This window comes from Terribacillus aidingensis (assembly GCF_900215625.1).
Classification (GTDB): Bacteria; Bacillota; Bacilli; order Bacillales; family Amphibacillaceae; genus Terribacillus; species Terribacillus aidingensis.
The window spans coordinates 872668-988010 of record NZ_OBEK01000002.1 but is presented as its reverse complement, the minus strand read 5'-3'; the positions used below and the strand labels follow the sequence as shown (position 1 = coordinate 988010).

Genomic DNA, 115343 nt, shown 5'->3' with positions numbered 1-115343 from the left:
TGTATATGCCAAAAGATATTCTAGAAGCATCAACAGAAACACTCGATCATGGAGATGCCGAACGCCAGCAGGCTATCCTGAAGACATTGCAGTTCCTGCAGCAGACAGGGGATACAATTCCGGAAAAAGGTCTTTATTTCTATGGGCCGTTTGGTGTCGGTAAAACGTATTTCCTAGGCGCTATCGCCAACTATTTGGCAGAACGGAATATCTCCAGCATGCTCATTTATATGCCGGAATTTGTACGAGAAATAAAAGCATCCTTAAAAGATGATTCGGTCAATGAGAAAGTGGAGATGTTTAAAAAAGCACCAGTTCTCATGCTGGATGATATCGGAGCTGAGTCACAGTCTGCTTGGTTCCGTGATGAGATACTAGGTTCAATACTTCATTATCGGATGATGGAACGATTGCCAGTCTTTTTCACCTCTAACTATTCTATTGATCAATTGGAGCAGCAGATCGCGACAACGAATCGCGGAGATGTGGAAAGAGTGAAAGCAGGACGAATCATGGAGCGCATCAAGCGTGTCGCAACCGAGGTTCCTTTGTTCGGAAAAAACAGAAGAAACGTTTGAATAGAAAGGGCAAGCCAAGCGGCTTGTCTTTTTTTAAACTCATAATTCCATTTTCTGCCCATATAATGTAACAGTTGATAGTGGCGAGGGTGGTTGATATTGCGTAAAGTGTTTATCAAATCAAAAATAGAGATGGATACCTTTTGTTCTTGTTTAGCGATGGATGGAACGAAACAAGTATACGTGGCTGAAGATGAGCGATGGGGGTATGAGGCGACAATTCAGGACGGCTACCATCGCCGTATAGCAATAGCGCTCGTAGAAACATTTCTCCATCATCGTGAAACGGCTTGGATCAAGCAAATTGCCAGCGAAGTGTATTACTACAAGGACGAGGAAGCGATCAAGCGCATAGCAGAGCTGACGCACACGATTCTCGTCGGGGATATGTATGAAGAAAAAAGAGAGCCAAGCGTACCGCGTCAGCAGATTACGCAAATCTTTCAAGAGATAGCCGCAAAGCATATACGTGTTTTCTTTGATGCTGTAATCCAGTTTCGCAGCAGTGCGTATAAAGAAGCGCTTACTGTAGTTGTCGGTGATGCTATTGACGAATACAAACTGGAAGAAGAATATCAGCTGTACGTGGAGTCACTGCGTCAGTACATTAGCAAGAAGCCAATTCGTGATGAAGCTGTTCATATTATTCAAGGAACTGATTTTTCTTTCTACAAAGAAGATGGAAGCTTATTTTCCGGTAAAGAAATCAAAGCACTGGCAAGCCAAGAACCGCTTGCGCTTGCAGGAATTGGGAAGCAAGAGATGAACCTGACACCTTTGATTGCCATGTCACCCCGTAAAATTTATTTATATGGTGAGCACCCAACGGATCCAAAAACACAGACTGTTATTAACATTTTCCAGGAAAGAGCCACATACCTTCCTTTACATCAATTCCCTTTCGTATCTTTTTGACTGCTCTTGCATTTTCCGGCTGATGCGCTTATACTGTACATTATATGAAGAAGCGACAATAAAGGACAAGATAGTAAAATACGTTTGCTTATAAGAGAGGGAAGCCAAGGCTGGAAGCTTCCTGCATACGCTTTGCTGTTACCACCTTTTACAGCTCCGCCGGAGGACGAAAGAAAACCGGCGGCGTTCGATCGACGTTACCGATTCTTGAGCCGGAATTATATTTCGGGAATTAGGGTGGAACCACGAGACAAACGCTCGTCCCTTTGCACATCATTGATTGTGCAAAGGGACGGGCTTTTTATATTTAGGAGGAAAACACAAATGGCAGATGTACTAGAATTCATTTTTCCAGATGGAGCAAAAAAAGAATTTCCTGCTGGAACAACTGGTGAGGATATTGCCGGTTCTATTTCTTCAGGACTAAAAAAACAAGCGATTGCAGTTAACGTTGACGGCATTGCCTATGATTTGCGCACAGAGCTTCCAAATGGCGGCACAATCGAAATTGTTACACTTAAACAAGAGCAAGGCGTAGAAATTATGCGTCATTCTGCAGCACACTTGCTAGCGCAAGCAGTAAAACGTCTGTATGGTAACGTACAGTTTGGTGTTGGTCCAGTCATTGAGAATGGCTTCTATTATGATATGGACTTAGAAGCTTCTATCACACCAGAAGATTTGCCGAAAATTGAGAAGGAAATGCAGCGAATTGTTGATGCAAACCTTCCAATTGTGCGCAAAGTCGTTTCTCGTGAGGAAGCAAAAGCCATGTTCCGGGAAATCGGTGATGAGCTGAAAATGGAACTAATTGATGCGATTCCAGAAGACCAGGATGTAACGATTTACGAGCAAGGCGAATTTTTCGACCTTTGCCGCGGCATTCACGTACCATCTACAGGTAAGATTAAAGTATTCAAGCTGCTTAGCATTTCCGGTGCTTATTGGAGAGGCGACAGCAATAATCAGATGCTGCAGCGTATTTACGGTACAGCTTTTGAGAAGAAAGGCCAGCTTGACGACTATTTGAAAATGCTTGAAGAAGCAAAAGAGCGTGACCATCGCAAATTGGGGAAAGAGCTTGAATTGTTCACTGTTTCCCAAAAAGTCGGTCAAGGTCTCCCGCTATGGCTGCCAAAAGGTGCGACAATTCGCCGCACAATTGAGCGCTATATCGTAGACTTAGAAGAAAAGCTTGGCTATGATCACGTTTATACGCCAGTACTTGGCAGTGTAGATCTTTATAAAACTAGCGGACATTGGGATCATTATAAAGATGACATGTTCCCGACAATGGAAATGGACAATGAAGACCTTGTTCTTCGTCCAATGAACTGCCCGCACCATATGATGGTTTATAAAAATGAACTGCATAGCTACCGCAGTTTGCCAATCCGTATTGCCGAGCTCGGTACGATGCACCGTCACGAAATGTCTGGCGCGCTTGCCGGCTTGCAGCGTGTTCGTGCTATGACATTGAATGATGCGCACATCTTTGCTCGTCCAGATCAGTTGAAAGATGAGTTCATTCGAGTAGTGAAGCTTGTAGAAGCGGTATACAAAGACTTTGGTATCGATGATTACAAATTCCGCTTATCTTACCGCGATCCAGAAGACAAAGAGAAGTATGTGGACAATGACGCGATGTGGGAAAAAGCACAAGCAATGCTGAAAGAAACAATGGAAGACCTTGAATTGGATTACGTAGAAGCAGAAGGCGAAGCAGCGTTCTACGGTCCGAAGCTGGACGTACAAGTAAAAACAGCACTTGGCAAAGAGGAAACATTGTCTACTGTACAGCTTGATTTCCACTTGCCAGAGCGCTTTGACTTAACTTATATCGGCGAAGACGGAAAAGAACATCGTCCAGTTGTTATTCACCGCGGTGTTGTATCTACAATGGAACGTTTTGTTGCCTTCTTGATTGAAGAATACAAAGGTGCCTTCCCAACATGGCTTGCACCAGTACAAGCGAAAATCATCCCAGTATCTCCTGACGCGCATCTCGCGTATGCGCGCCAAGTAGAGGATGCACTTCGCATGGAAGGTATCCGCGTTCAAGTAGACGAGCGGGAAGAAAAACTCGGCTATAAGATTCGTGAAGCACAAGTACAAAAAGTGCCGTTCGCCATCGTCTTAGGTGACCAGGAAGTAAATGACAATGCAGTGAACATTCGCCGCTATGGTGAAAAAGACTCTGAAACGAAGGATCTGAAAGCTTTCGTAGCAGAGATTAAAGAAGAAGTAGACAAGCGCATATTGCGTAAGTAATAGAAATTCCTTTCACTGCCATTACGGCGGTGGAAGGATTTTTTTGTTTGGTAAGGTATGAGAAGCCCGGAGGGGAACTTTTTTCGGGCAATGTAATAAGCAAGTAGTTACTTTATTTTACGCTGCTTCCATATCACTTCAATTATCGGATAAAGATAAATTAGCAATGCAATTATCATCAGCCACGTACTGCCGTGATTTATCCACCCAAGTGCTACCATACTGAATTCCGCTGCTATGGAAGATAAAAGAAGTACACCTAGATTCTTTAGCTTATTCAGTGTTTTACGGCTAAGCAGATAGAATGCGGCAGCATTTTGCTCGTTTAGGCGTTCGGGTTGATTGTGCAGGTGCGGATTCTTCTCTAATAAATGGAGAAGAAAGAAGTTGATCACACTAAGCGCTGGCAATAGCAGCAGGCTTTCTTTTGCGGCCCAATCATCGGCTTTACCGGTTATGCCCATATGAAGCGGAGTTTGCTCAGGCAGATGCTGCCAGATAATAATTAGGAAGAGGACAGTAGTTAACCAGCTGCTGATTCCGATAGTATCCCAGACTTTTTCACTGCGAGTCTTCGGCAGGTGTAGCTGTTTTTGCATTATTTTATCACCTCTTTGTTTAACTGCGGAACAGTTGGGGAATATGTTTCGTCTAGATAATTTTAAATCGGCGGTTGTCAGTATCGCAAGAATATGTTACATTAATTGAGCAGGATTAACGGGCTTCAATATGATTGACAGTTAACATCAGCTATGATAAGATTGTAAAAGTGAAATAAATAATGATCTGAGACAAGCAGAAGTACCCACTTCTCACCTGATTGACGCCGCTTGGCAGTTGGCAGGTTTGATAAACAGTGTTTTAGGACAAGTGTGGGTGCCGTATGCGTACCGGCATTTTTTTTATGCTTTTTTTACAACCATGTGTAACTGATTAGCGGCGGATATCTTGTCCCCGATCATAAGTTTCCCAAAATATCCTGGAGGTGGATGATTATTAGCAAAGAAATGAACGTCAATGAGAAAATTCGTGCACGTGAGGTGCGACTCATTGATTCCAACGGTGACCAGCTTGGCGTTAAATCCCGTCAGGAAGCATTAGAAATCGCTCAGACGAGAAATCTTGATTTGGTGCTTGTGGCTGCAAATGCAAAACCACCAGTTTGCCGGATTATGGACTATGGTAAATACCGCTTCGAAATGCAGAAGAAAGAAAAAGAAGCGCGTAAGAACCAGAAAGTAATCAACGTAAAAGAAGTACGCTTGAGCCCCGGTATCGAGGATCACGACTTCAATACGAAGCTTCGCAATGCGCGTAAGTTTCTTGAAAAAGGCGATAAAGTAAAGGCTTCTGTTCGTTTCCGCGGACGTGCCATTACGCATAAAGAATTAGGCCAAGAAGTTCTCGAAAAGCTTGCTGGAGAGTGCAAAGATGTTGCAACGGTTGAAATGAGACCGAAAATGGAAGGCCGCAGCATGTTCCTAATGCTTGCTCCTATAGCTGAGAAACAGTAAGCCGAAGGATATAAGGAGGAAATACGATGCCAAAAATGAAAACCCACAAAGGGTCTGCTAAACGTTTCAAAAAAACAGGTTCTGGAAAAGTAAGCCGTCATCACGGTTGTACTAGCCACTTGGCTGCTAACAAGTCTACGAAACAGAAACGCAAGCTTCGTAAAGATGCACTAGTTTCTGCTGGCGACCTTAAACGAATCAAACAAATGCTACCAAAATAATAAAAACTGAAAGTTAAGCTTTCGTCCTATAGGAGGGAATACAATGCCACGTGTAAAAGGTGGAACAGTAACGCGTCAGCGTCGTAAACGCGTTCTTAAGTTAGCAAAAGGTTACTACGGTGCGAAACATGCACTATTCAAAACAGCAAAACAACAGGTTATCAAATCAGGTCAGTACGCTTATCGCGACCGCAGACAGAAAAAACGTGATTTCCGTAAACTTTGGATCGCGCGTATCAACGCTGCTGCACGTATGAACGAACTTACTTACAGCCGTTTGATGCACGGTCTTAAGCTTGCTGGTATCGAAGTTAACCGCAAAATGCTTTCTGAGCTTGCAATCTCTGATGAGAAAGCATTCGCTCAGCTTGCTGCAAAAGCTAAAGACGCTTTGAAATAAGAGCTAGAAAAGCCGCTATCACTTGATAGCGGCTTTTTGTATAAAAAGGGGAGAGAATTATGTGGCTGTTTCTAAGTTTGTATCTGATTGTCGTTAACCTGCTGCTGTTTAGCTGGATGGCGATTGATAAGCGGAGAGCCCGAGCGCATGCTTGGCGTATCAGTGAGAAGCGGCTGTGGATAACTGCTGTTATTGGCGGAGCTATCGGCGGCTGGATCGCGATGCAGGTTTTTCGACATAAAACGAAGCATGCAGCCTTTGTTTTTGGCTTTCCTTGTCTTATCGTCATGCATGTCCTACTTGTGCTGTATGTTCTCTTAGAAAAATAATGTGTGCTTGTCATAAAGGCTCGTCTCCTGTCATATATATTAGGGACATCTGAGAGGAGTGAGTAGCAATGAACCAGGTCGGCATGGAGTTGATGACAGTCGTCGCAACAGGTGGGTTGTTTGCACCGCTTTTGTTCATCCTCCTGCATCTGCTTCGGCCCGCCTTATTTCTGCCTGTTGTGTTTCTTTGTATTTCAGGCGGGATTTTATTTGGTGCGGTAGCTGGAACGGTTCTTTCCATCATCGGTATCACCGCTTCAAGTTTGTTATTTTATATTATTTCTCAGCGTTTTCCGAAATCAGCCAAACGAATCCTTTTTTTGAAACAAAAGCTGATCGGCAAACACTCGAGCTTTACAACGATGCAAATTGCGCTCATGCGTATGATTCCATTCATTCATTTTCATATGCTGAGTGTGTGTTTGATGGAGACGAACCGGGATTGGAAATCGTACGGAAAAGCATCCTTCATTTCCAGTATACCGCTGGCAGCGCTGTATTCCTTTGCGGGAACTTGGCTGCGCTACTTGCCGCCAGCAGCAATAGGAGGTGTCATGCTTGTTTTGCTTGTGTTTATTTACTTAATGCGGAAAAAAGAATTCACCTACAAATGGGAAGAATTCTTTAAAGAAAGTGCATAGAGCACGAAGCCTCAAGCTTCTGTGCTCTTTTTAGATTTCTGTTAGGACAAGCTCATTGATCGGATGGCGCCACTCAATGGAGGTGTAGGGGAAGTGCTGGAGGATGCATTCTTCCATCATGTATAAATCATTCCGGCAAAAACCGGTTAACCGGGTCGGCTGCGCGGCAGTCATGACCACTTTTGTTACTTCAATACTGTCTTCCTTTGGCTGGATATGTTTTTCGCCAATCATACGGTATCCTCGGTAACTTAATGTAAAATACTGATCAAGCTGTTGGTCATGAAATTCGACATCATCTGTTTCCGCGGTAGAACGGTCTTTGCCAGCGTAATTCTTTGCTTTCATCACCGTATAGAACAAAAGAAGCGCCGCACCAGCCAGAAGCAGGAGAAAAAAGATTTTCATAAGCGAGCAGGCCTCCTTTACTTTTTGTATAGATACGATTACGCTTAAGAAGAAGTTTCATCTGTATTACTATACCCTCGTTACATAGCAATAACGCAAGAAGGAGTCTTATACATGGATTACGAATATCTATTCAGGAAGCAGCAGGAGCTGGATTCCTATATTGAAGAGAACCTAGAGTCAGCAAATCGGAAAGATCTTTTCCGGAAAAAAATACTTGCACTGCAAGTGGAGATTGGCGAACTGGCCAATGAAACACGCTGCTTCAAATTTTGGAGCCGTAAAGGGCCAAGTGAGCAAGCTGTTATTTTGGAGGAATATGTAGACGGCCTGCATTTCATTTTGTCTGTAGGATTGGATAAAGGCTTGACGTATGCATCAGCACCGCTTCCTAACCAGGAGTGGGATCAGACAGATGCATTTCTGGAGCTTTACCGTACAATACATGTTTTTTATGCCGTACCAGATCAAGAAAATTACAACACACTGTTCCGCAGCTTCTTGCTGTTAGGTCAGCTGCTAGGTTTTGATGAACAAGCGATATTGAAAGCATATCAGCAAAAAAATGAAGTGAATCATACGAGACAGGACGAAGGCTATTAAACAGGGAGGCACACATATGAATGACAAACTGAAGATGCTAAAAGACTTAACCGATGCACCTGGTGTATCTGGAGACGAAGCTGCAATTCGCAATGTGATGCGGAATTATATCTCACCTTATGCACAAGAGGTGTCTACCGATAACTTGGGCAGCTTAATTGCGAAGCAAAAAGGCTCCAAACCAGACGGTCCGAAAGTAATGATTGCTGGGCATCTGGATGAGATTGGATTTATGGTGACGCGCATCGATGCGAACGGCTATCTATTTTTCCAAACACTTGGCGGCTGGTGGAGCCAAGTAATGCTGGCGCAGCGTGTCACTGTTCATACGCGTAAAGGAGAGCTTGTCGGGATTATCGGCTCTAAGCCGCCGCATCTGTTGTCCCTCGAAAAGCGGAAGAAACCAGCAGTCATAGAAGAAATGTTCATTGATATTGGTGCCAGCAGCAGGGAAGAAGCAGAGGAATTTGGTGTTCGTCCGGGAGATTCGGTCGTGCCGTATTTTGAATTCACAAAGATGAAGAATGAAAAGCTGCTGTTAGCGAAAGCTTGGGACAATCGGATTGGCTGTGCTGTTGCCATTGATGTACTGAAAAACTTACATCATACAGACAAAGAAGCAACTGTCTATGGTGTTGGAACCGTGCAAGAGGAAGTCAGAAGACGCGGTGCTATAACTTCTGCTAATAAGATTGGGCCGGATATCGCTTTTGCAGTTGATACAGGAATTGCTGGCGATACACCAGGTATAAGCGACAGAGAAGCGAATGGCAAGCTTGGCGGCGGTCCGCAAATCGTCTTATACGACGCTGCACATATTTCTCATAAAGGCTTGCGTGATTTGGTTATCCAGACCGCAGAAGAGCTGAAGATTCCTTATCAATACGATACGATAAAGGGCGGCGCAACCGATGCCGGCAGCATTCATTTGACCGGTGAAGGTGTTCCGGCTCTAACAATCGGCATCCCAACACGTTATATTCATACACATGCTGCGATGCTGCATGAAGATGATTATGATAACACTGTAAAATTGCTAACCGCAGTGATCGAGAAGCTTGACAAAGAAACAGTTGAAAAAATTACGTACAGCTAATAAAAAACCAGCTTCCTGGAGGAAGCTGGTTTTTTTACGCGAGATAACTGCCCATTACTTTACGGACGTAATTTGTTGTTTCGCTGAACGGCGGTATGCCATTGTATTTATCCACATTACCTGGTCCGGCATTATAAGCTGCCAGTGCTAAGCTTGTATTGCCGTCATAACGGTCAAGCATTTGGCTGAGGTATTTTGTACCTGCCATGACGTTTTGTTCGGGATCAAAGCTGTTCGTAACTCCAAGTCCTGCTGCTGTAGCCGGCATAAGCTGCATCAATCCTTGCGCTCCCACACCGCTCTGAGCTCTCGGATTGAAGTTTGACTCCATTTTTATAACAGAACGGATAAGCTTTTCATCTACGCCGTATCGGGAAGCTGCGCTGGAGATAATACTATCAATCGTACTATTCCCCGAACTGGCTGGAGCGCTCTCCATAATGGACTGCACAGCCGTGACGTTCTGCACTGGTGACGGGGTGCTAGTTGTTACATAGGGATTCAGATGAACTGGCATGTTTGCTTGCATTGATTGCATCAGCACATCGCTGAATGACTGGCTCGGGCTGGATAATTGGGAAAGTCCTGTCTGCTGCTGGTAAGATGCGCGGATAAGAGGACTAAGTGTCGAAAGCAGATAAGATGTATCCAAAAAACATATCTCCTGTCACATATTGTTAGTCCAATTGTAGCTCAAAAGAACCAGACGGACAAGACTTTATTTCGCCCCAGCATCAGCTTTGCGTCGCTTGTACTCCTTTTGCTAGTACATCAACCATTTCTGCTTTTTCGTTTTCATCAGCATGCTGCCAAATTAATTCAAACAGTACGCCAAGACCAGGAAGCAATACTTCTCTGCCGCCAATGGAATCTGTGATAGTTGCTTCCAGCTGTTCTTCATTATTGCCTTTAATATTCGCCAAAATAGCGCGTCGGATGTCCAAATCCATACATGAACACCTCCTTAACTTTTTTATAGTTTGACCGGGCTTTGTAAAACTATGTATGATAGAGGATATGTCGAGAAAGGGAAGTGAACGTGCGTTGATTACATCAACACAAAATGCCCAAGTAAAACAGTGGCAAAAATTAAAACGAAAAAAAGAACGGACAAAGACGAACACCTTTCTTGTGGAAGGTTTCCATTTAGTCGAAGAAGCAATTACAGCAGGCTGGACGATTGAACAGCTTATCCTTCGGGAAGAGACGGAACTGCCAGAATGGGCTTCTCATTTAGATGCAGAAACAGTCAGTGAGCATGTATTCAAGTCAATTACAGATACAGAGACGCCTCAAGGCATCGCGGCTGTCGTGCAGATGCAGGATAAAAAGCTGAAACGCCACAATCGAATTCTCTTATTAGATGCAGTACAAGATCCAGGCAATCTGGGGACAATTATTCGAACAGCTGATGCTGCTGGCTATGATGCGATATATGTTGGCGAAGGATCAGTTGATCGCTATAATGACAAAGTGGTTCGTGCGACTCAAGGCTCTATTTTCCACTTGCCGGTACTAACTGCTGACTTAGAATTATTGCTTCCAGAGCTGCAGGACAATGGATATACCGTCTGGGCAGCGGCGCTAGAGGGAGCGGTAGACTACCGAGCAGTAACTGCTCCGGAGAAGACAGCATTGCTAGTCGGTAATGAAGGAGCAGGAATTGATAAGCGGCTAATCGCCCAAAGCGACATGGCTGTCAAAATCCCGATATTTGGCAAAGCGGAATCGCTCAATGTTAGTATTGCAACTGGAATCCTGCTTTATCACACGGTAAACAAATAAAAGCGGGTTGCAAGTTGCGCCGGGATTTTCTATAATAAAACAAGATTCATATTGAGATGCGTGGAAAGAGTCAGTAATCCCTTGCGAATCGCAGCACCAGGAAGGCATGCCTTAGACTGAGAGCATGCTGGCTGCGGCAGCGGATGAACCTTCACTCTGGAGCAGGCGCCGGGACCTTGTCTGTTTTTGACAAGTAAAGGTGTATCCGGATTGCAAGATCCGTTATCAAGCTTCAAGTTGGGTGTACAAGTGTATACCAACAAGGGTGGTACCGCGAATGAAAGCTCGTCCCTTCTCGGAGGGAGGGGCTTTTTTTATGCTCAAAATCATAGGAGGCAAAAGCATGAGAGAAAAACTCGAAGCACTACAAGCAGAAGCCATCGAGAAAGTACAGCAAGCTGATAACCTGCAAGCTTTGCAGGACGTGCGCGTTGCTTACTTAGGTAAAAAAGGACCAATCACAGAAGTACTGCGCGGAATGGGGAAACTGTCTCCGGAAGAACGCCCGGTAATCGGCGAATTGGCAAATAAAGTTCGCGAAGCCATTGCAACAGCATTGGATAATAAAAAGAACTTGCTCGAAGAAGCAGCACTAAATGAACAGCTGCAAAAAGAAGCAATTGACGTGACGCTGCCAGGACGTCCAGTTAAAACAGGCGGCCCTCACTTGCTTACGAGCATCATTGAAGAAGTAGAAGACTTGTTCCTTGGAATGGGCTTTGAAATTAAAGAGGGACCAGAAGTAGAGACAGACTATTTCAACTTTGAAGCATTGAACTTGCCGCAAGATCACCCTGCGCGTGATATGCAAGATACATTTTATATTACAGATCATCTGCTTTTACGTACGCAAACATCGCCAGTGCAGGCTCGTACAATGCGGGAATACAACGGTGACAAAGCAATCAAGATGATCTGCCCAGGTATTGTATACCGCCGTGACAGTGATGATGCGACGCATTCCCATCAATTCACACAAATTGAAGGACTGCTGATTGATAAGAACGTTCGCATGAGCGATTTGAAGGGTGTTCTGCTCGAGTTCTCTCGTAAATTGTTTGGTGCTGACCGGGAAATCCGCTTGCGTCCAAGTTTCTTCCCATTTACAGAGCCGTCTGTAGAGGTTGATGTGACGTGTAAAGTTTGTGATGGGAAAGGCTGTAACGTCTGCAAGCACACTGGCTGGATTGAAATCCTTGGTGCCGGCATGGTACATTCCAATGTTCTTCGGATGAGCGGTTATGATCCGGAAGAATATTCCGGTTTCGCATTCGGTATGGGTGTAGAGCGTATCGCAATGCTTAAATACGGCGTTGACGATATCCGTCACTTCTATACGAATGATGTACGATTCCTATCGCAATACCATAAGGCATAACGGGAGGTTAGATAACGATGTTTGTATCTTTAAATTGGCTGAAACAATATGTAAACATAGATAATAGTACACCGGAGGAGCTAGCAGAAAGAATTACGCGCTCCGGTATCGAAGTAGAAGGAATTGAGCGCATTGCTCCAGAGAGCACGAACGTAGTAGTCGGCTATGTGGAAAGCTGTGAACAGCATCCAAATGCAGACAAATTAAATCTTTGTCAAATCAATGTTGGTACAGAAACATACCAAATCATTTGCGGTGCACCGAATATTGCACAAGGGCAGAAAATCGCAGCCGCACTACCGGGTGCGCGTCTTCCTGGCGGCATGAAGATCAAAAAAGCAAAACTGCGCGGCGTCGAATCGCACGGGATGGTTTGCTCACTTCAAGAATTAGGTATTGACGAGAAATTCGTACCAAAAGAATTCGCAGAAGGAATTTTTGTTTTTCCCGAAGATGCGGAGGTTGGAACTCCTGTTGCCGAACTGCTTAACTTAGATGATGTGATACTGGAGCTTGGTCTGACACCTAACCGTGCTGATGCGATGAGCATGCTTGGTGTTGCTTACGAAGTGGCAGCAATCTTGAATAAAGAAGTCAACTTGCCGGAGGAAGCGTATCCGACAAGCAACAGCAAAGCAGCTGACTTTGTACAAGTGAAAGTAGAAGATAATGAGCTTAACCCATATTACGGCGCTTATGTAATCGAAAACGTAAAGATTGCACCATCCCCGCTTTGGATGCGTAATTACTTAATGGCAGCAGGCATTCGCCCGATCAATAATGTTGTTGATATTACAAACTATGTGCTGCTTGTTTACGGACAGCCGCTGCACGCTTTTGATTATGACAAAGTGGCAACAAAAGAAATTGTTGTTCGAACTGCGAACGAAGGCGAAACAATGCAGACCTTGGATGATCAAGAACGCACGCTAACAGGCGATGAGCTCGTTATCACAAACGGTAAGGAGCCGATTGCACTTGCAGGTGTCATGGGCGGCGCTAACTCTGAAGTAACTAATCAGACGACAACTGTATTGCTGGAAGCAGCTTACTTTGATTCCCGTGCAATCCGACGTTCCAGCAAGCATCATAACTTGCGCAGTGAAGCGAGCTCTCGTTACGAAAAAGGTATTGATCCAAATCGCGTCAAAAAAGCAGGAGCTTATGCTGCCCGTTTGCTGGCGGAATACGCTGGGGGAGCGGTTGCCGAAGGTGTTGTTGAATTCGACGAATTAGATCGCCAAGAGAAAAAAGTCGAGCTAGATACGGCAAGTGTAAACGCACGTTTAGGTACCACAATCTCTGATGATGAAATCGCGTCTATTTTGACAAGATTGCAGTTCGGTTTTGAACAAGATAACAGCCAATTCGCGGTTTCTATCCCAACAAGACGCGGCGACATCAGCTTGTTTGAAGACATGCTCGAGGAAATTGCTCGTATTTACGGGTATGATAATATTCCTTACACGCTGCCAGAAGGTGAAGCGTTTGCTGGTAAACTGACAACAAAGCAATATCTGAAACGCCAGCTGAAACAGTATTTGCAAGGTGCTGGCTTGATGGAAACGATCACGTACTCGCTGACTAGCAAAGCACGCACAGAAATGCTTGTCAGCCCAGAAGTGAAAGAGCAAAGCGTACACGCTGTAGCATTAAAAATGCCGATGAGTGAAGAGCACAGCCACCTGCGCATTAGCTTGCTTCCAGAACTTGTGGACACGCTATCTTATAATGTGGCGCGTAAACAAGATAACTTAGGCTACTTTGAATTCGGTCGTATTTTCCTTTCAGAAGAAGAACAAACGACAGAGCAGCCAACCGAAACAGCTCGTCTTGCTGGTGCGATTACCGGCACATGGACGGAGCAGCCATGGCAGCAGGAGAAGAAGCCGGTCGATTTCTATGTCGTAAAAGGAATCGTTGAAGGCATCTTCGCTCAGCTTGACCTAGAACCTGTTTTCCAGCAGGCGCAAGTAGACGGTTATCATCCTGGCCGTACAGCAACTGTTTCCCATAACGGCCGCGCAGTTGGTGTTGTAGGACAATTGCACCCAACCGTACAAAAAGCGTACGATCTAAAAGAAACATATGTATTTGATTTAGATGTGGCTTATTTGATAGATCAGTATAAAGAAGAACCAAGCTTCCGCACTGTACCGCGTCATCCGTCTGTAACACGCGATATCGCCCTTGTGGTAGATGAAGCAGCGCATGCCGGCGACATTCAGCGGACGATCAAAGAAGCAGGCGGTGAGCTTGTGCAGCAAGTACAGATCTTCGATGTGTACCAAGGCGAGCACATGGAAGCTGGCAAGAAGTCCATTGCCTATACCGTGCTGTACCAAGATCCAACACGCACACTGACAGATGAAGAAGTAGAAGCTTCTTATAACAGCATTATGGAAGCTGTGAAAGCAGCGCATGGTGCGGAATTGAGAAGTTAATATAAAAAGATAAAGATAAGGCTGAAACGTAACTGTTAAAGCTATATAAAAATCCAAACAGTACTGCAATTAACAGCAGAATTGTTTGGATTTTTTGCATTGGAAATTAAGAGCACCGATTCGGAAATAAGAAGCGATTTTTTAATTAGTAATCATGTTACATAATCAAGGATGAGTAAGAGCATCTGTTAAATTATAATCAATATGTAAATTATTTCAATTATGATATAATCACCATATTAGTCGTACTAGGGGTGATCGTTTTCAAGTATCAGCGCGAACTATTTTATTTTTATCTGTTTACTATCTTTCCTCGGTGTAACTATTTATGCAATTATTGTAAGCAGGGCAATTGGTTATGGATTTCTAATTTTAATAGGTATAAACCTTGCTGCCTTCTTAGTTAGTAAATTAAAAAAGAAAAGAGAAACAGAGCAATAAATAGAGTTGTGTAATACTTCTGGGATCAACACCTAAGCAGGCTGGTATTGGTTCTTTTTATATCTCACTGCAAGTAAGCGTAAGAAATCTCATAACTTGTTTTCGCAATTCTTCATACTGAAGCAAATTTGTATCAGAAAAGGCTTCTTTGCGCCCTGCAGGAATGTCTTCATACGTGAGCTCTTCTTCAAATTGCGATGCAGTAAAATCCAGCCTTCTTTGATTAATAACATTGTAAAAATGCCAGCCCTCTGGGGCAGCAGTCCTCATAATCTCGCCGCCATAGATGTCTTGGATAACAAGGGCGGTAACACTGCACTGTCCTTTTGCTGGGTTAACAGGCGTCCATTTGGAACTGGTGTTTAATGACCAAGCATGCAGTAGAGCACGCTTGATATGTGTGTAGTTCATATTGTACTAATCCTCCCGTGTATTCATTTTGTTAAACATGGGATTATTTTCTATAATTCTACCAAAGATTCATGGAAAAAGGGGGAGCAGAATTGAATTTAAGAAAACCAGAACTATCACACGCAGAAACAATAGCAGCTATATGTTCCAAAGGGTGGCGGCAAACGGTTGCTGGGAAGCTTAGTGAGGATTTTCAGCGGCAGAATGTCGATTATTGGTACAATCTTGAACGTGTAAAAGAAGAAATCCAATCTGGCAGCTATCGTTATGTGGCAATGCAAGCTGGGCGAGTGGTTGGTGTCATTGGAGGAGTGGTAACAGCACAAACGACTGGGGAAGTGTTTGTGCTGTATGTAGATGAATCGGCGCGTTATAAGGGTGCTGGAAAGCTGCTGCTGGAGGCATTGACAAAGGATCAAAAGCAGCAAGGTGCTTCGGAACAATGGGTATCCGTACAAGAAGGCAATCTGTTAGGCATTCCTTTTTATGAAGCAAGAGGTTTCCGTCTGCGGGGCAAGAAAATCAATCTGACTGAAACAGGAGAAACGCAGGTGTCACTTCGGTATTATCGGGAAATAGATTAACAATACGTTAAAAGCGGAATTTACTGTCTATACTGGTACTAAGTGAGGGGATGTATGTGGCAAGACAGCATACTGGCAGATGTGAGCTTTGCGGCCGTGATGAGGTTACGTTAACAGAGCATCATCTTATACCAAAGGAAATGGGTGGCACATTTCTAGATACAGCGATGATTTGCATTCCGTGTCACAAACAAATCCATGCATTATATACAAACGAGGAGCTGGCAGCCCGGCTTGGTGCGATCGAAGCGCTGCGGTCAGATGTAAAACTGTCCAAGTATATAAAATGGATCCGCAAGCAGCCTGCTGGCAGGCTCGTGCGGACCAGGAAATCTAATAGTCGGCGAAAATATGGACGTTAGACGTACTTTTCGGCTTTGGTGCTATTTGCAAAATGCATTTTCGTGAATACAGGAAGCGCTTGGCGCCCCTTGCTCCGGATGAGGCGGCCGGCTGCTTGATCTACCGCTGCACTGGCACCTTTTGGAATGGTAAAGCCTGCTTGCTTGGAAAGCTTGTCCATCTCTTTTAAGAAGCTCGCTCGGGAGATGATCGAAGCTGCGGCTACAGCGAGAGAATAGCTTTCCGCCTTCGTCATAAAGCTCACGTCAGGCTGCAGCTTTTCTCCTTCAGAAGCAAGATGTTTTATATAAGTTGACGGCAGCTGAAACTGGTCAATCAGGATGCCATCCGGCATGGTCGGGGCAATCTTGGCAAGCAGCTTCTGGATAGCGTGGTGATGCATCATCGTTTTCATCTTGCCTTGCGACCAGCCGCGCTGCTGCAGCTGATTGTATTTTTCATTGCGCATCACTAAGAGGGAGTAGGGCATCTCTGCGAGCATAAGATCCTTTGCGATGCGCTGGATCACATCGTCCTTCAGAAGCTTTGAGTCTTTCACACCAAGCTCTTTCAGCAGTGCAACCTGGCTCTTATCTACATATGCACTCGCCACCGTAATGGGACCGAAGAAATCACCAGTACCTGCTTCGTCCGAGCCGATGTGAGAGGCGGTAAATAAAGAAGGGTCTGGCGCATACTTATGATCATTTACGCTTGGCTTTGAGGTGCTGGAGCTTTTAGAAGCTGCTGGAGATGTTCCCCATTTGTCTGCCTCTGTTTCCGGAGCTTTGCCTTGGAACAGCACTTTACCGGATTTATAGGCAGTGATGCTGCAGCTAGGTGTTTTGGCGGCAAAGACAGCTCCGGGTGGTGCCGCTTTCGCTGTTTGGCTGTATGCCGTTTTCATTTCCTGGATTTTGTCCAATGTTACTTGCAATACGATTTGTCCCACGTTCATCTCTCCAATCTGACATCCAGTATAGCATGCCGATAAAGCTATATTGAATTGTTTCCTAAATTGACACCTTCATGTTACTATAAGGTTTAGTATTATAAGAGAAGTGAGGGGGGATAACGTGTCCCAGTCAGATAAAACACGTGTTACGGTAGAAATACATAACCGATCCTATACAATTGTAGGCCAAGAGCCAGCTCATCGCATGCGCATGGTGGCGAGCCTAGTCGACCAGAAGATGTCGGAGATCTCTGCGGCGAATCCGAATCTTGATACAGCAAAATTAGCCGTACTAACGGCTGTAAATACGACAAATGATTATTTAAAACTAAAAGAAGACTATGCACAGTTGCTAGGTTCTATTACAAGGAAAGAGGCAAGCAAGGACAATGATTGATTTACTCATTATCGCGTTGCTCCTGTTCGGCGTTCTCGTCGGCTTGAAGCGAGGCTTCATTATGCAGCTGTTCCATTTGGCAAGCTTTATTGTGTCATTTATTGTTGCTGCTATTTATTATGATCAGCTGGCTCCGAAATTGGAATTATGGATTCCGTATCCGGATATGTCATCTGACAGTACGTGGTCCAATATATTTGGAGCTGTACCCTTAGATCAAGTGTTTTATAACGCCATTGCGTTTGCGATTCTCTTTTTCGCAACAAAAATTGTTTTACACATTATTGGATCGATGCTTGATTTTATCGCCGATTTGCCGATTTTACGTTCTGTCAACAAACTTCTTGGCGGTGCGCTCGGCTTCATCGAGATATATTTAATCGTATTCATCATTCTATATCTTTCCGTACTGCTGCCGATCACACCAATTCAGGAAGCACTGGATAAGTCAATACTCGCAGCTTGGATGGTGGAGCATACACCTTATATATCTGGTGAAATTAAAGATTTATGGCTGAATCATGTTGCAAATAAATTACCCAGCGAAATGATGGGATGGAATAACTAACCCTTGCGGCATCGTGCGCAAGGGTTTTCTACCTTGGTCGAGAGGATGAGACACATGGCTGTTAACAAAAAAGACGTTGTTAAACTATTAGAGACGATTGCAACTTATCTTGAACTAAAAGGGGAAAATACGTTCAAGGTATCTGCATACCGAAAAGCTGCGAATGCATTGGAAACAAATGATCAGTCACTAGATGAGATTACTGACTTTACAGCATTAAATGGCATCGGCAAAGGTACGGCCGCTGTGATAGAAGAATATATTCAAAACGAAGAGTCTGATACGCTGCGTCAGCTGCAGGAGGAAGTGCCTGAAGGCCTTGTGCCGCTTCTTGATTTGCCAGGATTAGGCGGGAAGAAACTGGCCAAGCTGTACCAGGAGCTTGGCGTCGTTGACGGAGCATCGTTGAAAACAGCAGTAGAATCAGGAAAAGTTGCAGCGCTAAGCGGCTTTGGCAAAAAGTCTGCTGAAAAAATTCTCGATGGCTTAGCAAATGTCGGATCCAGACCAGAGCGTATTCCAATTGCTATGATGCTGCCATTAGCAGAACGAATTGAAGCATTTTTGGAAAGTCTGGTTGGTATTGAGCGCTATGCCCGGGCCGGGAGCTTGCGCCGAATGCAGGAAACGGTGAAAGATTTGGACTTTATTATCGCAACGAATGAGCCAAAGGAAGTCCAAGAGCAGCTGCTGACAATTGAGAATCTAAAAGAAGTTATCGCCAATGGAGAAACAAAAGTATCCGTTACATTAGAAGAAGGTTATCACATTAACGTCGATTTCCGATTAATCGAACCAGAAGCTTTTGCGACGACTTTACATCACTTTACTGGTTCGGCTGACCACAATGTCGCTCTTCGTCAGCTGGCCAAAAAACGCGGCGAGCGGATTAGTGAATATGGTGTGGAGAATGTGGAAACAGGAGAACTGACTACATTCCAAACAGAGAAGGATTTTTTCCAGCACTTTGATTTAACCTTTATACCTCCTGAAATACGGGAAGCGCACGGCGAGTTAGACAGCTTCAAACAAGAAATGCCGCTCATTCAGCTTTCCGATATTCAAGGAGATTTGCACATGCACTCAACCTGGAGTGATGGTGCGCAGTCAATTGAACAAATGGCAAAGCAAGCAATCGAACTTGGCTATTCTTATATTGCAATTACAGATCACTCGAAATATTTGAAAGTAGCAAACGGGTTGGATGAGAAGCGTCTCCGAAAACAGCGGGAAGAAATTGAGCGTGTCAACGCTTTGTTCCCCGACTTTCATATTTTTGCTGGTGTGGAAATGGATATTCTGCCGGATGCCCGCTTAGACTTTAATGATGCATTTTTGCAAGAGATGGATTACGTAATCGGTGCAATTCATTCCAGCTTTTCGCAATCAGCTGAGCAAATAAAGGATCGTCTGACGGCAGCGCTGGAACATCCGAATGTAAATGTGATTGCCCATCCAACAGGCCGTCTTATTGGCAGAAGGGCCGGTTACGCGGCTGATCCGGATTGGCTGTTAGAGAAAGCGGCAGAAACAGGAACAGTCATTGAATTGAATGCCAATCCAAACCGACTGGACCTGTCGTGGACGTACTTAAAAAAAGCGCAGGAGCTCGGTGTCAAGATTGCTGTCAATACCGATGCCCACAGCTATGCGACACTATCCTTTATGGAAGTAGGGGTAGCTATGGCACGGAAAGGCTGGCTTAAACCGGAGACAGTCATCAACACATGGTCGAAGCAACAGTTGATGGAGCTTTTTCAGCGCAACTAACTGCTAAAAGTGAGGGGAAAAAATGAACAAACGAATATTCCGTGTGTTGGAATTTGATAAAATCATCCAAATGCTGAGTGAACAAGCTGCATCTTCACTTGGCAAAAAAAGAACGATGCAAATCCAGCCAGCAACCGAATTAGAAGCAGTCGAGCGGCTGCAAGCGGAAACGGATGAAGCGGCTTCCATTATCCGTCTTCGCGGAGGAATACCGCTCGGCGGGATTCATGATATCGGTGCAAGTGTGAAGCGAGCGGTAATTGGCGGCATTTTGAATGCCAATGAGTGCCTGGATATTGCCAGCACCATTTATGGCGGAAAGAATTTGAAACATTTCGTAGAAGAATTGGAAGACCTTGAACTGCCGATTATTCGGGCACTTGTTGAACAGCTTGTTTCGTTAAGCGACTTGGAGCGCCATATAAAAAACGCCATTGATGATCATGGACGTGTGATGGACGGCGCATCAGACCGTTTGCGCGGAATCCGTACTAAAATCCGTACGAATGAAAGCAGAGTAAGAGAGAAATTAGAATCTTATACCCGATCGAAAAGCAAGATGTTATCCGATTCTATTATTACAATTCGAAATGATCGCTATGTGCTGCCGGTCAAACAAGAATATCGCGGAGCAATCGGCGGTATTGTGCATGACCAGTCTTCCTCTGGACAGACATTGTTCATGGAGCCGCAAGCTGTTGTAGATATGAATAACCAGCTGCAGGAAGCACGAGCGCAGGAAAAAGCAGAGGTTGAACGAATTTTAAAAGAAATCAGTATGCGAGTTGCTGAAGATGAAGCGATCTTGCTCGCTAATATTGAGATTCTTGGTCAGATTGACTTTATAGCAGCTAGAGCAAAGCTGGGCGCGGTGATGCGCTGTTCCATGCCGAAAATGAACGATCAAGGTATTATTCATTTGAAGCAGGCAAGACATCCGCTCATCGATCCAGACGAAGTGGTAGCGAATGATATTGACCTTGGAGAAGATTATTCCACCATCGTGATTACCGGACCGAATACCGGCGGTAAAACGGTCACAATCAAGACAATCGGCCTTTGTACACTTATGGCTCAGTCCGGTTTGCAAGTGCCGGCACTTGATGGCGGAGAGATGGCTGTCTTTACCGATGTGTTTGCAGACATTGGCGATGAACAGTCTATTGAACAAAGCTTGAGTACATTTAGTTCACATATGGTGAACATCGTGGATATTTTGCAGCAAGTCGATCATCAATCACTTGTTTTGTTCGATGAACTTGGTGCCGGTACAGATCCTCAGGAAGGTGCCGCATTAGCAATGAGTATTTTGGATGAGACAATCAAGCGCGGTGCGTCCGTTGTAGCTACAACACACTATCCGGAGCTGAAGGCATATGGATTTAACCGAGAGCGTGTTGTAAACGCCAGCGTGGAATTTGATGTCGAAACACTGAAGCCAACGTATCGTCTCTTAATTGGTGTACCGGGACGCAGTAATGCCTTTGAGATATCACGCCGTCTCGGCTTAAAAGAATCTGTAATCGAAAGTGCAAAAGAACTGATTGGTACTGATTCGAAGAGTGTGGAAAACATGATAGCTTCCTTAGAGACTTCTCGCCGTCAAGCAGAACAGGATTATGAAACTGCCAGAACACAGCTGGAACAAGCAGAGGCGCTGAAGCAGGATTTGGAGAAGCAATGGCAGGAGTTTGACGCCAAGCGGGAACGTCTTTACCAAAAAGCAGAAGAAAAAGCTGCTAAAGCGGTAGAAAGAGCGCGGGAAGAAGCAGAAGAAATTGTCAGCTCGCTTCGTACGATGAAAAATCAAGCTAGTGTAAAAGAGCATGAAATTATTGAAGCGCGAAAACGGCTGGAGGATGCTTCACCAGAGCTTGCTAAAAAAGGTGCCAAATCAGCACCAAAATCGAAGGAATCCCAGCAGCTCATGCCTGGTGACGAAGTACTTCTGCTCACACTCGGCCAAAAAGGAACAGTTGTCGAGAAGGTCAGCGACAAAGAATATTTACTCCAAATTGGAATTATGAAAATAAAAGCGAAACGAAAAGACGTTGAATTCGTAAAGAGACAAGATACATTAAAAGAAAAGCCGGTAGCCACTGTAAAGGGCTCCGCCTATCATGTAAGCACAGAGCTGGATTTGCGCGGAGAACGATACGAAGATGCACTGCGCCGCGTAGAGAAATATGTGGATGATGCACTATTAGCGGGATATCCGCAAGTATCAATTATTCATGGTAAAGGAACAGGCGCATTGCGGACAGGTGTGCAGGAATTTGCCAAGCGTCATCGTGCCGTGAAAAATCATCGCTCCGGCGGTATGAGTGAAGGCGGAACTGGTGTTACCGTGCTGGAATTTCAGTAACGACCGGGGGAATTCGAAGTTATGGAGTCATTTTGGGAAAATACGTTTGTCCTGACAGCTGCTCGCTATAGTGTGGCAGTATTGAGCATTATTGTATTCATGGCTATTTTCGAGCTGGTTACTTCTTATAAGAACTGGGAAGAAATCAGACGAGGAAACTTATCAGTAGCGATGGCGACAGGGGGAAAGATGTTCGGAATTGCGAATGTGCTTCGTTTTTCTTATGAACATAATGATGGTATCTTAGAGAGTATTGTGTGGAGTTCTGTCGGCTTCGTCATGCTGCTGATCGGTTATTTTATCTTTGAGTTCCTGACGCCGACTTACAAGATTGACAAGGAGATTGCGAATGATAATCGCGCAGTAGGGTTTATTTCGCTTGTTATTTCCGTAGGATTGTCTTATGTTATAGGAGCAAGTATTTAGTACGATGTTTAGGAATGGAGCCTTCTAAGCAAACTAGTAGCGTTCCGGACTTCAGCAGTGCTATACTCTGGTGAAAGCTTTATTTAGGAGGAATAGACAATGGCAATTGTAAATGCAACGGATTCAAACTTTAGTACAGAAACTGGTCAAGGACTTGTCCTTGCTGACTTTTGGGCAACTTGGTGCGGCCCTTGTAAAATGATCGCTCCAGTATTGGAAGAAATCGATGGCGAAATGAGCGATAAAGTCAAAATCGTAAAACTCGACGTTGATGAAAACCAAGCAACTGCTGGTAAATTCGGCGTAATGAGCATTCCGACTTTGCTTCTTTTCAAAGATGGCGAAGTTGTAGACCAAGTTATTGGTTACCAGCCAAAAGAAGCTCTTGTTGAGCTAGTAAACAAACACGCGTAAGCAATCATGAATTGGATCCCTTGTTACTTTCTGTAGCAAGGGTTCCTTTATGTAAAGAATAGTATAGAGGGGAAAGCGAATGAACAAGACGATTACAGATAAACTCGCTGTTCTGCCGCCGCAGCCTGGCTGTTATTTGATGAAAGATAAAAATGGGACAGTCATCTATGTTGGAAAGTCTAAGACACTCCGCAATCGCGTGCGCTCCTATTTTACTGGTGCACACGACCGCAAAACACAGCGGCTTGTCGCAGAGATTGTCGATTTCGAATATATTGTCACCTCCTCCGAAATCGAAGCACTCATTCTAGAAATGAATTTAATCAAAAAATACGATCCCAAATATAACATCCTGCTAAAGGATGATAAGACATATCCCTATTTGAAAATTACAGCAGAAGAACAGCCGCGCTTGCTGGTGACACGAAAAGTGAAAAAAGATAAAGGCAAATACTTTGGACCGTATCCGAACGTCATCGCAGCCAGGGAAACGAAGAAACTGCTGGACAGGCTTTACCCGCTGCGTAAATGCAATACGATGCCGGACCGTGTTTGCTTGTATTACCATATGCACCAATGCCTTGGTCCTTGCGTATATCCTGTTTCCCAAGAAACAAACCGTAATATCGTACAAAATATTACGACCTTCTTAAATGGCGGACACCATCAGATTAAGAAGGATTTGCAGCAAAGGATGCAGGAAGCATCGGAAGAACTTGATTTTGAACGGGCAAAAGAATTGCGTGATCAAATCCAGCATATTGAATCCGTCATGGAGCAGCAGAAGATGACATTGACGGATCAGACAGACAGAGACGTTTTCGGTTTTGCTTATGACAAAGGCTGGATGTGCGTGCAAGTATTCTTTATCCGCCAAGGCAAGCTGATTGAGCGTGATGTCAGCATGTTCCCGTTCTTTGATGAACCAGAAGAAACATTCCTTACCTTTGTCGGGCGTTTCTATTTACATCAAAACCACTTGATGCCAAAACAGGTGCTCGTACCTATTGGCACGAACGTGGAAGGGTTGCAGCAGTTACTGGATACCGATGTTGCCATCCCATTCCGAGGCCGAAAAAAAGAACTAGTGGAGCTTGCCAGAAAGAATGCAAAAATCGCTATTAAAGAAAAATTCTCGCTTATTGAGCGTGATGAAGACCGAACGATCAAAGCAGTAGAGTCACTTGGAGAAAAGCTGAATATTGAAACGCCGCATCGCATTGAAGCTTTTGATAACTCGAATATTCAAGGAACCGATCCAGTGTCAGCGATGATTGTTTTCACCGATGGGCGTCCTGACAAAAAAGAATATCGAAAGTACAAAGTACGTGATGTAAAAGGTCCGGATGATTACGATACGATGCGGGAAGTCATCAGACGCCGCTACAAGCGTGTATTGCAGGATAACCTGCCGCTGCCTGACTTAATTGTCATTGACGGCGGAAAAGGCCAAATGAGCGCTGCCTTGGAAGTTCTGGAGGACGAACTTGGATTAGATATCCCGGTTTGCGGACTTGCAAAGGATGACAAGCACCGAACGAGTGAATTGCTTTACGGCACACCCCCAGAAGTCGTTAATTTTGACCGAAATACACAGGATTTTTATTTGGTTCAGCGGATACAGGATGAAGTCCATCGCTTTGCCATCAGCTTCCACCGTCAGCTTCGCGGCAAAAGTGCGATCAAATCCAAGCTGGATGATATTCCTGGCGTAGGGGAGAAGCGCAGAAGACTGCTTATGCGCCATTTCAAATCAGTACCAGCTATCCAGGAAGCTTCCGTCGAAGAAATTAGCAAGCTTGGTATACCAGCACCAACTGCGCAAGTTATATTGAATCATTTGAATAACCCGCAAGATGAACAAGAGGATGAACAAGAATAGACCAGGCTTATGATGGCCTGGCCTATTTTTTATGAGAAAGAGGAGAATGATGCAAGAAGGTAATTATTATGCAAAAACAACTGTATATCAGCTTATACAGACAGTTGTACTAGAGGAATGGACTAGAACCTCGGGAGAAATATTGTCTCTCCGTCTCCAGGAACCTTTCCCTTATGATGATGTGAAGCAGTTTATAGCAGATCATCCGAAGGCAGATATGTTGAACGGAGCAGATTGGAATACATATTGGATGGACATTGCTGCTGCCGTAAATTATATAGCAAAGGCAAGCTGCCAAGCAGATCTTTCGATGCGTGGTGCAGCGAAAGCTTCTTTTTAATTCATCCAGAATGGACTTTTCAAGGAAACAGGTTTATTAAAAAGTACGCTGGGTTTTATTTCGCATATAAAACAATTGAGCTCGCCCGCTTTATTATTCCTTTATTATCGCAAGACCCGAGGTTGTATCAGCCTTGAAAGAGAAATACAAATAATGAAAGCATACAAAAAAGACGTGTGAGAGTCTCCACACGTCTTTATCGATTAATCTTCTTTAGCAAAATATACATGAAACTGGACATGTTCCCGTTTCGGTACGTTTTCGTCTACAACTTCACATACAAGCTCTTGAATTTGTTCTATACTGGCAGCTAGGAAGCCTGCTTCCATGCGATATTCCTTCCCGAGACCAACGTTCCATCTATGTACGACGGGAGCCCCGGAGAGCTGGAATGTCATTTCATGCCGTTTCTGTTTGACGAGACTCAGGTTTCCCCAGCCCATCTGGATAAAGAAATCCTCGATTTGTTCCATGGACGCTGGATTAACTTTCCGCGCCAGTTTCTTTCCAAGAACATAAAGGATAGAGGAGGAGTCCTCGCCTAATAAGTCTGGTAAACTGACAAAACGCAATATATCATGACCAGCTCCGTGGGTAATGAGCTGCTCCATATAATCTCTGTCGAATTCTTGCATTCTTTTTTGCATGCGTGTCTTCCTTTCCCGCCTTGTTGCAATTACAAGTTATCTGTATTCACTTTAACACGAAAACAGTACTTCCCGCTATTGTCTTTTGGCGGAATTAAGAATGTTTACACAGCTGACAAAAAACGACCTGTTTCGTCTGTATTTAACAAAATAAAAAAACTGTTTATTAATTTTTTCGAAGCGTTTTCTTGACGCCTAAATTTGATAGTTATACAATAATATTGTTAATAACGGATATTAGTTTTCAATCGGTCTTATTTACGACTGGTTATGAAAACGCAATCATTCTGTTAATTCAGAGAGCTACAGAGGGGGTACGTATGAACGAGAATCGAGAGTTTTTCTACCGCAGGCTTCATTCGTTGTTGGGAGTGCTTCCAATAGGAATCTTCCTTATCCAGCATTTGGTAATCAACCATTTTGCTGCATACGGAAGCGACAGCTTTAATAAAGCTGCCGGTTTCATGCACGATCTTCCATTCCGCTTTGTCCTTGAATGGGTGGTTATTTACATACCGATCCTTTACCATGCTATTCTCGGTGTGTACATTGTATTGACAGGTAAGAACAATACGAGAAGATATGGCTACTTCCGTAACTTAATGTTCTTGCTGCAGCGGGTCACTGGTATCGTGACATTGATCTTCATTGCGTGGCATGTCTATCAAACTCGTATTATTACAATCTTTACGCAGGAAACGATTGACTTTGATTTCATGGAAGCGATTCTTACGCAGCCATTCTTCTTCTGGTTCTACTTGATTGGCGTCATTTCCACAACGTTCCACTTCGCGAACGGGTTATGGAGTTTCCTGGTTACTTGGGGCATTACCGTGTCACCGCGTTCTCAGCGAATCGCCACATATGCGACGCTGTTTGTATTCCTGGGCGTTACGTATTTGGGAATACGTTCCTTGCTTGCAATCGGAATGGGCGTATAAGATAGCAGCTTTAAGAAAGGGGACTTAAAGATATGAGTAAACGTAACATAGTGGTCGTCGGCGGGGGACTTGCAGGCTTGATGGCTACCATTAAAGCTGCAGAAGCTGGCGTACATGTAGATTTATTATCGATTGTTCCAGTGAAACGCTCCCACTCTGTTTGTGCCCAAGGTGGCATTAACGGCGCAGTTAATACGAAAGGGGAAGGCGATTCCACTTGGGAACATTTTGACGATACAGTATACGGCGGAGACTTCCTTGCCAACCAAGGTCCGGTTAAAGGAATGTGTGATGCTGCACCAAGCATCATCCATATGCTTGACCGGATGGGTGTTATGTTTAACAGAACGCCTGAAGGACTGCTTGATTTCCGCCGTTTCGGGGGTACACAATACCACCGGACAGCTTACGCTGGTGCGACGACTGGCCAGCAGCTGCTTTACGCGCTGGATGAACAAGTCCGCCGCTTCGAAACAGCCGGTCTCGTAACGAAATATGAGGGCTGGGAATTTGTTCATGCAATCATTGATGAAGAAGGTATCGGTCGCGGTATCCTGACACAGAACATCCAATCCCATGAATTGCGCGCATTGCGTGCAGATGCTGTCATTATGGCAACAGGCGGACCAGGGATCATCTTCGGTAAATCCACAAACTCCATTATCAATACAGGTTCGGCTGCTGGTGCGTTGTACGAACAAGGCGCAATTTATGCGAATGGAGAGTTCATTCAGATTCACCCGACCGCGATACCAGGTGATGATAAACTTCGCCTGATGAGTGAATCTGCCCGCGGAGAAGGCGGCCGTGTATGGACGTATAAAGATGGTGAGCCTTGGTACTTCTTAGAAGAGAAGTATCCGGCTTACGGAAACTTGGTGCCGCGTGATATCGCCACTCGAGAAATTTTCGATGTGTGTGTAAACCAAAAGCTCGGTATCAATGGAGAGAACATGGTGTACCTGGATCTATCTCATAAGGATCCGAAAGAATTGGATGTCAAACTGGGTGGAATTATTGAAATCTACGAGAAATTCGCTGGAGATGATCCGCGCAAAGTACCGATGAAAATCTTCCCGGCCGTGCACTATTCGATGGGCGGTCTATGGATCAGCGATGATCAGATGACAAACATCCCAGGAATATTTGCAGCTGGAGAATGTGACTACTCACAGCATGGTGCGAATCGTCTTGGCGCCAACTCCCTGCTGTCTGCTATCTACGGCGGAATGGTTGCAGGACCGAATGCAATTAAATATATTGACGGATTAGATAAACACGCAGATGACCTTTCCAGCAAGCTGTTCGACGATGCCCTTGCAAAAGAGCAGGCGTCCTTCGATAAGCTGATCAAGATGGACGGAAAGGAAAATGCGTACAAGCTGCATCGTGAGCTTGGCGAGTGGATGACAGATAATGTGACAGTTGTTCGCGAAAACAGCAAGCTGCTGAAAACAGACGATAAACTGCAGGAGCTTCAGGAACGCTGGAACAATATCAACATCCATGATACGTCGCTTTGGAGCAACCAAGGTGTTATGTTCACACGCCAGCTGAAGAATATGCTTCACTTAGCACGTGTGATGACAATTGGTGCATACCAGCGGAACGAGAGCCGCGGAGCCCATTACAAGCCGGAATTCCCGGAACGTAACGATGAAGATTTCTTGAAAACAACAATGGCTAGATATGATGAATCTACCAACTCACCACATATCTATTATGAAGCAGTCGACACTTCCTATATCGAGCCAAGAAAACGTGACTACAGCCAAGCGAAAGCGAAGGAGGCAAAAGCATAATGGAAGCGACCAAACAAGAGACGGTTACCCTGATTGTTACGCGTCAGAACGATCCGAGCAGCGCTCCTTATGAAGAAACGTTTGAGGTACCATACCGGGAGAATATGAATGTTATTTCTGCATTAATGGAGATTCGCAGAAATCCGGTGAATGCGGAAGGAAAAGATACTACGCCAATTTACTGGGATATGAACTGTCTGGAGGAAGTGTGCGGAGCTTGCTCTATGGTGATCAATGGTGAGCCTAGACAATCTTGTGCTGCATTAATTGATAAACTGGAGCAGCCAATCCGTCTTGAGCCAATGTCGACTTTCCCAATCGTTCGTGACTTGGCCGTTGACCGGTCTCAAATGTTCGACAGTTTGAAAAAAGTCAAAGCGTGGGTGCCAATTGATGGCACGTACGATCTTGGACCAGGACCGCGTATGCCGGAGAAAAAACGCCAGTGGGCCTACGAACTATCCAAGTGCATGACTTGCGGAGTATGTTTGGAAGCATGCCCGAACGTAAACGACAAATCGGACTTTATTGGTCCTGCACCGATTTCCCAAGTACGTTTATTCAACTCTCACCCAACAGGAGCAATGAACAAGGGAGAACGTCTGGAAGCTTTAATGGGCGAAGGCGGCATCGGCAGCTGCGGTAACTCCCAAAACTGCGTCCAAGTTTGTCCAAAAGGTATTCCGTTAACAACGTCCATCGCCGAGATGAACCGCGCAACGAATATCCAATCGTTTAAGAACTTCTTTGGCAGTGATACGAATTATTAAAATAGAGAAACGGAACTCTTATTAGGGTTCCGTTTTTTGTAGGTTGAGGAAAGAGGGGGAACGAGTATTAACGCCTTAATCCTCGCTCAAATATACCAACAATCCTCACAAGCGATTCCTCCAGATTAACATTCATTTTAAACCCCTCGTGATATTGTAAATCTATAAATCCATGCAGCATACTGCGAAATCCGCGAATAGCATGGATTTTTTCTTTTTCCTCTAATCCAGCTAAAACGGGTGTGTTGGCAAAAAGTTGTACGATTGCGTGACCTGTCTTACCTGTACCGCCACGCAGGGAAGCGGTGTATAAACCAGGATGTGATATAGAGAAATCTACGTACTTCTTGGCTAATGACAAAAGCGTATTTTTGTCTTTCAAGGCTTCATACAATTTTTGTTGCGCAATCAAGGCCATTTCTTGTTTAATCTCATCCAAGTTCTTGAAATGATTGTACAAAGATGGCGGCTTAATGGATAAGGCGCGTGCGATATTCGCCATTGTTACAGCTTCATAGCTTTGCTGTTCTGCAATGGAAAGTGCAGCGTCTGTTATTTTGGATTGTGTAAGCTGCATTTTAGGCATGAGAATTTAATCCTTTTTTAGCACGCTGGATAGCTTGCTGCATTTTTGGTACTGGATTATGCAGGAGATTACCATGCCCGACAGCAAGAAGCTTAGGTTTTAGATCAATTAATTTTTGGGCAGAAGCGACAGAAAGTTCTTTCTTCCACGTACCCCAAGCTGGAAATGGAAAGCGCCAACGAACATCGCCAGCAACTGCCATTCCGCCGCGCAGCTGGAAGCTGTCTCCGGCAATAAGTGCACCATTTCGATGATCAAAGAAAGCAAGCATACCTGGGGAATGTCCCGGTGCAGCGATCACTTCCAGTGAATCAATTCGATCGCCTTCTAATAAAAATCTATCCGGCTTTGTCTTGATGTTTTTTGGAAATCCTCCTTTTAGAGGCGGATCATTGGCTTTTAATGTGAACTCACCCGAAAGTAATTTCCACTCTGTTTCCGCCATGAACACTTCTGCATAGTGTAAGGATTCTTTTAACTTGTCTAATGCTCCGATATGATCAGAATGTGCATGTGTTAATACAATCTTGCGGATCGGTTTGCCGATTGTTTCAGCGGCAGATAAGATGGCTGCTGCAGAAGAAGCCATAGCTGCATCCACCAGCGTAAGGCCATCTTTTTCTTCAATCAGGTAACAATTAACGGGAAACAAACGCGGCATAAAAGTAAGCTGATAAAGATGTTGATGCTTCAGTAAACGCACATGAATTACTCCTAACTAATAGTATTAGTTAAATAGTAAACTAATACCATTAGTTTCACAAGGGTTTATTTTCCATATTCGAGTGATTTATGATACGGTGAGTATAAGCTGAATAAAAGGAGGCGAGAGAATGAATAGATCTACGTTTCAGATTTGGGAGTTGGTTTACTTCTTTTAGCCTCCTCATTGATGCTAATAGGAGCAGCAACAGAGGGTGCAGCGTCCCTAATAACGGGACTTATTTTGCAAGTGGTTTCGATGATACTTTTAATAAAGCATTTGGGTAATAGGAGTATAAATAAAGATGACCTTTACTAATCTTTCGTATACGTAAAACATGAGGGGGAGATTGATGTTTCAATCTAATTGGCATCTGTGGGGAGTTGTATCGCTGCTCTTAGCTTCAGTTTTTTTTGGATTTTTCGCATGGATGAAACAGCCTATCCTGTTTTTCGTTGGAGCGGTACTCCAAGTAATCTCGCTGGTACTTATAGTGAAAAATATGAATGATAAAGAGCCGGCAGAGCGTGAAGACCATTAAATATCTTTCCGCTTTATAAAGAAAGTTCTCTATCTATGTATCTTATAGCTGTCACATTAGCTCTGCTCTACCAATCTGTAAGTTCTAGAGAAACCGAAGCTCCTTATCACATAAAAAGACAAGAAGCCGGGGCTTCCTCGAAAGCGATTCCGACAACTTGTCTGTTCTAATACAGGAATTACATTTCTACAATAAACCAGCGGATATGCAATGCAGTCTCAGCAGCGAGCTGCGTTTTCATCAATTCGGCTTCTTCTAATGTAGTAAACAACTTACACATTGCACTTCCAGCCTCTGTCAAGCAGCGCACGTTCTCTTTCTCTTCACGCATGATTACGAATGCTATGTTTCATCCCCCTTTTTCAATTTTCTAAGGTGTTTAGAAGTTTATATATCGAGAAGCAGTTGTTGTATAGCAGTTTTTGAAAATTTTTGAAAATAGAAGGAGCATCTTACTAGACAAAAGATCCTGCAGCAGCGAAACCGCAGGATCTTTTTATATTTAACGGAAGAAAGGAAGATCCGTTGCCCCAATGAGCCGTGCATAAACAAATAATTGTCCTTTATGATGCAGTTCATGGTCATACATCGCTTGCACGTAGACTTCTCTCTTTCCTTGCATAGTTGGTATTTTTGCTTGGTTGTCTTGAGCTAATTCTTCATCCGTAATAGTGTCGAAAATAGCTGCTGTTTTATCAGTGAATTCGCGAACTGCTTGACGCAATTCGTCCATTGATTGTACCTCTGGAATTTCTGGATGATACATATCGTCTGTTTTCACCATTTCCAGAATCACAGCATTAGATGATGCCACGTGAAGCACTAAGTCTTTCAGTGTCATTGCATCTTCCCACGGCTGATAATCTAAATGCCCATCCTCGATTTGGTCAAGCAGACTAATTAATATGTTGCGATGCTGATACCAGCTTTCTTTCCAGTGAGCTGTATTACTCATTTGGCATTCTCCTTTGTTATGTAGATACCTTCACTATAAACAAAAACTACAGCTGTTGTCATTCAAGAAGGATTGTACGAACTGAAAGGGGAGTATTAGATTTTCCGATCATTCACAAGCATAATTATCTTTATCGCGGTCAAATTTCTGCTGATAAGCCGGATGTGTGCTTGGTACGCCTTCAGGATATGTTTCTCGCAGGGCAGTACAGTTAGCGAAATTTGTCGCCGATTCATCGGATTGTTCTGTCTCAACATCACTCGATACATCATCATTTTTTTCGAGAGAGCAGCCAGTAAATCCTTTGTCCGTTGCGTAACCATCTTGCTGCCACACTGCTTTATGAGCATCTATTGCGGATGCTTCTGCGTCTTCATATGAATCAAGGTATCTTGTATTGGGTGGATACACATACGCTACGCGCGCCAATCCTTCTTTTAGCAGCGTTTCCTGAACACTTTGTCCGTCTGCGTACACGTAGGCAAGCAGCCGTCCGTATTTATCTTTTCGTTGTCCGACATCGAATTCCAGTTCCAGCTTCCCGTTTTCAACAAGCTCTTCATTGCGCTTTGATGCATTCTTTCCGTATGGCTGTACGCATTTATTTGGTGCTTTCGTTTCCGGAGTATCAATAAGCAAATAACGGACTGTTTCTTCCTGGCCGTTATAGTTTACTTTAATCGTATCGCCATCAACAATTCGGATCAACGATACTTCCACTTTATCTGTTGTGCCGGAAGTTGTCGTTGCGTGGCTGCTGTCTGCTGATTGATTCGAACTGACTGTCCCGCAAGCACTCAGTAAGAATAGTGTAACAATCAGCCAAACTGTCAATTGTAATGTTTGTTTCATGCTGTCAAAAGCTCCTTCATGCGGTTTCTATATACATCATACGGACGATAGCGACAGCTTACAAGAGCAGAAAGCAGTGCATCATGGTAGATGCACTGCTTTTGTCATTCCGGTATATAAGGTAAATCTAAAGTTTTCGGCATATTGATGACATGTGTTTCCGCGTAAGCGAGAATACCTTCTTTGCCGTACTCACGCCCGATTCCGGACTGCTTGACGCCGCCGAATGGGAAGCGAACATCTAAGCCCTGTACTGCGGCTGTATTAATCATCGTTGTGCCGGCTTGGATGCGTTTCGCAACCTTTACAGCGTGCTCCTGTTTCCCCCAGACAGAACTCGTTAACCCAAAGATGCTCTTGTTAGCGAGGTGAATGGCATGCTCATCGTCTTTAAACGGCAGAATTGGTACAGCAGGTCCAAACTGCTCTTGTTCCACAATTGGATCGTCATAGTCTGCACCTAAGACGAGTGTCGGCTGCATGAAATAGCCCTGCTTGAAGAGGTTTTCATCCACTATTTTACCGAGTTTAATCACTTCTGCGCCTTTTTGTTTACTGTCATCGATGAGGCTTTGAACAAATTCAATTTGTTTCTTATTATTGACCGCACCAACTGTGACGTTCTTGTCAAATGGATCACCAACTCGAATCCATTTGTCAGCAGCTTCGCGGTATTTTTCTATAAAGGTATCATAAATAGATTCGTGTACATAGACGCGTTTGGCAATCATACAAATTTGACCCGCTGTTAAGAAATTGGAAACAACCAGCCGGCGCATGGCTTTTTCATCGTTCACATCAAAATCATCCAGTACGATGGCTGCGTCGTTTCCGCCAAGCTCTAGTGTCATATGCTTAATGGTATCAGCTGCTGCTTTCATAATATGCTTAGCAGTTTCTGTACCGCCGGTGAAAGCAATTTTTGCTACTTTCGGATTCGAAGTAAGTTCGACACCTACTTCTGCTTCTCCGTGTACTAAATTCAGTACGCCAGGCGGAAACTCATTAGCGATTAGTTCGGTCACTTTGCTGACAGCAAGCGGTGCCAGCGGACTTGGCTTCAGCACCATCGTGTTCCCTGCGAGCAAGGCAGGAGCAATCTTAATGGTGGATAGAGAAATAGGATAGTTCCAAGGCGAAATGGCGCTGATAACACCAATTGCATCTCGGGCAATAATAGTTTTACCGCCATCATGCTCATGTAATTCGTCTTTAAGCACTTCGGCAATATTATCACAAGCGAACTCCATCCACATAAGCGAAACGGCAATTTCGCCCTTGGCATCATATAATGCTTTTCCATGCTCGCGAGCAAGCAGCTCTGCAATTTCTGGTGTTTTATCTTTGATTTTCTGAATGGCACGGCGCATCCGATTGATTCGGTCATCAAATGATGTGTCTCGCCATTCGGTAAAGGCTTGATCTGCTGCATCAATTGCTTGAATGGTTTCTTCTTTCGTGTTGAGAGGAGCATAACCGACAATTTCATCTGGATGCGCCGGGTTTTCACGAGGGGCTTGCTTTTCTGCTTTGTGTTTTTCTCCGTTGATAATCGCCTCAATTACGATTGGCTCGGTTGCCACAGATAATCACTCCGTTTCTAGTATGGTCGGTTATACTTTACCCTAAATGCGAAGCGATAATCGTCCCAGAAAGTTATGGGAAGCAAGAGGGAGCGGAAGATAACAACAGGACAAAGATGGAGGTAGCCGATGAATCTTACTGGAATAACAGGCGTGCATCCGGAATCGGTTATGCCCATACAGAGCGAATCCTGAAGGCGGGAGATGAAATCGTCTGCGGCAGACGAGAAAGTAAGCTGCAAGAATCGAAGTAGAAGCCCCAATGCTTATTACTCGTGTATGGGCGGAACGGACATTCACTCTCTCAGAGCACCGGTAGATGAATTTGCAGACGCCATATTTGAGGGACTTAAAGAGGAGAAATAAGAAATTTGGCTATGGTACATCTGCTAAGGCATTGCGTATGTCTCGAGATGTGATTGAAGAAGCAGTAAAAAATATATACAGCAGAATAAAGGAGCTGATCACAGTGATCAGCTCCTTTGATCTTATTGCTCGTCCAGCTTCCCGTAGCCGAGAAGATGCAGCGCATTCTTAAGCGTCGACTGTGTTGTAATAGAACGGAATTCCAATCCAAGTGATACCATAGTTTGTGCAATCTCCGGTCGAATTCCAGTAATGATTGTTTTAATACCGCTTAACCGAAGCGACTGTACGATATGGAAAATCTGATCGGCCACCATCGTATCAATCATCAGAACACCGGAAACATCTAAGATGATATAATCTAAATCCAATGTGCTTCCTTGCGATAACGCCGTTTCCATAATTAATTTAGCGCGGTGTGTATCAATTTCTCCAACAATCGGTATAACAGCCAATCCCTCATATATTGGAACGACGGGCACAGACAGTTCTTCCAGTGCACTATAGGCGATGCTCACCATTTCCTTGTTATGGCTCTCGAATTGTCGGCCGATTTCGAAACTGACGGTTTCCAGCATCGGATCAATAATCTTCGATACATCGAGCATCGTAATCGCCGCAAAATGCCGCTCCTCCAGCTCCTCGGTGAAAATGTCCCAAATAACGCTGCGGAAATTGGAAACATACTGCAATGTAGCTGTTAATGATACGTTCATATCGGTTGCAGCTTGGCCTGCTCTCGATCCCCAGCTAAGAAAATGCTGCTTTACTTCCTCTTTATTCTCCTCCGGCAATAGAACTGAACCAATTATATAGACGAGTTCTGCATTAAAATCAAAAAGCTCCTCATTAGGAAGAGATAAGAGACGGAGTTCACGATTTAAATTTTCATCAAGGTTTTGAAGCACAGACTTAGCTATTATATCTTTATTCTCCTGTATCTTCTCCCCTATGTATCTCAATTCATCCTTCATAACTAATGTCCCCTTTTATTGACGTACTTCCTTAAGGATAAGCTAAGTGACAACTTAAGGGAAGTGAAAAGTAGTATTTAATATACTTCAATTCCCATCATAAAAATTCAGTCTGACAACATGGCTATATTCGTCATAATTAACAATAATGACTTTATAAATACCCGAAAGAGAAAAAAGAGTGAGGATTAGGTAGTTAGGAAATTATTACTGTAGGTATATCCTTGCTAAGGAGCCGTTCATTATGACAAAAACAGAAAGTCCTTATTGTACCGCAAAGGGGAAAACGTCTAAATAAAATACTTACTTAACGGTTTCCCCGGATAATGAGGGGAACCACCATGAAGAAAATTAAATGTTAAACTTGAGAAAATTAATTCGGAAAACTGGTATTTGACACTGGTACCAGAACAAGAACAGTATATGGAAAGTAACGCAATATCCATTGCCCAGATGCATTTTTGAGTCAGTTCTGCATGCATATGCTATTTATAGAAATGAAACGGTTGTCGGATTCTGTATGAACAAAAAAACACATAAAGAAGAACTTGATGGATACTGAATCTCTCGGATAATGATCAACTGTTCCTATCAAAGAAAGGGAATTGACAGATTAGCAATGGAGTTCCTGCGTAAAAAGATGAAAGACACTCTTCAAACAGATAAGGTCATTGTGGACTATCATCAAGAAAATCATGGGGCGCATAGAGATAGTGTTTGGAAAAGAGAAGTGTGTGGTTTAGTATTTGAATTGAATGGCATATACCATATTATTCTGTGTTCAAATCAAAGGATATCGCAGCATGAGCACTTCTTTGTAAGTAGCAAAAAGCCAGATCTGCAGGCGCAGACCTGGCTTTTTATAACCACTATACACTGTTATTCTCTTCATCTACTTTGATAGCCTGGTCAAGTTTATCGGTAAATAATGACCAGATAATTCCCAATAAAATTGAGTAAATGGCGATGATACATAAGCTATCTACAGCAGCTTCCATTAAATTGTTCCCTCTGAAATACTGTATGGTGAGATGTCCAAAAAAGTAAACACAGGGAGTTAAAACATGAAAGGCTAAATAAATCAATTTCTTAGGTTTCATTACAATCGCCCCTAGAACAAGCTGGAAGTAAAGATATAATAGTGAAACAGATATAATGAGGAATGTATTTGCATTATATCATCTCTCTATAAAGCTTTGTACTTGTAAACAAAAGTGGTAAACCCCCATGAAGCACCGTAGACTGTTAAGGCAGCAAGTGCTGATCCCGTATACAAAATAGGGTTGGATAAGTTAATAAGGAAATTAGTTACTACTGTTAAATGGTCAGCTGCAAACGATACAATTCTAGGGCCTATTATTGCTAAAAAGATGAAGCTAAACATTAGAATTGGGGAAATGTAACCTGGTTTGAATATATAAAATAACGGTAAGGCAATTGCGACAAATAACAAGAATAAGCCGATGCTAAGTGCGATATCTATTATTGTAAAAGATCTATTAAAGAGGAGTAATATTAGACTTGTTATTGCAACCGCTAATACCATGTAAACAAGAGCTCCTAGGTAGCGTGATGCAATAATTTCGTTACGCGTATAAGGTAAGGAATTTAATAATATATTTGTTTCTGTTTTTTCATCGTAAGCATACGTATTAAAGGGGATATAAATACTGGCAAATAGAAAAATAAAAGCAGGGTTCGCGTCCATTATAATTAGGAACAAGAGACATGGTATGAAGAGCATTAGCAATCTCTTCTGCAGAATGACATCTCTTCTGATTAAATTAAACATGCTGCATACCGCCTTTCATATAGTACATGATGTCTTCCAAAGTAGCGCGTTCAATAACAGCGCTATCTCCAAATGTATTTTCCGCTCCGGCAAGGTCATCAGTCAATGCTTCGAATCCTACTGAAGACTGATGAATATTGACAAATGCCTTTTCCGTGTCACGATCAAGCAGTTCTTTTCTTCCCTTAACAATTGCATAACTTTCACTCACTTCATGAATTGTTTTATTGAAGATCAATTGTCCTTTATTTATGAAAGCAATATAATCAGCGATGCGGTCTAAGTCTGTGGTGATATGAGTGGAAAAGAAAATGGTGCGGTTTCCATCTATCATTATTTCTTGTAATAACTCAAGCAATTCTCGTCTGAAAATTGGATCCAATCCAGCTGTCGGTTCATCCATAATAATCAGCTCAGCATGATGAGAAAGTGCGATTGCCAAGGAAGCCTTCATCTGCATCCCTTTTGAAAAACGTTTAATTGATTTATTCAGTGGTAATTCAAATTGATCAATATACTTTTTAAAAACGTCATCATCCCAGTGTTTGTAGGCAGGTGCAACGATTCTTTTGATATCTTTTAAGTTCATGCCTTCAAAAAATACATTGCCATCATATACAAACCCAATACGTTCCTTGATTTCTTTTTCATGTGATTTGTAATCCAAGCCGAATACTTTTACATCGCCAGCATCTGGTTTCAACAAGTTCATCATCATCTTAATTGTCGTCGACTTACCAGCACCATTAGCGCCGATAAAACCATGTACAAAACCGCGTTTTACTTGTAAGTTCAGATCCGTTACAGAGAAATCCTTGAATTGCTTTGTCACATTGTTTAATTCAACTACATTATCCATTCACATCACTCCTCATATAAAATCCTCATTATCTGCTGCAGCTCATCAAGGGACAAGCCGATTTCTCTGCTGTTTGTTATAACTGCGCTAAGCTGCTCCTCAATGACCTTCAGTTTTTTCTCTTTTATAAGATCGAGATTTTGCTCCGCAACAAAAGATCCTTTTCCAACAATGGAATAAATAAATCCTGCTTTTTCTAATTCTTCATAAGCCCGTTTTGTCGTGATGACGCTAATCTGTAAGTCCTTAGCGAGCTTACGCATGGAAGGGATAGGAGATCCTTCTTGCAGCTCACCTGTTAAAATAGACGATTTAATTTGATTTGTAATTTGTTCATAAATCGGCTCCTTCGAACTGTTTGAAATTATAATTTGCATGCCGATCCCTCATCTGTTTTATAGTAAAACGCAATCTTAAGTGTATGTATTCAGAGACACTGCCCTTCGCTTGCCCAAAGGTTACTCAAGAGGGAGTGTATACATCTCTGTTATAATGTATATACACTATATGTACAATATATACAACATCGAATTGTTTTGCAACCATTTATGTTAAATTATTGAAAATATATTACTGATTGCTGGAATCTGAGTATAGATATATGGTTATGTTTTGTTAAATATCTTTGAGTCAATTAATACTAGTAACAGAGAATTGAATCCCTGGACATAGAGGAGAGGAAGTTTATATGGAAGTAATCTATTGGCTGAATTAGGGATAAATAGAAATACGAAAAAGACAATAAAAATGATTGCCCAAAGGATAAACTATCTTATTGCATAAAAAAAAGCCCCTAGAGGGGGCCTTATTTACTCTACTGTAACTGTAAATTCTACAGGTTCAGTAGTCATAAAGTCTGCAGAAGTAGCATCACCAAGTACTAGTTTAATTTCTTTAACTGTAGCAGGATCAATTTTCTTTCCTTCTGGAGCAAGGAATTCAAGAACTCCTTCTTTTTTAACACTAGCTTGAATGTCTCCACTAACAGATCCATCGGTTAGGAACATATTAGCATCAAGCTGCATGTCTCCAATGACAGCAGAACCTTGATCTGGATAAAAACTTACAGCATCTGATGCTGTATTTTCTACATTTATACCAACTTGAATTTTATCTTCCAGGACTTTCACGTCACCAAGACCTACTTTTAAATTAGCAGCAGTAACGGATTGATCAGATGCATCAACTTTTTTGGCGTTATCATCAGTTTCATTAGATTTCTCAGAGGATTCGGCGCTTTCTGAATCGGATCCAGTTGATACATCCTCAGTTGAACTACAAGCTGCGAGGGCAATCATTAATACCAATAGTAGACTAATACCTAATAACTTCTTCAATTGTAAAAACTCCTTTAATATGTATTTATTTAAGCGGCTTGCTTTACACTCTTATTCTTTCTGAATACACCCATGAAACCGGCAATAGCAATTAATACTGCAGAAATTAGATAAAAGAAAGATATGCTAATCAGTCCACCAACTGCTGAAATAATAAGAAGAATACCACCAAGTTTTGCTTTGGTTTTAACAACGATTGAGCCGATGATCGCTAGAGTAGAAAATAAGAATGCAAACCACCCTAATCCTGTAAGAGAACTGGTGCCGGTTTCGCTCAATGCTGCATCGACACTACCCATAATTAAGGCAAAAATGGCTCCAAAGAAACCTAATATTCCTCCAATAAGACCTAAAACGAATTCTGTAGTTCTGCTCATGAATTTACTCCTTTCTTTTGGGATTAATAAGCTAATATAACTAATTGAATTGGAGTTATCCTAGTTCTATGTAAGTGAAAAGTGAAGTATTTAAATATAACAATAGTTATAATTGCTTAACAAATTGAATTATATAACATTATTGGATTATTTGCACCACATTGGAGGTGATTTTGTAAAAATATCTTTAATGTGGAATCTTAAAAAAAACAGATTTATTATGCTAGTATAGTAGGAGCCTAAAAATAAGAGTACTCGAATTGCTTGTTAAGTGCATAAAAAATTTTAAAATTGTGCCGGAATAACGGACACTGTTGCAAACAGTTAAAGTTACATTGTTGGAATTTATTGACATATGACTTTTCTTATCAAAAATCTGACTTAATACTTTTTCAGAACAAATCGTTAACATTCCGCTAATTCTCGTTCACCCTCTGGCATTCCTTTACATAAGCTACATGGACTAAATAAATACCTGACGCAGCAACCCTGAAGAGAGCAAGGAGGGGTTAAATTTTGAAGGATAGTGACTACAGGCCAAAACAATTACTCACCAAACGAGAAAAAGAAGTCTTTGAACTACTGGTACAGGATAAGACGACCAAGGATATCGCACAAGAGCTTTTTATCTCAGAGAAGACAGTGCGAAACCACATCTCGAATACGATGCAGAAACTGGGAGTAAAGGGACGGTCTCAGGCTGTAGTGGAGCTCCTTCGTATGGGGGAACTGAAGCTCTGACGGGCGATTGATCTGCCTGTTGCTTGACATAGCTGACTGTAAGCAGAAAGAAATAATCGCTTGCTTTAACGGCTGCTGAAAACCGACTGTGATGGTCGGTTTTTTTGTTTTGTGGTAACGCAGTTGTGATGATGGTCTGCCGAGTACAGTCAATGGGGGCTGAAGATGTAAGCATCATTCTGAATTTAACCTGGACTTAATTTCAGATATTGTTTAAGAGTTCGAGAGAGTTGCCGGAATAGCATCTTCTTACTTTATAGTTTTAGACATACACATTTCTATTCATCATTCAGCAGATTTTCCCTTGCAGCAAGTTGTGGTGGTTTTGCCTTTGTTTAAACACGATTGAGATAAGGGAACAGCGAAACAAACGGAGCGATTTTTATAAGATGATGTCTCATGTGGTGCGCCATGGTAAAGAGACTTGACTGCTTATAAAAAAGTACGTAAAAACTATTAAAATGAGTGGGAAAACTGTTACAGTTACTCTTACAAGATAAAGAATGGAAAAAATATATAGAAGTAATGGGTGGGTAAGTTAAATATGTCTAATAATCTTAAAGATTTAATACTGGAAGGAAAATTTGAAGAGGCGAAAATTGTCTCGAAGCACTTATCTTTTGAGGAACTTGATGGGGAATTAACAGATATTGCTTTTACTCGTCCAAGTATGTCTATATACACATTCATAGTAAGTTTACTTATAGAAAATGAAAAAATAGAATTCCATGAAATTGCTTTCGAAATGCTTGTTAATCCGCTTTGTCATATAGAGGGAGCCCACCATGCGGCTCTTTATCACGCAAGACGCTGTATTGAGTTAGCTGATCAGCAGGAATTAGCTGAGTATCTATCATATTTATTGTTCTTGCATGAAGTACCGGACAAAGTAATAAATGATGATGAAGCGCTTGCTACTGCAAAGAAAATATTAGAGTTAGATTCCGATAACGATGTTGCTAAGGAATTTCTGGCAGAAAAATAGCTTTTATATCCTTTTGTAACTATTCTAATGATTAATTCATCCTGCGTGAGTCAGCAGCAGAATCAGCCGTTAACTTCAGCAACTGCACATCACCCCATCATCACTATACAAAATACAGTATAGTTCTTTGACAGGTGATTGATTTGCTGGTTATTTGACATAGCTGACTTTAAGCAGAAAATAATCGCTTGCTTTAACGAGTGCTTAAATTCGAACCGACTGTGATGGTCGGTTTTTTTGATTTTAGTAAACTTGTACATGGTGCAGATTAGAAAAAACAGTCTAGTTTAAAGTAGTGGACTGGAAATTGAGAGGTGAGTCACAGTTATTTCTTTAAGTCTGTAGGAGTAACGGCTGAGCGTTTTTTCTACTTTTACCGTAAATTTTAAATTAAATTGTATAATGATAAAGATACTAACTGTTAGACTAATATCACGTGAAAATAAGAAGAACAGGTGATTAAATTAATGATTGTAAATAGATTAAATATTGATGTTTATAATACTGAAATAACTCCCTATTTCCAGACAACTGAAAAGAATAGAATAAGATTTTTGAGTCAATTATTTTATAAGTATCGTAATAGATGGTTATTAAGAGAAATCTTAGGGAAAGTTTTAGGTGACAGTACTCTGATAAGAGGCACCTTTATTGTTGCTTGTTTTAATGAAAGAGGCCGGCACACTAATTCGATAGGTCTTAATAAAGTTTTAAAAATTACCAATTGGAAAGAAACAATTATAGATTATGGTGAGAATTTTAAACTAATATATACTGAGGTCACTTTTAGAAGTGAGGATGTTTTTAAACTTATTTCTAATATTATTGAAGATCGTATATACGGTCCTATTGTTTTTATTATCTATACCAGCACGGACGTGTTAGATATAATGGCTGAAGAAGTACAAATAAACCAACTAAAAAAAGAATTTAGTGGTTATTACAATCGGCTGTTTGATAACTAACTGAAAGGTGTCTGTCATGTTTAAAAGGCCGATAGCTTACAATTATAACTTCCTATAGTCTAAAAAAGCAGAAGATAGTGCTAGTGCTGTAACTATTAAATAAATACTTGTAGAAACACAGAGGAGTCCTGCTGTATTAGCATTTGGTGATGGCAACAAACATAGACATTTAGATTTGCTTTTTTTAAAAAAATTCAACTCTCCCCATACGTGATGCCCCGAAAAGTGAAAAAAACGCATAGCGAGAAGTAAGACATTTCTCTCCTATTGCGTTAGTTCACACTTTCCATGTTCATTCATATACTTAATTCAGCTTGAAATAAATGGAGGATGGGATAGTATGGCCTATTTTGCAGGAATGATGCTCTTGATTATTGCCGTGAGCTTGGACGGTTTTGGTGTTGGAGTTACTTACGGTATGAGGCAGATCCGCATTTCTTTATTGGCATTACTAATTATTATGTTATGTTCAGGTGTTACGGTTCTGACATCGATGTCGATTGGAAGTTTATTAAGTTCTTTTATTCCTGCCGGCTTTGCAGAAATAATTGGGAGTATAATCCTCATTTCAATAGGGGTATTTAGTCTGTATAATGTTCTCCGATCTAAGAAGGTTGATGAAGACATGGAAGAGCATTCAATACCAAAAAATAAACTGGAGAATAAAGAATGGAAGATTGAAATAAAGAAGTTTGGTCTGTTCATAACTGTGTTAAAAAAACCACAAATGGCTGATTTAGACCGCTCAGGTACAATTTCAGCAAAAGAATCCTTTTTATTAGGTATAGCCCTTGCTTTAGATGCATTTGGTGCTGGAATTGGTGCTGCTATGATCGGTGGTTATTCACCAGTAGTAACAGCTGTATTAGTTGCTTTAATGAGCGGATTATTTGTTCTATTTGGTATTAAGTCAGGTTTTGTTTTAGCAAAAATAAGATGGCTGCAGAAATTAGTTTTTTTATCACCTTGTCTATTAATAACCCTCGGATTGTTCAAGATGCTTTAAAGTTATTCTATTCTTCTCCTTTTCATTTGGGAGGAGTTTTTTTATATGTCTGGGTTTTAAGTGTAACGTTGAAGCTCTCTTGGTTTAAAGAGACTAACATAAGATATGATAGATGTCGTAGTTTAATGACATCATAGCCTAAATGAGCCAGGTTCTGAATATATTTTATCTATAACAAATAATAGATGAAGGAGAACTAGGTACCGCACGGAGAAATAATGAGGGGTAAGTATTAAAATTGCAGGGGAGGCAAGGTTAAATGGAAGAAGTGATGACTTTTGCATCAATTATTAGCCCTATTGTAATTGCTTTAGTGCAGCTGGTAAAGAAGACAGTCACTGTTAATAAACGATTCTTGCCATTGATTAGCTTGCTGACTGGTTTGCTCATTGGTTTACTTGCTTGGCCGTTAACGGATCTTACCCTCGTTTTGCGAATATGGTCCGGCGGTTTAGCTGGTCTTGCTGCATCTGGATTGTATTCTTTAGGAAAGAAAACTATTTCGAATAACGATAAAGATAAGGCTGCCTAAGGGCGGCCTTATTTTATAACAGAAGCATTATAAGTGCAGGCTCAACGTGTAAATATTTGTATGTTATGATGGAAAAGGATAGATTTTTTTACATAGTAATAAAGTTAGTAAGGAGTGAGATAAATGAATGATATAACGATTGTTATCTTGATTGTTGGTCTCATAGTATTTGTAACAGTTGCAACGCTGACGATTGTGATGACAAAGAAAAAGAAAGCTTCCGGTGCTGGTCAGTATCAGAAGCATAATGAAAAATCAAAGCATAACAACAATGGAGATGTTTCTGTATTAGCTTCCATGACAGCTCTTGAATCGGCTGATTCGGATAATACGCACAGGAGATATCACGACACTGACTTAAGTTCCCAATCTCTTGACGCAGGCTCAAGCAGCCCAAGCTATGACGGCGGAGGTTCAGATGGCGGAGGCGGCGGTGGGGGAGAATAACGATGATAATCGTTCAGTCTGTTTAAATTAGCAGTTAATCTGGGTTTTCACCAAAGTTTTGCAGGTATCCCTCCTGTTCTGTCGAAACTGTACAGAAAAGGAGGGTTTTCCATGGAAATTGTGAAAAGTCTGTCTGTCGCTCCAGTCATTGCAGCATTGCCAAAAATGCAGCAGCAAATTTTCAAAGATGTTCGTGAAGCCTTTGTGCAGCAAACAGGCGCAGGGGAATTCTACATGTCTGATGAAGATGATCCGATTGTGATGCAGCCGTTCGCGGCGTTGTACAGTTTATCTGTTGAGGAGATAGCTTTACACTACAGCGGTGCAGAGTGCGCAATTGCACAGTTTCAGGAAACACAGCTTGGTAGCTCTCCGCCGGCGGATTTTGAAAAGTGGGCGATGAAGAAGGGAAATACAGTAGTCAGCCGTTATGATGAAGAGCAGAACTGCATCTTGGTCAGCATCAACGGATGCCGTACCGTTGCTTATCGTGATTTGCCGGTATCTTCTTTTTCGGAGCTGTTTCGCTCGTATACATTCAGCCCTTTGTTTAAATAAAGAAGCAGACAAACAGCCGACGCGCGTGTGTCGGTTTTTTTGTTCCGGGTAAATAGGACGTTTTCCATGCAGGTATACGTTTTTGAAGGTATCATAAAGGGTATAATAAAAAAGTTATAAAAAGCTCGAGAAGTTGTAGGGGGATGTACATGCAGGATTATGTGGTAACAAATCAATTCATCTTTCTGTTCGCGCTGCTGCTCGTTGTGAGTGTTGTGGTGACGAAATTTTCGACTAGGTTCGGTGTTCCGGCACTCGTTCTGTTTATCGCAGTCGGTATGATTGTTGGGAGCGATGGTTTCGGTCTAGTATATTTTGATAATGTATATTTAGCGGAAGGAATCGGTATTTTTGCGCTGATTGTTATTTTGTTTGAAGGTGGTTTGCATGCAAACTGGCATACAATGAAGCCGGCGCTTGCTCCGGCCATTACAATGTCTACAATAGGTGTATTACTGACATCTGCAATCGTAGCAGTTGCTGCACGTTACATATTTAATTTGCCGTGGCTGGAGTCCGTATTGATTGGATCTATTGTCGGTTCAACGGACGCTGCTGCTGTCTTTTCTGTCTTGAAAGGACAAAATGTGAAAGAAAAACTTACCTCCACACTGGAAGCGGAATCTGGTACAAACGACCCGATGGCAATGTTTTTAACTATCACTTGTATTGAATTAATTAGCGGACATGGGTCCAGCGTCGTTTCAATGATTGGCAGCTTTATATGGGAAATGGGTGCTGGTGCCGCGATGGGGCTGCTAATCGGTTTTATTGCCGTTACAGCAATCAATCGAATCAATTTGGATACGAGCGGACTTTATCCATTGTTTGCACTTTCTTTTGCGTTGGCAAGCTATGGCATTACTTCGCTTTTCCATGCATCCGGCTTATTAGCTGTGTATGTAAGTGCCCTGTATATCGGTAATGCGGAAATTACCTATCGCCGTGCTATCATTCGTTTTAACGAAGGCTTCGGCTGGCTGATGCAGATTAGCATGTTCGTATTGCTCGGTTTGTTCGTTTTCCCATCAGAGCTGTTTTTACCGAGTCTGATGTTAAAAGGCTTCCTGCTATCACTTGTGCTGATTTTCTTAGCGCGGCCGCTGGCGACTTTCCTCAGTCTTATTCGCTTCAAATACTCTGCGAAAGAAAAACTGTTCATTTCCTGGGCTGGGTTAAAAGGGGCTGTGCCAATTGTGTTGGCTCTCTTCCCGTTAATTGCTGGTATAGAGAACAGTCAGCTCATTTTTAATGCTGTCTTTTTCGTCGTACTGCTGTCAACCGTTCTGCAAGGGTCTACAGTTACTGCACTCGCAACAAAATTGAAGTTAGTGGAACCACAAACAACGAATGAAATTGAAACACTTGAATTGATCAGCATGGGACGAAATAATCTTGAGATGGTAGAATATAAACCAACCGAACTAAATGAAATTACTGGTAAATCACTGGAAGATCTTGACTTGCCAGAAACAACTTTAATTAACGCCATTCTCCGAAATGGGGAGATTATTTCTCCAAACGGCCAAACAGTCATTGAAGCCGGCGATACGTTGTATATCATGATTTCCTTACAATATAAGAAAAAACTGGCGAAATATTTACGTCGGAATATTTTAATGAAGAAGTAGCAGGGGGAATGGAACGTGCACGACACACTGACAGCCGAACGGATTGCAGCCATTGAAAAAGAATTGCGGCACATTGCTGCGATTATCAAGCAAAAAGGACGGGAGATTTTGCTGCAGTATCCAATCACGGCACCGCAATTCGTCGCGTTGCAATGGCTGGCAGACAAAGGAGATTTGACAACAGGAGAACTATCTCAAACAATTAAGCTCGCTATTAGTACAACGACAGATATCGTGGACCGGCTGGAGAAAAACGAACTGGTAAAGCGAGTGCGTGACGAGAAGGACCGGCGCATCGTGCGTGTGCATATCCTGGAAAAGGGAGAGCAAATCATTACAGAAGTGATTAAGAAACGGCAAGCTTATCTCGGAAACCTGCTGGAAACTTTTTCACCGGAGGAAGCAGATCAGCTGCAGTTGCTCTTACATAAGTTACACGGTAAAATGAATGATTACGAACAGCTAGAGGCTAAAACAGAGAAGAAAAAGAGGAGATAAACGTGGATTATCCAATTGGGGTCATCGATTCAGGAGTAGGGGGACTGACGGTTGCCAGAGAATTAATGCGGCAGCTGCCAAAAGAGAACCTTATTTACGTAGGTGATACGCTGCGCTGTCCATACGGTCCGCGGCCAGAAGAGGAAGTCGTGGAATATACTTGGGATATGGTGAATTTCCTCCTGGAGAAGAACATTAAGATGCTTGTGATTGCTTGTAACACAGCGACAGCTTTTACATTGGAAGAGCTGAAGCAGAAGCTGGATATACCAGTCGTCGGTGTTATTGAACCAGGCGCACGAGCAGCAATAAAAACAACGAAAACAAATCATATAGGCGTTCTTGGTACAGAAGGCACCATTCGCAGCAATGCGTACCGTAAAGCGCTTAAAAATATCAATAGCGAGCTGGAGATTGAAGGACTTGCTTGTCCGACGTTTGCGCCGATGGTAGAAAAGGGCGTCATTTCTGGACAGCTTGCACATCAGGTTGTCAAAGAGGCATTGAAGCCGTTAGAAAATTGGAAACAGATGGACACGCTCATTCTTGGCTGCACGCATTACCCGCTCATCAAATCTGTAATTGAGGAAGTTGTTGGAGATCAGGTAGACGTTATTAATTCTGGGGATGAAACAGCAAGGGAAATAAGTGCCATTCTCGGTTTCAAACGAAAACTATATGAAGGAACACGTCCTGTTTCCCATCAATTCTACGCAACAGGTGATACACATCTGTTCATGAAGATCGCAAATATGTGGCTGCAGCGTCCTGTTACGGAAGTAGGCAGAATTAAATTCGGCCAATCACACTCAATCTAAATAAAGATGGTCTAAATCCTTTGATGGCTCGTATACATGATAGTACAAACCATCAAGGGGGAAGAAGTGCGTATGAATAAGAAAATTGCAGGTCTTTTCACTAGCGTAATAGGCCTTTCCATTTTACTGGCCGGATGTTCTTTAAAAGGAGAGCAAGCAATCGATGAAGTAGACGTGCCGCAGGATACAACATATGTGGACAAGCTGGAAGAAAGTGCACTTGAGCCAGGCGCAACAGACGCAGCGCCAGCAGAGGGAGAAACATCTGTTGAAGATGAAACTTCAGCAAATGAAGAAGCACCTGCTGAAGGCGAAGAACCAGCAGAAGGTGAAGAAAAGCAGCCTGAAGATGAAACGAACAAAGGGGAAGCCGCTGAATCTGCTACTGCCAAACGCCAGCTATTCCTTATGGATGCAAATAACATGGTAGTACCGATGACATTTGAATTGCCGCAGACGAATGAAGTAGCCAAAGAAACATTAGAATACCTCGTAAAAGACGGCCCTGTAACGGACATGCTTCCAAACGGGTTCCAGGCTGTATTGCCAGCTGGCACAACGATCAACGGCATTGATGCCAAGAAAGACGGCACTTTAGTAGTCGACTTCTCGAAAGAATTCAATGAGTACCAAGCTGCAAACGAGAAGAAAATTCTTGAGTCGATTACGTACACACTCACACAGTTTGAAAATGTAAAAAATGTTTCTGTCCGTGTAGAAGGCCAAGAATTGGCGAAAATGCCAGTCGATGGTACGCCAATTGGCAAGAGCTTATCTCGTGCTGACGGTATTAACTTGATGGACAATGGTATTACAACAGTTGATAGTAAATCTGTGACACTATACTTCCCAGCAGAAGCGGTGGACGGCGCAGCGTATGAAGTGCCAGTCACAGAGCGTATTAGCAGCAACGCCGATAATGATTACGAAGCAATTGTTAAATCATTGATTGACGGTCCAGCTATGGACAGCAGCCTTTCCAACGTATTTAACACTGGCTCAGCTTTAACATCTGAACCAACTTTGAAAGATGGCGTACTTAACCTAGAATTCAACAAAGAAGTGTTGAGCAACGCAGACGAAGCGGCAATCTCTGATCAGCTGATGGAAACGCTCGTAATGAGCTTAACGGAAATGACAGACGTTGAAGCTGTAAACGTGAAAGTAGAAGGCGTAGAAGAAGTGTTCAATGAACAAGGCGAAGCATACGCGGAACCTGTGACAAGAGAGCAATACGTACCAGCGGAGAAATTATAAGTTTGGAAAAGTCCGGTCGGCTGACCGGGCTTTTTTGTGCATGAAAAGAATCACGGAACTTTTGCAATGATAGCGGGTAGAAGGATATACTTTAGAAGTAGGAATTACATAATATTTAGCAAGTTTCAAATTAGGGTGCAGAAACATAGTTACGTTTAATGGAGGTATTACCATGAATAAAATAATCATCGCAACAAAAAATGCTGGAAAACTAAAAGAATTTAAAGCTTTCTTCGAGCAATATGACATGACAGCGTATGGTCTCGATGAATTAGACAAGCAATTTGATGATGTCGAAGAAACGGGTACAACATTTGAGGAAAACGCAGCCTTAAAAGCAGAAACGATAGCGGGCTTCCTGCAAGTTCCGGTTCTCGCCGATGATTCCGGTTTGGAAATTGATGCTTTGGAAGGTCGCCCGGGTGTTTATTCTGCTCGTTATGCCGGAGAAGCAAAGAGTGATCAAGCGAATATGGATAAAGTGCTAGAAGAGCTGCAGGGTGTTCCGGCAGCTGAGCGCACGGCGCGATTTGTCTGTGTACTTGCTGTTTCGCAGCCTGGTAAAGAAACATTTTACGCACGAGGTCATGTGGAAGGTGTCATTACCGAAGTTCCGCAAGGTGAACACGGTTTCGGTTACGACCCAGTCTTCCAGCCCGAAGGCTATGAGAAAACGATGGCGCAGCTAGAGCCAGCTGAGAAAAACCAAATCAGCCACCGCAAACAAGCGATGGTACATTTGGAAAAATGGCTGAATGAACAAGCGAAGTGAGGGAGATAGATGAAGCTATTAATCACGAGTGATAGTCATGGACTCACATCAGAGGTAGCACTGCTGAAACAGCGTCATGAAGAGGAGGTTATCGGAAGCATTCACTGCGGTGATTCCGAGCTGCCCTTTGACGCGCCGGAAATGGAAGGGTATTACCGTGTAGCGGGTAATTGTGATTTTGACAGAGCATATCCCGAAGTAGAGCAGCTTACTGTTGACGATTTACCAATCTTAATCACACACGGTCATTTATACGGGGTGAAATCCAGTCTGCGTTCTTTGGAACAGCTGGCGATGGAAAAGGATGCGAAAATAGTTTGCTACGGACATTCCCATGTAGCGAGAGCAGATGTGATCAATAGCCGGCTTTACATCAATCCGGGAAGCATCCGGCTGCCAAAGCAATCGCCGCATCCGACTTACTGCATGCTGTCCTACGAAGACAAAATTGCGACCGTCCGTTTTTACACAATGGATGGAAAAGAAGTGCAGGAACTGGAGAAATCTGTTACGTTCAGCTGATTCCGGACAAAAAATTGTAACGTTTTGCTTGCCGAATTACCTCGAACTTACGTTATACTAGTGTAATGTTACGAATAGAGGTGATTCTGAATGAATGAATCCGATTTCGGTTATAAACCAAATCATAAAAAACGCAATTATCGTCCGCTTGTCATTTGGCTGACTATCATTATTGATGGATTGGTTGTTGTATTGAGCGGCTTACCGCCTGTCGAAAACTTCGATTTATTCGATGTACACATCCTGCCGATGCTGAACGCAATATTCAACAGTTTTACGTTCATCTTCCTGCTGTTGGCACTGATCTTCATCATGAAGAAGAAAATTATTTGGCATAAGCGCTTCATTTACGCAGCGTTTATTACAACGACATTGTTCTTAGTGTCTTACGTGTCATATCACTACTTAGCTGGAGATTCATCCTTCGGCGGGGAAGGTATTATCCGTCCAATTTACTTCTTTATCTTAATCACGCATATCGTGCTGGCAGCAGTTATCGTACCGCTAGCTCTTGCATCGATTACGCGTGCTTGGAACATGGACGTGCCAAAGCACCGTAAGATTGCTCGCTGGACAATGCCATTATGGCTTTATGTCAGCCTGACAGGCGTCATCGTTTACCTAATGATCCGCCCGTATTATTAATGAAATTGCTCCGGGAAACTGGAGCAATTTTTAAAATCTAAAAAAACTATTGACGATTAGAACCATATCGTGTATTATTAATCTTGTCCTTAAGAGAGGACAACATACATAAACGTATTACGCGGGTGTAGTTTAGTGGTAAAACCTCAGCCTTCCAAGCTGATGTCGAGGGTTCGATTCCCTTCACCCGCTCCATGTCCCAATAGCTCAGCTGGATAGAGCAACAGCCTTCTAAGCTGTGGGTCGGGGGTTCGAATCCCTCTTGGGACGCTAATTGAAAAGGAAGCTGACACAGATGATAACTCTGTGTCAGCTTCCTTTTTGTTTGAGTAAATAGGGTTATCCGTTGTTATTTAGTTGGTTTTAACCATAATTAGTATGATCGTTAATACATGCCGATTATAGACTCTTATAACGATTGGAAAAGAAGCAGGTATTAATAGTGGCTTTCTGCAGAAGGTTGTTTTTTGATACTAAGTGAACATGTGCAAACCATCATTAATTACGCATGGTAAGCATGTAATAATGCTCGCATCCTTCTCTAATAATAGAAACTATTAGAGCGATGTATTCCTAAACAAATATCGGGTACATGTAGGAGTGAAAGGAGCTTCTATCTCATGGGATTTTTGATACTTTTACTATACATTTTTTCTATTGCATGTGTCCTGTTGGGTTATGCGTATTAATGATAAGGCTGGAGATTTACTAATGTGGAGCTATACTGACAAACTTGAGAAAGTAACGGGCAAAGAAGGATATAAAAAACAACAAGGGACCTATTCAATCGTAATGGGCGTCCTATTCTTTTTAGTTCAAGTTTCTATATTGTAATTGAAAAGTTTAATATTAACCCTAAATTTCTATATGGATGGATAGTTGTTTTAGCGATTGTTTCTATATCAAATGCTATTCTGGTTAGAAAGTATTTTAGATAGATAAAGCGAAGCAGCCGGCTTAAAAATAACCTCAAGTAATCTGCTTTTTTGTAAGTGTTCATCCTGTTCAGCTATCCTTTTTGCCAATACTTTGGAATCGGACTAATTATTTATCTTCCGCTGAATTGCAGTACATTCCATCCGTTTTTGCGTAAATGTTAATTCTTTCTTCTTCATGCGCTTGTTTTAATGCACCAGTGCGAGTATCCAATTGATTTTGCGGCTTTAAAGAATTGTGACTATCCTCCTCAGCTTAAAACACTTCCTCCAATTTTTAACCATTTACCTCTGTTTTCTGTAATGCCAATTACCCACCCTTTTGCTAAACTAAATATTGTAAACGCTTACATCAATAACAAACCAAGGGGGATGTGGGATGAGAAGAAAGTCAGTATTGGTTGTTTGGGGTATAATCTTGGTTTTGCTGCTTGCTGCTTGTAGTGGTGGAGGCAGCAGTTCGAGTGGGGGTTCTGGTTCAGAAGATGGCAAGGTGACGCTGCGGATGGCTTGGTGGGGTGATCAGCCGCGAAATGATTATACGGCTAAAGTTATTGAGATGTATGAAGAGCAAAATCCGGATGTAAACATCGAAGCAGAGTATGCGAGCTGGGATGATTATTGGCAGAAGCTTTCTCCTCAGGCTGCCGCAAATGAACTGCCGGACATCGTGCAGATGGATGTTTCTTATCTAGCGCAATATGCGCAAGGCAATAAATTGGCTGATCTGACGCCTTATCTTGGGGAGCAGATTGATACCAGCAACATGACGGAAGACTACGTGAATGGCGGAAAGATAAATGATGGGATTTATGGTATGAACACGGGTGTAAACGCCGTTGGGTTCCATTACAATCCGGACTTATTAGAAGAAATAGGGCTTGATCGTGAAATTCCAGAAGGATGGACATGGGAGGATTACCAGTCGATGTCTGACAAAGCAGCTGCGAAAGGTATTTACTTTGACACACACTTAAAACCAGATGTGTTCTTTGATTATTATCTTCGCAGTAATGGTGCTCGTTTGTATGCGGAAGATGGCAGCGGTCTTGGCTACAAAGATGATCAGTTGTTTGTCGATTATTTCGGCATGATAGCCAAGCAAGTAGAAAAAGGTTCCACACCAACACCTGATGTACTTGCGCAGATAACAGGTATTGAAGATGATCCAGTTGTAAAAGGAGAAGGAGTTGGGATCTTCCAATGGTCCAACCAGTTTGTCGGTTTGAAGCAGGTGGCAGAGAAGCCGCTTGAAATCGCACCAATGCCGGGACCAGGTACATCAGATGGCTTGTATTTGAAGCCAGGTATGTTCTTCTCTGTTTCACAAAACTCCAAGCATAAAGAAGCTGCTGCTGATTTCTTGAACTTCTTTATGAATGATATTGAAGCGAACAAATTAATTTTAGGTGACCGTGGTGTGCCGGGCTCTTCGGAGGTTAAAGAAGCATTGATGAGTGAGGTGTCTGAAGCGCAGGCGCAAGTATTTGAATACGTAGAGTGGGCGGAACAGAATAGTTCACCGATGGGTGCGCCGGATCCTGCAGGTGCTGGTGAGGTAATCGAGCTGTTAGACACAATGTCTGAACAAATCAGCTATGGTCAGGTTACACCGGAAGAAGCAGCAAAAAGCTTCCGCAGCCAAGCAGAAGCGATGCTTGGGCAATAGAAGCACACCGTGATAAAGCGGAAAGCTGATTCTGAAATCAGCTTTCTGTCTTCATCACACTTCTATAAGAGAGGAGTGGAGTGGGTTGAGTTCACGTTTGCAGCGTAATTTATGGGGTTATGTTTTTATCGGTCCATTCGTTATCGGCTTTCTATGCTTCACGATTATTCCTATGCTGGCTTCCTTATATTTCTCGTTTACAAGTTATGGTCTGTTTGACTCACCGAAATGGATTGGGTTGGGTAACTATAAAAAAATGTTCACAGAGGATCCGCGTTATCTGCAGTCATTGAAAGTAACCATTATCTACGTACTAGGCGGTGTTCCGTTAAGATTGGCATTTGCGTTACTTGTTGCCATGCTGCTGAACGCCGGATCAAGAGCAGTTGGTTTGTACCGGACTATGTATTATCTGCCTTCCTTAATCGGCGGAAGTGTCGCGGTTGCGATTATGTGGCGTAATATTTTCGGCGATGCAGGAATCGTGAACTTAGCTTTAGGTGGTCTTGGTTTGGATGCTGTCCGCTGGTTTGGAGAGCCGACAGCTGCTTTATGGATGTTGATTTTCTTGTCTATTTGGCAATTCGGATCGTCAATGCTGATCTTCCTAGCTGGATTAAAATCCATTCCGTCCAGTTTTTATGAAGCAGCTAGTGTAGATGGAGCGAACTTCTTCCAGAGATTCTTCAAAATTACCTTGCCAATGTTAAGTCCGGTTTTGCTTTTCAACATCATCATGCAGACAATTGCTGCATTTATGACATTTGTACCGGCATTTATTATCTCCAAAGGCACAGGCGGCCCGCTGGATGGTACGCTGCTGTACTCTCTGTATCTATTCAAGCAAGGGTTTGAGTACTTCAACATGGGCTATGCTTCAGCGATGGCATGGGTTATGCTGCTGATTGTAGCTGCTTTGACAGGGATTATTTTCTGGACGTCCAAGTATTGGGTGCATTATGAGTCGGAGGTGAAGTAGCCTTGGCCAATTCAAAAGTAAAATATTTTCTTTATCATATTTTAGTCGGAGGCTTTGCAATCCTGCTGCTGTATCCGGTGATCTGGCTGTTAGTCAGTTCATTTAAGGAAAGTAAGGATATATTTGTCACAGCAGGTTCGCTTATTCCTAATCCATTCACGCTTGTCAATTACCCGCAAGGATGGGAAGGATTTGGCGGCTATGGGTTTGGAACGTTCATTAAAAATACGATTGTATTTGTTTTCTGGATGCTCGTCGGTCATTTGATATCTTGTTCATTGATCGCTTACGGATTCGCCAGATTAACGTTTGTTGGCCGCGGATTTTGGTTTGCAATTATGCTGGTGACATTGATGCTTCCTTACGAAGTGGTCATGATCCCGCAGTACATCATCTTCTCAGAACTAGGCTGGCTTAACTCATTGAAACCGCTTGTTGTTCCAGCTTTCTTTGGTCATCCGTTCTTCATCTTTTTGCTCGTTCAATTTATTCGAACGATACCGAGGGAGCTGGATGAAGCTGCGACAATTGATGGCGCCAATACTTTCCAAATCTTTTATAAAGTAATCTTGCCGCTGATTGTACCTGCATTAGCAACGACAGCTATCTTCACGTTCTATTGGACATGGGATAACTTGCTCGGGCCAGTTCTGTATCTGAATAGCCCGGAAAAGTATACCGTTTCGATGGCCCTGAACATGTTCCTAAGTAATGAAACTGTCTCCAACTGGGGAGCGATGTTTGCCATGTCGATGGTCACGCTTGTACCAGTGTTTGTCATCTTCTTCATCTTCCAGCGTTATGTAGTAGAAGGTATCAGTACAACTGGTCTTAAAGGCTAGCGGGAAAGGAGCGGTATTGAATGGCTGCGATAAATAAAGGGCTGGAGTGGATTACGAGAATGGCTTATGTCAACATTCTCTGGCTGCTCTTCTTATTACCAGGACTGTTACTGTTTGGGTTGTTCCCGGCTACTACAGCTCTCCTGCATGTAATGCAGCAATGGCTGCAAGGAAAAACAGACTTTCCGATATTCCAAACCTTCCTCAGCACATATAAAAAAGAGTTTTTAAACAGCAATAAATTGGGATATATCTTTGTTTTATTAGGATATATCCTTTACCTGGATTTTCTTTTCTTAACTTCAGCTGCAAATGGCGCGGCATTATACCTCACGATTCCTTATCTGGTTCTTACCTGTCTCGTTGGATTGACAAGTTTATATGCATTTCCGATGCTTGTTCGATACGAAATGAAACCGCTCCAAATTGTAAAGCGTGCTTTCTTTATGATGATGCTCAATCCAGGCCAAACCTTTCTGATGTGTGTAGCAGCTGGCGGTATAGGTGCGATTTTATGGTACTTCCAAGGGCTGGCTTTGTTTTTCAGCTTTAGCATACTAGCACTGATTATTATGATGCCAGCTATAAGAGCATTTGAAAGAACAGAACAAAAAGCATCAAAATTACTGGCTAAACGAGCCTGAGTAAGGAGATTATCGTATGAAAAAATATGTACTCGTTGGCACAGGAGGCCGGGCAGAATTTTATTACGGCGCGATGGCGAAAGATTTTAAAGACACATGTAAATTGGCGGCTTTCTGTGACTCGAATCAAACGCGGATGGATTATGCAAATCAGCTTTTGGAGGAAAAATATCAGCATCCCAGTATCCCTTTGTATCATGCTTCAGATTTTAAAAAAATGATCTTACAGGAAAAGCCGGATGTCGTAGTGGTCACGACGATTGATCGCACGCATCATACGTATATCATACAGGCGCTGGAGCTAGGCTGTGACGTGATAACCGAAAAACCGATGACAATTGATGAACACAAATGCCAAGAAATTTTAGATGCTATTCATAGGACTGGAAAAGAAGTGCGAGTTACATTTAATTACCGATACGCACCGCATAATACAAAAATCAAAGAGCTGATCAGCTCAGGCATCATTGGGCAAGTAAATTCCGTTCATTTTGAATGGGCACTTGATACAAAGCATGGAGCCGATTATTTCCGCAGGTGGCACCGAGACAAACGAAATAGCGGAGGTTTGCTGGTGCATAAGTCCACGCATCATTTTGACTTGGTAAACTTCTGGCTGGATACAACGCCGGAGCATGTGTATGCAGTCGGTGATCTGCTTTTTTATGGCAGGGAAAATGCCGAGCAAAGAGGTGAAACAAACTTTTACCAGCGTGCTTATCAGAATGACCTGGCGAAAGATGATCCTTTCGCCATTGATTTGGCAAGCAATGCGCATTTAAAAGCAATGTATCTGGATGCCGAAAGAGAAGATGGCTATCAAAGAGATCAGAGCGTTTTTGGAGATGGCATAAGTATTGAGGATACTTTAGGCGTGCTGGTGAATTATAAAAACAAAAGCATCCTGACGTATTCCTTAAACGCTTACTTGCCTTGGGAAGGTTTTCAAGTCTCTTTCAATGGTACAAAAGGAAGAATTGATGCAAGAATTATTGAAAAATCTTATGTGAATTCGGGAGGAAATAAAGCCGAAGAAGGCCGGCTGGAGCATGTGTCCATCGTCGTTAGCCCAATGTTCGATGCGCCTTATGAGGTTAAAGTGGAAACAACAGAAGGCGGGCACGGCGGCGGCGACACAGCACTGCTGGAAGATTTGTTTGGCAATCCGCAGCCAGATGTATTCAAGCGAGCAGCATCCCACTTGGATGGCGCGATGAGCATTATGACTGGTATTGCAGGAAATCATTCCTTGAGAACAGGCAACGCCGTTACCATAAAAGACTTAATCAAACTATAATTGGAGGCAATTTTCGTGGACAAAACGGCCGTCATTTCTGGCGGAGCATCGGGAATCGGCAAGGCTGCTGCACGTAAGCTGGCCAAAGCAGGTTTCCGTATTTGCTTGCTGGATGTCAATAAAGCAAAACTACAAGCAGTTCAAGAAGAAATGGAAGCAGCAGGCGATACTGTGCTGGCAATTCCTTGTGATATGGCTGCATATGATCAAGTAGAGGCAGCGGTCGAGAAAGTGATGCAGCATTACGGCAGAATTGATGCTGTATTTGCTAACGCCGGCATTGTCGGCGAAACTTCTTCGATAGAGTCAATGAGCATTGATAATTGGAGCCAGGTGCTCAGCATTAACTTAAATGGAACATTCTATCTCGTTAAAGCGGTCATTCCTTATGTAAAGCAGCAAGGCGGCAGCATTATTATTACTAGTTCAGTCAGCGGCAACCGTGTCTTTTCACAAGCAGGTTTCACGGCCTACTCCACTTCCAAGGCAGCCCAGGCAACATTTGCTAAAATGGCAGCATTGGAGCTGGCGCAATACCACATTCGTGTTAACGTCATTTGCCCGGGCGGAGTCGAAACAGATTTTAAACAATCGATAAAGCCAACGTCGGATTTAGAAGAAGTAGAAGTACCTGTTTCATTCCCAGAAGGCAGCAAACCGTTAGATCACCGATCAGGAAAGCCGGAAGAAGTGGCCAGCTTGGTGAAGTTTTTGGCTTCGGATGAATCAAGTCATATTACAGGAACGGAGATTTATATTGATGGAGCGGAATCGCTGCTGATAGGGTAGGAACAACACCATGATACTCGTCATGGTGTTTGTTTTATTCCATTATTAGTAAATGAATCAGCGTGGATACATTAGTTCGGATAAGGTGCATTTTGTACGGAAAAGTAAAAGATGATAAGAATTGTTATCAGAACTATATATAATGAATAGGAAAGCAAGGCAGCAGGGACTTTCTTGAAAAACTGCAGAGGCATTGAAGTTTAGTAAAACCGCACCTAAAAATAGCAGGTTTATATGATAGAAAAATGATACAGGATAAAAAGCCGTATAATTTACACAATTGTTAACCTTTCTATATGTATTTTTTACGGCATAACATAAAGGGTAAAGGGTATAAAAAAAGAGGTTGTGAAACTGTGCAACCAAGAAGAAGGGAATACCGTTAGATTAGCGAATTAAATGGAGTAGGAGGGAATTAGAATATAACTATTGCACCCAAAGTAAGAGGGGAATAACCAATATGAAAAGATTCATCCGTTTATTTTCTGATCTGAAAATGAAGCATAAACTGTTTTGTTTGCTGTCCCTTATTTTAATGTCGTTTAGTGTAGGCGGGTTATTGCTTATTCAGTACGCGCTGCATGTGTACAACGACGAAATCCACCGACAGTCGGCCCAGTCATTGAAGGTATCGTCTGCTTTGGTGGAAAAAGAGATCGCAAAAATGAAAAGGCTTTCATATACATTAGCAACTGATCCTTATCTTCAATCCTATTTAGCTAACTTGAAAGAAAGTGATGGCAGTTATGAATCTTATTTGATTGGTGTGAGTATCGAAAGAAGGCTTGTGGAGCTAGGTGCTTTTGAGAATTATATTGATTCTATTCAGTTATATGACACGGCAGATCGCAATTATAGTATAGGGAAGCGCGTCGTGGCGATTGAAGACGAACAGTTATTAAAGTATAAGCAAGCAACAAAGGAAAAAGATGGCGGCGTGGAATGGTTTGTGGCGAATGAGCAGGATGAATCCTTTGTAGCTGCCAGAGAGGTGAATGCATATGCAAATTTGTCATTTGAGCGTTTAGGAATGGTTATTGTGCGCTTTAATATGGATGAGATGGTGGCTTCATTCGAAGACAGTGCAGCGGAACAAGGCACGAAGCTGCTGATTACGAATGCAGACCAGGAGATAATATTTCCGCAGAAAACAGCAGAGAAGGATGCATACTTAGCCTCCAGCTTGCTTGATGATGCGGGCTATCGCTTAGTCAATTATGAGGGTGAAAGATACTTTGTGACTTATACCTCGGCTAATTTCACAAATTGGAAGTATATGATTGCTTCTCCTTATAATCAATTGTTTGAAGCTGGTTCTTTTGTAATGAAAGCTGTCATCAGCCTTTATTTGCTGTTGTTTGTCTTGCTGCTTTTGCTTGGCATTCGCTTTATAAAAGGAATTACAAATCCGATTGAGGCGTTAAACAGAAAAATGAAAAGGGTTGAAACGGCGGAGGTTATGGATTTTCATGATAATCAAGATATCAGGTTTACCAACGACGAAGCAGGGCAAATGCATGAGAATTTTAACAAAATGATGCGACAGATTCATTCGTTAATTGAAGAAAACTATGAAAAACAGCTTGTCATCAAAGACGCAGAGTTCAAAACACTTCAAGCCCAAATAAATCCGCACTTTTTATACAATACATTAGAATCTATTAATTGGTCAGCGAAACTAGGCAAGGTGCAGGAAACATCTCGTATGGCTACTTCACTAGGCTTTATTTTGCGTTCATCGCTTGAGACAAAAGAACCCCTCATAACGCTTGCCGAGGAAATGGAAATTGTAAACCATTATATTATGATTCAATCGTATCGTTTTCAAGACCGTTTACTTTTTCGCAATCATCTGCCTGATCACCTTCTTGCTTGTAAGGTGCCTAAATTCAGCCTTCAGCCTTTAGTAGAAAATGCAATCAGATATGGTGTGCAAGAAATAGTTGGCGTCTGTACGATTACGATTGAGGCAGCACAAGTTGGAGAAGATACCGTTATTTCTGTTATAGATGATGGTCCCGGCATGGAGGATACCTTTATTCGTAATCTGAAAAGCGGCGTGTATCGTACGAAAGGAACAGGTTTAGGAATTCGAAATATCAACAACAGGTTAAAAATGCTGTTTGGCCCAGCATACGGAATAGAAGTAAGAAGTGAACGTGGAGCTGGAACGACGGTCATGCTGACAATTCCTTATAAAGGAGGGAGTGATCATGTTCAAAGTGCTGCTAGTAGACGATGAACCAATGCTGCTCGAGGGTATTTCTTCAATTGTGGAATGGGAGCGGCACGGAACCAAACTAGAAGGGGTGGCCCGAAATGGATTAGAAGCGATGGAATTCATAGAAAAACATGCTCCTGATATTGTCATTACTGATATTACCATGCCTGGACTGGATGGAATGGGATTAATTGAGCAAGGAAGTAAGATGTCACCTCTTATCAAATGGATTTTATTGTCCGGTTATAACGAGTTTGAATATGCACAGAAAGCGATGCGCTTCGGGGTAAAGCATTACCTGCTCAAACCATCCAGTGAGGAAGACATCCAGGAAGCATTGGCGGAAGTTGTGCAGGAACTTGGCGAAAAGAGGGTACAAGCGAAAAAGACTCCGAGCGAAACGAAGCGATATTCTAGTGTAGTGAATAAAATGATAGACAGCATAGGTGACAATATAGAAAATCCGGACTTATCGCTGCGCTGGGTAGCTAGTGAAGTGCTTTATATGAATACAGATTACCTTGGCAAACTGTTTAAAAAAGAAGTAGGAGAGAAATTTTCTGCGTATGTATTAAATAGGAAGATAGACAAAGCGCTGGATATCATGGAGAAACAAAACGATATCAAAGTGTTTGAACTGGCTGAAAAAGTAGGTTATGGCAACAATCCGCAATATTTCAGCCATATCTTTAAGAAAAGAACGGGCAGTACACCGACAGATTGGATTAAAAAAAGATAAGAAAAGGGCGTGTTTTTACATGGCGGAAAAATGGGTTTTTATCGGTGACAGCATTACGGAGTGCGGAAGATTTGAAGATCCGCTGGCAATAGGGGACGGTTACGTAAAAATGATTCAAGATGACATTCAGCAGAAAAAAGAAGTAGAAATCATTAACCAAGGAGTGGGTGGCAATCGTGTTACCGACTTAGCTGCAAGGTGGGAAGAAGATGTACTCCGTTTAGCTCCAGACTTAATATCTGTTTCTATTGGTATCAATGACGTTTGGAGGCAACTGGATCAGCCGCAAATGAAGCAGGTTTCACCTGAGGATTTTAAAGACGTATATAACAAAATTCTAGCTGAAACCGTCAATCTTGAAGCAAAGCTGTTCCTTATGGAGCCAACGATTATTGAAGAAGATAAGAATTCAAAAGGAAATCAGCTGCTGCTGCCGTATGTAGAAATTGTACGAGAACTGGCTACAACATACAAAGCAACACTTATCCCGACGCATACAGCATTCCTGGAAACAGAGAAAACGGATTTAACAACGGATGGTGTCCATATGACGGAAGCGGGCAATCAGCTGATGGCCGATACTTGGCTGAAAGCATACTATGCCGCAGAAGGAATGTAATCCTCATAAAAACTAAAATATGCTGACATTAGACAAGATGCTTCTTCATACGTTGTTCTGAGGTGATAAAATGGCACGAGTCAAGTACACCAGCAAAGATGTGGATCTAATGGCCAGAATGATGCGAGCAGAAGCTGAAGGAGAAGGGCAGCAAGGCATGCTTTACGTTGGAACGGTTATTGTGAACAGAGCGGTAGCTGACTGCCTAGACTTTGGAGATGTGCGAGCAATTCGTGATGTTATTTTCCAAGTTCAAGGCGGCAACTATTCGTTTGAAGCTGTACAGAAAGGAAACGTTTTTTATCAGCGAGCGCGTGATTCAGAACGAAGGCTGGCTGAAAGGAATTTGAAGTCTTGGCGAGAACAGCCAGCACAATATGCCCTTTGGTACTTCAATCCCTACGCACCATGCCCGCCAACTTGGTATGATCAGCCGTTTACCGGCCAGTACAAAGACCATTGTTTTTATGAACCGCTGCCGGGGACTTGTGAGAGTGTATATATAGGGTGATAAAAAAGAACGGAAAGTGGGCCTTCCTTGCTGTAAGGGGGCTTTTTTCATTATGGTTATTTTTAATTTATATTCCATAATTTATGTTATTATCATAAGTAACTTGTTTGTGGAAAGGAAGCTACATATGAAGTATTTCGAATTAGACCGCATTTCATTAACATCTTTAATTGTCTTTGTAGCAGGTTATATTATGTTGTTCGTGCTGCCAATAGCATCAGCAGGTGCACCTTTAGGAGAATTGCTATTTAAATCTGGCACTTTTCTTATGGTAGCGTTAGGTGCGGTTCCGGTGGTTGGTTTCTTCACATCATTCTTCGCCTACAAAACTAGCATTAAAGTAGCGTTCGCAGTAACTCATGTTGTGTTGTTTTTAGTGTACTGCTTTTTCGGGTTCTGGTTATTATTATTTTCTTATGCTGCGTTAGCAAACGTCTATTAATGAGTGTAAAGCACTTTTAATTTGTACTAAAGAAAAGTTAATTACCGCACGTACAATAGTAGCTACAGATCATCCGCTTGTCAGAGCTGACGGAAGGCGAGATGATGCAAGAGGTATACAGCAGCTTTTGCATTTGGCTGATAAAGAGGGGATACATATTATCTTTCCGCCTGGGCAATACATACTGCGCCGGCCATTGCGTCTCCGTGAGCATACCTATTGAAGCAAGTGATGCGGCGGTATTTTTCGAAAGAGCACCATGGACCTATGCTGTTGAATTTGCGCCGGCGTGATCGGATGCGCAACTATAACAGCAATGGCAACATCATCATTAGCGGCGGAGGTTATGGATCGGCAATCAGATTGAAAGGCAGCCAAACAGCACCAATTCAAGAAGCTATTCTTTGTGATTACGATATCGACACGTACCAAGGGAAGAAAGCCTATATCTCTGATAAAGCTTACAGCAGTGTTTCTGTTAAGACAAAAGCAGATGCTTGTATGAACAAAATGTAATTTTTATGTATATTATGGCGAACATATACATATGTGCGTCGATATACATGCTACACTTTGGGTGGAGGTGGCTTATGTACTTAGATGAGACGAAACGTTATCGGTTTATCGGATCTGTTCCTTATGGAAATTACTTCATGGTCCGCATCTATGACTTGGAGCTGCAAGAGGAGTATACGGTAACCGACTGGCTGTTGAGCAAGTATACGGATAAGGCGCTGAAGGAATTCTATCTTCAGATTAAGCGCGATATCTTTGCAACGAATAACAAACAAGATGAACTGACTTCAGAACTGGGAGATATGCAGCAGCGGCTGTTTGATTTTCTGGATGAAGAAGAGGAAGATGATTTGCCGGTAAGCATGGAGAATGTGATACCATTCCCCATTCCTGCATCCAATGCAGATAAATAATCTGTTGCGTGGCAGAGGCTGTGAATAGTTTTATTCACAGCTTTTTGCTATTTTAAGTTTTCAATAAGCGTTTTCTTTGTTACATTTAAGGGTATAGCTGATACCAGGTCTCTGAACTGAAAATCTGATAAGGATGTTGCCGATGGATAAAGAGAATAATGTAGTACTGTTCCCCGGTCTGAAGACACGGCTGGAGCAGGAAGGGATGAAGGAGCTGCAGGAGAAGAATTATGCTGATGCGATTCAGAAATTCGAGCAGCTGTTGGATTATGGCTACCGACAGCCGGAAATTCTGACAGGCCGGCTAATCTGCTTGATGGAACTTGGCAAACATGAAGAGGCGGAAGAGATGTCCTTGCAGCTGCTGGAAGCGAAGGACAAGGATTACCTGCAATACTTACATATTCATTTGACGCTGCTGTTCCAGCTCGGTCGCTACGAGGAAGTAGTGGAAATGCTGGATGAGGTATATGAACTAGAAAATATTCCTGTGCCGCTTCGAACGTCGTTTGACCAGCTGCAAAAGGTGAGTCGGAAAATGGCGGAAGATAAGTATCAAACGGCAGCCGATCAGCTGATACATAACTTTGAGAAAGCAAGAAACAATCAGGATGTCTCTGCTCAATGGCAGCTCATTCAAAAATGCCACATGCTCGATCTAAGTCCTCATGTACAAAAGATGGAAGCGTATTTACTTGATGAGGAATCAGATCCGGTTGTGCAGACAGCGGTACTGGAATGGTTCATCAAGCAGGAAATAGAATTTCCGGTTTCCATACATAAGATGAAAGAAACAATTACGGTGATACCTGAAAATTTACAGCTAGTAGACAAATCAGAAGGGATGGAGCGTGTACTGCAGCATCTCCAAATGCTTGAGCAGCAGAATCCGTCACTTTTCGACCTGGTGTACAAATTATTGTACCGCTATATGTATGTAAAATATCCTATCATTCCAGATGAAAACGAGAGCCTGACACTGGCTGCAGCACTGCAGAAGCTGGCTGGCAGCTACTTACAGATTGAGCAGCCGCCTGTCTCAAATGAAGAAGCACAGCAAATTGCTTCTATGATGGAAGAAATTATCACTTTTGAAGCGAAATATCTGACTGTTGCCGAGGAATGACACAGTTCGTGCTGTAAGTGTTGAAAGCGACTATGAATATGTTATAATGAGATGGTTGTAAACCAGTACTAGTTAATAACTTCTTTAATGCTAGAATTGAGAACGATTAACAGGTAAGAAACGATAGATGTTGGAGGGAATATTATGTCAGCAAAATTCGAAAGAACAGAAGGCAAGAACGAGGGTGTCTTAACAATCACCCTATCCCCTGAAGAGTTGGACAACGCGCTTGACCAAGCGTTTAAAAAAGTTGTCAAAACTGTACAGGTACCAGGTTTCCGTAAAGGAAGAGTACCTCGTAAAATGTTCGAACAACGCTTTGGTGTAGAATCTCTATATCAAGATGCGATTGATATCGTGCTTCCTCAAGCTTACATGAACGCTGTTGAAGAGACTGGTATCGAGCCAGTTGCACAGCCGGATGTAGATCTAGAGCAAATCGAACAAGGTAAAGAACTTATCTTCAAAGCTACTGTAGCTATCAAACCTGAAGTAGAACTTGGTGACTACAAAGGTCTTGAAGTAGAAGCAGAAGATACAACTGTTTCTGACGAAGATGTTGAAAAAGAAATCGAAACGCTTCGCAACAACCAAGCTGAATTGGTTGTAAAAGAAGAAGGTACAGTTGAAGAAGGCGACACAGTTGTTATGGACTTCGAAGGTTTCGTAGATGGCGTTGCATTCGAAGGCGGAAAAGCAGAGAACCATAGCTTAGAAATCGGTTCCGGCAGCTTCATTCCTGGATTCGAAGAACAGCTTACAGGCAAAGAATCCGGCAGTGAGTCTGATATCACTGTAACATTCCCTGAAGAATATCATGCAGAAGAACTTGCTGGTAAAGAAGCTGTCTTCAAAGTGAAAATTCATGAAATCAAAGCAAAAGAACTTCCTGAGCTTGATGATGAATTCGCAAAAGACGTAGACGAAGAAGTAGAATCTTTGGATGCACTTCGTGAGAAAACGAAAAACCGTCTGCAAGAAGAAAAAGCAAACGCAGCTGAAAACAACAAGCGTGAACAGCTAATCAACCTTGCTACAGACAACGCAACTGTAGACGTTCCTCAAGCAATGGTAGATACAGAGCTTGACCGTATGGTTCGTGAATTCGAACAGCGCTTGCAAATGCAAGGTATGACACTTGAAATGTATCAGCAGTTCTCTGGTCAAGACGAAGCTGCACTTCGCGAGCAAATGAAGGAAGATGCTGGCAAACGTGTGAAAACAAACTTGACTCTTGAAGCAATCGCGAAAGCTGAAAACCTTGAAGTGACTGATGAGGACGTTAACGCTGAGCTTGACAAAATGGCTGAAATGTACCAAACAGACAAAGAACAGTTAACACAAATGCTTGGTGGCAACACAGACGCTATTAAAGATGATCTGAAGTTCCAAAAAGCAATTGACGTGTTGGTTGAAAACAGCAAAACTGCATAAGATAGACATAGAGAAAAACAAGGCAGCAACTACTGTGCCTTGTTTTTCTAAAACATAAACGTATGCACACAGGAAGGGATTCTTCCCCTCTCTGTGGAATACGTGCATGAACTACTTTTTTGTTTACATACACTACATACATCTGATTTGACTTTTACAAAAAAAACTCCATAATAAAACGTACCTCTTTTTTCGTATATGCAGTATTTGCCAGCAGGAGACAGAAGGAGAAATCTTTCGAAGCGAGGGTTTATACCCTGTTATTTGGCTAATACTGAGGGAAAAAGTGTTTTGCTTTTTAATACTGCTGTTATCTGATATGATTGGCTAAAGGAAGGCTGGGCGCATCCAGAATGTGTTTGATCTTTCGAGATATCATATATAGATATTACATTCGAGGGGTGAAATGATGTTTAAATTTAATGAAGAAAAAGGGCAGCTTAAATGCTCTTTCTGCGGCAAAAGCCAAGACCAAGTACGTAAATTAGTAGCCGGACCAGGCGTCTATATATGTGATGAGTGCATCGACTTGTGCACAGAGATCGTGGAAGAGGAACTTGGAAACGAAGAAGAAGTAGAATTCAAAGAGATTCCGAAACCACAAGAAATCCGCGACATCCTGAATGACTATGTTATCGGACAGGACAAAGCGAAGAAAAACCTTGCAGTAGCGGTTTATAACCACTACAAACGGATTAACTCCACAAAAGGTTCAGACGATGTAGAATTGTCTAAGAGTAATATTGCGATGATCGGACCGACTGGTAGCGGTAAGACATTGCTTGCACAGACGTTAGCGCGTATTCTTAACGTACCGTTCGCAATTGCTGATGCCACTTCTTTAACAGAAGCAGGTTATGTTGGGGAAGACGTTGAAAATATCTTGCTTAAATTGATCCAATCTGCGGACTACGATGTAGAAAAAGCAGAAAAAGGTATCATTTACATTGATGAAATCGATAAAGTTGCTCGTAAATCCGAAAACCCATCCATCACACGTGATGTATCAGGGGAAGGTGTGCAGCAAGCACTTCTTAAAATCCTTGAAGGTACGGTAGCGAGCGTACCGCCACAAGGCGGCCGTAAGCATCCGCATCAAGAATTCATCCAGATTGATACGACGAATGTTCTGTTTATCTGCGGTGGTGCTTTTGACGGTATCGAGCAAATCATCAAACGCCGTCTTGGTAACAAAGTAATCGGATTTGGTGCAAGTGAAGAAGGCAGCCAAACGCTTGATAAAGGCGAATTGCTTGCTAAAGTATTGCCAGAAGATATGCTTAAATTCGGTTTGATCCCTGAATTCATCGGTCGTCTTCCAGTTATCGGCGCTCTAGAGCCGCTTGACGAAGAAGCGTTAGTTGAAATCTTGACGAAACCGAAAAACGCATTGGTTAAACAATACGAGAAGCTATTCCAGATGGACCACGTCGAATTGGTAATCGAGGAAGAAGCATTGCGCGAAATTGCCAAACTGGCTATTGAACGTAAGACGGGTGCGCGTGGTTTGCGTTCCATTATGGAAGGTATCATGCTGGATGTTATGTATGAGCTGCCGTCCCGTGATGATATTAAGCAATGTATCATAACTAAAGACACCGTACTGCTTGAAAACGGCCGTCCGAAATTTGTTCTTCATGATGGCACCGTTACAGATGAAAATAAACAATCTCCAAAAGAGAGCGCATAAGGTTCATCGGTCAGGCAATATAACATGTACAGCAAATCCCTTGTTACAGTTGGTGGCAAGGGATTTTTTTCTTTAAATACACAAAGTATGGGTACTGTACCGTTGTTGTGTATATACTTTAAAAAGGACTGAAGAAGACATATGGAGGTGTCACGATGGGAGAAAAAGAGAAGACACTAGTAACGCCTCTCTTGCCCTTACGAGGATTGCTTATTTTTCCGACAATGGTGTTGCATTTAGATGTAGGCAGAGAGAAATCAGTACATGCATTGGAGCGTGCTATGCTGGAGGAAGAAACAATCTTTCTTGCTGCGCAAAAAGAGGTAGACCTGGATCAGCCGACAGAAGAAGAGATTCATCGGGTCGGTACCGTAGCAAAAGTCAATCAGATGATGAAACTGCCGAACGGTACCATGCGAGTGCTGGTTGAAGGATTATATAGAGCGGAAATCATTCGTTTTGTTGAGGATGAAAAGCAATTCATCGTCGAAATCGAGGAAAGACCAGACGAGCATGGGACGAAGAATGAAGAAGAAGCGCTCATGCGTGCATTGTTAGAACAGTTTGAGCAATACATAAAGGTTTCGAAGAAGATTGGCCAGGAAACACTGGCAACCTTAACAGATATTAAAGAGCCGGGACGGATGGCGGATATTATTACGTCTCATCTTTCTTTGCGATTAGAAGATAAACAGGAAATTTTGGAGATGCTGGATGTCAAAGAACGGCTGCGACATATCATCACCATTATTACCAATGAGCGAGAAGTACTGGATCTAGAGAAGAAAATTGGACAGCGTGTGAAGCAGTCCGTTGAGAAGACGCAAAAGGAATATTACTTGCGTGAGCAAATGAAAGCAATCCAGAAGGAGCTGGGAGACCGGGATGGCAAGTCCGGAGAAATCGAACAGTTCCGTGAAGATATCAAGAAATCGGACATGACAGACCATATGAAAGAGATTGCAGAGAAGGAGCTGAACCGGTACGAACGCGTACCGCAAAGCTCAGCGGAAAGCTCTGTAATCCGCAATTATTTGGAATGGTTAATTGCCTTGCCGTGGAAGAAACAAACAGAAGACAACTTGGATATACCGCACGCCGAGGAAACCTTGGATGCCGATCACTATGGCTTGGAAAAAGTGAAAGAACGGATTTTGGAGTATTTGGCTGTACAAAAACTGACCAATTCCTTAAAAGGACCGATTCTGTGCTTGGCTGGACCTCCTGGGGTCGGGAAAACATCTCTAGCAACAAGTATTGGTAAAGCAATCAACCGTAAATTCGTTCGTATATCATTAGGCGGTGTACGAGATGAAGCGGAAATTCGCGGTCACCGCCGGACGTATGTCGGTGCGATGCCTGGACGTATCATGCAAGGAATGCGCCGTGCAGGAACAACAAATCCAATCGTCCTTCTTGATGAGATTGACAAGATGTCAAATGACTTCCGAGGCGATCCATCTTCCGCGATGCTTGAAGTGCTTGATCCGGAACAAAACAGCACATTCAGCGATCACTTCATCGAAGAAACGTATGATCTTTCGAATGTGATGTTCATTGCCACAGCGAATAACCTTGGTTCTATACCTGGACCGTTGCTGGACCGGATGGAGATTATCAGCATTGCAGGCTATACTGAAGTGGAAAAACTTCATATTGCGAAAGAACATTTGCTGCCTAAGCAGATTAAAGAAAATGGTTTGAAAAAAGGCAACATTATCTTAAAAGATGAAGCATTACAGCATATTGTCCGCCGCTACACGAGAGAAGCTGGTGTTCGCGGGCTGGAGCGCGAGCTTGCTGCTGTATGCCGGAAAGTTGCCAGAATCATTGTGTCGGAAGATAAGAAGCGAATTACCGTTACGGAAAAGAAAGTGGAAGAATTGCTTGGACGTCCGCGCTTCCGTTATGGTTTAATGGAAGAGGAGAATCAAGTTGGCGCTGCGACAGGTCTTGCTTATACAACAGCCGGCGGAGATACACTATCCATCGAAGTTTCCTTATCTCCAGGTAAAGGAAAACTGACGCTCACTGGGAAACTTGGCGATGTGATGAAAGAATCTGCTCAGGCAGCATTCAGCTATATCCGTTCGAATGCCGAGGAGCTTGGTGTGGATCCGGCATTCCATGAACAGTATGATATCCATATCCATGTGCCAGAAGGAGCAACACCGAAGGATGGACCTTCAGCTGGTATTACGATTGCGACCGCTTTGACTAGTGCATTGACGGGCAGACCGGTACGAAAAGAAGTTGGTATGACCGGTGAGATTACGCTTCGCGGACGCGTGCTGCCGATTGGCGGTTTGAAGGAGAAATCCTTGAGTGCGCACCGAGCCGGAATTTCAACGATTCTTTTCCCAGCTGATAATGACCGGGATTTGGAAGACATTCCGGATACAATTAAGCAGGACATGACGTTTATTAAAGTCAGCCATCTTGATGAGGTATTAAAATACGCATTGGTGGAAGATAAATATGAAAGTAACTGAAGCAGAAATAGTAATTAGCGCGGTATCGAAAAAGCAATACCCGGAGACACATATGCCGGAGATTGCTTTAGCTGGCCGCTCTAATGTTGGGAAGTCATCTTTTATCAATAAGATGATTAACCGAAAGAACCTTGTCCGCACATCACAGAAACCAGGGAAGACGCAAACATTAAATTTTTACAAAATCAATGAGCGTTTTCATTTTGTTGATGTGCCAGGCTATGGCTATGCAAAAGTTTCCAAGCGGGAACGTAATGCGTGGGGCAGAATGCTTGAAGAATATTTTACAGAGCGGGAAAACTTGAAGGCAGTCGTGCTGTTAGTTGATATTCGGCACAAGCCAACCAAGGACGATGTGACAATGTACGATTTTCTCAAGCATTATGAACTGCCGGTAGTTGTGGTTGCAACGAAATTGGATAAGATTCCAAAAGGCAAGCGTGTACAGCATATTAAACGCGCCGCAGATGAATTGCAGCTGGAACAAGAAGACATCATATTGCCCTTCTCTTCTGAAACTGGAGAAGGTAAGGAAGAAGCATGGGGAGTATTAAAACATTTCCTATGAAAAATAACCGTACAAGCCGCTGAGCTTGTACGGTTATTTTTTTCGAAACAAGAGGTATGCGCCAGCTAGTATGAGCAGCGCAGGCCAGTAATCACTAATGACACCAGCAATTCGGTCAAGCCAGCCGAACCATGCGGGCTGTTTAGGTGCGGCAATCGCAAAAATACCGAGTGCCAGCAGCAAAATCGCCCATACATAGCCTTTTTTGGTTTTCAGCGCCGCTAGTAAGAGCGCAGCTCCAACCAACAGCGGATACGCACCCCAGCTGTCCGTCCAAAACGTGTAGTGGCTTAACCCGTGAAAATGGACTCCCAGGCCAAGCAGCGTATAGCCGGCGAATAAGTTTTTATGATCTTTCGCAAGATAAGCATGCAATAACAGTGCGGCACCGATAATAATCAGCAGCGTTGGCCACGAATAAAAGTCAACAAAAAGGGGTACACGCAACTGACGCAGCAGAAAATAAGCGCCAACTCCAAGTAATAAGAATCCGACAAAAGCATTTTTCTTTGACATAACATCTCTCCACATAATAATTATTATTAAATAAGATTAAATCGTTGATTATCATGAGTAGCTGTGTTAATTTGTTATATGTACTTATTAAATTATTCACAAACTCACACCTAAATGCAAGACACACTTTATCCTAACACAATTGTTTACGTTCTGTTCACAAATTTACCGAGGACAGAAATTACGTAGTGTTATACTGGTATGAGCGATACGGTTTTCAAGGGGGAAAAGGGAATGTACATGTTAGTTGCAGGAATCAATTATCGCACAGCCCCGATTGAAATAAGAGAAAGATTAACCTTCAAGGAAGAAGAGCTTGGATTAGCGATGCAAGCACTCTCCAACCAGAAAAGCATGCTCGAGAATGTGATCGTTTCTACATGCAACCGCACGGAGATATATGCAGTAGTCGATCAAATGCATACCGGGCGCTATTATATAAAGAAATTCTTATCTGAATGGTTCGGTATAGAGAAAGAAGAAATCGCATCTTATCTTACATTTCATGAGGATGAACGAGCTGTGGAGCATCTGTACCGCGTAGCAAGCGGGTTGGATTCTATGGTCGTTGGGGAAACACAAATCCTAGGTCAGCTGAAACGCGCTTTTCAAAAAGCACAGGAGCTGCATACATCGGGCACTATATACAATGAATTATTTAAACAAGCAGTTACAGTAGCAAAACGGGCACATACAGAAACAGGAATCGGTGAGAATGCGGTTTCTGTCAGCTATGCAGCCGTGGAGCTGTCGAAGAAGATATTCGGTGATATCGCTTCAAAACGAGTTGTTATTCTCGGCGCTGGTAAAATGGGGGAACTGGCAGCAAAAAATCTGCATGGTTCAGGCGTACAGGATGTAACAGTCGTTAACCGTACGAAAGAAAAAGCAGAACAGCTAGCAGCATTGTTCAACGGCAAAGCAGCTGGTTGGGATGAATTAGAGTCTGCTTTGGAACACGCAGACATTGTCATCAGTTCTACTGGTGCACCTGGGTATGTACTGGATAAACAGATTCTCCAGCCTATTCTAAAAGTACGAAAAGGGCAGCCTCTATTCCTGGTCGACATTGCTGTACCACGCGATATTAATCCGGATGTGGACGAATTGGAAAGCACATTCTTATATGATATCGATGATTTGCAGGATGTCGTAGATGCGAACTTAGCAGCCCGTCAAGAAGCTGTAGAAAATATCGAAATTATGATCGAAGGCGGCATTGTTGATTTTAAATTATGGCTGCAGACATTAGGCGTTGTACCGGTGATTACGGAGCTTCGCCGCAAAGCAGCTTCCATACAGACAGAGACAATGAAAAGCCTCGAGCGTAAATTGCCGAACTTGAGTGAACGGGAAATCCGCGTGCTGAACAAGCATACGAAAAGTATTGTTAACCAAATGCTAAAGCAGCCTATTACACAGGCGAAAGAGCTTGCCGGCCGTGAAAACAGCGAAGAGCTTATTCAGCAATTCGCAGAGATCTTTGGTATTGAGAAATCTGTTCTGGACAAACAGAATAATATTATCAAGCTGGAGCGTCACGAGGCGCAGAACATCGCATCTGTACCTAATGCATCCACTACTAGATAAAAAAGAAGGGCTCCCAAATGCAGGTACCTGCTTATCTTTATGAAATCATATTAGTTTTATATGCAGCCAGCATTTTCAGCTATTTTATCGACTTTATACAAAAAAATCGGAAGGCGAATCAACTCGCCTTCCGTTTGCTTACATTGGTTTGGTTCTTCCAGAGCCTTTTTTTATTGCAGGAAATGATCTCGCATGGCGGTCTGCCAGTTAAAGACGTCTATGAAGGTTTATATTTTTATGCTTGGGTGCTTGTGTCTTTGTCCTTGTTTATTAATCGGATCTACAAAGTCGATTTTCTCACGTTCTTTTTAAATGTGGTCGGCTTTTTTATGATGTTGTTATACATTACGAGCTCCGCTTATGAGCGGCAGTGGACGAGAACAATACCGTTTATGAATGAAGTGCTGATTGCTCATATTACGTTAGCAATACTCGCTTATGCATTCTTTACGCTTTCTTTCGTCTTTGCTGTCATGTATGTCCTGCAGTTTCAGCTTCTGAAACAAAAAAAAGGATATCGATTTTGGACGAGACTCGGTGACTTGGGTAAGCTAGAAACATACACCTTTACATCGATCACTATTGGTACGCCATTATTGCTGTTATCAGTTATTATGGGTGTCGTTTGGGCATACACGACAGCTGCGGTCTTTTATTGGTATGATTGGAAGACAATCGGATCACTGACCGTTTTAGCCGTTTATGCCGTCTATTTATTCCTGCGTTTAGCAAGAGGCATTCGAGGAAAAGGATTAGCAATATATACAATAGCGGCATTCCTAATTCTTATCATTAACTTCTTCTTGCTGAGCACGTATTCATCTTTTCATTTTACAGGGTAACGACCCATCTTCCAGGAGGTATTGCAATGCGAAAAATTATCGTAGGTTCAAGAAAAAGTAATCTGGCACTCACGCAGACAAAGTGGGTAATTGAACAGCTGAAACGAGCTGGTGCACCATATGAATTCGAAATAAAGAAAATCGAAACAAAGGGAGATAAAATCCTAGACGTGACACTATCTAAGGTCGGAGGTAAAGGACTGTTTGTGAAGGAAATTGAGGAAGCTATGTATAATGAAGACATTGATATGGCTGTACATAGTATGAAAGATATGCCATCAGAGCTTCCGGTCGGCCTGACGATTGCCAGCGTACCTGTACGAGAAGACTATCGTGATGCTTTGATTTCAAAGAATAACCTTCCTTTAAAAGAATTGCCGGAAGGTGCAGTTGTCGGAACGAGCAGTTTGCGACGCGCTTCACAAATCCTTTCCATTCGTCCGGATGTTGAAATTAAACCGATTCGCGGCAATATAGATACACGTCTGCGTAAATTGAAGGAAGAGGACTTTGATGCGATTGTCCTCGCAGCTGCTGGTTTAAAACGGATGGGCTGGAGCGATGACATTGTAACCGAATTCCTGGAAACAGATCTATGTCTGCCGGCTATCGGACAAGGTGCTTTAGCGATTGAATGCCGTGATACAGATATGGAATTGATCGAGCTGCTAGCGAAAATCAATGATTCGTATACACAGCAAACGGTATTGGCTGAGCGTACTTTCCTTTATCTTATGAACGGCAGCTGCCAAGTACCAATTGCAGGTGTAGCCCATATGGAGGAAGATGAAGTTGTTTTGACAGCTTTGATTGCTTCTGCAGATGGAAAGGAAGTATATAAAGAAGAAGTGCGCGGAGCCGATCCGCAAGAAGTAGGGAAGATTGCTGCAGAACGTATGCAGGAACAAGGTGCACAGGAGATTGTCAACAAGGCGATTCAGGAGTCTGAATCTAAATGAGCCGGCTGCCGGCTGTCAAGGTGCTGGTAACGCGTCCGAAGCAGCAGACAGCGCGGTTCGCTGAGCAGCTCGCCCTTGCAGGAGCAGACCCGATAGAAGTTCCTTTATTAACTTTCCGAACGAGAAACGATGAGCGGAATCAATTGCTTTCTCAGCAAGCAGATCGTTTCAACTGGCTGTTCTTCTCCAGCAGAAATGGCGTAAAACATTTTCAATCAGTCGTGAACCACTATTCCCATTTGGACAACTGGCGTCATTGCCGAATTGCCGCTGTCGGACAAAAGACGGCCAATGCGATAGAGGAGATACTCGACCGGAAAGCTGATTTAGTTCCGGAAGCGTATACGGCAGATGATTTAGCAGATGCCTTTGCGGCAACACACCATGCTGCCAGCCGTATTTTGCTCGTTCAAGGCAGTCTGTCTCGGCCGGCTTTGGCAAATGGCTTAAGACAGAATGACTATGCATTTGAGAAAATGGTAGTATATGATACGGTAGAAGAGCAAACAAATCAGACGCTTTTAAACGATGTGCTGGAGTATGAAAAACCAGAGGTCCTGACTTTTACGAGTCCATCTTCCATTGAGGCTTTTTTCGGTTTTATCCGCAGCTCTTGCATGAAACACACGCAGCTAGACAAGCTGTGTCTTGTAATTGGTCCGACAACAGAGAGAGCTGCCAAGCGGCACGGCTTTCACAACATCCTGGTGCCGGATGTTTTTACGGCAGAAGCAATGATTGATACATTAGTACACTTCTATGAACAAAGGACTGGTGATTAATATGGCTGAATTTAAACGCCACCGCCGTTTGCGTACATCTGCGAACATGCGGGCATTAGTAAGAGAAACACAAGTAACTGTAGATGACTTGATTTATCCGGTATTCGTTGCAGAAGGAGAAAACATCCGTAATGAAGTATCCTCCATGCCAGGTGTATTTCAGCTGTCACTTGATAACTTATCAGCTGAAATGAAGGAAGTTAGCGAACTTGGAATCAAATCTGTCTTATTCTTTGGTATCCCGGCAGAGAAAGATGAAGTCGGTACGGGCGCATTCCATGATCATGGCATCGTGCAGCGGGCTATCACGCAGACGAAACAAGAATTTCCGAACTTGCTTTTGATTGCCGATACATGCCTTTGCGAATACACGTCTCACGGCCATTGCGGTATTGTGCATGACGGAATAATCGATAATGATGAATCACTGGGCTACTTGGTAGATACAGCTGTAAGCCAGGCGAAAGCTGGAGCAGATATTATTGCCCCTTCCAACATGATGGACGGTTATGTACAAGCTATCCGCAAAGGATTGGATGAAGCAGGATTTACGAACATACCGATTATGGCTTATTCCGTCAAATACGCGTCTGCTTTCTATGGTCCGTTCCGTGAAGCTGCAGAAGGTGCTCCGCAGTTTGGCGATCGCAAAACATATCAAATGGATCCTTCCAACAGAATGGAAGCACTGCGCGAAGCAGACTCTGATATTGACGAAAATGCAGACTTCTTAATTGTCAAACCTGCACTTGCTTATTTGGATATTATTCGTGACGTTCGCAATAACTTCAACGTACCAGTTGTTGCTTATAACGTAAGCGGAGAATACAGCATGGTCAAAGCTGCTGCGCTGAACGGCTGGATCGATGAAAAAGCCATTGTTATGGAGAAAATGATTGGTATGAAGCGTGCGGGCGCTGATTTGATTATGACGTACTTTGCTAAAGATGTAGCAAGATGGTTGAAGGAAGACAATTAAAGGAGGAATCGCAATGAAGCACTTTGAAAAATCAATTGCAGCATTTGAAGAAGCTAAACAGCACATGCCTGGCGGCGTGAACTCTCCAGTTCGTGCATTTCGTTCTGTCGGAATGGACCCGATTTTCATGGAAAGCGGAAAGGGTTCAAAAATCACCGACATTGATGGGAATACGTACATCGATTACGTACTAAGCTGGGGGCCGCTCATTCTAGGTCATGCAGATGAGCGTGTTGTGGAAGGGCTCAAAAGCGTTACCGAAAAAGGAACAAGCTTCGGTGCTCCAACAGTTATAGAAAATAAGATGGCTGCTTTAGTAAAAGAGCGTATTCCTTCTATGGAAATTGTCCGCATGGTCAACTCTGGTACAGAAGCTACCATGAGTGCTTTGCGTCTGGCACGCGGCTTTACTGGGCGTGACAAGATTCTGAAGTTTGTCGGCAGCTACCATGGTCATGGAGACTCTCTATTGATTAAAGCAGGCTCTGGTGTGGCAACACTTGGTCTGCCAGACAGCCCAGGAGTACCAGAGACGATTGCCCGTAATACCATTACGGTTCCATATAATGACTTAGAAAGCGTAAAATATGCGTTTGAACAGTTCGGAGACGATATTGCTGCGGTAATCGCTGAACCGGTTTGCGGTAACATGGGTGTTGTGCCGCCGCAGCCTGGTTTCTTAGAAGGCATCCGGGAGATTACAAAGCAGCATGGCTCGTTGCTTATCTTTGATGAGGTAATGACAGGATTCCGCGTTGGATACCATTCTGCGCAAGGTCATTTTGACGTGGAGCCGGATTTAACTTGTCTAGGTAAAATCATCGGCGGCGGTCTGCCAGTCGGTGCGTATGGCGGCCGTAAAGATATTATGGATCGTATCGCGCCAGCTGGTGATATTTATCAAGCTGGTACGTTGTCGGGTAACCCATTGGCAATGACAGCCGGTTATGAAACATTGGCTGCGATGGATAAAGCAGCATATGAAAAAATTAATGCACATGCTGACCGTCTTGCGGAAGGGTACAAAGCAGCGGCAGAGGAATTCGGTATTCCTTTGCAAGTAAATCGAGCGGGTTCCATGATCGGCGTATTCTTTACCAATGAACCGGTTATCAACTTTGATACAGCAAAAACAGCTAATTTGGATCACTTCTCTACGTATTACCGAGAAATGATTGAAGCAGGTATTTTCCTGCCGCCGTCCCAGTTTGAAGGCTTATTCCTGTCAGCTGCGCACACGGATGAAGATATTGAAGCAACAATAGAAGCTGCAAGACAAGCTTTCAAAAAAATTGCAGCATCATAAATGAAAGTCCAAGCTTATTGCTTGGGCTTTTTTCATACGGACAAGGGATTTTCCTACATATGTGCAGCAGCACCCGCATAGGTTTTAGTACAGAGAATGCTTAAATCTTGGAGGGAGGATTCCACTTGTCTAAAAATGAGACAACGCCTTTTACGTTTGATATAAAAGAATCACTCAGTTTTCGAGCTGAAGACCAGCTGCAGGATCTTATCGGAATCGCATTGGAGCCGGAGATTAATATCCAGGAGTTTGAGCATGATATTTCTGTTCAAGGTGTCATTGAACTAACAGGAGAATATCATCCTGTTGAAGAAGTTGTGGAAGGCAGTGCTGTAGCTGTCAGCCCTGGTACGAGAGAAATGGAGAATGTGGAAAGACAGCAAACTGGCACGAATACATTTTACCATCGCTTTCCCGTTGAAATATCTGTTCCTAAGTATCGTATACGCCAGCTGAACGAAGTGTATGTAGCGATCGATCAGTTTGATTATGAAATTCCCGGCACAAATGTGCTGGAACTTCATGCTACTGTTGCAATCTATGGTGTCACAGAGGAACAAAGACAGCCGGAAACACAAGCTCAAGCGCCAGAGCAGCCTTACTACCCTATTCCAACATTTGAGCAAGGCGAGCCTGTGCAGTCTTATACAGACGAAATAGCTGAGCAGATTGAATCTGCAGCTCGTGACAATTATCAGGCTGAGGAGCAAGCCTATTCGTTCCAAACAGAACAAACCGAAGAAGTACTTTCAGAAGCTGAACAGAATGATTTAGCCGCTGAGCCAAGTGACGAGCAGCAGCCGTACAATTTTAATCAAGAAGCATATGCCGCTTCTCCGCAGCCGGAGGAAACGGAACAGCCAGAAACACCACAAAATTATTTCTTCTCACAAGCGCAATATGAAACAGATGCTCCAGCTGAACCAGAAGCAAACGCAGAACCTGCAGCTGAAGCGCAAGTCGAGCAGCCAGAATCTGAAATCGAAGAAGCTTATTTGCAAGAGCAAGCAATCCAAGAAGCACGTCTGCAAGAGCAAGCAATGGACGAAGCGCACGCAGAGGCTTTGCGAGCAAATGAAGCATATGAAGAATTGCGAAAGCAAGCAGCGTTTGAGGCGGCGGATCAGTCCTCGTCCATTGTGCAGGAAGAAGACGCTGATGCTGCTGAGGAAAGCGAGCAGCGCCCAGAGGAACTTTATGTGCTGCAGGATGAACTGGAGGACGCTTTTCAAGCTGCTGATTTCCGCCAAGCGGGTTCTGAAGATGATCATGCATACACGTTGGATCGTGAGCTGCCGCATGAGGAGCCTGCAGAAGCTCCTGACTTTACTTTTACGTACCAAGCCAAGCAGGAAGAAGACGTACCGCCTCCGCCTGCATTTGAGGCTCCTCCTGTTTTGACGTCTGAGGAAGATGATCGATGGAAGTATAAGTATAAAGAAACGAAAACGCTGAGTGAATTCTTTGGCAGCAAAACAGCAGAGCCGACGGAAGTACCGCAAGCTGATTTTGAAGAAGATGACATAGATGACAACCCATACACAGATTCTTATAAAGGCGTATCTGTTGAAGAAGTTCCAGTCAATCAAGAGCTTCAGCCGCAAGACTTAGCAGAAGAAGCGGAAGAGCAAGAAGCAGCAGGTGATCGCAGTAATGCCAATTTCCTCGTCAGTATGTTCGGCGCTAGAGAGGAAACATTCACCAAGGTACGTGTGTGTATCGTGCAGGAAAGAGATACGTTAGAGAAGATTGCAACACGCTATGATGTGCCAGCGAGCGCGATTCTTAGCTCGAACAAATTGGAGGAAGATGCAGTTTCAGAAGGGCAGCTTCTCGTCATCCCGCAGCAGCGCCGTGCAAAGAAAGGCTAATCATATGAGAACGAGGTGAGCTAGTTGGAAAATGTGGACCGTATCCTAGCTGCCTATGGCATCACGCCAGCCTCTGTTCAAGCTATTTCAAGTCGCCTGTTAAAAGTGCAAACGCACCAGGCGGCTTTTGCTTTAAAAAGGTCATCCCTCCACCCAGAGCGGCTTGACCGCTGGCTGATGGTTGTCCAAGGCAAGCATAACTTTTACCGGGAAGGTGTGCCGCCCGTTTATCAAACATTGCAGGAGAGTTTCTACGTAGTCGATGAAGGCGAAGTTTATTACCTTATGCCTTGGCTGGAGCGGCATCGAACAGATGAACCAGATCATCCGTATGAAATGCTGTTTACCACCCTTGGTAAAATCCACGCGTCTACCAGCAAACGATACCCCATCGATTACGAAGCTTATTCTCTGGCAATCACCAAACAAAAAGAAAAGCTGCAGCAGGACCGAGATGAACTGCTTGCTATTGTGGAGCGTTTTGAATCGCAGACTTACATGGGGGCAGTCCCGCTGCTCGTCTGCACGCAGTACAAAGATATTGAGCACGTCTCTGCCATGCTCGACAAATGGTATGACCATTATGATGCAGATTTGAAAGAAGACCCGGAGATGGAGCATAGTGTCTTGCACGGCAGTTTGCGGCCGTCTCATGTGCAAGATGGCAGTCCGCTGCATCTGCTTAACTGGGAAAAGACCAAGCTCGGCAATCCTAGTCTTGATCTTGCTGGCTATTACCAGGAAGAATGGCGATTTGTCGACAGCAATGTAATAAATCCGCCCTATTATATGCATACGTATGAAGAACATCGGCAAATGAAAAAAAACGAAGAGAGCCTGCTCATGCTGCATCTGCTGCATCCGGGAAGGTACCTCAAGCAGGTAAGGCAGTATGTAGATGCTCCGCAAAAAGCGGATGCCCCTGCTGTAGTAATGGAGTTGACCCAGACACATCGGCAGCTGGCGCAGGCGCTCAACGCGCAAGCTTATTTCCAGGATCTTCGTGATCAAGAAGCCCAGGAAAATGAAGAGTCGTAATTAGATTGCTTTTGACTGGAAGCTGAAGTACAGTGCAATTAATCCGCCCAGCAGCAAGACATCTAATATCGATGGAAACAAAATGGTCCGGATAAATTGAAAGATGATTAGCGGAATCATGGCCTTCTCGGTGACAGAAATCCAATACCGGAGAAAGCCCGGCATATTGTTGCGGTTGATTTTACTCATTGTCATCCCTCCTGTAGACAGTATATGTTCCAAACCACGTGGGCGTTTACCCTTTTTTAAAAAAAATATGCGACTGCATTGACTTTTTTACTGCCAAGTGGATACAATAAGCTATACATGACATAAATGCTTTGACAGGGAAGAGTATAGTGTAAGGATCCATACTAGAGAGGGAAGCAATTGGTGGAAGTTTCCCGGATACCTGCAGTAGAAGGTCGCCCTGGATGCAGCAACCCCGAACACGATTGTCAGTAGGGGAAGCCGGTGAAGAGCCGTTATCTCCCTTGAGTGTACGACACAGATCTATTATTTGTGCCGTAAATGAAGGTGGTACCACGGAAACTAACCCTTTTCGTCCTTTTGGATGAGAAGGGTTTTTATATGTTCACCAAAAGCATTAAAGGAGGAACTAGGCATGACAACAGACAAATCACAAGAACAAACAGCATTGCCATCCAAATATGATCCGTCCAGTATTGAAGCTGGCCGCTATCAGTTTTGGCTGGACGGCAAATATTTCGAAGCAACAGGAGATGAGAGCAAAGAGCCATACTCCATCGTAATCCCGCCGCCAAACGTAACAGGAAAGCTGCACTTAGGCCACGCATGGGATACGACATTACAGGATATTCTAACGCGTATGAAGCGGATGCAAGGCTACGATGTGCTTTGGCTGCCAGGAATGGACCACGCCGGTATCGCTACGCAAGCAAAAGTAGATGCGAAACTGCGTGAGCAAGGTATCAATCGTTATGAGCTTGGACGCGAAGGCTTCTTAGAGAAGAGCTGGGAATGGAAAGAAGAGTATGCCAGCTTTATTCGCACACAATGGTCGAAAATGGGGCTTGGTTTGGATTATTCCCGTGAGCGTTTTACATTAGATGACGGGCTCTCCGAGGCAGTGAAAGAAGTATTCGTTACGTTATATGAAAAAGGCTTGCTGTACCGCGGCGAATATATCATTAACTGGGACCCGGCCGCAAAGACTGCACTTTCTGATATTGAAGTAATCCATAAAGACGTGCAAGGCCACTTCTATCATATGCGTTATCCATTGGCTGACGGAACAGGTTATATCGAAATTGCGACAACACGTCCGGAAACATTCCTTGGTGATACTGCCGTAGCTGTTCACCCGGATGATGAGCGCTATCAGCACTTGATTGGCAAAACAGTTATGCTTCCGGTCGTAAACCGTGAGATTCCGATTGTTGCAGACGATTATGTTGACATGGAATTTGGTTCTGGTGCAGTAAAAATTACACCTGCGCATGATCCGAATGATTTTGAACTAGGAAACCGTCACGACCTTGAGCGCATTCTTGTGATGCATGAAGACGGCACGATGAATGAAAAAGCAGGCAAATACAACGGCATGGATCGTTTTGATGCCCGCAAGCAAATTGTAAAAGACTTGCAGGAGCAAGGCGTACTCTTCAAAATCGAAGAGCATATGCACAGTGTCGGACATTCAGAGCGCAGCGGTGCTGTTGTAGAGCCTTACTTGAGCACACAATGGTTTGTTAACATGGAGCCATTAGCGAAACAAGCATTGGAAATGCAAGCTGGCGAAGATAAAATCAACTTCGTACCAGAACGTTTTGAAAGAACATACTCTTACTGGATGGAAAACATCCGTGACTGGTGTATTTCCCGTCAGCTTTGGTGGGGCCACCGGATCCCTGCTTGGTACCACAAGGAAACAGGAGAAGTTTATGTGGGCAAAGAAGCGCCAGCAGACATTGAAAATTGGCAGCAGGACGAAGATGTACTCGATACATGGTTCTCTTCTGCATTGTGGCCGTTTTCGACAATGGATTGGCCTGACACAGAAGCTGCTGACTTCAAGCGCTACTTCCCAACAGATGTACTAGTAACAGGTTATGACATTATCGCATTCTGGGTAAGCCGTATGATCTTCCAATCAAAAGAATTCACAGGCGAGCGTCCGTTCAAAGATGTACTTATTCATGGTCTTGTTCGTGACGGAGAAGGCCGTAAGATGAGCAAGTCGCTTGGTAACGGTGTGGACCCTATGGATGTGATTGAGAAGTATGGTGCCGACTCCTTGCGTTACTTCCTATCAACTGGTTCATCACCAGGTCAGGATTTACGCTTCCAGTGGGAGAAAGTTGAGTCAACTTGGAACTTCGCCAATAAAATTTGGAACGCATCCCGCTTCGCTTTAATGAACATGGAAGGTTTGAAATTCGAAGATATTGATTTATCCAAAGAGAAGAGCTTGGCGGATAAATGGATTCTTACCCGCTTAAACGAAACGATTGAAGCTGTGACATACAACGCAGAGAAATATGAATTCGGTGAAGCAGGCCGCCATCTGTACAATTTCATTTGGGATGATGTATGTGACTGGTATATTGAAATGGCGAAGCTGCCGCTGTACGGGGAAGACGAAGCGGCAAAACAGATGACACGTTCTGTGCTTGCACATGTACTGGATCAGACAATGCGCATGCTGCACCCATTCATGCCATTCATCACAGAAGAAATTTGGCAGCAGCTGCCTCATGAAGGAGAGTCCATTACGATTGCTGCATGGCCTGCAGGTAATAAAGACCTTCACGATGAAAAAGCAGCCGAAGAAATGAAACGCTTGGTTAGCATCATCCGTTCTGTTCGGAACATCCGTGCGGAAGTAGATACACCAATGTCCAAGCAAATCCAGCTGCTTATCCAAGCAGAAGACAGCACAATTGAAACAGAGCTGAAAGCGCAGCAGCACTATATCGAACGCTTCTGTAACCCAAGTGAACTGACAATAGCTACAAAGGTTACAGCACCAGATAAAGCAATGTCAGCAGTTCTTACGGGCGTAGAGCTTTACCTGCCGCTAGAAGGCTTGATTGATATTTCTCAAGAAATTGAGCGACTGGAAAAAGAACTTGATAAATGGTCAAAAGAAGTAGAACGTGTAGAGAAGAAGCTGTCCAACCAAGGTTTCATCAGCAAAGCGCCTGCGAAGATTGTGGACGAAGAACGCGCCAAACAAGCGGACTACGAAGACAAACGCGCCCGCGTGCAACAGCGTATCAATGAATTAAAAGGCTAATGACAGTAAAAGACGCACTAGAAAACCAAGCTAGTGCGTCTTTTGCTTACATAAGGAGAGATAACATGCTCACATTCCAGAAGCTTGAAACAAAACGTATTGTCTTGGATCAAGTGAAGATGCAGGATGCACCGTATCTTTTTGCCACCTTGTCTGATGAAAATGTGACACAGTTTTATGGTATGGATCCGCTTCAATCGATTGAAGAAGCAGAGCGTGTCATTTCTTCTTTCCGCTGTGGACTGCAAGAAGGCAGAGTGATCCGCTGGGGCATGTACTGCAAAGAAGCCGGCAGCTTCCTCGGTACAATCGGCTTGCACCAAGTGAATCGCAGCAATATGCGTGCCGAAATTGGCTATGAACTTCATCCTGATCATTGGAAAAAGGGCTATGCGAATGAAGCCATGCAGGCCGTACTTCGCTATTGCTTCGAAGAAATCGAGCTGCTGCGAATTGGTGCAATGGTTTATCCCGAGAATACCGCATCAGCTGCGCTGCTGGAAAAGCAAGGATTCCTAAGAGAAGGACTATTACGCAGCTATTATTATCATGGCGGTAAAACACATGATGCACATGTATATGGGCTTTTGCGAGAGGAATGGGAAGCAAGCTAACTGGATATCGTTCTTTAAGAAGGAGTTGTCTCTGCATGGAGGAGATAACTCCTTTTTTAGTTTTGAGAGCGTTATGTTACGAATGTTCTCTTTAAGTTAGACAAATATACTTTCCTTTTGGGGGCTTTGCTTTCTGTTTTTATTATAGGCGGCTGTAACGGAGATGCGGATGATACGAGTGACACGAAAACGAAAGACTCAAATAGTGTAAATCAAGAAGAGCCATATAATGAAGCTGGTGATGAGGAAGAAAGCGATTAAGATAATAAAAAACCCTTTCCGTAAAAAGTTTTGTAACTTTAACGGAAAGGGTTTCGTATATAGTAGCTTTTTTGCTGGGTCTGAATTATTTAAATGTGGGAGCGGCGATATTAAAGCGATTCCCAATTTCAGATTTCATTTCTGAAGAAGCTTCCGAGAAAGAGATGTTTTTCATTAGTTCGATCTCTTCCGTTAAGAATGCTTCTGCATCATGATAGGTTTTCTTATCTAATGGTGACAGCTTGCCTGCCGTTATATGGAAGTTCAGCAAGTCGCGCAAAATATGGAAAAGATCAGAGGTAGTACCTGACTTCATCTTTTTCTCCAAAAATTTGGACCGTTCACTTACAGAGGAAGGTAAAGGAACACACTCATCATAGAAACCTTTTTTCACCGTTTCGAATTGATCTAAAGAGACGATTGGACGCAGACCGTTCCAGTTCTTATCCTGATTCGGTACAAAAATGTGCATTTTCCGGTTAGGGAAAAACACTTTGAAAAATTCTTTTTCCTGTTCTTTGACCGTGATATATTCCTTAGATTCTATGGTTCCAGTCCCATGATACGGATAGAATACACTATCTCCACCTTTGAGCAAATTAAAATCTCCCTTCCATTCTAACTCCATTATAACACAGATTGTCTTTGTTGTTTTTATCGCTTTGTGCTGCAAAGGTGATGGACCTAAAATTATTGTTTAAATATGTAATAAAGTTTTACTGTTTTTGGATGGAAAAGAGAACAAAATACAAGCTGCATAGGGTTTATCGTCCGCAAGAGCTGCTGTCAGTAATACGCTTTACCGTATTCAAAAAAAATAAATGCTTCTAACATATTGACCTTTTTACTGCTATGCTGTAGGATACTAAATATCTTAATAAATGAGCGTTGAATGGAACAAAGTAGTGTATGTTTTCCCTGCAAAAGCGAGCTGACGGTTGGTGCGAGTCAGTGCAAAGAACAGCATGAATTACAATCCAGGAGCATCTTCTTCGAAACCAAAGGGTGAGGAGAAGACGGTGACGAGCCGTTATGCAGAATGAGAGATCAACATACGTATGTTGATAATTAGGGTGGTACCGCGTAAAATCACGTCCCTGCTGAAATTTTTCAGCAGGGATTTTTTATTTGAATAATAAACAAGCGATGAATGGATAAGAGTAGTGTATGTTCTCCCTGCAAAAGCGAGCTGACGGCCGGTGCGAGTCAGTGCAAAGAACAGCATGAATTACAGTCCAGGAGCATCTTTCTCGAAGCCAAAGGTGAGGGGAAGACGGTGAAGCGCCGTTATGCAGCATGAGAGATCGGCATACGTATGTCGATAATGAGGGTGGTACCGCGATAATTCGTCCCTGCTGATTAGATGTCAGCAGGGACTTTTTGTTTAGGACGTTAAGGAGGTGGTTAACCATGGAAGATGGTTATTTTTATACAGCATTACAGCAGAAGAAATTAGGAACGGAAAGAGGAGATCAAGATGAGTCAAAATGGTTTGAGGAAAGAGCTATTACCTAGACATGTTCAATTTTTAGCATTAGCTGGTATGATCGGTACCGGTATTTTTAAAGGAAGCGGAGAAACGATCGGAATTGCCGGTCCAGGTGTTGTTGTTTCCTACTTGCTGGGCGGCGTACTATTGTTAATTGTAATGGTTGCCTTAGCTGAAATGGCAGTGATGTATCCGAATCATAATGTGCAGCATTTAGTTCATAAAGCATTTGGTTTTCATATTTCGTTTATCGTTGGCTGGCTGTACTGGATCAACTGGACACTCGTTACTATTGTAGAAATCCTAGCAGCAGGATCTTTTTTACAATTTTGGTTTTCTGAAACACCGCTTTGGCTGTTAAGTGCGATTTGCGCCGCAATCATTATTAGTATAAATAGTCTGCAAGTGAAGTTTTACGGTGAAATGGAATTTTGGTTTGCTAGTATTAAAATTATCGCACTAGTACTTTTTATTATATTAGGCGGAGCAGTTTTGTTAGGATTAACAGATTTTGCTCCTGACACACCAACACAGCATTTGCTCGGTCATGGCGGATTCTTCCCGAACGGCTTGCAGGGTGTATTCAGCGCTTGTTTGATTGTTATGTTCTCTTTTGGCGGATCTGAACTGATTGGTGTAGCCATTTCTGAAACGAAAGATGTTAAGAAAGTATTGCCAAAAGTAATCAAAGGCGTCGTTTGGCGGGTGCTTATCTTTTACATTCTGCCTATTACCATTATCGCTGGATTAATTCCTTGGGACCAAGTTGCCGGCATGGAAAGTCCATTTACCCAAGTGATGGATGCAATCGGCATACCAGGAGTTGCGCATGTGATGAACTTCATTTTATTGACTGCTGTTCTTTCAGCAGCGAACTCCGGCATGTTTGCGACTTCCAGAACGATGTTTGCTTTAGCAGAAAAAAAAGAAGCGCCGCAAGCTTTGACAAAGACTTCTAAGTCAGGAGCTCCCATCAACGCGATCACATTGAATGGCGGCTTACTGCTGGTAGGAGCCGGATTAGCTTACTTTGCTCCAGAAAGTATTATCGGCACGATGATGACAATACCAGGCTTCACGATGCTATTACTATGGTTAAGCATATGCGCAGCACAGCTGAAACTGCGCCCAGGCTACGCTGAAATGCCGTATTTCAAAATGAAGCTGTTTCCAACAACTACGATCGTTGGAATTGCGGGCTTAGGTGTCATTTTAATTGGATCTACGTTTAGTAAAGGAGTTTCGGTTGGAACGGTAGTTTGTTTTACTGCATTGGCAATATTGATTGTATTGGCTTTGGTTGTGGGACGGTATCGAAAAGTTTGAAATAACTAAATGAAGGCGCACTTTAAACTAAACAAGAATTCAGATAAAATAAAATGGAAAAGAATGCTATATAAATATTATGTAGCATTCTTTTTTCTATATTGTAATTCTTGACACAAGGCTTCTGAATATATTTACGGAGGTGAATGGCTTGGAAAGGCAGGTTATGTCTGTTTTTTTAGGCGTCGTGTTTGTTATTTCTTTACTTTATTAACGTGAAAAAGAAGCTGCGTTTCCTGCGCGGGTATAACCAAGAACGAATCCGAGATAAAAAGAAATTTATTGAACTTGCCAGCGCCTTCTATTTGGTTAGTGGTTTTATATTGATTTTAGTACCGTTTGTATTTCCAGCTGAATGGAGTATAGCTGCCATTCAGTATGTGGTGCTCGCGAATTTTGTGCTGGTTATATATGTGAATGTAATGATGGTTGATAAATAAGCGGCATTGTCATTTACTTGTTGAGTGCATGTACGCGAGATAAAAGCGGACGATTTTGGTCCCATAATACGTTGACGGGAATGCCGAAAAAGGCAGAAAGCTGGTCGCTGGAGATGAGTTCTTTCGTACTGCCGGATGCGAATACTTTTCCTTCCTTAAGCAGAAGTGTCTGATCAAATATCGGTAAAATCTCCTCGATATGATGCGTTACATAAATAATAGTTGGTGCGTTGGGCTTGCTGCTGATTCTTTCTATTGATTCTAATAAAGCTTCCCGAGCCAGAAAATCTAATCCATTGGCAGGCTCGTCCAAAATAAGCAGCGGCGGATCTGCCATTAGAGCACGAGCGATTAATACACGTTGTCTTTCCCCGAGTGATAGTGTTTCGTAGCGGCGATTTGCGTAAGCAAAACAGCCGAGATCATGAAGCAGCTGTACTGCACTTTCTTTCATTTCCTCCGTAGGCTTTTCATAGAGTCCAATGGATGCAAAAGCACCGCTCAAGACAACTTCAAATGCATTATTCCCCAAGTCAAACTTCTGCTGAATAGAGGAGGAAACAAAACCAATTTGGATACGCAGTTTTTCAGCAAGGTATGTACGGCCAAACTCTTTGCCTAATACTTGCATATTTCCTTTTGTCGGAAAGCTGTATGCATTGAGCAAGTTCAAAAGAGAGGTTTTGCCAGATCCGTTCAACCCGAATAAAACCCAGTTTTGCCCTTTCTGCACTTGCCAATTCAGGTCCTGTAATATCCAGTTGCCATCTCTTTTTAAGGACACATTCTCTAACTCTATGATCATATGTATTGCCTCCTGTCAGTTCTTATAGGATAAGTTAAACAGATAGAAGATTCATATTCAAAACATTCGAATAATTTAAAACAGGGACGCCCTATATTGCTTTGAGCGTCTATATCATTACCGTTAATCATTTCAATGCTCGGGTGGCTGCTTCCATTATTTTCTCAAACACTGTTTTATGTATTCCAGATACAGCCGAACAATATTTACGTCACTCACTTGACTAAGCGTTCTACATCCTACTACATCTTCTATTTCATTAAACAAAAAGCTCCCATCCTCATCAAAGAGAAAATCAATCCCTGCAAAGCCGAAATCGTACTGATCTACAATGCGCTGTACGAGCTGTTGTTCTTCTTTTTTCAAATGGTAGAGAGAGGCACTGCCGCCAAGAGAATAATTTGCACGGAAGTCCTGTGCACTGCTGCGAAGAACGGCCGCAATAATTGTTTTGCCAATAACAAAAACGCGCACATCTTTACCCGCGGACGGTGCTAGCTGCTGCATGAGAATAGGCTGGTTGATGTATTGCTGCTGCAAATGCTCGTATTGAGCCTGTGTTTCTACTAAATGTACGTCCTTGCCGCCACGGCCGCCTGCTGATTTCCATACAAAAGGGTAAGCTAGCGGCGGCTGGGGGATAGGGACATTCGTTTGGAAAACCATATCAACCATCGGGATACCAAGCTTTGTTAATTCCAGATGGGTTTTTATTTTGTCATTCGCCAGGGCAGCTATTTGTGCATTATTGAAACAAGCAACGCCTGCTTGCTCGAGCTGTGCCGTCAGCAGCGGATCAATGGTCCGTACAATAGCAAAGTCGGGAATGTCGTATTCTTTGTGATTCAAGGCTGGTTGTCCGCGCGTTATCGAAATAGACAGCTCCTCCGTGAAGACGAGACGCAATTTCAAGTGGAGCTGCTCACTTTCCGTAAGAAACCAATCAATAAAAGCAGCATTTCGTTCTGCATCTTCTCGATTATAAATCAGCCAGCCATTCATGACAGCATCTCTTTAATATGTGACATAATAGCATCAGAGACATCGACGCCCGTACAGTCAAAGATGGAACGGATATGCGCATTCGAATTAACTTCACAGACAATTGGCTCCCCCTGAGGTCCAAATAGCAGGTCAACACCTGCAAAATTGGTTCCGACAGTGTGTGCAGCAGCAATCGCGAGTTCCGCCTCTTTTTCTGAAGGGGTATACGGCTGCATGCTGCCGCCTCGTGATACATTGGCGCGAAAATCAGTATCTGATTCTCGAATCATAGAGGCAACGACTTGGCCGCCGACAACATTTATGCGGATATCACGGCCATGACTTGTATGGATGTATTCTTGCAGAACAAAGGGCTCAGTGCCGATTTCTTTTATTTTCTTATGTAGTTGCTCTTTTGTCTCGATAAGATACACTTGTTCCCCGAAAGAACCGAATGCTTCCTTGACAATCATCGGAAAGCCGAGTTCTGCTATTGCAGGTTCAAACGTATCCAGCTGAACAGGTAAGGTACCTGGGAATATTTTTGGTGCAATAATTGTTTTCGGTATTGCAATATCTGCTGCAGCAAGTGCTTGGTACATCAGGATCTTATTGTCACATAAGGCGATAGATCTACTGGAGTTGAATAACGGAATTCCTAAGGTTTCCAGCTGCTGCGCAAGCGGAATATCTTTGTCACTAAAGACGACAAAATCTGGCATATCCTCTGATTCTTGGAGCAAACCGTTAGCGGTACCGACGACTCCTAACAATGCGTTATTTTTAATGATTTTCATATTAATATTCTGAGTTTTGGCGGCGCGCTGCATCCATTCTGCAAAATCGAGAAACTTTTTTCCGCCAAGGTGGCCATTGTAGATGACCCAGCCAAGTTTCGGTGTAGCCATAGTTGAAGTTCCTTTCTTTAGGAGACGCGCTACATATGAAGAAATTATTTCTATAGTGGCAGCACGATCTAGTTTGTTATAATAGTCCATTATACATGGAAGGAGATGCTTATGTTTGAAAATCTAGCACAAGCAGAAGCTTTTTTGGCCAGTCGAAGACATCTTGGCATTAAGCCGGGGCTGCACCGGGTCCAGCAGCTGCTAGAAGCATCAGGCAATCCTGAGCGGCGAATGAAAACCATACATATTGCAGGTACAAATGGCAAAGGCTCGACAGCTGCTTATATTGCCCGCGCCCTTACAGCAAATAACTGGAAAGCGGGAAGCTTTACTTCACCGACTCCAGGCGGCTTTTTGGAAAGCATTCAAGTGGACGGTCATTGGATAACAGAGGAAGCATTTGTGTATGAGTGTAATTCGCTGCTTGCAGTAATTGAAGAAATGGACGGTCAAGATGCGCATCCGAGTGAGTTTGAAATACATGTTTGTATCGCTTTTTCCTACTTGGCCAAACATGCTGACATCAGTGTGATTGAAGCAGGCATGGGCGGCATGGGCGACGCGACCAATGTCTTGCAGCAGCCATTACTCAGCATTATTACCAATATCGGACTTGATCATCAGAAGTTCTTAGGAAATACAATTGCAGACATCGCTTCAGAAAAAGCTGGAATTATGAAGGCTGGAGCACCAGTACTTAGTGCTGCAACCCAGGAGGAGGCCATTGACGGACTCGAAGCGCATGCAAAGGCGATAGGAGTGCCGCTCAATTGGGTAAGAGCAGAAGATGCAGAACGATTGCAAGTACATCCTAAAATGAGAGGTCCGCACCAAAAGCTGAATGCAGCACTTGCAGCGGAAGCTTGTCGTGTTCTTCAGGGGTTAGGGGTTGCTTTAGAGGAAGATAAAGTAAGACAAGCAATAAGCCAGACGCAGCTGCCAGGAAGATTTGAGCTTATCGACAAAGAACCTGAAATTATCCTTGATGGAGCACATAATTCAGAAGGTATGGCTGCTTTTGTTAAAACGGTACAAGCAAATTACCCAGGCAAAAAAATAAAGGTTCTCTTCGGTGCATTTCTGGACAAGCCGTTTGAGCAGATGCTGCAGCAATTGCACTTGATTACAGATGAGATCACTTTAACAACTTTTAATCATGAGCGTGCCGCAGACTTAGAAACACTGACAGAAACCTTCCCGGGAGTACATATGACAGAAAAGTGGTCGGAGTGGGTTGACCAGGCATATGCAGCTAATCTAAGAGATACTGTTTATTTTGTAACTGGATCACTTCATTTTATTTATCAAGTAAGAGCGTATATTGTAAAAAATTGAAAAACATGTTATTTTTAATTGTCTAAAATTTACAAGTTCGTGTAAGACAAGCAGGAAGGAAGAAACAAGATGGTGAGCAGCAGCAAGAGACTTTGGATTTGGATAGCGTGGTTGATCATTTGGCCTGTTTCTTTGTTTATGATCTATCAACATACTGACATTCAGGAAATCAAATGGCTGGATTTAAGTGCATTTACCACGCTGGCTATTGTTGTTGCACTTTTCCCAATCATGGTTAACCAAATACCTGTTTTCTTCCTCAATGGCATCACCTTGGTAATTTATCTCAACTTCGGCTTATTTATTGAATTGATTATTACAACTCTCAGCATCACGATTGTGCTGCTGCAAGTGCGGGTGACAAGAAAAGATATCTTCCGAATTCCTTTAAATTATGTAATGTTCTTGGTAATGTCCGTCAGCGCAGCGGGTGTGTATCATCTTTTTGAATTGCCTGGAAGTGAAAAGACACTGGGAACTCCGCTGCATATTATAGCCATATTGGCTTATTCCTTAACACTTTTTCTGTTAAATCATGTTTTGATTACTTTAACAAGAAGATTCATATATGGTAAACGGGACAAAATTTTTGAACGTAGTTTTTTTTGGGAATTTATGACGACTTTTTATATTTTACCAGCAGCACTTCTTCTGCATTTGCTGTATCACGAGATTGGTGCGATTGCTGTCTTATTTATCGGTTTTTCCATTGCCAGTACGTCATATATTTTGCGGCTCTACTATGGCAGCCGGAGCATGAATGAGCGGCTGCGGATGGTCAGTGAAATAGGACATGAGCTGACCGCGCAGTTGAATGTGAAAGAGACGCTCGACCTGTTTATGGAGCGTATTGTGGAACTTGTCCCCGTTGATCAGGCTCTGCTCTTCGATGTAAGAGAAGGGGACGCACTAAAATTAATTCGTTTGTATGACCCTAAAAATCACTCTCCCTATAAGCAAGGAATTCGGATAAATAAAGGAGAAGGGATAGGCTACACATTTTGTGCAAATGGCGCTGGCGTGCGATACGGCAAACGGAAACAATGGCAACACAATTGGAAAGTTACTGCGCCGGCGTACAGTGAGAGTTTGATGTGTCTGCCGATACAACGTGAGAATCAAATGATCGGTATGCTTGTGTTATTGTCCGATCAGCGGAACGCATACGAAAAATATCAATATACGCTCGTCCATTTGCTGGCGGATTTTATGGCCGTCAGTTTGCTGAATGCTGTTAACTATGAACAAACAAAGAAATTCAGTGAGCGCTGTGCGTTAACTGGACTGTATAATTATCGTTATTTCGAAAAAGAATTGCATAAGCTGTTTGAGTATCGTGACACATCAGAACCAGTATCTTTGATTATGATTGATTTGGATCACTTCAAACAAGTGAACGACACATATGGACATGAAGCAGGGAATGATGTGCTGCGCCAAGTAGCAGACAGATTAAGTTTAGTTTCACCTGAAGAAAGCGTACTGGCACGCTATGGCGGAGAAGAATTTTCTATTATTCTTCCTGGCTGCATATCAGATGAAGCAGCAGCTATTGCGTCAGAAGTGCAGCAGTGCATGACAGAGCGTATTTTTATCACGCAGCATTATCTTAGAGACCAATCAATTGTGACACTTGCTGTCACGGCTAGTATTGGCGTAGCATCTTACCCAGAGAACAGTGAAGATCACCTCGAGCTTGTCCGGCATGCCGACCGTGCCATGTATGTTGGTGCAAAACAGCGGGGCCGGAACAGAGTAGCGATTTATAATCAAATTGAACAAAGTCCAGAAAACATTCCTTCTTGATAGGGATGTTTTTTTGTATTTGCTGTTGACGTAACAAAGTGATTAATATATAGTAACTTACATAAAGTAACTTAATAAAGAAACGAAACTGAGGAGGAACAAACATGGCAGCATTGAAATTGGATAAAGCTCACAGCGGTATTTCATTCACGGTGAAACATATGATGGTTTCCAAAGCAAAGGGGAAATTTGAGGACTTCGACGTACAATTCAGCGGAGACTTGAATGATTTGGATAACGCTTCTGTTACCGTAACTATCCATCCGACTTCTATTAATACAGGCAACCAGGACCGCGACGGTCACCTGCAGTCCGGAGACTTCTTCGACGCAGCCAACCATCCTGCCATGACTTTTAAAAGCAAATCTGTTAAAAAAATTTCCGATGACGAACTCGAAATCACTGGCGACTTCACTATCAAAGGCGTAACAAATGAAGAAACTTTCAAAGCAGCGTACAATGGCACATCCAAAAACCCAATGGACGGCAGCACAATCGCCGGCTTCGAAGTAGAAGGTAAAATCAATCGCGAAGCATACGGCCTAACGTACAACGCAGCACTAGAAACAGGCGGCGTATTGATCGGGAAAGAAGTTAAGTTTACAGCTGACTTTGAGTTTGTTGTAGAATAAAGAATATAAGGAAAGACCTATCCCGCGTGGGGTAGGTCTTTATTTTTGGTATTTTTGTTTATTCAGGATTGTCATAATAGGAACATTGCTCTGGTTAATCGAATTGCTTCCTCCGGCGCTGACGGTGGCATTTGACCAGTTATACTCGGTTTTTCCATCGACTGTTATGTTGTCGCCCGCTATAATTTTAGCATTATTGTGCAAGGAGAGTGTCATTCTTGTCAGAGAGCTGTGAGACTTATAAACGGTCTCGACAGCTATCACAGCGACTTGTTCGTCGTGCAAATGGACAAGAGACAGGATTGCTATGAAGAGAAAGGTGACTCACTCGCCAAGCAAATGGAAGGGCACTGGGCATTCCTGCCGATGATTACACAAATGATTCGGGAAGGAGAGAAATCAGGTTCTATGGACAGCTTGCTGCATCGCGTTGCTGTTTTTTATGAACAGGAGCTGAATTATGCTGCTGAGTGATTAAAAGCAATGTTTGTATCTTAATTCTTATTTTATCCGCAATGGTTGGTAGTATTGTCACGGCTGTTGTTATTCCGATGTTCTCAATATATGAAAACTTACAGTAGTAAGGAACTATAAAAATGACAAAATAACAGTATTTTTACGTTTTATAGGTGGATTTTCCGCTATAGTTTGATATAATCTTACTGGATTAATAGGAAGCATTGAAAAAGAACTGTATGTGGATACTTGGTTATTTTGAATCTAGTAGTACAACCGGCCATATTAATCATTCTTGTTTCCGCATGGCCGGAAACTACTACATAATAAAGGAAAGTCCATGGGAGGTACATACATATACACGAGGTGGCCTTATTATAGGTGGCTATCTCAGTGCTCCTAGATAGTACAGCATATAGTAAAACAGAAAGTAAAGTGACACTATCAAAAGGTCAGTGGGAAGCTGAAATTACTGCGGGTAGTGCAAAAGGTACTGCTGGATCAAAAGATTCAGAGTAAAGAAAACCTAAGCAGAAATCTCTCCTCTTAAGAAATTTCTGTCTTTCCATATGGAGAGTGAAACTTTATGTCGATTTTTCTATTTTTTTACTTCATTATACTTGGCGGTGTCCTCGGTTCCTTCTACAACGTAGTCGGGATGCGCGTACCTCAAAAAAAGATGTTCCAATCCGAACGCTCTTACTGCCCTAATTGTAAGCAGCAGCTTAAAGCATACGATTTAATACCAGTAATCTCCTACATAACTCTTGGCGGGAAATGCCGCAGTTGTAAACAGAATATATCTCCACTCTATCCCTTCACAGAGCTAGCAACAGGCTTGCTATTTAGCTGTAGCTATTATGTTATCGGACTAGAATGGGAGCTGGTTACTGCTTTTGTATTGGTATCTATGGCTGCAATTCTGTTCGTTACAGATATGAAATTCATGCTGATTCCTAATAAGATATTGCTGTTCTTTCTTCCTCTATTCATTATTCTTCGCGTCATCACCCCATTAGATCCTTGGTGGAATTCTATCATTGGAGCTGTTGTGGCGTTTGTGCTGCTTTTCCTTGTTATTTTATTCAGCCGAGGCGGGATGGGCGGCGGGGATTTGAAGTTGTTTGTTGTGCTGGGAGTCGTGCTTGGCTGGAAGGGTGTTTTGCTTACGTTCTTCTTAGCGTCAGTTATTGGGGCAATAATCAGTTTTATGCTCCTTTTAACAAAAGTGCTGAAGCGGAAGCAGGCCATTCCTTTTGGGCCCTACATTCTGCTAGGGGCACTGATTACCTATTTTCATGGGGAAGCAATGATCAGCTGGTACTTTAAATCATTCTTTTAAATAAGGGTCGTTCATGTTTAAAAAGCAAAAAAAACACTGGTGTGTCGCGACTTATTATTTACATTGACTGACCAAGGCAGTAACGCTTCGGCAGCTTCAAGTGCCGAGTAATTAAAACGAGAGAAAATCTAACCGTTTTTGTATTCAGAATTACAGCATACGAATCAGCTGCCTTTTGAAGATCCAGTTCTGGATTTTGAATTGCTGGCGGATTCATTTCCAATGATACGACTACCGCAGCAGATGGGTCCTTTGTCTATCAGCTCAGCACAGCTTCTTCTGATTACAAAGCATGGCACGAATTTCTAACACAAGTTGATGCTATGCAGCGTAAGGCAGAGATAGAACAAATTGACGTGACAAATGCCTCGGAAAACAGCTATATTGCAACCATATCTTTACGTGTATTCTCCAATCCTGCTTCTTAATTCGTAGAAAAGAGTGTTTGATGGGTTCTTCCTGTCGAACACTCTTTTTTTGTCTCGACAGCATTTCTCTTACTTCTAGTTTTAGCTGTGCTAGAGTTAGTCCAAATCATTCATAAAAGAGGTGCAGAATGGAAGAGAAAAAAGGATTTTCCGTCAAAATGGGCGGCAAGAAGCAGAGAAGTCAACAGCAGCAGGCAAAAGAAGAGATGGTCGGCGAGGGAAGCTACACACTTTATGACGAAGAAGCAGCAGCGACAGTCGAAAAGGATGTGCCGGTATTAGATCAGCTGGATAAGAAGCCGTCAGATAAAAGTAGGCTGACGATGTCACCAATTGCGAAGAAACTGACAGCAGCTGCGCTTGGTGCGGCGTTAATCGGTGTTGTGCTGGGGTTCTTGCTGTTGCGTTATACAGCAGGTATCGAATCCGAGACAAGCGGCGCAGCAGTGCCTGTAGCGACAAAGGAAGCTGCTGTTAACGCGGGTGCGTTTGGAGATTTGACTGCTTACGTTGTACAGGGCGGTGTTTATAATCAAGAAGATATTGGACAAGAAGTGGCGCAACGCTACGTCGAAGCTGGAGTTCCTGCTGTTCTATGGGAAAAGAATGGACAATTCTTCTTATTGACAGGAATGGGCGGATCAAAAGAAGAGGCGGAAGCAGCAGCAGCACAACTGCAAGCGCAAGGTTATGAAAGCTACGTGAAAACGTGGGATCCAGGAGTAGAAGCCACAAGCACTGACTGGCAGGACGAGCTCGCTGTATTACTTGCAGCAGGTGACAATCAAGAACCAGCTCTATGGAAAGCATGGCAGGAAAAAGTACCAGCTGAAGCAGCCGAAGTGAAAGCTGCATCAGCCGAAGCAATCAGCGCGATGGAACAAGGGACGTTCACTGCTAGTATGATGCTGCCAGTATGGCATGAGGCAGCCAGCCTTCAAAAGGCTTCGCAGTAACTAGGTTAGTGAGAACAATGAAAAAACTAAATGTCAGATGAGAGTTAGTGATCTGGACAGCCGCTTGCAGTATAGCGGAGTGTTTCTCTGAAGAGGTGCTCTGATTCCACTTTTTAATGTAGAAAAACAATTCAAACAATGCTGCTATTATCGCAGTATTGTTTGGATTGTTTTAACTCAAAAACACTTATGTCCCAGCCGCTTTTTTATAGTTATTTGTAGTTCAGGTTTCTAGTGCTTTCAAGAGATGAGTAAGGGATTCCTAAGCCTCGACAATGAAATCGTAAGGAGAGGCTGTTCTTCCATATCCATCAATGGTTATTTGGATAGACGGTTTCATTAAAAGGCGTTACGCTGTGTACATATATATTGTAGAATTTACTGTTCTTAAAGCTAGCTTCTAGCTGAGCTTCCTGCCATATGCACGTTCCTTTATGAGGTAGTAAAGTACCTTTCTAAATTCTCTGAGGTACTTCTTCTAAAAATAGTTTTCTATTCTCATCCGTTGTCAAGTTTACTCCAGAAAAATTAATCCATTTGGTGTATTCATTTTTAATTCCCAGGTCAGCTAGAGTTCGATTGATGAAGACTCCCTGAATGGCATTTCCACCTTGTGATTCAATATATAATTTATCAGTTGTAGAAGTCGAGATTATGGTTGTTTTCTTTATGTTTGTTAATAATCCTTTTAGTTCATTTGTTTTGCTGTCTTCTAAGAAAGCAAAACCAGTCAACATTACTTTATCAATAAATCCTTTTAAAATAGCAGGTAAGTCCCACCACCAGACAGGGAAGATAAAAATCAATTCAGTTGCTTGGTTTAATTTCTTTTGATATTCCTTAACTAATTCATACGGGGTGTCACCTACGTTAAATAGCTTCAATTCAGCAGCTGTAAACACGGGATTAAACTCATCCTTATAAAGGTCAATCACTTGAAAAGTCTCTCCATTAGCTTTTAAGTCTTCAGTTATGGCAGATAAAATTGCATGATTAAAACTTCCTTTCCATGGATGTGCGTAGATAATTGTTTTCATTATCGGATCCTCCTGTGTTTAGTGTACTTTTATTTTATGGAATGGTATAACAATCTACAAGTACGGTAATTAAAGTGCGATACTAACCTAAAGGAGAGTGTAAATTGGAGGAACGCTATGATTTTAATGCTCCCATTAAGGGTACCGGTTTTGGATATACGTTGTCTTTAATTGGCGGGAAGTACAAAATGGTGGTTTTATACGCCTTATATATTTACGAAGATCCTATTCGCTATAATCAGCTAAAACGAATGCTTGGTACTATTTCTTTTAAAACGTTAACCAATACGTTAAAAGAACTTGAACATGATCTGCTAATTCATCGTAAAGAATATCCTCAAGTTCCTCCGAAAGTAGAATATAGCTTATCCGAAAAGGGATTATCATTGATTCCTGTATTAGATGCCATTTGCTACTGGGGAGAAGGTCAATTAGAAAAAAAGTAAATTAAAAAAATTCATCTGAACTCGTTTCAAATTTCTTGTTAATAGATATATAATCATTAAATTTTTTAGAATAAAGTTTATTTTAATGGATCTCAACAAATGGTGCTTTCTAATAAGAAGGAGCATAACCTAACGGTAAAAGGTAAATAAATTTATAACAGTTCTACTACAGAGAATTTATATTTCCTAAGTTAGATTTTCCTTTATGTGTGTAGATTCACAATTAAATCTCTCAAAACAGCCATTTGAAACAATAGCCGCCTTTCGTTACGATGCTCCTAACCTGTCAGCCACACAGGATTCCGAGTCAAAAGGAAGGCGGTATTTTGTTGCAAACAGAAATGAAGATAAAGTCGGTGCCAAAAGAAGATCGGCCGCGGGAAAGGCTGCTCGAGCTGGGACCAGCTCATTTATCCAATGCAGAATTATTCGCAATTCTGCTAGGGAGCGGGACGAAGGATGAGTCCGTCACATTGCTTGCACAGCGATTATTAATGCATTTTGAAGGATTGCAGCTGCTGCGTGATGCGACAATCGAAGAGTTGACTGCTATCAAAGGGATTGGAACAGCTAAAGGTGTACTTATCATTGCGGCAATTGAGCTTGGACAGCGGCTTCATCGCTACAAGCCGGCAGAAAGATACACAATCCGCAGCCCAAAGGATGGAGCGGATTATGTTATGGAGGAAATGCGCAATTTGCAGCAGGAACATTTTGTTGTCTTATTTTTAAATACAAAAAATCATATCGTTCACCGGCAGACAATCTTCATCGGCAGCCTTAACGCCTCTATCGTACATCCTCGTGAAGTGTTCCGCGAAGCTGTCAGGCGCTCTGCGGCTTCTATCATTTGTGCTCACAATCATCCGTCAGGAGATCCTTCCCCATCACAAGAAGATATCCACGTTACCAAACGTCTGCAGGATTGTGGCAAGATGATTGGCATAGAGCTTTTGGACCATCTTGTAATCGGTGATCGGAAGTTTATTTCACTGAAGGAAAAAGGATACTTGTAATTACTATCTATTTTTTTAGTTTTCTCGTATAATTATAACTAGCTTTGAAGATAAGCGCCTAGCATGGTAGTTCTTACTAGCTGGCGCTTCTTCTGATGGTATATTTTCTTACCTGATAAAACAATGTCTGGCTGATTGAAATCTGCTATGATAAAGTACAACAAAATGAGACAAGATATGAAGAATGTTTGCACGGCTGTTTGCAGCTATGCTGAAACAGGAACGGACTCGGAAAAGGAGAATTAATTGTGGCGAAATTCAGTTTATCACAAGACTTAGGAATTGACCTAGGTACAGCAAATACATTGGTTTTTGTAAAGGGGAAAGGCGTAGTTGTCCGTGAACCTTCTGTAGTGGCAACAAACGTAGAAACAGGACAGGTAGAAGCAGTCGGAAGCGACGCTCGTAATATGATTGGCAGAACTCCTGGAAATATCCGTGTAATCCGTCCGATGAAGGATGGAGTCATTGCGGATTACGATACAACGGCAACGATGATGAAATATTATATTAAGCAAGCCCAGCGCAATCGTTCTTCTTTTGCGAAAAAGCCAAATGTCATGGTGTGTGTACCGTCTGGTATTACGATGGTAGAAGAACGTGCAGTTATTGATGCAACGAAACAAGCTGGAGCAAAAGAAGCATTCCCAATTGCTGAGCCGTTTGCAGCTGCAATTGGCGCAGGACTTCCTGTCTGGGAACCAACAGGCAGCATGATTGTCGATATCGGCGGCGGTACGACAGAAGTTGCGATTATTAGTTTGGGTGGTATTGTAACGAGCCAGTCAATCCGTACTGCTGGAGACGACATGGACGAAGCAATCACACAATATATCCGGAAGACGTACAACCTTATGATTGGGGAGCGCTCGGCAGAACAGCTGAAGATGGATCTTGGTCATGCTGGTGTACCAGAAGGAGACGAAGAAACAGAGATTCGCGGACGCGACCTTCTGACTGGTTTGCCGAAAACCATCAGTGTTAATGCAAAAGAAATTTCCGGAGCGTTGGCAGATACTGTTAGCGCCATTGTGGACGCTGTGAAGCTGACATTGGAAAAAACGCCGCCTGAATTGGCAGCAGATATTATGGACCGCGGTATTGTTCTTTCTGGCGGCGGAGCTATGCTGCGCAACTTGGACAGCGTTATTAGTGAAGAAACGAAAATGCCTGTCTTTGTAGCAGAAAACCCGCTGGACAGTGTCGCTATTGGCACGGGGAAATCGCTTGAATTTATTGAACATTTCCGTGCACATCCGCATGTATTTTCCAAAGCAACCAAAAAATGAGTTGGGTGAGTTATGAATTTCTTTAAGAAAAAACGGATGTTCCTTTTTCTGATTGCCATCATCATCCTAGTAGGTTTGATTGGTTTCTCAACTAGGGATCGGAGCAGCCAGACATTACCAGAACAAATCGTAAGTGATACAGTTGGATTTGTGCAGAATATCTTTTCTGTTCCTGCACAGTTTACTACCACAGTTGTTACAAACATAAAAGACTTGAAGAACACGTATGAAGAAAACCAAGTACTTAAGGCAAAAGTCGATGATTATAAAGGCTTGCTGTCTCGTTATCAAGAACTGGAGCAGCAGTACGATGAGCTGCAGCAAACCAATGATAAATTTAATGACTACACATCGATGGACTACAACCCGATCCCAGCTGATGTGATTGTGCGCAGTCCTGAAGGCTGGTTTGATCAGCTGACCATTGATAAAGGGTCGGACGATGGTGTGGAGACAAATATGGCCGTCATGACAGCGAGCGGCTTAGTCGGCAAGATAGAAGATGTGAGCCGCGGTACAGCTTCTGTTCAATTGCTGAGCGGATTTAATGAGACCAATCGTATTTCCGCAAAAATTGATCCGCAAGAGAAGGAAGGCAAGGAACAGAAATCGATCTTCGGTTTAATCGAAGGGTATGATGAAAAAGAAGGCATGCTTCTGTTTACCGGTGTTAAACCGGAACTAGAAGTGAAGAAGGGATCTTTGGTTACGTCTTCCGGTCTTGGAGGGGTATTTCCAGAGGCACTTAATATTGGAGAAGTAGAGTCCGTAGACTTGGATGAGTACGGCTTATCTCAAACAGTACATGTCAAACCTTCAGCTGATTTATATAATATTGATAAGGTTTTAGTCATCGACGCAGCCTCTGAAGATGCTTCTTCAGATAACGGGGATGAGGGTCTTTAATGAAAAAGCTTTATTTACCGTTGATCTTACTTTTAATTGTTAGTTTAGAAGGTGTAGCCACTGCCATGCTTCCTAAGCAGTTTATTGGCGGTGACACTTGGCTGATTCCGCACTGGACTCTTTTATTCCTAGTGCTGATCGCGATGCTTTATGATTTGGATAATTCGTATTACAGTTTGCTTTATGCGCTTATTTTCGGACTGCTGAAAGATATCGTTTATACGGATATTTTAGGCGTGTATATGTTCACATATGGTTTCAGTATTTATTTAATTCTGGAATTACGCAGAGTGCTGCACGGCAATATTTTTGTGGCTGCACTGCTTGGTCTTTTGTCGATTGTATTTGCGGATGTTATCGGTTATCTGATTTATCATGTGATCGGTATTGCGCCGATGGACTTTGTTGCGTATCTGCTGCATAGACTTTTGCCAACGCTCGGTGCCAACCTTATCATGCTAGTAATCTTGTATCTGATTTTCCAGAAGCCTCTGCAGAAATGGTCCGATTCGCAGCTTAGAAGAACAACTAGCTTATAAATTAGAAAATCAGACGACGAACGGAGGTGACCATCTTGATTGGAAACAAACAGATCATCACAATTAAAGGTACCCGGGAAGGGCTGTCTTTGCACATGGATGATGCCTGCTCTTTTGAAGAATTGTTGGAGGAATTAGAAGCGAAACTTGCTGCTAATCGGATTGATTCGGCTGACCAGATTGTTGGTGTACATATTCAATTAGGCAACCGTTATTTAGAAAAGGAGCAAGAGGAGCTCCTTCGTCGAATGATTACGAGCAAGCAGCGTCTGCGGATTGAGTCCGTTCACTCTGAAGTCATCACGAAGCAAGCTGCAATAGAGTGGAAGGAAGAAGCGGAGGTAAAGGCAGTCAGCCGTGTCGTCCGTTCTGGCCAAGTGCTGGAAGTGAAAGGTGATTTACTGCTGCTAGGGGATGTGAATCCTGGCGGCTGTGTTACCGCTACGGGTAATATATTTGTTATGGGTAATTTACTCGGGATTGCGCATGCGGGGAAAGACGGTGATACCGATGCTGTTATCGCTGCCTCGTATATGAATCCGACGCAGCTTCGAATCGCGGGTTATATCAGCCGCGCGCCCGATCATGAGACAGATGGTGTTTATATGGAATGCGGGCACATCGATGACGAACAGCAAAAAATCATCATCGACCGTTTGCAGGCAGTAGTCCGCAAACGTCCGGGCATCAGCAGTTTCGAGAGGAGAATGTTAAATGGGTGAAGCAATCGTTATTACGTCCGGTAAAGGGGGAGTAGGTAAGACGACTACTTCTGCCAACCTGGGAACAGCGCTTGCTCTAATGGAGAAAAAGGTCTGTTTAATTGATACAGATATTGGTCTTCGTAATTTAGATGTTGTGATGGGGTTAGAGAACCGCATTATTTATGACATTATCGATGTTATCATCGGCAGATGCGCACTGAAGCAGGCATTGATCAAAGACAAGCGCTTTGATCATTTATACTTACTGCCAGCTGCACAGACGAGTGACAAGTCTGATTTGACAACAGAAGGTATGGAAAAGATTGTCGCTGAGCTGAAGCCGGAGTTTGACTATATTATTATTGATTGTCCTGCCGGTATCGAACAGGGCTATAAAAATGCTGTGGCAGGAGCAGATAAAGCGATTGTTGTCACCACACCGGAAAAACCGAGTGTACGTGATGCAGATCGTATTATCGGCTTGCTTGAGCAGGAAGATATTGAACCGCCTAAATTGATTGTTAACCGAATTCGTAATCATATGGTAGAAGATGGTGACATGCTGGAAGTAGACGAGATCGTCCAAGTACTATCAATTGATTTGCTTGGTATTGTTGCGGATGATGAACAAGTTATTAAAGCTTCCAACCATGGAGAGCCGGTCGCTTTCCAGCCGAATACGAAGGCAAGTATTGCGTATCGCAATATTGCTCGTCGTATACTGGGAGAGTCTGTGCCGCTTATGAGCTTTGAAGATGAAAAAGGCATGTTCAGCCGATTGAAAAAATTTTTTACCAAAAGCAAATGAACTTATGATAAACTCGTAGCTCTAGAGAGAGTTACGAGTTTTTTTATGTCCAATACCAGCAAGGGGAATGTTCAGCATGACATGGGAGATTTTTAGCATAATTGGCACGGCCGCATTTGCTATTAGCGGTGCACTTGTGGCGATGGAAGCAAAATATGATGTTTTTGGCGTCTTTATTCTAGGATTTGTAACAGCATTCGGCGGCGGAGCGATCCGCAACATTCTGATCGGCCTGCCTGTTTCTTACTTATGGTCGCAAACGAGTTTATTCTACATAGCTTTCATATCAATAACTATCATTCTCATCTTTCCGAAATGGATTAGTCATCCTTGGAAGAAGGCCGGTTTGTATGCCGATGCAATTGGCTTAGCGGCATTCGCTATCCAAGGTGCGCTGCACGCTGCCAGTCTGGATCATAGTCTCCTGGCAATAATGGTAGCTGCTTTCTTGACAGGAAGCGGCGGCGGAATCTTGCGCGACTTGCTGGCCGGACGGAAACCATATGTGTTCAAGGCGGAGATTTATGGCAGCTGGGCGGCGTTGACAGGCCTTATTATAGGACTGGGAGCTGCCGATTATCCTGTATTGTTATATGCTTTGTTTGCCGGAATTATTTTCTTGCGTATTTATTCTTTCCACCGCAAATGGCAGCTCCCAGTTCCAAAGATGCATTATCAGTAAAGATCAGCAAAACTGCTGGTCTTTTTGTTATAATCAGGAAAAAAGGAGGAAGATGACATGAAAAAGGAGCATCCTCTATAACAACAGATACTCGGTCCTCCTGCTCCGCCTGTATCCAAATACTTATACAAAAGAGGAGGAGAATCGATGAAATTGATTGACCAGCTTTTACAAGATGCTCAAAAATCTTTTTCCGGTTGGGATATTTCTTTTATAGAAGATACCGGGCGAATTCAATATGAACTTTTACCATGGTCTTATGGAAGTGAAGCGAGAAAATATCTCTTTGAAGCAAACAGCCTGTTAGATATGGGAACTGGCGGAGGAGAGTTTTTGTCCAAGCTTCTGCCGCTGCCGCATTACACAGCAGCAACAGAAGGTTATCTGCCGAACGTGCCAATCGCTAAGGAAAGGCTGGAACCGCTCGGGGTGGAAGTCTTTCAAATCGATATCGATGATGAACTGCCATTTGCTGCTGAAACATTTGATCTTGTTTTAAACAAACATGAGTCTTATTCAGTTTCTGAGGTGAAACGAATTCTAAGACCGGATGGACTTTTTCTCACCCAGCAGGTAGGCGGAACAGATTGCACGGCACTGAATGAATTGCTTGGTGCTTCTGTGAATACAGCTTATCAAGATTGGAAGCTTCAAACAGCAGCAGAAGAGCTGGCGGGTCAGCTTGTCGTGCTTGAGCAACAAGAGGCTTTCCCTTCTATGCGGTTTTATGACATAGGAGCGGTAGTCTTCCATTTGAAAGCAATACCTTGGCAAATTCCTTCATTTACAATTGAAGCTTACCGGGATTGTTTAATGGAACTGCATCAATTTATCGAGAAGAAAGGCTTTTTGGATGTAAAGCAGCATCGTTTTCTGCTCGCTGCTGCACGTAAGTAATCATAAAGTCTCCCTGACAGGAGGCTTTTTTCGCTTCTTTTAATAACTTGTCCTTCTTGGTCATAGACTTGTACAAAGACCTAGAGGGAGGGTTTGATATGGGGAAGAATTTACATTCGGTGCGAAAAGGCATTGCAGATCGTAAACGTCTTAAAGGAGAGAAGATACAGAAAGGAATAGCTGAGACTGTCACGCCTTTTACGATTGAGGAGGAGGAGTCTCATGGGTTTGGTCCTAATCCAAAATATGAGCCGCCGCGTACTGAACATACATCCAAGTTTGCTGCTCGTTTTATGTTTCGGTTGATTGTATCTGCGACTTTGTTTTTCGGAACAGCACTTTATTTGCAGGCTGATCACCCATTTGTAGAAAAAACGAAAGCAACCGTGATAACGGCGTTAACGGAGGAGTTCCCTTTTGCAACGGTGAATAGCTGGTATCAGGATAGATTCGGAGATCCGGTAGCATTAAAGCCTGGGGAAGAGGGGGCAGAAGTGATAGAGGCGCAGGCAATGCCGGTAAATGGAACTGTTGTGCAGCCTTTTGATGAATCAAAAGAAGGTATTCTCATTGAATCCGACCAAAAATCCGATGTGGTGGCTGTGGATGAAGGAATCGTTATATTTGCTGGAAACGATAGAGACACAGGAAAAACAATCATCCTGCAGCATGCCGATAAAAGCAAAAGTATTTACGGCCATTTGCAAGCCATTGAAGTAAACCAATACCAGCGGATCGATTCAAATGAAAAAATCGGAGAATTTGTGCCAAATGAAGAAAATGCCCAATCAATCTACTTTGCTCTTCAGCAAGGAAATAAGTTTCTAAATCCGATTCAAGAGGCACCAGTTGACGCACCATAACTGGCTGCCGCCGATTCATTTGCATCCCATCTTTTGGGCATTCCTGCTTGCGGCCATACTGACAGGGATGCTGATGGAAGTCATGGTTTTATTCGGAATAGTACTTCTCCATGAAATGGGTCATTTTCTTGCTGCATGGCATTTTCGCTGGCGCATTCGCCGGGTTATGTTATGGGTGTTTGGCGGTGTGATGGAAACTGAAGAGCATGGAAACAGACGCATCCGGGAAGAAGCAATTGTTGTACTGGCAGGACCTGCTGTTCATATCGTCCTGTATGCGGTCCTGTTTTTGCTGAGAGAAACAACTGCTGTTCCCGAAGGTGTCTTGGAGACAGCATATATGTATAATACAACAATTCTAATATTCAACTTATTGCCGATTTGGCCGTTAGACGGCGGAAAGCTGGTAGGTCTCATCCTCTCGATGCAGCTTCCCTACCGCAAAGCGCACGCCGTTCTAATTGGCTTTAGCTGTGTTATGGGAGCGGCTATCCTTCTTTATGTGTGTATCGCATTACCTTTCACATTAAGTACAGTTAGTCTTCTCTGTTTTCTATTGTGGGAAAATCGGCTAGAATGGAAACGACGCTATTATGTGTTTCTGCGTTTCTTACTGCAGCGTGCAACGTTTGGACCAACCGGCGTACTATGCACCCCCATCTTCGCAAGCCCTGATACTACGCTCCTGGATATCCTTTCGCAATATAGGAGGAACAGGCGGCATATGATTGTTGTAAAAGGGAAGAATGCAGTACTGGATGAACAGCTATGCAGTGATATGTATTTTAAAAACAAGCAGGCACATTGCACAGTAGCGGATATTTTGCAAAACAGACAGTGAGGAAATCCATGCTATCATTATATTTGTTTTTTAAAGGTACAGAAAAAGTAGCGCTTGCAGTAGAGCGTGGGCAAGTGATGGAAGTATTTCTTGATCGACCTGGTGAAACATCGAAAGTGGGAAGTATTTATAAAGGAATTGTGCGCTATGTAGATAAAGGCTTGCAAGCTGCCTTTGTAGATTTCGGCGAAGAACGGCAAGGCTTTTTGCAGCGCCAGGAGATCACCGCATGTAAACAGAACGCCTCGCTGCGGATTGAACAGGCGATACAGGAAGGGCAAACGCTTTTTGTACAGGTGCAAAAAGATGCACATGGAACAAAGGGAGCAAAGCTTTCTGCCATTATTACGCTGCCAGGGCAGACACTTGTTTATTTACCGAATGGACAGTATGTAGCAGTGTCCAAGAAATTGCCGGTGGAAAGAGCAGAGAAGTGGAAAACACACTTCACAGAACTGCTGGAGCCGGAAGAAGGTGTCATTGTCCGGACAGAAGCAGATCTGCTATCAGAAGCTGCGCTATCGGATGAATTACAGCGGCTGCGTAACAGATGGAGGGAACTTGCTGCCAATGACAGCACACCGCCGGCACCGATCTTGCATGATGCACTTATACCGGATCAGCTGCTCCGGCGAATGCCGGCTGGTGCGATTGAGGAGATTATTGTGGATGATGGTTATGCCGCACGCCAGCTGCGACAACAGTTCCCATCATTCCAAGAGAAAATCAAATGGGAAAAAGAAGCAGAAATGCTGCTGCCGCAGCCTTTAGCGGTACTATGGGAGCAGCTGATTTCACCAGTTGTGCATATTGATAGAGGTATCACGTTACATATCGAACAAACAGAAGCATTGACGGTAATCGATGTTAATAGTGCGGGTTACAAAGGACATTCCGATAAACAGCAAACTGCAGCCATGGTCAACCAGCTTGCTGCAAAAGCAATTGCCCGGGAAATGAGACTGCGAAACCTTTCCGGTATCATACTAATTGATTTTGTTTCGATGAACCGCTCCGAACAGCAGCGTGCTGTTCTGCAGACTTTCCGCCAGGCACTTCATCAAGACAGTCAGCGGACAGAAATATACGGTTTTACCAAACTTGGTATATTAGAAGTATCCCGAAAACGTGAACGGCCTTCCATACCAAATCAATTGCAGAAAGCCGTAAAACCTGAACTTTCACTTGAATCGAGATGCTTCCAGCTGGAAAGGGACCTTCTGAACGCAGCGTCGGATTGCAGTTATGTGCTATCCGGCAAAAAAACAGAGATTAGGCGTTTTCTGGAGCTGACGAAAAAACCTGCTGTTTCTGCAGCTGTTTATGTTCGTTATCAGGACAAGCCGGCATTTAAACTAGAGGAGATAGATGAAGCGACTGTTAAAAGAGATGGGTTAGAGAGTCTTGACAATCTTTTTTGATGTGTGATAACATCAGTATGTTACACGAAGTAGCACCCGTGCTACAACCGCACAGATCAGGTGGGTATACCATAAGCCACAAGGCGCCTGTGATGGCGAGTCTGAGTGAATAGAGGAGGTGCGTTATGTACGCAATTATTGAAACTGGTGGTAAACAAGTTAAAGTAACAGAAGGACAAACTATCTTCGTTGAGAAATTGGAAGCGGAGAACGGTGCGGAAGTTACTTTTGACAAAGTATTGGTAGTTGGAGGCGACGATGTTAAAATCGGTGCTCCATTCGTAGACGGTGCGACAGTTACTGCAACTGTTGAGAAACAAGGCCGCGCGAAGAAGATCAACGTGATCAAATTCAAAGCGAAGAAAAACTACAAACGCAAACAAGGCCATCGTCAGCCATATACTAAATTGACAATCGGCAAAATTAACGCGTAAGGCAGACCATGATTACTGTTACAATCAACCGTGCTGACGAAGATATTCATAGCTTTGAGCTTAGCGGACATGCAGAGAGCGGCCCTTATGGCTACGATCTTGTGTGCGCAGCTGTTTCGGCAGTAAGCTTCGGAGCGGTGAACGGTCTTTTCGTTCTCGGTGAGTTTGAACCAGAGGTAGAGCAGGGTGGTGACGGTGGGTATCTTCGTGTGGTACTTCCCGATCACTTGTCCGAGGAGCAGCTTGATAAAGCGTCGCTTCTGCTGGAAGGCATGCTCGTATCGCTCCAAACAATTGAACAGGACTATGGGAAGCATATAAGAATTATCGAACAATAAGGAGGTGCACCACTATGCTACGTCTAGATTTGCAGTTTTTCGCATCCAAAAAGGGTGTTGGTAGTTCTAAAAACGGACGTGACTCCGAATCCAAACGCCTAGGCGCGAAACGTGCTGACGGTCAGTTTGTTACTGGCGGGTCTATCCTTTACCGTCAACGCGGTACAAAAATCTACCCAGGTACAAACGTTGGACGCGGAGGCGACGACACATTGTTCTCTAAAATCGACGGTGTTGTCAAATTCGAACGCTATGGCCGTAACCGTAAAAAGGTCAGCGTATATCCTGTAGCTCAAGAAGCTTAATGTTTGCAGAGAGACTCTAGCCTTCGGGTTAGGGTCTTTTTTTCTAACCCACATCTAATTGCACCACATATTGCTAGAATGGAAAAGAAGCTGCCCTCTCGACTGCTTTTCCGTAAAGGAGGAATATAGTTGGAATACCATGAAGTTATGACGCTGTTAGGCTATACTCGGCATGAATGGATGAATCGGCTTCAACTCCTACATAGCTATTCCAAATTGGGTAAGGATGAAAAGGTACAAGAGAAAATCGAGGAAGCAATTCGCTTAGCTGATGAAGAGCGAAAGTTATCTAATTTGAATATACCAGAGACTTCGGTGTGGATCCTGGCCTTCAATTGGACGTACAGTCAGTTTCGGATAAAATTCCAAGTAGATGAGCAAATACCAAGTATTTGGGAATACGATCAAAATATCCGAGGAAACTTAGAAGCAGTAATGGATGAGCTGATTGATAGTACGCAGGAGATGGAGCTGTACGAAGGCGTGCTGCATGTGAAAACGAAGCAGGACAGGCCAATCATTGAGCTTGCATTTGATGGAAAGTTTGCAGGCTGGGGCAATTTGCAGATGGTTGGACAGAAGGATTGTGTGCAAGAAGTGAAGATTGAATCATTACCAGAGGAAAAATCTCGCTGTACAATTGTACTTGCGTGTAATTAATGAGGTGAAACGATGTTTGTAGATCAGGTCAAGGTATATGTAAAAGCAGGCGACGGCGGTAATGGCTTAGTTGCTTATCGTAGAGAGAAATATGTTCCGTTAGGTGGTCCGGCAGGCGGAGATGGAGGAAATGGCGGGGATGTCATTTTCAAAGTTGATGAAGGGCTTAACACATTGATGGACTTCCGTTATCAGCGCCATTTTAAAGCGCAGCGCGGCGATAATGGGATGAGTAAGGGACAGCACGGCAAAAATTCAGAACCGCTAATACTGCCAGTACCGCCGGGTACGCTTGTGCGTGATGAAGAAACTGGAGAAGTAATTGCGGATTTGACGAAGCATGAACAAGAAGCTGTTATTGCCAAAGGCGGCCGCGGTGGACGCGGTAACTCTCGTTTTGCAACACCGCGCAACCCTGCGCCGGATTTTGCGGAAAATGGCGAGCCTGGTGTAGAGCGCAATTTGCAAATTGAGTTGAAGCTAATTGCTGATGTTGGTTTGGTCGGTTTTCCAAGTGTAGGAAAATCAACATTTCTGTCAGTTGTTAGTGCAGCTAAGCCGAAAATAGCTGATTATCACTTTACGACGTTAGCGCCTAACCTTGGCGTTGTCGAAACAAAGGATCAGCGCAGCTTTGTTCTGGCAGACTTGCCGGGACTAATTGAAGGCGCACATGAAGGAATCGGACTTGGTCACCAATTCTTGCGTCATGTAGAGCGGACACGTGTTATTGTGCACGTGATTGATATGGCTGCAACAGAAGGCCGGGATCCTTATGATGACTATGTGACAATTAATGAAGAATTAAAAGAATACAATGAAGATCTGCCATCTCGTCCGCAAATCATCATTGCGAACAAAATGGACATACCAGAAGCGGAAGAAAATTTGGTTGTCTTCAAAGAGAAAATCCCAGAAGGAATCGATATTTTCCCAATTTCCGCTATTACACGCGATGGCTTGCAGGATGTACTGTACGCTATTGCTGACAAGCTGGATCAAATTCCGAAAATCGAGAAACCGGTTGAGGATCAGACGGAGCGTGTTGTGTACCGCTTCGAGGAATCCGAGAAACAGTTCGAGATCACACGTGATCCTGATGGTGCTTATGTGCTGTATGGTGAGCCGATTGAGAAACTATTCAAGATGACAGACTTTAACCGTGACGAAGCTGCGAGACGCTTTGCAAGACAAATGCGCGGTATGGGTGTCGATGAAGCTTTGCGCAAACGCGGCGCGAAAGACGGCGATATCATTCGTCTGTTGGAACATGAATTTGAATTTGTTGACTGATTCTGTTTGAATCAAGGTGGGGAGAGCATATGGCTGAAAAGGAAGAACAATTTTATCTTGTGCGAAGTGATGTGCTGCCAGAGTCAATGAAAAAAACGCTGCAGGCGAAAGAATTGCTTGAGCGTAATAAAGTGGCTTCGGTTTTTGATGCGGTGCAGCAGGTGGATCTTTCCCGAAGTGTGTTCTACAAATATCGGGATGCAGTATTTCCATTCCGCGCAATGGTAAAACAGCGAATGATCACATTGTTCTTTCATCTGGAAGACCGTACTGGTACGCTGTCTGAGCTATTGGCAATTGTTGCTGGATCGGGCGGCAATATCCTGACGATACATCAGACGATACCTTTGCAAGGAAGAGCCAATGTGACAATCTCTTTAAATACAGCAGGCATGCACACGGACATCCAGTCTTTACTGGATGACCTTCGTGCCTTAGCGTACGTGGATAAAGTAGAGGTATTGAGTTCGGAAGCTTAGGCAAGGGAGCAGATACGTATGAAGATTAGTTATCTAGGACCAAGAGGAACATTCACAAAAATGGCGGTGGATGTGCTATTTCCTGGTGAGGAAGCTTATAGCTATGCGACTATTCCACAGTGTATGGATGCTGTTGTGAATGGAGAAATAGATTATTGTGTCGTTCCAGTCGAGAATACAATTGAAGGCACGGTGCCAATAACGATGGATTATTTAATTCATCAAGCGAAGCTGCCCATTGTGGGAGAGGTTGTCATTCCGATCAGACAGCATTTGTTAACCAAAGGGACAGTAGAGCTTTCGGATGTAAAAGATGTCTATTCACATAGTCATGCGATTGCACAATGTCACCATTTCTTACATACCGAGCTTCCGCATGCTGTCACACATGCCGCTTCCTCTACTGGAACGGCAGCAAAGATGGTGGCAGCTATGGAGGATGGGTTTGCTGCAGCAATTGGGAATGAACTTGCAGCGAAAGAGTTTGGATTAACAATTTTACAAAAAGATATCCATGATTATGCGAATAATCATACGCGTTTTTTTGTTCTGTCCAGTGATGCAGGCAGCAATCCCGTAAAACGTGATGCTGGTGCAAAAATGAAAACATCTTTGTACGTAACACTTCCATCAGATTATGCCGGTGCACTGCATCAAGTACTAGCAGCCTTTGCTTGGCGTAAGATTAATATGTCGAAGATCGAATCCAGACCGATGAAGACTGGTCTTGGAAACTATTTCTTTATAATGGATGTTTCTTGTGAAGCGGAAGATATCCTTTTTCAAGGGGTCCGGCAGGAGCTTGAAGCGCTGGGCTGCAGTCTTACTGTACTTGGCAGTTATCCAATTCATCAATATGAGAAAAAAGCCGGCGCGTGTTCATAACGTGCCGGCTTTTTTCAACCTTTTAGAACTTGCTGCATAAGATGGTGAAGTAATGCGTCAGTTCATGAAAGGGGAGTTTCAGACTTGAAGATTCATATCGTACAAAAAGATGACACCATGTGGAGTATCGCTAGAAAATATGGGGTCAGCTTCGATGCTTTGCGGGAAATTAACGGACATATCCGTGAACCAGAGCTCGCAGTACCGGGCATGAAGCTTAAAATACCATCCACAGCCAAAGCGGTTTCAAAAGAACCTGTACATCGTTCGGAGACATCTGCAGACAGTAATACGGGGCAGCAAGCGCCAGCTCCGACATTCCACAATTCACCAGCAATACAGGAAGACGATATGTCCGCTGCTCCATATCCATTTGTACCGCAAATGCCGCAAATTACTGCGCCAGAGCAAGGTGCAAATGTTTATCCAACACCGCAGCAGCAGAATTACGTTGACGTACCGCCACAGCAGCCTGTGAATATGACACAAGACCAGCATATGCAAGGCTATCCATTCTATCAGCAAGAGAATGGTCCATGGCCGATGCAAGGACAGCAGCACATGCAAGAAGATTGGAACGTCGTGCAGCCGGGTCAGCAAGGTTTGTATGGTAATTGGAACACACAAGGGCAAGGTCAGCCGGGTCAGCCAGGTCAGCAGCCAATGCAAGGAGACTGGAACATGCAAGGAATGCAGCCGGGTCAGCAGCC

Annotated in this window: 128 protein-coding genes, 2 tRNA genes, 1 pseudogene and 5 other annotated features (1 of these 136 running past the window's edge); of the genes and pseudogenes, 104 read left to right on the top strand and 27 right to left on the bottom strand. The window is 43.1% G+C overall.

Annotated features, from left to right (window positions below; genetic code table 11):
* The 3 genes from dnaI to thrS form a co-directional block, all read left to right on the top strand.
* A protein-coding gene (dnaI, locus tag CRO17_RS10390) for a primosomal protein DnaI (protein WP_097041863.1) crosses the window boundary here: on the top strand, nt 1-578 show its 3' portion. Its footprint begins 358 nt before the window's first position; the window shows 578 of its 936 coding nt (coding positions 359-936); its start codon lies beyond the left edge, outside the window; its stop codon occupies nt 576-578.
* Between the two features lie 108 nt (nt 579-686).
* Entirely contained in the window at nt 687-1493 is an 807-nt protein-coding gene (gene ytxC, locus CRO17_RS10385) for a sporulation protein YtxC (protein WP_245864769.1), read from the top strand.
* Nucleotides 1494-1817: 324 nt separating this feature from the next.
* A complete protein-coding gene (gene thrS / locus CRO17_RS10380) occupies nt 1818-3764 on the top strand; it encodes a threonine--tRNA ligase (protein ID WP_097041859.1) in 1947 nt (648 codons plus the stop codon).
* A 107-nt stretch (nt 3765-3871) separates the two neighbouring features.
* Here the strand turns inward: thrS and CRO17_RS10375 are convergent, their stop codons facing one another.
* Nucleotides 3872-4363: a DUF1648 domain-containing protein gene (locus CRO17_RS10375; protein WP_097041857.1), complete on the bottom strand. Its 492-nt coding sequence runs from the start codon at nt 4361-4363 to the stop codon at nt 3872-3874.
* A gap of 188 nt (nt 4364-4551) precedes the next feature.
* Nucleotides 4552-4673 (top strand) — a sequence feature (ribosomal protein L20 leader region).
* Between the two features lie 98 nt (nt 4674-4771).
* On the opposite strand from CRO17_RS10375, the gene infC reads away from it, so the two are divergent.
* The 5 genes from infC (at nt 4772) to CRO17_RS10350 (ending at nt 6869) form a co-directional block, all read left to right on the top strand.
* Nucleotides 4772-5278, top strand: a complete 507-nt coding sequence (gene infC, locus CRO17_RS10370) for a translation initiation factor IF-3 (RefSeq protein ID WP_143588928.1) — start codon at nt 4772-4774, stop codon at nt 5276-5278.
* A 26-nt stretch (nt 5279-5304) separates the two neighbouring features.
* Nucleotides 5305-5499, top strand: coding sequence for a 50S ribosomal protein L35 (gene rpmI, locus CRO17_RS10365; RefSeq protein WP_097041854.1), 195 nt, complete (start codon nt 5305-5307; stop codon nt 5497-5499).
* 43 nt (nt 5500-5542) lie between these two features.
* Entirely contained in the window at nt 5543-5899 is a 357-nt protein-coding gene (gene rplT, locus CRO17_RS10360) for a 50S ribosomal protein L20 (protein ID WP_077308135.1), read from the top strand.
* Between the two features lie 59 nt (nt 5900-5958).
* Nucleotides 5959-6228, top strand: coding sequence for a DUF1294 domain-containing protein (locus CRO17_RS10355; RefSeq protein ID WP_425444424.1), 270 nt, complete (start codon nt 5959-5961; stop codon nt 6226-6228).
* A 68-nt stretch (nt 6229-6296) separates the two neighbouring features.
* The gene (locus tag CRO17_RS10350; RefSeq protein ID WP_097041851.1) at nt 6297-6869 is read left to right on the top strand and encodes a TVP38/TMEM64 family protein; all 573 of its coding nucleotides are present in this window, start codon (nt 6297-6299) and stop codon (nt 6867-6869) included.
* A 30-nt stretch (nt 6870-6899) separates the two neighbouring features.
* Here the strand turns inward: CRO17_RS10350 and CRO17_RS10345 are convergent, their stop codons facing one another.
* On the bottom strand, nt 6900-7277 hold the full coding sequence (locus CRO17_RS10345; protein ID WP_097041849.1) for a hypothetical protein: 378 nt from the start codon (nt 7275-7277) through the stop codon (nt 6900-6902).
* 114 nt (nt 7278-7391) lie between these two features.
* On the opposite strand from CRO17_RS10345, the gene CRO17_RS10340 reads away from it, so the two are divergent.
* A complete protein-coding gene (locus CRO17_RS10340; RefSeq protein WP_097041847.1) occupies nt 7392-7880 on the top strand; it encodes a dUTP diphosphatase in 489 nt (162 codons plus the stop codon).
* A gap of 16 nt (nt 7881-7896) precedes the next feature.
* The gene (locus CRO17_RS10335; RefSeq protein WP_097041845.1) at nt 7897-8976 is read left to right on the top strand and encodes a M42 family metallopeptidase; all 1080 of its coding nucleotides are present in this window, start codon (nt 7897-7899) and stop codon (nt 8974-8976) included.
* A 34-nt stretch (nt 8977-9010) separates the two neighbouring features.
* On the opposite strand, the gene CRO17_RS17885 is transcribed toward CRO17_RS10335, so the two are convergent.
* Both CRO17_RS17885 and sspI read right to left on the bottom strand, forming a co-directional pair.
* Complete coding sequence (locus tag CRO17_RS17885) at nt 9011-9628, bottom strand: lytic transglycosylase domain-containing protein (RefSeq protein WP_281253816.1); 618 nt, start codon at nt 9626-9628, stop codon at nt 9011-9013.
* Nucleotides 9629-9710: 82 nt separating this feature from the next.
* Nucleotides 9711-9926, bottom strand: a complete 216-nt coding sequence (sspI, locus tag CRO17_RS10325) for a small acid-soluble spore protein SspI (RefSeq protein WP_097041843.1) — start codon at nt 9924-9926, stop codon at nt 9711-9713.
* 94 nt (nt 9927-10020) lie between these two features.
* Here sspI and CRO17_RS10320 point away from each other — a divergent pair, with 94 nt between their 5' ends.
* The 3 genes from CRO17_RS10320 (at nt 10021) to pheT (ending at nt 14583) form a co-directional block, all read left to right on the top strand.
* Entirely contained in the window at nt 10021-10761 is a 741-nt protein-coding gene (locus CRO17_RS10320; RefSeq protein WP_097041841.1) for a TrmH family RNA methyltransferase, read from the top strand.
* 343 nt (nt 10762-11104) lie between these two features.
* Nucleotides 11105-12139 (top strand): phenylalanine--tRNA ligase subunit alpha, encoded by a 1035-nt coding sequence (pheS, locus tag CRO17_RS10315; protein ID WP_097041839.1) that lies wholly within the window; start codon nt 11105-11107, stop codon nt 12137-12139.
* A 17-nt stretch (nt 12140-12156) separates the two neighbouring features.
* Nucleotides 12157-14583, top strand: a complete 2427-nt coding sequence (gene pheT, locus CRO17_RS10310) for a phenylalanine--tRNA ligase subunit beta (RefSeq protein ID WP_097041837.1) — start codon at nt 12157-12159, stop codon at nt 14581-14583.
* Between the two features lie 498 nt (nt 14584-15081).
* Here pheT and CRO17_RS10305 read toward each other — a convergent pair whose 3' ends face one another.
* Nucleotides 15082-15435 carry a YunG family protein gene (locus CRO17_RS10305; protein WP_097041835.1) on the bottom strand — a complete coding sequence of 118 codons (354 nt, stop codon included), beginning with the start codon at nt 15433-15435 and terminating at the stop codon, nt 15082-15084.
* Nucleotides 15436-15527: 92 nt separating this feature from the next.
* On the opposite strand from CRO17_RS10305, the gene CRO17_RS10300 reads away from it, so the two are divergent.
* A complete protein-coding gene (locus CRO17_RS10300) occupies nt 15528-16019 on the top strand; it encodes a GNAT family N-acetyltransferase (protein WP_245864753.1) in 492 nt (163 codons plus the stop codon).
* A gap of 56 nt (nt 16020-16075) precedes the next feature.
* The gene (locus CRO17_RS10295) at nt 16076-16381 is read left to right on the top strand and encodes an aldo-keto reductase family protein (RefSeq protein WP_097041830.1); all 306 of its coding nucleotides are present in this window, start codon (nt 16076-16078) and stop codon (nt 16379-16381) included.
* Here CRO17_RS10295 and rnhC read toward each other — a convergent pair.
* Nucleotides 16378-17319 carry a ribonuclease HIII gene (gene rnhC / locus CRO17_RS10290; RefSeq protein WP_143596010.1) on the bottom strand — a complete coding sequence of 314 codons (942 nt, stop codon included), beginning with the start codon at nt 17317-17319 and terminating at the stop codon, nt 16378-16380. The two genes, CRO17_RS10295 and rnhC, sit on opposite strands and share 4 nt — an antisense overlap.
* 118 nt (nt 17320-17437) lie before the next feature.
* Between rnhC and zapA the strand changes: the two genes are divergently transcribed.
* The 8 genes from zapA to CRO17_RS10250 all read left to right on the top strand — a co-directional run bounded on the left by zapA (nt 17438) and on the right by CRO17_RS10250 (nt 25478).
* A complete protein-coding gene (gene zapA, locus CRO17_RS10285) occupies nt 17438-17713 on the top strand; it encodes a cell division protein ZapA (protein WP_077308161.1) in 276 nt (91 codons plus the stop codon).
* Nucleotides 17706-18281 (top strand): CvpA family protein, encoded by a 576-nt coding sequence (locus CRO17_RS10280; RefSeq protein WP_097041826.1) that lies wholly within the window; start codon nt 17706-17708, stop codon nt 18279-18281. The genes zapA and CRO17_RS10280 overlap by 8 nt, the downstream gene beginning before the upstream one ends.
* A 54-nt stretch (nt 18282-18335) precedes the next feature.
* Nucleotides 18336-20051, top strand: coding sequence for a DNA polymerase/3'-5' exonuclease PolX (polX, locus tag CRO17_RS10275; RefSeq protein ID WP_097041824.1), 1716 nt, complete (start codon nt 18336-18338; stop codon nt 20049-20051).
* A gap of 22 nt (nt 20052-20073) precedes the next feature.
* Complete coding sequence (locus CRO17_RS10270; protein WP_097041822.1) at nt 20074-22416, top strand: endonuclease MutS2; 2343 nt, start codon at nt 20074-20076, stop codon at nt 22414-22416.
* A 21-nt stretch (nt 22417-22437) separates the two neighbouring features.
* On the top strand, nt 22438-22842 hold the full coding sequence (locus CRO17_RS10265) for a DUF350 domain-containing protein (RefSeq protein ID WP_097041820.1): 405 nt from the start codon (nt 22438-22440) through the stop codon (nt 22840-22842).
* Between the two features lie 99 nt (nt 22843-22941).
* Nucleotides 22942-23256 carry a thioredoxin gene (gene trxA / locus CRO17_RS10260; protein ID WP_097041818.1) on the top strand — a complete coding sequence of 105 codons (315 nt, stop codon included), beginning with the start codon at nt 22942-22944 and terminating at the stop codon, nt 23254-23256.
* Between the two features lie 79 nt (nt 23257-23335).
* Nucleotides 23336-25138 (top strand): excinuclease ABC subunit UvrC, encoded by a 1803-nt coding sequence (gene uvrC, locus CRO17_RS10255; RefSeq protein WP_097041816.1) that lies wholly within the window; start codon nt 23336-23338, stop codon nt 25136-25138.
* A 49-nt stretch (nt 25139-25187) separates the two neighbouring features.
* Nucleotides 25188-25478: a hypothetical protein gene (locus CRO17_RS10250; RefSeq protein WP_097041813.1), complete on the top strand. Its 291-nt coding sequence runs from the start codon at nt 25188-25190 to the stop codon at nt 25476-25478.
* Between the two features lie 203 nt (nt 25479-25681).
* Here the strand turns inward: CRO17_RS10250 and CRO17_RS10245 are convergent, their stop codons facing one another.
* Nucleotides 25682-26125, bottom strand: coding sequence for a YslB family protein (locus tag CRO17_RS10245; RefSeq protein ID WP_097041811.1), 444 nt, complete (start codon nt 26123-26125; stop codon nt 25682-25684).
* Nucleotides 26126-26445: 320 nt separating this feature from the next.
* Between CRO17_RS10245 and CRO17_RS10240 the strand changes: the two genes are divergently transcribed.
* From CRO17_RS10240 to sdhB, 3 genes are read left to right on the top strand one after another with little or no spacing between them, the layout of a single operon-like run.
* Nucleotides 26446-27066: a succinate dehydrogenase cytochrome b558 subunit gene (locus CRO17_RS10240; RefSeq protein ID WP_097041809.1), complete on the top strand. Its 621-nt coding sequence runs from the start codon at nt 26446-26448 to the stop codon at nt 27064-27066.
* 32 nt (nt 27067-27098) lie between these two features.
* The gene (gene sdhA, locus CRO17_RS10235) at nt 27099-28868 is read left to right on the top strand and encodes a succinate dehydrogenase flavoprotein subunit (protein WP_097041807.1); all 1770 of its coding nucleotides are present in this window, start codon (nt 27099-27101) and stop codon (nt 28866-28868) included.
* Complete coding sequence (gene sdhB, locus CRO17_RS10230) at nt 28868-29638, top strand: succinate dehydrogenase iron-sulfur subunit (RefSeq protein ID WP_097041805.1); 771 nt, start codon at nt 28868-28870, stop codon at nt 29636-29638. Before sdhA ends, sdhB begins: the two co-directional genes overlap by 1 nt.
* A 67-nt stretch (nt 29639-29705) precedes the next feature.
* Here the strand turns inward: sdhB and CRO17_RS10225 are convergent, their stop codons facing one another.
* Together CRO17_RS10225 and CRO17_RS10220 are read right to left on the bottom strand one after the other, a co-directional pair.
* Nucleotides 29706-30224 (bottom strand): TetR/AcrR family transcriptional regulator, encoded by a 519-nt coding sequence (locus tag CRO17_RS10225; protein WP_097041803.1) that lies wholly within the window; start codon nt 30222-30224, stop codon nt 29706-29708.
* Nucleotides 30217-30927 carry an MBL fold metallo-hydrolase gene (locus CRO17_RS10220; protein WP_097041802.1) on the bottom strand — a complete coding sequence of 237 codons (711 nt, stop codon included), beginning with the start codon at nt 30925-30927 and terminating at the stop codon, nt 30217-30219. Before CRO17_RS10220 ends, CRO17_RS10225 begins: the two co-directional genes overlap by 8 nt.
* Before the next feature lie 352 nt (nt 30928-31279).
* On the opposite strand from CRO17_RS10220, the gene CRO17_RS10215 reads away from it, so the two are divergent.
* Complete coding sequence (locus CRO17_RS10215; RefSeq protein WP_097041800.1) at nt 31280-31468, top strand: hypothetical protein; 189 nt, start codon at nt 31280-31282, stop codon at nt 31466-31468.
* Nucleotides 31469-31646: 178 nt separating this feature from the next.
* On the opposite strand, the gene CRO17_RS17515 is transcribed toward CRO17_RS10215, so the two are convergent.
* The 4 genes from CRO17_RS17515 to CRO17_RS10200 all read right to left on the bottom strand — a co-directional run bounded on the left by CRO17_RS17515 (nt 31647) and on the right by CRO17_RS10200 (nt 34858).
* Nucleotides 31647-31799: a hypothetical protein gene (locus CRO17_RS17515; RefSeq protein WP_179636959.1), complete on the bottom strand. Its 153-nt coding sequence runs from the start codon at nt 31797-31799 to the stop codon at nt 31647-31649.
* A 171-nt stretch (nt 31800-31970) separates the two neighbouring features.
* A complete protein-coding gene (locus CRO17_RS10210) occupies nt 31971-32423 on the bottom strand; it encodes a DinB family protein (RefSeq protein WP_097041798.1) in 453 nt (150 codons plus the stop codon).
* A 108-nt stretch (nt 32424-32531) separates the two neighbouring features.
* Nucleotides 32532-33275, bottom strand: coding sequence for a thermonuclease family protein (locus CRO17_RS10205; protein ID WP_097041796.1), 744 nt, complete (start codon nt 33273-33275; stop codon nt 32532-32534).
* Nucleotides 33276-33379: 104 nt separating this feature from the next.
* Nucleotides 33380-34858, bottom strand: coding sequence for an aldehyde dehydrogenase family protein (locus CRO17_RS10200; protein WP_097041794.1), 1479 nt, complete (start codon nt 34856-34858; stop codon nt 33380-33382).
* A 116-nt stretch (nt 34859-34974) separates the two neighbouring features.
* Here CRO17_RS10200 and CRO17_RS17510 point away from each other — a divergent pair, with 116 nt between their 5' ends.
* Entirely contained in the window at nt 34975-35112 is a 138-nt protein-coding gene (locus CRO17_RS17510; protein WP_179636957.1) for a hypothetical protein, read from the top strand.
* Between the two features lie 234 nt (nt 35113-35346).
* Here CRO17_RS17510 and CRO17_RS10195 read toward each other — a convergent pair whose 3' ends face one another.
* The 7 genes from CRO17_RS10195 to CRO17_RS10165 all read right to left on the bottom strand — a co-directional run bounded on the left by CRO17_RS10195 (nt 35347) and on the right by CRO17_RS10165 (nt 40563).
* Nucleotides 35347-36198 carry an STAS domain-containing protein gene (locus tag CRO17_RS10195; RefSeq protein WP_097041792.1) on the bottom strand — a complete coding sequence of 284 codons (852 nt, stop codon included), beginning with the start codon at nt 36196-36198 and terminating at the stop codon, nt 35347-35349.
* Nucleotides 36199-37067: 869 nt separating this feature from the next.
* A complete protein-coding gene (locus CRO17_RS10190) occupies nt 37068-37298 on the bottom strand; it encodes a hypothetical protein (RefSeq protein WP_097041790.1) in 231 nt (76 codons plus the stop codon).
* Nucleotides 37299-37384: 86 nt separating this feature from the next.
* A complete protein-coding gene (locus CRO17_RS10185; protein WP_097041788.1) occupies nt 37385-37990 on the bottom strand; it encodes an ABC-2 transporter permease in 606 nt (201 codons plus the stop codon).
* Complete coding sequence (locus CRO17_RS10180; RefSeq protein WP_097041786.1) at nt 37983-38849, bottom strand: ABC transporter ATP-binding protein; 867 nt, start codon at nt 38847-38849, stop codon at nt 37983-37985. The genes CRO17_RS10185 and CRO17_RS10180 overlap by 8 nt, the downstream gene beginning before the upstream one ends.
* A 5-nt stretch (nt 38850-38854) precedes the next feature.
* Nucleotides 38855-39226 carry a GntR family transcriptional regulator gene (locus CRO17_RS10175; protein ID WP_097041784.1) on the bottom strand — a complete coding sequence of 124 codons (372 nt, stop codon included), beginning with the start codon at nt 39224-39226 and terminating at the stop codon, nt 38855-38857.
* A 432-nt stretch (nt 39227-39658) separates the two neighbouring features.
* Nucleotides 39659-40186, bottom strand: a complete 528-nt coding sequence (locus tag CRO17_RS10170) for a hypothetical protein (protein ID WP_097041782.1) — start codon at nt 40184-40186, stop codon at nt 39659-39661.
* A 29-nt stretch (nt 40187-40215) separates the two neighbouring features.
* Complete coding sequence (locus tag CRO17_RS10165; RefSeq protein WP_097041780.1) at nt 40216-40563, bottom strand: DUF4064 domain-containing protein; 348 nt, start codon at nt 40561-40563, stop codon at nt 40216-40218.
* A 516-nt stretch (nt 40564-41079) separates the two neighbouring features.
* Here CRO17_RS10165 and CRO17_RS10160 point away from each other — a divergent pair.
* The 35 genes and pseudogenes from CRO17_RS10160 to yihA all read left to right on the top strand — a co-directional run bounded on the left by CRO17_RS10160 (nt 41080) and on the right by yihA (nt 71866).
* On the top strand, nt 41080-41304 hold the full coding sequence (locus CRO17_RS10160; protein ID WP_077308221.1) for a helix-turn-helix domain-containing protein: 225 nt from the start codon (nt 41080-41082) through the stop codon (nt 41302-41304).
* 544 nt (nt 41305-41848) lie between these two features.
* The gene (locus CRO17_RS10155; RefSeq protein WP_097041778.1) at nt 41849-42289 is read left to right on the top strand and encodes a hypothetical protein; all 441 of its coding nucleotides are present in this window, start codon (nt 41849-41851) and stop codon (nt 42287-42289) included.
* Between the two features lie 467 nt (nt 42290-42756).
* Entirely contained in the window at nt 42757-43254 is a 498-nt protein-coding gene (locus CRO17_RS10150) for a hypothetical protein (RefSeq protein WP_097041777.1), read from the top strand.
* Nucleotides 43255-43594: 340 nt separating this feature from the next.
* Nucleotides 43595-44260, top strand: coding sequence for a sporulation membrane protein YtaF (ytaF, locus tag CRO17_RS10145; protein ID WP_097041775.1), 666 nt, complete (start codon nt 43595-43597; stop codon nt 44258-44260).
* Nucleotides 44261-44519: 259 nt separating this feature from the next.
* Entirely contained in the window at nt 44520-44792 is a 273-nt protein-coding gene (locus tag CRO17_RS10140) for a holin (RefSeq protein WP_097041773.1), read from the top strand.
* Between the two features lie 123 nt (nt 44793-44915).
* Nucleotides 44916-45239, top strand: coding sequence for a hypothetical protein (locus tag CRO17_RS10135; RefSeq protein ID WP_097041770.1), 324 nt, complete (start codon nt 44916-44918; stop codon nt 45237-45239).
* Nucleotides 45240-45350: 111 nt separating this feature from the next.
* A complete protein-coding gene (locus CRO17_RS10130) occupies nt 45351-45797 on the top strand; it encodes a hypothetical protein (protein ID WP_097041768.1) in 447 nt (148 codons plus the stop codon).
* Nucleotides 45798-45946: 149 nt separating this feature from the next.
* Entirely contained in the window at nt 45947-47428 is a 1482-nt protein-coding gene (locus CRO17_RS10125) for a potassium/proton antiporter (protein ID WP_097041766.1), read from the top strand.
* A 15-nt stretch (nt 47429-47443) separates the two neighbouring features.
* Nucleotides 47444-47926, top strand: coding sequence for a MarR family winged helix-turn-helix transcriptional regulator (locus CRO17_RS10120; protein ID WP_245864752.1), 483 nt, complete (start codon nt 47444-47446; stop codon nt 47924-47926).
* 2 nt (nt 47927-47928) lie between these two features.
* A complete protein-coding gene (racE, locus tag CRO17_RS10115; RefSeq protein WP_097041764.1) occupies nt 47929-48744 on the top strand; it encodes a glutamate racemase in 816 nt (271 codons plus the stop codon).
* Nucleotides 48745-48816: 72 nt separating this feature from the next.
* On the top strand, nt 48817-50001 hold the full coding sequence (locus CRO17_RS10110; protein ID WP_179636955.1) for a GerMN domain-containing protein: 1185 nt from the start codon (nt 48817-48819) through the stop codon (nt 49999-50001).
* A 172-nt stretch (nt 50002-50173) separates the two neighbouring features.
* A complete protein-coding gene (locus CRO17_RS10105) occupies nt 50174-50773 on the top strand; it encodes an XTP/dITP diphosphatase (RefSeq protein ID WP_097041760.1) in 600 nt (199 codons plus the stop codon).
* Nucleotides 50774-50782: 9 nt separating this feature from the next.
* Nucleotides 50783-51295 (top strand): metallophosphoesterase family protein, encoded by a 513-nt coding sequence (locus CRO17_RS10100; protein WP_097041757.1) that lies wholly within the window; start codon nt 50783-50785, stop codon nt 51293-51295.
* Nucleotides 51296-51385: 90 nt separating this feature from the next.
* Complete coding sequence (locus CRO17_RS10095) at nt 51386-51940, top strand: DUF420 domain-containing protein (RefSeq protein WP_097041755.1); 555 nt, start codon at nt 51386-51388, stop codon at nt 51938-51940.
* Between the two features lie 121 nt (nt 51941-52061).
* Nucleotides 52062-52135: transfer RNA gene (locus CRO17_RS10090), tRNA-Gly, on the top strand.
* A 1-nt stretch (nt 52136) separates the two neighbouring features.
* A tRNA-Arg gene (locus CRO17_RS10085) sits at nt 52137-52210 on the top strand.
* A 1044-nt stretch (nt 52211-53254) separates the two neighbouring features.
* Entirely contained in the window at nt 53255-54544 is a 1290-nt protein-coding gene (locus CRO17_RS10080; RefSeq protein ID WP_097041753.1) for an ABC transporter substrate-binding protein, read from the top strand.
* 85 nt (nt 54545-54629) lie between these two features.
* The gene (locus CRO17_RS10075; RefSeq protein WP_097041751.1) at nt 54630-55523 is read left to right on the top strand and encodes a carbohydrate ABC transporter permease; all 894 of its coding nucleotides are present in this window, start codon (nt 54630-54632) and stop codon (nt 55521-55523) included.
* 2 nt (nt 55524-55525) lie between these two features.
* Entirely contained in the window at nt 55526-56365 is an 840-nt protein-coding gene (locus CRO17_RS10070; protein WP_097041750.1) for a carbohydrate ABC transporter permease, read from the top strand.
* Between the two features lie 20 nt (nt 56366-56385).
* Nucleotides 56386-57009 (top strand): YesL family protein, encoded by a 624-nt coding sequence (locus CRO17_RS10065; RefSeq protein WP_097041748.1) that lies wholly within the window; start codon nt 56386-56388, stop codon nt 57007-57009.
* Nucleotides 57010-57025: 16 nt separating this feature from the next.
* Nucleotides 57026-57406 (top strand): annotated as a pseudogene (locus CRO17_RS18035) (Gfo/Idh/MocA family protein); the annotation flags it as partial.
* On the top strand, nt 57404-58306 hold the full coding sequence (locus CRO17_RS10060) for a Gfo/Idh/MocA family oxidoreductase (protein ID WP_425444437.1): 903 nt from the start codon (nt 57404-57406) through the stop codon (nt 58304-58306). The pseudogene CRO17_RS18035 and the gene CRO17_RS10060, both read left to right, overlap by 3 nt.
* A gap of 15 nt (nt 58307-58321) precedes the next feature.
* Nucleotides 58322-59095, top strand: coding sequence for an SDR family oxidoreductase (locus tag CRO17_RS10055; RefSeq protein WP_245864751.1), 774 nt, complete (start codon nt 58322-58324; stop codon nt 59093-59095).
* 460 nt (nt 59096-59555) lie between these two features.
* On the top strand, nt 59556-61337 hold the full coding sequence (locus CRO17_RS10050) for a cache domain-containing sensor histidine kinase (protein WP_097041742.1): 1782 nt from the start codon (nt 59556-59558) through the stop codon (nt 61335-61337).
* Nucleotides 61309-62055: a response regulator transcription factor gene (locus CRO17_RS10045; protein ID WP_097041741.1), complete on the top strand. Its 747-nt coding sequence runs from the start codon at nt 61309-61311 to the stop codon at nt 62053-62055. Before CRO17_RS10050 ends, CRO17_RS10045 begins: the two co-directional genes overlap by 29 nt.
* Nucleotides 62056-62074: 19 nt before the next feature.
* Entirely contained in the window at nt 62075-62674 is a 600-nt protein-coding gene (locus tag CRO17_RS10040) for an SGNH/GDSL hydrolase family protein (protein WP_097041739.1), read from the top strand.
* Nucleotides 62675-62744: 70 nt separating this feature from the next.
* A complete protein-coding gene (locus tag CRO17_RS10035) occupies nt 62745-63185 on the top strand; it encodes a cell wall hydrolase (RefSeq protein ID WP_097041738.1) in 441 nt (146 codons plus the stop codon).
* 127 nt (nt 63186-63312) lie between these two features.
* Nucleotides 63313-63627 (top strand): hypothetical protein, encoded by a 315-nt coding sequence (locus tag CRO17_RS10030; protein WP_143596009.1) that lies wholly within the window; start codon nt 63313-63315, stop codon nt 63625-63627.
* Between the two features lie 219 nt (nt 63628-63846).
* The gene (locus CRO17_RS10025) at nt 63847-64143 is read left to right on the top strand and encodes a hypothetical protein (protein ID WP_143596008.1); all 297 of its coding nucleotides are present in this window, start codon (nt 63847-63849) and stop codon (nt 64141-64143) included.
* 74 nt (nt 64144-64217) lie between these two features.
* Entirely contained in the window at nt 64218-64556 is a 339-nt protein-coding gene (locus CRO17_RS10020) for a hypothetical protein (RefSeq protein WP_097041731.1), read from the top strand.
* A gap of 142 nt (nt 64557-64698) precedes the next feature.
* Nucleotides 64699-65682, top strand: coding sequence for a tetratricopeptide repeat protein (locus CRO17_RS10015; RefSeq protein ID WP_179636953.1), 984 nt, complete (start codon nt 64699-64701; stop codon nt 65680-65682).
* A gap of 144 nt (nt 65683-65826) precedes the next feature.
* On the top strand, nt 65827-67116 hold the full coding sequence (tig, locus tag CRO17_RS10010; RefSeq protein ID WP_097041727.1) for a trigger factor: 1290 nt from the start codon (nt 65827-65829) through the stop codon (nt 67114-67116).
* A gap of 409 nt (nt 67117-67525) precedes the next feature.
* Nucleotides 67526-68806, top strand: coding sequence for an ATP-dependent protease ATP-binding subunit ClpX (gene clpX / locus CRO17_RS10005; protein WP_097041725.1), 1281 nt, complete (start codon nt 67526-67528; stop codon nt 68804-68806).
* Between the two features lie 155 nt (nt 68807-68961).
* Nucleotides 68962-71298 carry an endopeptidase La gene (gene lon, locus CRO17_RS10000; protein ID WP_097041723.1) on the top strand — a complete coding sequence of 779 codons (2337 nt, stop codon included), beginning with the start codon at nt 68962-68964 and terminating at the stop codon, nt 71296-71298.
* Nucleotides 71285-71866 carry a ribosome biogenesis GTP-binding protein YihA/YsxC gene (gene yihA, locus CRO17_RS09995; protein WP_097041722.1) on the top strand — a complete coding sequence of 194 codons (582 nt, stop codon included), beginning with the start codon at nt 71285-71287 and terminating at the stop codon, nt 71864-71866. The genes lon and yihA overlap by 14 nt, the downstream gene beginning before the upstream one ends.
* Before the next feature lie 33 nt (nt 71867-71899).
* Here the strand turns inward: yihA and CRO17_RS09990 are convergent, their stop codons facing one another.
* Entirely contained in the window at nt 71900-72382 is a 483-nt protein-coding gene (locus tag CRO17_RS09990; protein ID WP_097041720.1) for a LiaI-LiaF-like domain-containing protein, read from the bottom strand.
* Nucleotides 72383-72616: 234 nt separating this feature from the next.
* On the opposite strand from CRO17_RS09990, the gene hemA reads away from it, so the two are divergent.
* The 8 genes from hemA to CRO17_RS09950 all read left to right on the top strand — a co-directional run bounded on the left by hemA (nt 72617) and on the right by CRO17_RS09950 (nt 81749).
* The gene (gene hemA / locus CRO17_RS09985) at nt 72617-73972 is read left to right on the top strand and encodes a glutamyl-tRNA reductase (protein ID WP_097041718.1); all 1356 of its coding nucleotides are present in this window, start codon (nt 72617-72619) and stop codon (nt 73970-73972) included.
* 17 nt (nt 73973-73989) lie between these two features.
* On the top strand, nt 73990-74814 hold the full coding sequence (locus tag CRO17_RS09980) for a cytochrome C assembly family protein (RefSeq protein ID WP_097041716.1): 825 nt from the start codon (nt 73990-73992) through the stop codon (nt 74812-74814).
* Nucleotides 74815-74840: 26 nt separating this feature from the next.
* Nucleotides 74841-75773 carry a hydroxymethylbilane synthase gene (gene hemC / locus CRO17_RS09975; RefSeq protein WP_097041714.1) on the top strand — a complete coding sequence of 311 codons (933 nt, stop codon included), beginning with the start codon at nt 74841-74843 and terminating at the stop codon, nt 75771-75773.
* Nucleotides 75770-76555, top strand: a complete 786-nt coding sequence (locus CRO17_RS09970; RefSeq protein WP_097041712.1) for a uroporphyrinogen-III synthase — start codon at nt 75770-75772, stop codon at nt 76553-76555. Before hemC ends, CRO17_RS09970 begins: the two co-directional genes overlap by 4 nt.
* Nucleotide 76556: 1 nt before the next feature.
* Entirely contained in the window at nt 76557-77534 is a 978-nt protein-coding gene (gene hemB / locus CRO17_RS09965) for a porphobilinogen synthase (RefSeq protein WP_425444422.1), read from the top strand.
* A gap of 13 nt (nt 77535-77547) precedes the next feature.
* Nucleotides 77548-78840, top strand: a complete 1293-nt coding sequence (hemL, locus tag CRO17_RS09960; RefSeq protein ID WP_097041710.1) for a glutamate-1-semialdehyde 2,1-aminomutase — start codon at nt 77548-77550, stop codon at nt 78838-78840.
* 125 nt (nt 78841-78965) lie between these two features.
* On the top strand, nt 78966-80711 hold the full coding sequence (locus CRO17_RS09955; protein WP_097041708.1) for a LysM peptidoglycan-binding domain-containing protein: 1746 nt from the start codon (nt 78966-78968) through the stop codon (nt 80709-80711).
* Nucleotides 80712-80735: 24 nt separating this feature from the next.
* Nucleotides 80736-81749, top strand: coding sequence for a protein kinase family protein (locus tag CRO17_RS09950; RefSeq protein WP_097041706.1), 1014 nt, complete (start codon nt 80736-80738; stop codon nt 81747-81749).
* Here CRO17_RS09950 and CRO17_RS09945 read toward each other — a convergent pair whose 3' ends face one another.
* Complete coding sequence (locus tag CRO17_RS09945) at nt 81750-81938, bottom strand: hypothetical protein (protein ID WP_077308319.1); 189 nt, start codon at nt 81936-81938, stop codon at nt 81750-81752.
* A 122-nt stretch (nt 81939-82060) separates the two neighbouring features.
* Nucleotides 82061-82301: a binding site (T-box leader), on the top strand.
* 52 nt (nt 82302-82353) lie between these two features.
* Between CRO17_RS09945 and CRO17_RS09940 the strand changes: the two genes are divergently transcribed.
* The 3 genes from CRO17_RS09940 to CRO17_RS17880 all read left to right on the top strand — a co-directional run bounded on the left by CRO17_RS09940 (nt 82354) and on the right by CRO17_RS17880 (nt 85883).
* Entirely contained in the window at nt 82354-85008 is a 2655-nt protein-coding gene (locus CRO17_RS09940; protein ID WP_097041704.1) for a valine--tRNA ligase, read from the top strand.
* 65 nt (nt 85009-85073) lie between these two features.
* Nucleotides 85074-85622, top strand: coding sequence for a GNAT family N-acetyltransferase (locus CRO17_RS09935; RefSeq protein WP_179636951.1), 549 nt, complete (start codon nt 85074-85076; stop codon nt 85620-85622).
* 126 nt (nt 85623-85748) lie between these two features.
* Nucleotides 85749-85883 carry a hypothetical protein gene (locus CRO17_RS17880; protein WP_281253815.1) on the top strand — a complete coding sequence of 45 codons (135 nt, stop codon included), beginning with the start codon at nt 85749-85751 and terminating at the stop codon, nt 85881-85883.
* Nucleotides 85884-85968: 85 nt separating this feature from the next.
* On the opposite strand, the gene CRO17_RS09930 is transcribed toward CRO17_RS17880, so the two are convergent.
* Nucleotides 85969-86481 carry a CarD family transcriptional regulator gene (locus CRO17_RS09930; protein WP_097041700.1) on the bottom strand — a complete coding sequence of 171 codons (513 nt, stop codon included), beginning with the start codon at nt 86479-86481 and terminating at the stop codon, nt 85969-85971.
* A gap of 281 nt (nt 86482-86762) precedes the next feature.
* Nucleotides 86763-86985, top strand: a binding site (T-box leader).
* A gap of 35 nt (nt 86986-87020) precedes the next feature.
* Nucleotides 87021-87240: a binding site (T-box leader), on the top strand.
* 114 nt (nt 87241-87354) lie between these two features.
* Here CRO17_RS09930 and CRO17_RS09925 point away from each other — a divergent pair.
* Together CRO17_RS09925 and CRO17_RS09920 are read left to right on the top strand one after the other, a co-directional pair.
* Nucleotides 87355-88698, top strand: a complete 1344-nt coding sequence (locus CRO17_RS09925; RefSeq protein ID WP_425444436.1) for an amino acid permease — start codon at nt 87355-87357, stop codon at nt 88696-88698.
* 191 nt (nt 88699-88889) lie between these two features.
* Nucleotides 88890-89138: an exonuclease gene (locus tag CRO17_RS09920; protein ID WP_097041696.1), complete on the top strand. Its 249-nt coding sequence runs from the start codon at nt 88890-88892 to the stop codon at nt 89136-89138.
* Between the two features lie 13 nt (nt 89139-89151).
* Here CRO17_RS09920 and CRO17_RS09915 read toward each other — a convergent pair whose 3' ends face one another.
* The 3 genes from CRO17_RS09915 to CRO17_RS09905 form a co-directional block, all read right to left on the bottom strand.
* The gene (locus CRO17_RS09915; RefSeq protein WP_097041694.1) at nt 89152-89943 is read right to left on the bottom strand and encodes an ABC transporter ATP-binding protein; all 792 of its coding nucleotides are present in this window, start codon (nt 89941-89943) and stop codon (nt 89152-89154) included.
* 156 nt (nt 89944-90099) lie between these two features.
* Complete coding sequence (locus CRO17_RS09910; protein ID WP_097041693.1) at nt 90100-90945, bottom strand: ATP-grasp domain-containing protein; 846 nt, start codon at nt 90943-90945, stop codon at nt 90100-90102.
* Nucleotides 90942-91835, bottom strand: a complete 894-nt coding sequence (locus CRO17_RS09905) for an ATP-grasp domain-containing protein (protein WP_097041691.1) — start codon at nt 91833-91835, stop codon at nt 90942-90944. Before CRO17_RS09905 ends, CRO17_RS09910 begins: the two co-directional genes overlap by 4 nt.
* 111 nt (nt 91836-91946) lie before the next feature.
* Between CRO17_RS09905 and CRO17_RS09900 the strand changes: the two genes are divergently transcribed.
* From CRO17_RS09900 to CRO17_RS09875, 8 genes are all read left to right on the top strand, one after another.
* A complete protein-coding gene (locus CRO17_RS09900; protein WP_179636949.1) occupies nt 91947-93170 on the top strand; it encodes a bifunctional folylpolyglutamate synthase/dihydrofolate synthase in 1224 nt (407 codons plus the stop codon).
* A gap of 69 nt (nt 93171-93239) precedes the next feature.
* Complete coding sequence (locus tag CRO17_RS09895) at nt 93240-94976, top strand: sensor domain-containing diguanylate cyclase (RefSeq protein WP_097041687.1); 1737 nt, start codon at nt 93240-93242, stop codon at nt 94974-94976.
* A gap of 104 nt (nt 94977-95080) precedes the next feature.
* Complete coding sequence (locus CRO17_RS09890) at nt 95081-95608, top strand: YceI family protein (RefSeq protein ID WP_097041685.1); 528 nt, start codon at nt 95081-95083, stop codon at nt 95606-95608.
* 231 nt (nt 95609-95839) lie between these two features.
* On the top strand, nt 95840-96082 hold the full coding sequence (locus CRO17_RS09885) for a type II secretion system F family protein (protein WP_097041682.1): 243 nt from the start codon (nt 95840-95842) through the stop codon (nt 96080-96082).
* Between the two features lie 363 nt (nt 96083-96445).
* Entirely contained in the window at nt 96446-96583 is a 138-nt protein-coding gene (locus CRO17_RS17505; RefSeq protein ID WP_179636947.1) for a hypothetical protein, read from the top strand.
* 67 nt (nt 96584-96650) lie between these two features.
* Entirely contained in the window at nt 96651-97406 is a 756-nt protein-coding gene (locus tag CRO17_RS09880) for a prepilin peptidase (RefSeq protein ID WP_097041680.1), read from the top strand.
* Between the two features lie 138 nt (nt 97407-97544).
* Entirely contained in the window at nt 97545-97715 is a 171-nt protein-coding gene (locus CRO17_RS17500; protein ID WP_179636945.1) for a hypothetical protein, read from the top strand.
* Nucleotides 97716-97962: 247 nt separating this feature from the next.
* Entirely contained in the window at nt 97963-98790 is an 828-nt protein-coding gene (locus CRO17_RS09875; protein ID WP_097041679.1) for a hypothetical protein, read from the top strand.
* 455 nt (nt 98791-99245) lie between these two features.
* On the opposite strand, the gene CRO17_RS09870 is transcribed toward CRO17_RS09875, so the two are convergent.
* Nucleotides 99246-99827 carry an NAD(P)H-dependent oxidoreductase gene (locus tag CRO17_RS09870; RefSeq protein ID WP_097041677.1) on the bottom strand — a complete coding sequence of 194 codons (582 nt, stop codon included), beginning with the start codon at nt 99825-99827 and terminating at the stop codon, nt 99246-99248.
* 104 nt (nt 99828-99931) lie between these two features.
* Between CRO17_RS09870 and CRO17_RS09865 the strand changes: the two genes are divergently transcribed.
* The 20 genes from CRO17_RS09865 to CRO17_RS09770 form a co-directional block, all read left to right on the top strand.
* Nucleotides 99932-100273, top strand: a complete 342-nt coding sequence (locus CRO17_RS09865; protein WP_097041675.1) for a winged helix-turn-helix transcriptional regulator — start codon at nt 99932-99934, stop codon at nt 100271-100273.
* Nucleotides 100274-100614: 341 nt separating this feature from the next.
* Nucleotides 100615-101289 carry a RadC family protein gene (gene radC / locus CRO17_RS09860; RefSeq protein ID WP_097042010.1) on the top strand — a complete coding sequence of 225 codons (675 nt, stop codon included), beginning with the start codon at nt 100615-100617 and terminating at the stop codon, nt 101287-101289.
* Nucleotides 101290-101537: 248 nt separating this feature from the next.
* Nucleotides 101538-102578, top strand: a complete 1041-nt coding sequence (locus CRO17_RS09855) for a rod shape-determining protein (protein WP_077308392.1) — start codon at nt 101538-101540, stop codon at nt 102576-102578.
* A 12-nt stretch (nt 102579-102590) separates the two neighbouring features.
* On the top strand, nt 102591-103484 hold the full coding sequence (mreC, locus tag CRO17_RS09850) for a rod shape-determining protein MreC (protein WP_097041673.1): 894 nt from the start codon (nt 102591-102593) through the stop codon (nt 103482-103484).
* Complete coding sequence (gene mreD, locus CRO17_RS09845) at nt 103484-104023, top strand: rod shape-determining protein MreD (protein WP_097041670.1); 540 nt, start codon at nt 103484-103486, stop codon at nt 104021-104023. Before mreC ends, mreD begins: the two co-directional genes overlap by 1 nt.
* A 35-nt stretch (nt 104024-104058) precedes the next feature.
* On the top strand, nt 104059-104745 hold the full coding sequence (minC, locus tag CRO17_RS09840; protein ID WP_097041667.1) for a septum site-determining protein MinC: 687 nt from the start codon (nt 104059-104061) through the stop codon (nt 104743-104745).
* On the top strand, nt 104738-105535 hold the full coding sequence (gene minD, locus CRO17_RS09835) for a septum site-determining protein MinD (RefSeq protein WP_097041665.1): 798 nt from the start codon (nt 104738-104740) through the stop codon (nt 105533-105535). Before minC ends, minD begins: the two co-directional genes overlap by 8 nt.
* A 76-nt stretch (nt 105536-105611) precedes the next feature.
* Nucleotides 105612-106217, top strand: a complete 606-nt coding sequence (locus CRO17_RS09830; protein ID WP_097041663.1) for a trimeric intracellular cation channel family protein — start codon at nt 105612-105614, stop codon at nt 106215-106217.
* A 147-nt stretch (nt 106218-106364) separates the two neighbouring features.
* The gene (locus CRO17_RS09825) at nt 106365-107114 is read left to right on the top strand and encodes a class I SAM-dependent methyltransferase (protein ID WP_097041661.1); all 750 of its coding nucleotides are present in this window, start codon (nt 106365-106367) and stop codon (nt 107112-107114) included.
* Between the two features lie 98 nt (nt 107115-107212).
* Complete coding sequence (locus tag CRO17_RS09820) at nt 107213-107977, top strand: M23 family metallopeptidase (protein ID WP_097041659.1); 765 nt, start codon at nt 107213-107215, stop codon at nt 107975-107977.
* Nucleotides 107964-108818, top strand: coding sequence for a M50 family metallopeptidase (locus tag CRO17_RS09815; RefSeq protein ID WP_097041657.1), 855 nt, complete (start codon nt 107964-107966; stop codon nt 108816-108818). The genes CRO17_RS09820 and CRO17_RS09815 overlap by 14 nt, the downstream gene beginning before the upstream one ends.
* Nucleotides 108819-108826: 8 nt before the next feature.
* Nucleotides 108827-110239 carry a ribonuclease E/G gene (locus CRO17_RS09810; RefSeq protein WP_097041656.1) on the top strand — a complete coding sequence of 471 codons (1413 nt, stop codon included), beginning with the start codon at nt 108827-108829 and terminating at the stop codon, nt 110237-110239.
* 35 nt (nt 110240-110274) lie between these two features.
* Nucleotides 110275-110352: a sequence feature (ribosomal protein L21 leader region), on the top strand.
* A gap of 12 nt (nt 110353-110364) precedes the next feature.
* Nucleotides 110365-110673, top strand: a complete 309-nt coding sequence (gene rplU / locus CRO17_RS09805; protein ID WP_097041653.1) for a 50S ribosomal protein L21 — start codon at nt 110365-110367, stop codon at nt 110671-110673.
* Nucleotides 110674-110681: 8 nt separating this feature from the next.
* Complete coding sequence (locus CRO17_RS09800; protein ID WP_097041651.1) at nt 110682-111011, top strand: ribosomal-processing cysteine protease Prp; 330 nt, start codon at nt 110682-110684, stop codon at nt 111009-111011.
* A gap of 14 nt (nt 111012-111025) precedes the next feature.
* Complete coding sequence (rpmA, locus tag CRO17_RS09795; RefSeq protein ID WP_077308417.1) at nt 111026-111316, top strand: 50S ribosomal protein L27; 291 nt, start codon at nt 111026-111028, stop codon at nt 111314-111316.
* Between the two features lie 129 nt (nt 111317-111445).
* Nucleotides 111446-111976, top strand: coding sequence for a Spo0B domain-containing protein (locus CRO17_RS09790; protein ID WP_097041649.1), 531 nt, complete (start codon nt 111446-111448; stop codon nt 111974-111976).
* Nucleotides 111977-111988: 12 nt separating this feature from the next.
* Nucleotides 111989-113269, top strand: a complete 1281-nt coding sequence (gene obgE / locus CRO17_RS09785) for a GTPase ObgE (protein WP_097041647.1) — start codon at nt 111989-111991, stop codon at nt 113267-113269.
* Between the two features lie 29 nt (nt 113270-113298).
* Entirely contained in the window at nt 113299-113748 is a 450-nt protein-coding gene (locus tag CRO17_RS09780) for an ACT domain-containing protein (RefSeq protein ID WP_077308423.1), read from the top strand.
* Nucleotides 113749-113766: 18 nt separating this feature from the next.
* The gene (gene pheA / locus CRO17_RS09775) at nt 113767-114633 is read left to right on the top strand and encodes a prephenate dehydratase (protein WP_097041645.1); all 867 of its coding nucleotides are present in this window, start codon (nt 113767-113769) and stop codon (nt 114631-114633) included.
* A gap of 84 nt (nt 114634-114717) precedes the next feature.
* Nucleotides 114718-115343 (top strand): LysM peptidoglycan-binding domain-containing protein (locus CRO17_RS09770; protein WP_143596007.1); only part of this gene is annotated, 626 nt, incomplete at its 3' end.

What these genes read in the sequence shown, in the direction of transcription:
- thrS (WP_097041859.1), top strand. Translation starts at nt 1,818, where the DNA reads ATGGCAGATGTACTAGAATTCATTTTTCCAGATGGAGCAAAAAAAGAA.
- CRO17_RS10375 (WP_097041857.1), bottom strand. Translation starts at nt 4,363, where the DNA reads ATGCAAAAACAGCTACACCTGCCGAAGACTCGCAGTGAAAAAGTCTGG.
- infC (WP_143588928.1), top strand. Translation starts at nt 4,772, where the DNA reads ATGAACGTCAATGAGAAAATTCGTGCACGTGAGGTGCGACTCATTGAT.
- rpmI (WP_097041854.1), top strand. Translation starts at nt 5,305, where the DNA reads ATGCCAAAAATGAAAACCCACAAAGGGTCTGCTAAACGTTTCAAAAAA.
- rplT (WP_077308135.1), top strand. Translation starts at nt 5,543, where the DNA reads ATGCCACGTGTAAAAGGTGGAACAGTAACGCGTCAGCGTCGTAAACGC.
- CRO17_RS10355 (WP_425444424.1), top strand. Translation starts at nt 5,959, where the DNA reads ATGTGGCTGTTTCTAAGTTTGTATCTGATTGTCGTTAACCTGCTGCTG.
- CRO17_RS10350 (WP_097041851.1), top strand. Translation starts at nt 6,297, where the DNA reads ATGAACCAGGTCGGCATGGAGTTGATGACAGTCGTCGCAACAGGTGGG.
- CRO17_RS10345 (WP_097041849.1), bottom strand. Translation starts at nt 7,277, where the DNA reads ATGAAAATCTTTTTTCTCCTGCTTCTGGCTGGTGCGGCGCTTCTTTTG.
- CRO17_RS10340 (WP_097041847.1), top strand. Translation starts at nt 7,392, where the DNA reads ATGGATTACGAATATCTATTCAGGAAGCAGCAGGAGCTGGATTCCTAT.
- CRO17_RS10335 (WP_097041845.1), top strand. Translation starts at nt 7,897, where the DNA reads ATGAATGACAAACTGAAGATGCTAAAAGACTTAACCGATGCACCTGGT.
- sspI (WP_097041843.1), bottom strand. Translation starts at nt 9,926, where the DNA reads ATGGATTTGGACATCCGACGCGCTATTTTGGCGAATATTAAAGGCAAT.
- pheS (WP_097041839.1), top strand. Translation starts at nt 11,105, where the DNA reads ATGAGAGAAAAACTCGAAGCACTACAAGCAGAAGCCATCGAGAAAGTA.
- pheT (WP_097041837.1), top strand. Translation starts at nt 12,157, where the DNA reads ATGTTTGTATCTTTAAATTGGCTGAAACAATATGTAAACATAGATAAT.
- CRO17_RS10305 (WP_097041835.1), bottom strand. Translation starts at nt 15,435, where the DNA reads ATGAACTACACACATATCAAGCGTGCTCTACTGCATGCTTGGTCATTA.
- rnhC (WP_143596010.1), bottom strand. Translation starts at nt 17,319, where the DNA reads ATGAACGTGGGACAAATCGTATTGCAAGTAACATTGGACAAAATCCAG.
- CRO17_RS10280 (WP_097041826.1), top strand. Translation starts at nt 17,706, where the DNA reads ATGATTGATTTACTCATTATCGCGTTGCTCCTGTTCGGCGTTCTCGTC.
- polX (WP_097041824.1), top strand. Translation starts at nt 18,336, where the DNA reads ATGGCTGTTAACAAAAAAGACGTTGTTAAACTATTAGAGACGATTGCA.
- CRO17_RS10270 (WP_097041822.1), top strand. Translation starts at nt 20,074, where the DNA reads ATGAACAAACGAATATTCCGTGTGTTGGAATTTGATAAAATCATCCAA.
- CRO17_RS10265 (WP_097041820.1), top strand. Translation starts at nt 22,438, where the DNA reads ATGGAGTCATTTTGGGAAAATACGTTTGTCCTGACAGCTGCTCGCTAT.
- trxA (WP_097041818.1), top strand. Translation starts at nt 22,942, where the DNA reads ATGGCAATTGTAAATGCAACGGATTCAAACTTTAGTACAGAAACTGGT.
- uvrC (WP_097041816.1), top strand. Translation starts at nt 23,336, where the DNA reads ATGAACAAGACGATTACAGATAAACTCGCTGTTCTGCCGCCGCAGCCT.
- CRO17_RS10250 (WP_097041813.1), top strand. Translation starts at nt 25,188, where the DNA reads ATGCAAGAAGGTAATTATTATGCAAAAACAACTGTATATCAGCTTATA.
- CRO17_RS10245 (WP_097041811.1), bottom strand. Translation starts at nt 26,125, where the DNA reads ATGCAAAAAAGAATGCAAGAATTCGACAGAGATTATATGGAGCAGCTC.
- CRO17_RS10240 (WP_097041809.1), top strand. Translation starts at nt 26,446, where the DNA reads ATGAACGAGAATCGAGAGTTTTTCTACCGCAGGCTTCATTCGTTGTTG.
- sdhA (WP_097041807.1), top strand. Translation starts at nt 27,099, where the DNA reads ATGAGTAAACGTAACATAGTGGTCGTCGGCGGGGGACTTGCAGGCTTG.
- sdhB (WP_097041805.1), top strand. Translation starts at nt 28,868, where the DNA reads ATGGAAGCGACCAAACAAGAGACGGTTACCCTGATTGTTACGCGTCAG.
- CRO17_RS10225 (WP_097041803.1), bottom strand. Translation starts at nt 30,224, where the DNA reads ATGCCTAAAATGCAGCTTACACAATCCAAAATAACAGACGCTGCACTT.
- CRO17_RS10215 (WP_097041800.1), top strand. Translation starts at nt 31,280, where the DNA reads ATGTTTCAATCTAATTGGCATCTGTGGGGAGTTGTATCGCTGCTCTTA.
- CRO17_RS17515 (WP_179636959.1), bottom strand. Translation starts at nt 31,799, where the DNA reads ATGCGTGAAGAGAAAGAGAACGTGCGCTGCTTGACAGAGGCTGGAAGT.
- CRO17_RS10210 (WP_097041798.1), bottom strand. Translation starts at nt 32,423, where the DNA reads ATGAGTAATACAGCTCACTGGAAAGAAAGCTGGTATCAGCATCGCAAC.
- CRO17_RS10205 (WP_097041796.1), bottom strand. Translation starts at nt 33,275, where the DNA reads ATGAAACAAACATTACAATTGACAGTTTGGCTGATTGTTACACTATTC.
- CRO17_RS17510 (WP_179636957.1), top strand. Translation starts at nt 34,975, where the DNA reads ATGGAGGTAGCCGATGAATCTTACTGGAATAACAGGCGTGCATCCGGA.
- CRO17_RS10195 (WP_097041792.1), bottom strand. Translation starts at nt 36,198, where the DNA reads ATGAAGGATGAATTGAGATACATAGGGGAGAAGATACAGGAGAATAAA.
- CRO17_RS10190 (WP_097041790.1), bottom strand. Translation starts at nt 37,298, where the DNA reads ATGAAACCTAAGAAATTGATTTATTTAGCCTTTCATGTTTTAACTCCC.
- CRO17_RS10185 (WP_097041788.1), bottom strand. Translation starts at nt 37,990, where the DNA reads ATGTTTAATTTAATCAGAAGAGATGTCATTCTGCAGAAGAGATTGCTA.
- CRO17_RS10180 (WP_097041786.1), bottom strand. Translation starts at nt 38,849, where the DNA reads ATGGATAATGTAGTTGAATTAAACAATGTGACAAAGCAATTCAAGGAT.
- CRO17_RS10175 (WP_097041784.1), bottom strand. Translation starts at nt 39,226, where the DNA reads ATGCAAATTATAATTTCAAACAGTTCGAAGGAGCCGATTTATGAACAA.
- CRO17_RS10165 (WP_097041780.1), bottom strand. Translation starts at nt 40,563, where the DNA reads ATGAGCAGAACTACAGAATTCGTTTTAGGTCTTATTGGAGGAATATTA.
- CRO17_RS10155 (WP_097041778.1), top strand. Translation starts at nt 41,849, where the DNA reads ATGTCTAATAATCTTAAAGATTTAATACTGGAAGGAAAATTTGAAGAG.
- CRO17_RS10150 (WP_097041777.1), top strand. Translation starts at nt 42,757, where the DNA reads ATGATTGTAAATAGATTAAATATTGATGTTTATAATACTGAAATAACT.
- ytaF (WP_097041775.1), top strand. Translation starts at nt 43,595, where the DNA reads ATGGCCTATTTTGCAGGAATGATGCTCTTGATTATTGCCGTGAGCTTG.
- CRO17_RS10140 (WP_097041773.1), top strand. Translation starts at nt 44,520, where the DNA reads ATGGAAGAAGTGATGACTTTTGCATCAATTATTAGCCCTATTGTAATT.
- CRO17_RS10135 (WP_097041770.1), top strand. Translation starts at nt 44,916, where the DNA reads ATGAATGATATAACGATTGTTATCTTGATTGTTGGTCTCATAGTATTT.
- CRO17_RS10130 (WP_097041768.1), top strand. Translation starts at nt 45,351, where the DNA reads ATGGAAATTGTGAAAAGTCTGTCTGTCGCTCCAGTCATTGCAGCATTG.
- CRO17_RS10125 (WP_097041766.1), top strand. Translation starts at nt 45,947, where the DNA reads ATGCAGGATTATGTGGTAACAAATCAATTCATCTTTCTGTTCGCGCTG.
- CRO17_RS10110 (WP_179636955.1), top strand. Translation starts at nt 48,817, where the DNA reads ATGAATAAGAAAATTGCAGGTCTTTTCACTAGCGTAATAGGCCTTTCC.
- CRO17_RS10105 (WP_097041760.1), top strand. Translation starts at nt 50,174, where the DNA reads ATGAATAAAATAATCATCGCAACAAAAAATGCTGGAAAACTAAAAGAA.
- CRO17_RS10100 (WP_097041757.1), top strand. Translation starts at nt 50,783, where the DNA reads ATGAAGCTATTAATCACGAGTGATAGTCATGGACTCACATCAGAGGTA.
- CRO17_RS10095 (WP_097041755.1), top strand. Translation starts at nt 51,386, where the DNA reads ATGAATGAATCCGATTTCGGTTATAAACCAAATCATAAAAAACGCAAT.
- CRO17_RS10080 (WP_097041753.1), top strand. Translation starts at nt 53,255, where the DNA reads ATGAGAAGAAAGTCAGTATTGGTTGTTTGGGGTATAATCTTGGTTTTG.
- CRO17_RS10065 (WP_097041748.1), top strand. Translation starts at nt 56,386, where the DNA reads ATGGCTGCGATAAATAAAGGGCTGGAGTGGATTACGAGAATGGCTTAT.
- CRO17_RS10050 (WP_097041742.1), top strand. Translation starts at nt 59,556, where the DNA reads ATGAAAAGATTCATCCGTTTATTTTCTGATCTGAAAATGAAGCATAAA.
- CRO17_RS10045 (WP_097041741.1), top strand. Translation starts at nt 61,309, where the DNA reads ATGTTCAAAGTGCTGCTAGTAGACGATGAACCAATGCTGCTCGAGGGT.
- CRO17_RS10040 (WP_097041739.1), top strand. Translation starts at nt 62,075, where the DNA reads ATGGCGGAAAAATGGGTTTTTATCGGTGACAGCATTACGGAGTGCGGA.
- CRO17_RS10035 (WP_097041738.1), top strand. Translation starts at nt 62,745, where the DNA reads ATGGCACGAGTCAAGTACACCAGCAAAGATGTGGATCTAATGGCCAGA.
- CRO17_RS10030 (WP_143596009.1), top strand. Translation starts at nt 63,313, where the DNA reads ATGAAGTATTTCGAATTAGACCGCATTTCATTAACATCTTTAATTGTC.
- CRO17_RS10020 (WP_097041731.1), top strand. Translation starts at nt 64,218, where the DNA reads ATGTACTTAGATGAGACGAAACGTTATCGGTTTATCGGATCTGTTCCT.
- CRO17_RS10015 (WP_179636953.1), top strand. Translation starts at nt 64,699, where the DNA reads ATGGATAAAGAGAATAATGTAGTACTGTTCCCCGGTCTGAAGACACGG.
- tig (WP_097041727.1), top strand. Translation starts at nt 65,827, where the DNA reads ATGTCAGCAAAATTCGAAAGAACAGAAGGCAAGAACGAGGGTGTCTTA.
- clpX (WP_097041725.1), top strand. Translation starts at nt 67,526, where the DNA reads ATGTTTAAATTTAATGAAGAAAAAGGGCAGCTTAAATGCTCTTTCTGC.
- lon (WP_097041723.1), top strand. Translation starts at nt 68,962, where the DNA reads ATGGGAGAAAAAGAGAAGACACTAGTAACGCCTCTCTTGCCCTTACGA.
- yihA (WP_097041722.1), top strand. Translation starts at nt 71,285, where the DNA reads ATGAAAGTAACTGAAGCAGAAATAGTAATTAGCGCGGTATCGAAAAAG.
- CRO17_RS09990 (WP_097041720.1), bottom strand. Translation starts at nt 72,382, where the DNA reads ATGTCAAAGAAAAATGCTTTTGTCGGATTCTTATTACTTGGAGTTGGC.
- hemA (WP_097041718.1), top strand. Translation starts at nt 72,617, where the DNA reads ATGTACATGTTAGTTGCAGGAATCAATTATCGCACAGCCCCGATTGAA.
- CRO17_RS09980 (WP_097041716.1), top strand. Translation starts at nt 73,990, where the DNA reads ATGCAGGTACCTGCTTATCTTTATGAAATCATATTAGTTTTATATGCA.
- hemC (WP_097041714.1), top strand. Translation starts at nt 74,841, where the DNA reads ATGCGAAAAATTATCGTAGGTTCAAGAAAAAGTAATCTGGCACTCACG.
- CRO17_RS09970 (WP_097041712.1), top strand. Translation starts at nt 75,770, where the DNA reads ATGAGCCGGCTGCCGGCTGTCAAGGTGCTGGTAACGCGTCCGAAGCAG.
- hemB (WP_425444422.1), top strand. Translation starts at nt 76,557, where the DNA reads ATGGCTGAATTTAAACGCCACCGCCGTTTGCGTACATCTGCGAACATG.
- hemL (WP_097041710.1), top strand. Translation starts at nt 77,548, where the DNA reads ATGAAGCACTTTGAAAAATCAATTGCAGCATTTGAAGAAGCTAAACAG.
- CRO17_RS09945 (WP_077308319.1), bottom strand. Translation starts at nt 81,938, where the DNA reads ATGAGTAAAATCAACCGCAACAATATGCCGGGCTTTCTCCGGTATTGG.
- CRO17_RS09940 (WP_097041704.1), top strand. Translation starts at nt 82,354, where the DNA reads ATGACAACAGACAAATCACAAGAACAAACAGCATTGCCATCCAAATAT.
- CRO17_RS09935 (WP_179636951.1), top strand. Translation starts at nt 85,074, where the DNA reads ATGCTCACATTCCAGAAGCTTGAAACAAAACGTATTGTCTTGGATCAA.
- CRO17_RS09915 (WP_097041694.1), bottom strand. Translation starts at nt 89,943, where the DNA reads ATGATCATAGAGTTAGAGAATGTGTCCTTAAAAAGAGATGGCAACTGG.
- CRO17_RS09910 (WP_097041693.1), bottom strand. Translation starts at nt 90,945, where the DNA reads ATGAATGGCTGGCTGATTTATAATCGAGAAGATGCAGAACGAAATGCT.
- CRO17_RS09905 (WP_097041691.1), bottom strand. Translation starts at nt 91,835, where the DNA reads ATGGCTACACCGAAACTTGGCTGGGTCATCTACAATGGCCACCTTGGC.
- CRO17_RS09900 (WP_179636949.1), top strand. Translation starts at nt 91,947, where the DNA reads ATGTTTGAAAATCTAGCACAAGCAGAAGCTTTTTTGGCCAGTCGAAGA.
- CRO17_RS09895 (WP_097041687.1), top strand. Translation starts at nt 93,240, where the DNA reads ATGGTGAGCAGCAGCAAGAGACTTTGGATTTGGATAGCGTGGTTGATC.
- CRO17_RS09890 (WP_097041685.1), top strand. Translation starts at nt 95,081, where the DNA reads ATGGCAGCATTGAAATTGGATAAAGCTCACAGCGGTATTTCATTCACG.
- CRO17_RS09880 (WP_097041680.1), top strand. Translation starts at nt 96,651, where the DNA reads ATGTCGATTTTTCTATTTTTTTACTTCATTATACTTGGCGGTGTCCTC.
- CRO17_RS09875 (WP_097041679.1), top strand. Translation starts at nt 97,963, where the DNA reads ATGGAAGAGAAAAAAGGATTTTCCGTCAAAATGGGCGGCAAGAAGCAG.
- CRO17_RS09870 (WP_097041677.1), bottom strand. Translation starts at nt 99,827, where the DNA reads ATGAAAACAATTATCTACGCACATCCATGGAAAGGAAGTTTTAATCAT.
- radC (WP_097042010.1), top strand. Translation starts at nt 100,615, where the DNA reads ATGAAGATAAAGTCGGTGCCAAAAGAAGATCGGCCGCGGGAAAGGCTG.
- mreC (WP_097041673.1), top strand. Translation starts at nt 102,591, where the DNA reads ATGAATTTCTTTAAGAAAAAACGGATGTTCCTTTTTCTGATTGCCATC.
- mreD (WP_097041670.1), top strand. Translation starts at nt 103,484, where the DNA reads ATGAAAAAGCTTTATTTACCGTTGATCTTACTTTTAATTGTTAGTTTA.
- minD (WP_097041665.1), top strand. Translation starts at nt 104,738, where the DNA reads ATGGGTGAAGCAATCGTTATTACGTCCGGTAAAGGGGGAGTAGGTAAG.
- CRO17_RS09830 (WP_097041663.1), top strand. Translation starts at nt 105,612, where the DNA reads ATGACATGGGAGATTTTTAGCATAATTGGCACGGCCGCATTTGCTATT.
- CRO17_RS09825 (WP_097041661.1), top strand. Translation starts at nt 106,365, where the DNA reads ATGAAATTGATTGACCAGCTTTTACAAGATGCTCAAAAATCTTTTTCC.
- CRO17_RS09820 (WP_097041659.1), top strand. Translation starts at nt 107,213, where the DNA reads ATGGGGAAGAATTTACATTCGGTGCGAAAAGGCATTGCAGATCGTAAA.
- CRO17_RS09810 (WP_097041656.1), top strand. Translation starts at nt 108,827, where the DNA reads ATGCTATCATTATATTTGTTTTTTAAAGGTACAGAAAAAGTAGCGCTT.
- rplU (WP_097041653.1), top strand. Translation starts at nt 110,365, where the DNA reads ATGTACGCAATTATTGAAACTGGTGGTAAACAAGTTAAAGTAACAGAA.
- CRO17_RS09800 (WP_097041651.1), top strand. Translation starts at nt 110,682, where the DNA reads ATGATTACTGTTACAATCAACCGTGCTGACGAAGATATTCATAGCTTT.
- rpmA (WP_077308417.1), top strand. Translation starts at nt 111,026, where the DNA reads ATGCTACGTCTAGATTTGCAGTTTTTCGCATCCAAAAAGGGTGTTGGT.
- obgE (WP_097041647.1), top strand. Translation starts at nt 111,989, where the DNA reads ATGTTTGTAGATCAGGTCAAGGTATATGTAAAAGCAGGCGACGGCGGT.
- CRO17_RS09780 (WP_077308423.1), top strand. Translation starts at nt 113,299, where the DNA reads ATGGCTGAAAAGGAAGAACAATTTTATCTTGTGCGAAGTGATGTGCTG.
- pheA (WP_097041645.1), top strand. Translation starts at nt 113,767, where the DNA reads ATGAAGATTAGTTATCTAGGACCAAGAGGAACATTCACAAAAATGGCG.